Consider the following 115,343-nt stretch of genomic DNA (forward strand, 5'->3'; position numbering starts at 1 on the left):
GATCGGGGCGGCTACTTTTCCGGAGGTTTCACCCGATCTTCTGATCGAGGAAGCGGATAAAGCGCTGTACCGCGCGAAGCACAACGGGCGCAATCAGGTTTGCTGAGCGCGGCCAGTGGCGGTTCTGTATCCGGAGGAGAGCATCCGTAGGCTCCGATTTTTCTTCAAGGGCAGCGGGAAGGGTTTCGATCGGTGAGGAGCAATCCGGAGTCCGGCATCGGCCTGCCTGTGGATGACGAACGGTTTCCTGAGTCATCTCGAATCGCAGGTTGTGCGGCTAAGGCCGCTTGCGTCACACGGAAGCAAGCATACAAAAAGAGCACAGCCTCACGGGGCTGTGCTCTTTTTACCGGAACGGCAGGTTCATCTTGTGTTATCCTGTCCGCTTCTGTCCTGCTTTTAAATTATTTAACCGTCTGATTGTACTTGCCGATCTTTTCGGTAATCGACTTGGCGGCTTCATCCAGAGCGGCCTGAGGCGTTTTCTTGCCGTTCAGTGCTTCCTCAATGGCACCCTCGACGATTTGTCTCGCTTCAGGGAATACGCCCATTACGGCGCCTTGCGTGGCCGTATTGGCTTTGCTTCCGTGCAGCTGGTCGACTGCCGTTTTAAACTGCGGGTATTTAACGAGGTTGTCTTTAACGATTTGCTCGTCATAAGCTTTTTTCGTGATCGGGAAGTAGCCTGTATTCACATGCCAGTAAGCCTGGGATTGAGGGGAGGTCAGGAATTTGATGAACTCCCAAGCCCCTTTCTGTTCGGCTTCCGATTTGTTGTTCGTAATATAAAGACTGGCGCCGCCTACGACAACTCCGCCTTCTGCGGCGTCCGCCGGTTTCGGCAGGGGGGCCGTGCCTACCTGGAACTTGCCCTCCGCCGTGGAGACGATGCCTTTCAGGGAGGCGGTGGAATCGAGCATCATGGCGATTTGGCCCGCCGCGAAAGCTTTTTTGGTGTCGTCGGTTTTGCGTCCGAGGTTAAGCGCGGTTTTGTTGTCGACCATAGATTTCCACCACGTTAAAGCTTTAAGGCCCGCTTCTTTATTTACATAGGATTCCGTCGCGGGTGAGGTGCGTCCGTTTCCGTTGTTGACATATTCGGCTCCCTGCTTGGCGAAAAACTGCTCCATAAACCAGCCGTAAATGGCGAACGATGCACCCGCTTTGCCGTCCTTGGAGAGGGCCTGTGCCGCCTTGGTAACTTCATCGAACGTGACTGGAGGCTTCTCCGGATCGAGACCGGCGGCTTTGAACATATCTTTGTTATAGTAGAGAATCGGGTTAGACGTATTGAAAGGCATGGAATTCAGCTTGCCGCCGATGGTGTAGTACTGGGTAATGTTTTCTTCCAGCTGGGAGAGATCGTATTTATCGGCATCGATGAATTTTTGTACGGGCGTAATGGCTTTCGAGTCGATCATATAACGGCTGCCGATTTCATAAACCTGAATGAGAGACGGCCCGCTTTTGGAATCCATGGACGCTTTCATTTTGTTCAGGCTTTCGTCGTAAGTTCCCTGGAAAATGCCTTCTACCTGAACGTCTTTCTGGGAAGCGTTAAAATCGGAGATCAGCTTATCCGTCACTTTCCCGAGCTCGCCGCTCATGGAATGCCAGAAGGTGATTTTTACCGGTGAGGCTGCGTTTTCTTTTGTGGAAGCGGCCCCCGTTGTTTCTTTGTTGGAAGATTGAGCGGTGTCGTTTGCGCCGCCGCAAGCCTGCATGAGCAGTGCGGAAGCCAGAAGCATAGCCATTACGGAAGTGCGGCGGGACGGTTTGTACGAAAACATGTGGAATGTCTCTCCTTTTTATCAATCAAAATGGTGGATAAACGGTCAGCCTTTAACGGCCCCTACCGTGAGGCCGCGGACGAGCTGCTTAAGCCCGAGCACGAGCAGAAGCAGAGAAGGAAGGAGAACGAGCGCGACTCCGGCGAGCACCAGGTTCCAGGACGTGAACTCTTCGAACTGAAGCATGGAGATGCCGATTTGCACAGTGCGTTTCGCGGGCTCGTTCGTGACGAGCAGCGGCCAGAGATAGCTGTTCCAGGCGCTGAGAAAACTGTAGACGCCCAGGGTCGCCAGACCGGGCTTTGACAACGGGAACGCGATGGAAAAAAAGCAGCGGATATGCCCGCAGCCGTCGATCTTGGCGGCTTCGAACAGCTCGCCCGGCAGCTGCATGAAAAACTGGCGCAGCATAAACGTTCCGAACCCCGTCGCAAGGAAAGGTACGACAAGCGCCGCGTATGTGTCGGTCCATCCCCAGCTGCGGATCGTCAGGTAATTGGGAATCATCGTCACTTCCCAGGGGATCATCATAGTGCTCAGAAACAGCAGGAACACGAATTTTTTGCCCGGAAAACGGACGAAAGCGAACGCGTAAGCCGCCAGGCTTGCCGTAAACAGCTGCCCCGCCATAATAAGCAGCGACATAGTAAAGCTGTTCTTCAGAAAAGCGCCGATTGGAACAAGTTCCATCACGGTCTTCAGATTGCCCAGGTAGAGGCTTTCGGGAAGCAGGGGCGGTGGAAATTGGCCGGCTTCTCCGGCCGTCATAAACGTGGACGCATACGTAAAGAACAGCGGATAGAGAACGAGTGCGGCAGCCGCGGTCAGAAATACGTAGATGGCGGTTTTTTGTAAGGGCCGGATCATGAGTAGTGCACTTTCCTTTCCAGAACGCCGAACTGCACGAAGGTGAAGAACAGGACGATCACGAATAAAAGTATGGCCTGCGCGCTGCCGGAGCCGAAACGGAAGTTGACAAACGCCTCCTGGTAAAGGGAATAGACCATGACATTGGTCGTATCCATGGGACCGCCTTTGGTTAAAATCTGGATTTGGCCAAAAGACTGGAAAGCCCCGATCAATGAAACCACACCGACAAAGAACAAGGTGGGGGAGACGAGGGGCAGGACGATTCTAAAGAACGTCCGCATCGGACCCGCACCGTCGATTTTGGCGCTGTCGTACATATCCTCCGGCACGCTCTGCAGCCCGCTGAGCAGGACGATATAGGCGAAGCCGAGATTCATCCATATGGTCATCAACGAGATCGAGAAGAGCGCCCAGCTCGGGTCGGAAAGCCAGGGGACCGGGGCCTGGCCGAGCAGGCCGAGCCAGTAGTTGAGCATACCGGCCGTCGGATGGAAGAGCAGGGCCCAGATCACGGAAGCGGTCCCGACCGATAGGGCCATCGGCAGGGAAAAAATGAACTGGAAGACTCGCTTGCCCTTGAGACCCCTGTGTGTCAGCGCCGCAAGGAGCAGAGCCGCCGCGATTGTCGTCGGGATCGTCAGCAGAGCGAATTGGGCCGTAACGCCCAGGCTATGATAAAATTTCTCCGAGGTAAGCAGTTCCCGGTAGTTCTCGAAGCCGACATATTCGGCGATTTTCCCCCTGAGATTCGTACTGTGTACGCTTAAATACAAGGACTGGAAGAACGGATAAAACAAAAAAATCCCGAACCCGGCCAGCGACGGCAGCAGGAACAAATAGCCGATCCCCGCTTCCCGGACGCAGTTCCACCAGGAGGCGGTCCGGATGCCCCGAGCGTTTTCGACCCGGATTGGTAACGATTCATCGACGGTATTCATCGATTTTTTATCCCCCTCTCTTTCAGAGTTAAGTGTACGTACGGACTATTTTGCTTAGATCAATTGGGCTTTAAGGTTTTGTAAAACTACCGGGGGGAAGCGCTAACCGTGTCGAATCAAGGGGCATTATAAGGAGGGAGCAGGGGAGAATACCCAGAGTTTCAGTTGGATTACTTCCTAATAAAATGTAAAACGAATCCTTAATTTCTATAAATAGGAACAAGGACTAAGGGCCCACTATTTTACCCCTCTAGTGAGAGGATTTTATCCCTGTATTGTTGAAATGAGGACCTGCCGTAAGAAGGGCAACGTCCCTATAATCAAACTTGTAAGACACAAATTCAAACGTTTTGGGGAGGTCTACAAATGAAAAAGAAACTGGCGACAATCATGGCCGTAGCCGTGGGACTGACAACCGTTCTTTCCGCTTGTGGCAAAGATGGAGGAAGTACCGGAGCGACAACAACTCCAGCTGGAAGCGCTGCACCGAAGGAATTTACCGTTTCTTTCCGTCATACGCAAATCAAAGACACAGCCAAGAAAAGAAAGGCTATGTTCGAGGATGCTCTTAAAGAAGTTGAAGCTAACATCCCCGGCCTGAAATTCGAATCCGAAGGCGTGGACGAAGTTGTTAACCGCGATACAAAGCTGAAAGCCGAAATGGCCGCCGGTAACCCTCCAAAAATTTTCGAACTTTTCGGTGGTACGGATACAAAGAACTATGCGAAAACAAACAACCTGCTTGACCTGACGCCGATCCTTGACGAGCTTGGCCTGAAAGACAAATTCGTTGACCTTTCCGAGTTCACGGTTGACGGCAAAGTTTACGGTCTTCCGATCGCCGGTTACCTGGAAGGCATGTTCTACAACAAGAAAATCTTCAAAGACAACGGCGTAGAAGTTCCGAAAACTTACGAAGAGTTCCTGAAAGCTTGCGAAACGTTCAAAGCCAAAGGCATCACTCCGATGGCGCTTGGCGGCAACGAAGCTTGGGTACTGAACATGCTTCCTAACACCCTGTACGTACGCGTAGGCGGTCAATCAGTCGTAGACGGCCTCCAATCCGGCCAAAGCAAATGGACGGACGAAGCTTTCGTTAAAGGTCACACCATGTTTAAAGACCTGATCGACAAAGGCTACTTCAACAAAGATGCTCTCGCTCTGAAGTATTCCCAAACGCAAGACCGTTTCGCTAACGGCGAAACCGCTATGATCTTCGACGGAGGCTGGGCGAACCAGAAGTACTCCAACCCGGATCAATCCAAAATGGCTGCTGACCTCGGCTTCTTCAACTTCCCGACTGTAGATGGCGGCAAAGGTAACGAGCTGATCAACGGTTCGTACTCCAACGGCTTCGGTTTCTCCGCTAAGCTGAACGAAAACGAGAAAAAAGCGGTAAAAGAATTCATCAAAGTCTTCTTCACCGAAAAATATCAACTTCGTCAGCTGAAAGAAGAAGGATTCTTCCCGTCCATGAAGCTTAGCTCCACTGGCGACAAGCCGATCATTGCCGAAATGCTGAAAGCTTCCGAAGGCAAGAAAACATTCCCGGCTTTCGACTCCCTGATTCAGCCTAAAGTGAAGCTTGATCTTGAATCCGGAATCCAAGCTTTCGTTGGCGGCAAAAAATCCGTTCAGGACCTGCTGGCCGATATTCAAAAATCCCAAGAAACAGAAAACAAAAAGACTGCAAAGTAAGATTAGTAACGTAATCTAAAATAAGCAGATAAAAAAATAACGGGTATCACATGACGTGGTACCCGTTCTTATTCGCATAGTGTGAAGGATGGAGGCTGCTATGAACAAGGTTTATCGAAATCCTCTAGCATACCTGGTGTTCATTATTCCAACCCTGTTTTTCTACTTGACATTTTATATGTTCCCGCTTCTTACAACATTCAGATACGGGTTTACTAGCTGGGATGGTCTGACTGCACCTGTTTTTAACGGATTGGATAATTTTAAAGAAGCTTTTAACGATGAATATTTCTGGATCTCGGTCAAAAATAACCTTTACTTTATTTTGTTTTCCGTTTTTATTCAAGTTCCGGTTATCGTCATTTTTTCGGTTTTAATCTCGGAAGTCAGAAAATTACGCGGTTTTTATAAAACGACTGTTTTCTTGCCGAGTATTTTGTCGACTGCCGTCGTAGGGGTACTTTGGACGGTTGTCGTATTTGACCCGACAGTAGGTTTGCTGAACAAGCTGCTTGAGTCGATCGGGTTGGATAAATTAATCCATCTGTGGCTGGCTGACGAAAGCACAGCTATGCTTTCCATTCTTCTGACGAATGCCTGGCAGTGGACCGGATTTTATATCGTTCTCGTCTTGGCTGCAATCTTCGGAATTTCCAAAGAAGTCTACGAGGCTGCCGAAATCGATGGAGCCACCGGGTTTCAGCGAGCGCTTCTCATTACGGTTCCTTTGATCCGTCCGATCCTCGCGGTAATCGTCCTGCTGTCTATCACGGGTGCGATGAAAGCGATGGATATCGTCATGGTTATGACCAAAGGCGGGCCGTACGGAAGCACGGAAGTTATGGCCTCTTACATGTATAAAGTGGGAATGACGACAGGGAATTACGGTTACGCGAATACAATTGCGATCCTGATCTTCGTCTTTACCTTAATTATTACAGTGCTCAGCAACCTGCTTACAAAAAAATTAGAGGATGTGGAGAACTGATATGTCCAAATTTAAAAATGGATTTCTCCATGCCTTTCTTTTGCTATACGTTTTTGTAACCTTGTATCCTTTGTTCTGGGGTTTTCAAAACTCATTCAAAAGGCATGTTGATATCGTCGCGAGTCCCTTCTCTTTAATCAAAAACTTCACGCTGGATAACTATGCGAACGCATGGACCAGCGCCAACATCGGCCGGTATTTCGTCAACAGCTTATATATTTCCGTTGTGGCCAGTATCGTGACGATTGTGTTGGCAAGTATGACGGCTTACGCGCTGACGCGGATGTACTTCCCGAAAATGAATAAATTAGTTACCGGGGTATTTCTTCTGGCCATCATGATACCGGCGGGTTCTCTGCTCATCCCGCTGTACCGTTTCATTTTGAATGTTACAAACGATCTGCATATTCCGCTGTACGATACACACCTTGCTTTGATTCTGCCTTACATCGCATTCGGTTTGTCTCTCTCCATTATCATTATTATGGCTTTCATCAAATCTCTTCCGAGAGAGCTTGAAGAAGCCGGAGTTATGGACGGACTGACGATTTACGGACTGTTCTGGAAAATCGTTCTGCCGCTCATGACGCCTGCCATCGTGACCGTGTTTATCATCAACTTCCTGGGTCACTGGAACGAGTACGTTCTCGCCAACGTGATGCTGTCCAAAGAGGCGCTTAGAACGCTGCCTGTAGCGATGGCGGCGATGAACAACGGAATGGCGATGAACTACGGTGCTCTCCTGGCGGCGACTATGTTTAGCATCGTGCCGGTAGTTGTGATCTATGCTATACTACAAGAAAAGATTATCGAAGGCTTGGCTGCCGGAAGCGTCAAGGGTTAAGTTGAAAGGACATGGGAGTAATGATGAATTTACGAAAAAAAGTATTTCTGGCTTTCATGGGATTCATCATTATTCCCTTATTATCTATTTCGATTTTCACCTATATGATCTTTCAGGACATTACCCAAGAGAAATACATGGAACAATCCGAGCTGACCATTAAGTCAATCGGCCGTAACATTGCAAGCCTTTTTAAAGAAGCCAACTATTATTCGGATTATTGGATGCTGGGGGACAATTTACAGTCCCAACTCGTTGAATTGAACGAGAACCCGCCGTCCGACGAACAACTGAATAATGTAACGAATAGCTTAAGAAAAATATTTCTTACCTATGAGCCGCTTGGGACTTTTTCCGTATACAATTTATATGGAGAAAACTACTCAAGCGGTGTTATTCCATTTACGCCGATTCCTTTTAAAACGTTAAAAGATCATCCGATTTATGAAGAAGTCAAGAATTTGAACGGATTTCCCCGGTGGATCGGGCCTTATGAAAATCCGGAATTGACCGGAGACAACAATTTGTTCAGCCAGGTCCGCACAGTCAATTATTATGAAACTCCCGGTTCCGGTAGAATTGGAACTATGTTTCTTCAATTTGACTTTAAAGAAATGGATAAAATTTTCAACTTTTATAATCAAAAGAACAGCCACTTTCTGTTAGTAAACCAGCAAGGGGTTATTTTGTACGACAACCGTAAGCTTACAAATGGCTCCAATTTAAATAAATTTTTATCTCAAAAAGTGGATTTGACGGAGACTTACGCCACTTCCAGAGTCAAATTTGACGGTATAGAGAGTCTCGTGACGGTATATGATATAGGGCTGGAAAAATACGGAACCCCCAAGTGGGCGCTCGTATCTGTCACTCCGTCGGATTATATCTCCGGCGAAATGTCCGTTATTCTGAAATGGGTCGGAACGATCATGTTCCTGTTCCTCATATCCGCCCTTCTCTTCAACCTGTTGTTTGTCAACCGGTATATCCGGGCCATTATCCGGATCGTCAGCTCCATGAAACAAGTGGAACGGGGAGATCTGGACGTGCGGGTCAAAGTACAGGGGAATGATGAAATGACCGTTCTCTCCAGAGGCTTCAACAGCCTCGTGTCCCGTATTCATGACCTCGTGGAAGAGGTCAAGCAGGAGCAGGAGCATAAGAACAAGGCGGAGCTTTCCCTGCTGCAGGCGCAGATCAAGCCTCACTTCCTGTTTAATACGCTGGAGTCGATAAACGCGCTGGCCGTACAAAATCAAGGCAAAAAAGTGAGCCAGCTCGTTTACAGGCTGGGGACGATATTAAGAATTTCGTTCCATCATAAAGAAGAAATCGCCCTCGGCCTGGAAATCGATTATTTGAAAAATTACATGGAAATTCAGAAATACCGTTTCGAAGAACTTTTCGATTTCGAGATTCACCTGCCCCGGGAGCTGGAAAATCACTCCATTCTTAAGCTGACGCTGCAGCCGCTTGTTGAAAACAGTATTCAGCACGGATTCGAAGGGATTACGTACCAGGGGATTATTACCATTCGTGTTGAAGACGGCGGGGATCACATTATTTTGTGGGTTGAAGATAATGGCATCGGCATCCCCGAGGACGTTCTTGCCAGGTTCCAATACCGGAAAAAGAATCCCAGCCTCGATACGAATGAGCCAAGGGTAGGATTAGGTGTACTCAATGTAGCCGACCGTCTGCGGATTCATTACGGAAACGGCTACGGGCTCTATATTTGCAGCGAGCCGAACAAAGGTACACGAATCAAATGTATAATTCCCAAAACGACAGCAAGGTGATGAGGATGAACTTAAAAGCTTTATTGGTGGATGATGAGATTAATATTTTGCGCAACCTGCAAACCGTCATACCGTGGGAGAAGCACGATATCGAAGTCGTGGCGCTCGCATCGAACGGAGTCAAGGCCTTGGAGATGGTCCAGGAGCACCAGCCGGACCTTATCCTTAGCGATATCCGTATGCCTTTGATGGACGGAATCGCGCTGCTGGAGCAGGTGAACAAGCTGGAAAGGGATATCCAGGTTATTCTGCTGACGGGGTTTCAGGAATTTGAATATGCGCGGTCGGCGTTAAAATACGGGGCCAAGGATTATATTCTTAAGCCGATCAACTACGAAGAGCTGGAAGCGGTCGTGGAGCGGGTCGCTTTTGATATCCGGGAGAAGCGCAAGGCGGAGCTGGATGAGCAGAAAAGATGGAGCCGGGTCAGGCACTTGGCGTACGAGAAGTTTTTATTCGATATCCTGCTGGATTATACGAACGTGACGACCCGGCATTTTTTCGAGGATGAAAACAGTCTGGAAGAGACGGAATTTACCCTTCTCCTCATCGACCTGGACAATTATTCGCAGCTCTCCCGTTCTTGGAACGAGAAAGAGCGCAAGCTCAAAAATTTCGCTGTCCGCAATGTGCTGCAGGACGCACTGGAGCCGTATGAGCTTCTGTATTCGGTTCTGCAGACCCGGGAAGGGGAATGGTGCGTGCTTATCCGTCATCAGAGGGAAACGCCATTCGACCTGCAGACGGCGAGAGGGTGGAGCGATGCCCTTCAACTGGCGGTGAAGCAGCACGTTAAGCTGACGGTCAGCCTGGGCATTTATCCCGAGCATATGTCCGTTCTCCAGCTTGCAGACGCTTACAAAAAGCTTCAGCGCGCGCTTCAGCTATCACCAAACGTCGAACAAATTCTACTCTTGGAAGAAGTGAATCCCGGCCGGAACGAATGGAACAACTCCATGTGGGAGCTGGTGGAAGAAATCGTATCCAGTCTGAAGCGGCGGGATAAAGCGCAGATGGAGCAAACCTTCGAAAAGCTCAATCAGAGCCTCCGGGTTATTTCCGAGCATTCCTATGTGCGTGTGGAGCAGATTCTGCACTTTCTGGTCCTCCACCTCATCAGGGAAATGCGGGAAATCAACATCATGTCCGATGAGGAAGAACGAGGCCTCTGGTCCAATCTGGAGCGCAGTGTCGGAGTCAAGGATCTGCTTGCAACGATCCATCAGCTTATTCAAGACTGCATGAATGCGGGGATGAACCGTAAGCCGAGCGAGCTGCTGATGGTCAACGCCAAAGAATACATTGCCAAGAATTTGTCCAACGATTTCGGCGTGGAGGAAATTGCCGACCATCTCGGGATCAGCTGCAGCTACTTCAGTCTGCTGTTTAAACAGCACTTCGGAGAGACCTTCCTGGAGAATTTGACCCGTCAGCGGATCGAACTGGCCAAGTCTCTTCTTCGCATGAGCGACAAGAGCATTACCCAGATCGGCAAGCAGGTGGGCTATGCGGAACGCCGGTATTTTACCCGGGTGTTCTATAAATTTACCGGCATGACGCCTTCCGAATACCGCGAACAAATTACGAACGCATAAATTACCGATAGGGGATGAAAAGAATGAAACAACGGTCAGAAATGAGCCTCCGGCAAAAAATCGGACAAATGATGATGTGCGGTTTTTCCACATCGAATGAGTTCGACTCGGCGATGAAGCCCAACAAGAAAATTATCGACTTGATTCAGAAGCACGAAATCGGCGGCGTTATCTTGTTCCGCCGCAATTTGGACAATCCGAAGCAGGTGAGCGAGCTCAATCACCAGCTGCAAGTGCTGGCCAAGGACTCGGCGGGAGGACCCCTTCTGATCAGCATCGATCAGGAAGGCGGCATGGTTGCCCGTATCCACGAGGGCATCGCCTGTATGCCGGGCAGCATGGCAATCGGGGCGACAAGAGACGCCCAGGCGGCTTATGAAACGGCGCGGATCAGCGGGGTGGAGCTGCGCGCGATGGGCATCAATCTAAACTTCGCGCCCTGCCTCGACATCAACAACAATCCGATGAATCCGGTGATCGGCGTCCGTTCTTTCGGCGAAACCGCGGAAATCGTCGGCGAGATGGGAGCTGCGGCCGTGAAGGGTTACCAGGCGGCGGGCGTGGCCCCGACGATCAAGCATTTCCCGGGGCACGGGGACACACACTCGGACTCCCATCATGCTCTGCCCACGATTCCCCACGACCTGGAGCGCCTGCGGGAGCTGGAGTTCGCTCCGTTCGTGAAGGCGATTCAGGAGGGAGCCGACGTATTGATGTCGGCGCACGTTATTTTTCCGGCGCTGGAGCCCGATGGCCTGCCTTCGACTTTGTCCAAGAGGGTGCTGACGGATTTGCTGCGCGGTGAGCTTGGTTACGAAGGCGTCATTGTGACCGATTGCCTGGAGATGAAAGCGATCGCAGACCATTACGGGACGGCTGAAGGAGCGGTCATGGCGGTTGAAGCCGGCACCGATTTGCTGCTGGTCAGCCATACTTACGATACACAGGTTCAAACCATTGAACGTCTGGTGGAAGCGGTGGAATCCGGCCGTATCAGCGAAGAACGGATCAACGAGTCGGTGGACCGCATTCTCGCTTTAAAAACGGGTCTGAATATTACGGTGGGCGCTGCGGCCGGCGATATTTCCGCAGTGGGGTCCCCTGAGCATATCGAGCTTGTGCGTGAAACCTACAAGAAGAGTGTGACGCTTGTCAAGGACGAGAATCAGCTTCCGCTTGCGAGAGACAAAAGAACGTTTGTCATCTGGACGGAAGTCCGGGAATGGACGCAAATCGACGAAGTGGTGGAGCAGAAGGAAACACTCGGAGCCTTCCTGGCGGAAACCGTTCATGAGGTAACGGAAGAAAGAATCCACACGAATCCTTCCGAAGAAGAAGTGGAGCGTGTACTGAAGGCAAGTCAAGGCTATGACCAGGTTATCGTGGTCACGTATAATGCAAGTTTTTCGCCCAATCAGGTTCGCATCGTAAAAGAACTGGCGGCCAGAGACAGCAAGCTCGTCGTTGTGGCCGGACGCAATCCGTTTGATTATAAAGAGTTTCCGGAAGTGAAAACTTTCCTGGCGAGCTACGAAAACCGTCCTCATGCCATGAACGCGGTTGCCGGGGTGTTGACCGGCCAGTTCCAAGCCGGCGGCAAGCTGCCCGTTACTGTAACGCCTGAATACTCGTACGGCTGGTCTGCCTCTTCCCGGAGCTAACCGCCGAATAACCGAAAAGCCCTGTAAGTTAACTTCCGTTAGCTTGCGGGGCTTTTTTTTGGGCTGTACGTTTCTGGCGTATTTTTTTTCAAATCTGTACTTGTAAAACGGCAATTTTCTCTCGTTCCGCGGCCGCTCCATTAACGTATAGAATGTGAATCTTAGCGCATATAGTGATAATGGTCTTCGCATAAGCCGAAGGCCCGGCGCTCGTCATTTTCGTTATTAAGGGGGAGAGGTATGGGATCGAACAGGTTGGCCGGCATACGCAAATTTATCACCGATGAAAAAGAAAGGACGTTATCGAATATCCGGAATGGAACGATAGGTAAAGAACAGGCAACCGGAAGCCTCAATACCTTGTATCAGTTGGCTGCAGATATTCACGATATTCACTATATGAAGGACATAAGCAGTACGATTGCGCTGCTGCGTTCCGCTTCCGACAATTGGCAGAGACAGGGAGCCTTAATCAGTCAAACGATAGATTCTGCGGTGTATCGGCCCGGTATAAAATAAGCGGGGCCGGCAAGCCGCCGATTAATATAAATTGCGGCGTCTAATCTCGGAGGCAAGTTGTTGAAGAAATTCGGCACCCAACTTCATTTGTAGGGCTTGTACGAAACAATCAAGCAGCTGATAATCACTAAGCAGCTCTACAGCTGATTTTTTTAACATGACATTCATCCTTTATGAATAAAATGGTAAACGTGGGTACAATCCTATAATAAAAGATTCAAATCGTTTCGTCAGCGCAAATTGATTACGCAATTGCGCGTTTATCATTACACTTTCATGCACATTATTCTTCCAAAAAACAATAAAAATGACCTGTTCCTTTCCATCTGATAGAGGCTTTCGTCCTACTGTTAAAAGGAGGGAGGTCCCGAAACAGGGTAGAAGGTCCGAGATTTCAGTAAAAAAGCAAGTAAAATCGGCTTTTCCGCAGGCTCCGGCTCCTTTCGCAAGGAGCCTTTTTTACGTGCGGCCGGAATTGTTCCGAAGACACGATTGTTCAAATCATGTATAATTTTCTCGAAAGATTTCTATTTTTTAGCAAGTTCAGGAGGATGAAGAATGACGTTTTTCCAACGGATGCTGGCCAGTATAGGTTTTGGCGCCGCTCAAGTGGATACACGCCTCTGCAAGAATGCCTATTACCCGGGCGAAGAGGTCGAAGGTGTCGTTCATATCCGCGGGGGCCAAGTCGAACAACGTATCGAGGAGATTTATATTTCGCTGGTCACCGAATACAAACGCGAAGTCAATAACAGTCATGTGAAGGAAACGAGAGAAATTGCCAAATACCTCGTTTCGCACCCCTTCACGCTCGGACCGAACGAAGAGATGGAGGTGCCGTTCCGGTTCAGGCTGGCTGAACATACACCGCTTACGCTGGGGCATACTCCGGTCTGGTTCTCAACCGGGCTCGATATTGCCGGGGCGATCGACCCGAGCGATTCCGACCGGATTGAAGTCATTCCCTCTCCGGAGATGCAGGTCGTGTTCGATGCCGCGGACCAGCTCGACTTCCGGCTCCGGGAGGCGGAGGTGAAGCAGTCGCCGAGGTTCGGCGGACGGATCGGCCTGCTGCAGGAATTCGAATTCGTCCCGGCCGGCCGTTTTCGCAGCGAGCTGGATGAGCTGGAAATCAGCTTCCTGCCGGCGACGGAAGGTCTGGAGCTGCTGCTGCAGATCGACCGCAAGGCCAGAGGCTTAGCCGGCTTTATCGCGGAGGCTGCGGACGCGGATGAAACGCTCCTCCGGCTCCGCATTCATCCGGCAGATCTGGGGAGAGGTCCTTCGTACATGGCAGGCCTGCTGGCAGAATTGATCCAGGATCATCTGTAAAATCAACTTTTTACGAAAGAGGTGGAGCCTATGCCTGCGGGAAGCAAAGCGAAGATGACGCTTTTTCTGAGCCTTATTTTCCCGGTGTATGCCGGAGCCGGCCTATGGGCCGCGGATTTGCTGGCAGGCGCCCGGGCAACATCGCCGGAAGGAAGTCTGCTCGGGAGCTTTTTCCTTCTGCTTGGGATTTTCACGGCGTTTCCGTTTTATTTCATTTCGTTCTTTCCGCTCGGCAAATTGCTTGGGTATCTGCGCTCCACACAGCCGGTCAAGGCGCTGGCCTACGCGGCCGCGGGAGGGCTGGGCGGCTACTTGCTTTTATCCCTTCAATACGGAGGATTCCCGGAAGGACAACAAGGTAGGGGGCCGGCAGCCGTAGTTCTTGTGTTTGCGGCGCTCGGTCTCCTGCTCGCTTGGACGGAAATTTTTCTGGAAAAGAAATCCGCAGCAGCGGAACGTTAAACCGCCAAAAAGGAAGGCAGCGAAGGATAACAGAATCAGGACTGCCGCGTGTCGGGCGCAGCGGTCTTTTTTGTTGCCTGGAAAGGGCGGAGCCCGTTTGATTTTAGAGGGTCGGAGTGATATGATCGTTACAAACTTTTAAGCCTAAGATTCGGGGAAGGGGTTATCGGGTTATGAAAGCTTTGATCGTCATTGACTATACGTACGATTTTGTCGAAGGCAAGCTTCCGGTCGGAGATCCCGCCATTGCCATAGAGGAGAGAATTACGGCGCTCACGGAGGAATTTCTGGAAGAGGGCGGTTTTGTCGTCATGGCCGTGGATTTCCATCGTTTGAACGAGCCTTTTCATCCGGAGACCAAGCTGTTTCCGCCTCACAATATAGAGGGCACGAGCGGACGCGAGCTGTACGGCCGTTTAAATACCCTTTACCGGGAAAAGGAAGGCCAGATCTTGTGGCTGGATAAAACGCGGTACAGCGCGTTCTGCGGTACGGATCTGGAGCTGCAGCTGCGTGCGCGCGGGATTCAGGAAGTTCATCTGGCCGGCGTCTGCACGGATATTTGCGTTCTGCATACGGCCGTGGATGCGTATAACAAGGCTTTCGAGCTGATCGTCCACGAGGATGCGGTGGCCAGTTTTAACCCGGACGGGCATACGTTTGCCCTAAACCATTTCCGTACTTCGCTGGGCGCTCAAGTCGTGAGAGGCAGCGAACCGGTCTAACAGCAGGACTATTACATTGTCAGGAACAGGTGAGAGAAATTCATGAGCAGCATACCGAATTTAACCTTACATACGGATAAGTATCAGATCAACATGATGTACGCCCACTGGAAGAACGGTTCCCACCGCCAGAAAGCGGTATTCGAAGCGTTCTTCCGGAAACTTCCTTTCGGGAACGGATACGCGGTCTTTGCAGGTTTGCAGCGTCTCATCGACTATGTACACCGTCTTAAGTTCGACGAGCCGGCTCTGCGCTATTTGAGCGAGCAGGAAGAGAATTACGACGAAGGATTTCTGGAAGCATTAAAAGCGTTCCGTTTCGGCGGGTCCATCTACTCGATGGAGGAAGGAACGCTCGTTTTCGCGAACGAGCCGCTCGTACGGGTAGAAGGCACGATTTTCGAAACCCAGCTGATCGAAACGGCGCTGCTTAATTTTATCAACTACCAGACGCTGATCGCGACAAAGGCTTCCCGCATCAAAAACGTGTCTCCGGAAGACACGTTCCTGGAATTCGGCACACGGCGCGCCCAGGAAGCGGACGCCGCGGTATGGGGAGCGCGGGCCTCGTATATCGCCGGCTTCGACGCCACCTCGAACGTGCTGGCCGGCATGATGTTCGGCATCCCTTCCAAAGGGACCCACGCCCATTCCTGGGTGCAGGGACACGCTTCGGAGCAGGAGGCGTTCGATAAATTCGCCGAGGCGCTGCCGAATCAGGTGACGCTGCTTGTGGACACGTACCATACGCTGAAAAGCGGCGTGCCGCATGCGATCCGCACGGCGAAGAAGATGGAAGAGCAGGGGAAACGGATGCAGGCGATCCGTCTGGACAGTGGCGACTTGGCTTACCTGTCCATCAAAGCCCGCAAAATGCTCGACGAAGCGGGGCTGGAGTATGTGAAAATCGTGGCGTCGAACGATCTCGACGAAAACACGATTTTGAACCTGAAGGCACAGGGAGCCCGGATCGACACGTGGGGAGTGGGTACCCAGCTGATCACCGCGGCCGACCAGCCTTCGCTGGGCGGGGTGTACAAGCTTGTGGCGATCGAGGAAAACGGCGTCATGGTGCCGAAGATCAAGATCTCCGGCAATCCCGAGAAAGTATCCACACCGGGCTGGAAGGATGTCTACCGCATTATCGGCTCCGATACGGGCAAAGCTATCGCCGACTATATTGTGCTGCATGACGAGACGGACGTCCAGGAAGGCAGGAAAATCAAGCTTTTCGATCCCGTTCATCCGTATATTTATAAATATGTGGACGAGTATAAGGCGGTTCAGCTGCTGAAGCCTGTCTTCGAAGACGGCAAGCAGGTATACGAGGTGCCTTCCCTGGAAGAGATGAGAGCTCATCACCGGAAACAGCTCGACCAGTTCTGGCCGGAATATCTCCGCAAGCTGAATCCCGAGAAATATGCGGTCGATCTCAGCACCAAGACGTGGGAAATGAAAATGAAAATGATTGAAAACTTCAACTTCAGCTGATTGATCAAAAGCCCCGTACCCGAAGGACGAGTGTTTCGTCCACCGGGTACGGGGCTGCTTTTTGCATGAGGGCCGGATTGGAAATGAGCGGAGCGGGCTTGCTGTCCGGTCAAACCGTTTCGTGCTGCTCCGGAATGCGTTTGTGCACAATGAGGCCGATGACGACCATAACCAGAAGGGAACCGAGCGCGACCCGGCTGGCCAAGGTGCCCTGATCCTGGAGCAGCAAAGTGATCGTTCCGTACAGAACCGGTCCCACAATCGAGGACACTTTGCCGGAGAAGGCGAAGAGCCCGAAGAACTGGCCGCGTTTGTCCGGAGGCGACAGCTCGACGATCAAGGTTCGCGAGGTTACCCACATGGAGCCCATGGAAATCCCGTAGATGACGCCGGCCGCCCAGAACATCGGCTCGTTGACGGCTGTCGTACCCAGGCCGATGGCGACGATCAGCAGCAGGGCGACATAGACGACCGCGCGCTTGGCTCCGTATTTCCGGGTCAGGTAGCCGAAGACGAAGGAACCGAATATGCTCGAAACGGTCGCCACGAGATACAAGACGAGGAACCTGACAGTTGAAAAGCCGACCACGGTTTTGGCGTACACGGCCATCACGGAGATGGCGGTCTGCAGGGCATCATTGAAGAAGAAGTAGGCCACCATAAACAGGAAAATAGGCCGGTATTTCTTCATTTCTTTGAAGGTGGCCGCGATTTCCTTGTAGCCGCTTAAAAATCCGGTCTGCCCGCCGGAACGGGGTGCGGGGGCCGCCTCTTTGTAGAAGAGCATAAGCGGCAGCGCAAAAAGCAGATAAAGCAGCGCGCTGGGCAGGAAGGTCTGCTCATACTGCTGCCCGCTTGCCAGCGGGTACACGGAGAGCCCGATCAGGGTACCGATATAGCCGAGCGCGACGCCAAACCCCGAGATGAGCGGGATTTCCCTGGAATTTCCCAGATCCGAAATCATCGCATCATAGAACACGACCGACGAGCTGAAAAAGAACTTGGCGATGACGAAAAAGAAGAGGACGCCCGCCACGGCAAGGGGAAGCCCCAAAAACGAGGCGCTGCTTTGCCAGTTGGCCGATAATGCCATCAGCAGCGTAAATCCGATCGCGAGCAGCGTGAACGGGACCATAAGGCCTTTCTTGCGGCCGGTACGGTCCATCCAGACACCGTACAGCGGACTGAGCAGGACGATGAGCAGGCCCGAGAGGGCGTTGGTATACGTAATGAACGTGCTGGCGACCTGATCCATCCGCGCATCGCCGCCGATCACCTGAGTCAAGTAAAACGGGAAGAACAACGTGACGATGTTGGAGGAGAAAATCGTGTTGGCCAAATCGTTTAATCCCCAGGAAAGAACGGGCCTGGACAGAAAGAGCTTGCGTCCTTTCGCAGGGAGGGGCGCCGGTGTAACCGGGTTCGTTTGAGACATGAGGCACCTTCCTTTTCACGGGTTCGAAATGTTAAGCACTGGATTTAATCGGATTTTTTCTTGTACACACTTATTCGCCCGGCTTTACCGGAATTCCTCTCCTTTTACCTAATATTTGCAATCGCTTTCCGGAAGGTGCCTGAAATAAGGTACAATAAGGAGACGGCTTTCGAAATTCCCGGGGACTGAGAATGGCCGGGGGTTACTTATTCCAATTCAGGGAGGGCTCGAAATGGGCGAACTGCCATCAAATGAAAACCATACGGAAAATCTCCGCCGTCTGATTGACGAAAGCGAGCGCATCGTGTTCTTCGGCGGTGCCGGAACTTCTACGGAAAGCGGAATTCCCGATTTCCGATCTTCAAGCGGCTTGTACAACAGCGGGGCGGACTACGACTATCCGCCGGAAGTGATGCTGAGCCGCAGCTTTTTTATCCGTGAGCCGGAGAAGTTCTACGCCTTCTACAGGGGAGAGATGCTTCACCCCGCGGCCAGGCCGAACCCGGCCCATCTGGCGCTTGCGGAACTGGAGCGCAGCGGCAAGCTTACCGCCGTCATTACGCAGAATATCGACGGACTCCACCAGCTTGCCGGAAGCAAGCGCGTTCTGGAGCTGCACGGCTCCGTGCTCCGGAACAAATGCCTCTCCTGCGGCGAAGGCTACGGACTGGATGCGGTCATGGAAAGCATCGAGACGGTGCCCCGCTGCACGGCGTGCGGAGGCATCATCAAGCCTGACGTGGTCCTCTATGAGGAAGGGCTGGATGCGGAAGTGCTGGGCGAAGCGGCCGCTCAAATCGCCGCGGCCGATTTGCTGATCGTCGGCGGCACCTCGCTGACGGTTCAGCCGGCCGCAGGCATGGTAGGCCGGTTCCGCGGCGGCCGTCTGGCCCTGATCAACCTGGACCCGACTCCATACGATTCGCACGCTTCCTGTATTATCCGGGAGCCGATCGGGAAAGTGCTGGCTCCTTTTGCGGAAAAAAGACCGTAAACGGCCTTTCGGGGAACAGAAGGACTGAATCGGGAAGGAATCCGGCAGGTCCGGCGGCGAATTTTATTCGACAGGAGCGGACGCCGGTTGACGGTTGAACCGGACGGAGCCGCATTACAATGTCAAAGGAGACCTAACAACATGAGACGCGGTTTGGATATAGCAGGATACGTTTTTTCCCGGTCGGGTAAGCGGGGGAGTTTAATGGAAGGCGCGGGCAACCGAAAAGCGCAATCGGATGCCGCCGGAGCGGAGGTTTGGAATGAGGATGGCGGCCGAAAGGACCTTTGGCCGCATGCCTTGTACGCCGGAGCCAAAGGAGCTATGCGTACGGGAGCGGCCGCGCTGCTGATCGGCGGCATCCTGTTCGCGGCTGGCCCTGCCCGTCAAGCTCTTGCCGACGATGCGGTCACAAGCGGCAGCAGGCAGGTAAGCGCCGGCGGGAAAAGCTTTGCCGTCAAATGGGTGCGCGTCGATGTGACGGACCCGCATCTCGAGGTTGTGCCCGTTACGGCTTCGCGCGGCATCGGGTACGATGAGAGCTTCTCGTCCATGATCGCCAGGACGGGAGCGGTCGCCGCGGTGAACGGAACTTTTTTCAATGCGTATGAAAAAGACGCCTCGATCCGTTACCCGAACGGCCTTATGCTGAAAGACGGGGAGCTGCTGCATTCCGGGGAAAACCAGTCCCTGATTGTCGATGCGGACAAGACGGTGGATATCCGGAAACTCAAGATGTCCTATACGATTACGGCGACTCACGGCGGTAAGGATTATACGTTTTCTCCATGGGGGACCAATAAGGATTATGGCGATTCCCAGCCCGACCAGGTCGTCTGGTTTACGCCCGAATACAAAGCCGCCGTCGGCAAAAGCGGAACGACGAAAGTGGTTGTGCGGGACGGCGTTATCACGGCCATTACAGGGGACGCTGTTTATGTGCCGTATAACGGGTACGTTTGTCTGATCGGAAACAGCTCGAACAACATGAGCAACCTGCTTCCGCACCTCCATGTGGGCGACACCGTCACGGCGAAGCTGGAAGTGACGGAGAACGGCCAGCGCGTTCAAGGAGCGGATCTGTGGCAGAGCGCCACAGGGGTCGGGCCCAAGCTCGTGACCGGCGGCAAGGTGGATATCGATCCTGCCCGGGACGGCTTCACCGATCCAAAAATCACGAAGCAGGCCGCTATGCGCAGCTTTGTGGGCGCGGATGCCCAGGGCAGACTCGTCATGGGGACGGTTAACGGCGCGACCATGAACGATCTCGCGCAGATCGCGCTCTCGATGGGCTTGACCGATGCGATGAACATGGACGGCGGGGCCAGTTCGGGGCTGTACGCCAACGGAAGCATGCTGACGGCCCCCGGACGGGCTCTGAGCAACGCGCTTGTGGTGAAGAGACACGCGACCCCGCAGGTGCAGGTTGCGGTGAACGGCCAGCTGTCCGCGGGCTTCAAAGGCTTTATCGGCGGGGAGACGACGATGGTCCCCATGCGCCCTCTGCTGAACGCGATGAATACCGAATACAAATGGGACAACGCGGCGCATTCCCTGACCTTGAAAAAGGGTGACGTCGAGATGGTCATGACCGTCGGCAGTTATTATATCCGCGTCAACGGCACGGATTACTGGGTGCCTGCGGCGCCGCAGCTGCTGGATAATTATTTGTATGTCCCTCTGCGTTTCACGGCCGAGAAGATCGGGGCGGAGGTCAAGTGGAATCAGAGCTTGTACCGGGCCGACATTGTACTGCCCTAAAGCTGTAAAATCAGGTCCCTGCCGGGAGGCGGGGATTTTTTTGTGCTCGATTGGCGTGAGTGAGTAGGTGTGGGAGTGGAGACGGGCAATTTTCATGACCTCTTGAAAAGCAAGGCCTGAATCAGATGAGCATCGGGAGATTTGGCAAAGACTTTGAAATAATGCGGTTAATTATTGACAATAGCCCTCTCGCCTCTATGAGGAGAAGGCTGAGGGCTACCAACCGGGGGATGTATGGCTTCTGGTGCCGCATCAGGTGTTTCGCCAAGAGCGGCAGTAGATGAATTAAACGACAGGTTAGTAGAGGGTGTATATATTTTTATGGATTATGGTGACATACCAATAACCCCTTATATCGTTAAGCTGGACAGCAATCCTGTAGGTTTTATACAACATTATAAAGTAAATGAAGAGATAAACAAGAAGAATTTGGGTATTCCACAAATTTAAATGTATTTGGAATTGACCAGTTTATCGGTTATCCTGACCTTTTTAACAAAGGTATAGGAACGATAATGATTAGAAAATTTATTGTTTATATATCCCGACATAACCATGTAGATGTAATTGTTTTAGACCCTGATATTACCAATATAAGGGCTATAAGGTGTTATGAAAAATGTGGATTCATTAAGGTGAAAAAAATTAATAAGGGAGTTAGTAGGTTAATGGAATATAGAAAAAGGCATAGATAGCTTAACTATAAGGGGATGATTTCTTCCTCGGACAGCCGGATGTAAAGGGAAAGGTATGACAGTGACTCCAGATCTACAAACATGACTTTTATTCTCGTGTTAAAATATGGATGGATACTAAGTTGATTGGTTGGTGATTTAGTTGATTACAAATCTATATTTTGTTCGACACGCTCATTCCATTTATTCTACCGATGAATTAAATAGACCCTTATCAGAACGTGGAAAAGAAGATGCTAGGAAAGTTACTGAAATACTGAAGAACCAACGTTTAGATATTCTCATTTCAAGTCCATATAAAAGAGCATTACAAACGATTGAAGGGTTAACTGGAATAGTTGGTATTGAGATCGTCATAGAAGAAGACTTTAAAGAGAGGTTATTATCTGAGAAACCCCTCAATGACTTTGACATTGCAATAGCTAAGGTATGGGAGGAGTATTCTTTTTCTTGGGAAGGGGGAGAATCCAATGTTGTTGCCCAGGATAGGGGAGTTAGAGCGCTCGAAAAAGTATTGGAACGATACGAAGGCAAAAATATTGCAATCGGGACTCATGGTAATATCATGGTGCTAATTATGAATTACTTGGATAAAAGGTTCGATTATACATTTTGGAAACGTTTGAGTATGCCTGACATTTATAAGTTAAGTTTAGACAATCGGAAACTTATTGATGTAAGACGGATATGGGATAAAAGTTAATTATGTAAAAAGTCCATGATCATAGGACTTAGAAAAATATAGAGTTCCATACATTGTCGCGGCGACTTCTTCAATGTTAAGTGCGGATGATAAGGGCGGCGGGCTCGTGTTTGTCCGTACGAACAGCTACGCCGCGCATAAAAAAAGCCGGCCCGGCAGCAGACTCGTGTGAGTCCGGTGCCGGCCGGCTTAAGCCGCTTTACCAGGCGCGCGTGTACTGCTTCGGGGCAAACGACGGCTCGACTCCGAGCTCGCGCGCCGCCGTGCGGGGCCAGTACGGATCTCTCAGCAGCTCGCGGCCGATAAAAACGAGATCGGCCTGTCCGCGCTCGAGAATATCCTCGGCCTGTTTGCCGCCAGTAATGAGGCCTACGGCTCCTGTCGGAATGACGGCCGTGTTCTTGATCTGGTCGGCCAGGGTCACCTGATAGCCCGGGTAGACATCGATCTTGGCGGGAACGACGCCGCCGGAGGAGCAGTCGATCAGATCGACGCCCTGCTCCTTCATGAGGGAGGCGAAGAACGCGTAATCCTGAATGCTGTTCCCGTTCGGGTCATACTCTTCCGCCGATACGCGGACGAACAGAGGGCCGTCCCACTGCTCCTTGACGGCGCTGATGATTTCCTGCAGGAAGCGGTAGCGGTTCTGTCTGCTTCCCCCGTACTCATCCGTCCGACGATTGGACAGAGGCGAGAGGAATTCATTGATGAGGTAGCCGTGAGCGCCGTGAAGTTCAATTACGTCGAACCCGGCGGTTTTCGCTCTCCGGGCCGCGTCGGCAAACGCCCGGACGGTCTCGGAAATTTGCGCCGTCGTCATTTCTTCCGGCGTCTTGCTGCCGGGGAAAGGAATCGCGGACGGTGCGACGATAGGGCCGTCAAGCTCCGCTTTGCGTCCGGCGTGGGCGATTTGGATGCCCGCCTTGGAGCCGTGGCTGTGAATCAGCCCGGTCAGCTCGCGCAGCCCCTCGACGTGATCGTCGCTCCAGATACCCAGATCCTGAGGAGAGATGCGGCCCTGCTCCGTCACGGCGGAGGCTTCGAGAATAATAAGTCCGGCGCCTCCGACCGCCCTGGAGGAATAGTGGGTCCGGTGCCAGTCGGTCACTTTGCCGTCCCTGTTTTCGCAGGAATACATGCACATCGGCGACATGACGATCCGGTTGGGAAGGGTAACGTTCCGGATGGTAAACGGTTCAAACAATTTCATGGGTAATCCCGCCTTTCCGATAAATTTATGTACACTGCTCGTTCCATTATACTCCTCACCGCACGCTCCGATCAAAAAACAGCCGAGGCTAGCCTCCGGAAATGCGGTGCAGAAAGCGCCGAGTCCGCTCATGGGACGGCGAGTCCAGCACCTGCGCCGAAGGGCCTTCCTCGACAATGACCCCGCCGTCCACAAACACGATGCGGTCGGCCACGTCGCGGGCGAACTTCATTTCGTGAGTGACGATCACCATCGTCATTCCGTCGCGCGCAAGCTGCCGGATGACCTGGAGGACGTCTCCCACGAGCTCGGGGTCAAGCGCCGAGGTCGGCTCGTCGAACAGCAGGACGAGCGGGCTCATCGCCATTGCGCGGGCGATTCCGACGCGCTGCTGCTGTCCGCCGGACAGCTGATGGGGATAGAGCCCCGCCTTATCGCCAAGCCCTACCTTGGCGAGCAGCTCCTGCGCCTTGCTCCGCGCCTCGGCAGCCCCCTTACCCTGTACCGTGACGGGTCCCTCCATAACGTTGGCCAGCGCGGTCATGTGAGGGAATAGCTCGTACGACTGGAATACCATGCCCGTCTGCCTGCGCAGGGTCAGGATGTCCTGAGAAGACGGCTTCCCGCCGCCGCTAAAGTCAAGTCCTGCATCACCGATCCGAAGCGAGCCCGCATCCGGCAGTTCCAGGAGATTGATGCAGCGGAGAAGTGTCGTCTTGCCCGAGCCCGACGGGCCGATGACGACGACCGTCTCGCCACGGGCTATATTCAGGCTGATGCCGCGAAGCACTTCCTGGGACTGAAATTGTTTTTTCAGGTGGGAGAGTTCGATCATAAGGGCCTCCTATCTGGCGGCGTAACGGTCGAAGCGCCGTTCCAGCAGCCGCTGGGCATACGTGAGTACCGTGCTGAACAGCAAATACAGCAGTGCCGCCTCGCAGTAAAGCAGCATGGGCTCGTAATAGGCCGCCGTCCTCTGCTGGGCAATCTGGAACAGCTCCGTCAGCGTAATGGTAGCCGCCAGCGACGTATCCTTCACCAGAGAGATGAAGGAATTGGACAACGGCGGAACCGATACTCTTGCGGCTTGCGGCAGAACGATCCGGCGCAGAGCCTGCCTGCGGGTCATGCCGATGGAGTAGGCGGCTTCCCATTGTCCTCTGGAAACGGACAAAATGGCGGCGCGTATAATTTCGGAGCTGTACGCGCCTACACTCAGCGTAAAAGCAAGCACGGCGGCCGGGAACGCATCGATGGTCCAGCCGAGGCTGGGCAGGCCGTAATAGATGATGAACAGCTGCACGAGAAGCGGGGTTCCCCGGATGATCCAGACATAGAAAGCCGCGATGCCCGCCAGAAGCCTCAAGCGAGAGAGCCTCGCCAAAGCTGTCGCGAACGCGAGGGCCAGACCGAGCGCAAAGGAGATCAGCGTCAAGGTGACCGTGTACTGCAGTCCCGCTTTCAGCATCGGCCAAAGCGATTCCATAAAAATGTGAAGCAGCCGTTCGCTGCGCTCGGACATACGATTTCAACCCCGTTTCGTCATGTGCTTGTTACTTGGACACGTCCGTTCCGAACCATTTGTTCGAAATGTTCAGGTAGGTGCCGTCCTTTTTCATGGAAGCCAGCGCTTCGTTGACGGCTTTAACCAGATCGTTGTTGTTTTTGTTAAAAAGGAAAGCGCTCTGGGATGCTTCCGTCGTTTCCGCGACGACCTTGATCGGCGCATCGGGCTTCTGCTTTTTGAAATCGAGGTAGGACAGGTTGTCGTTGACGGTCGCGTCGATACGTTTGGAAATAAGGAGCTCGATCGCCTGGTTGAACCCTTCGATCGCGACGATCTCCGCGCCGTTCTTCTTGGCGATCTCCGCGAGGTTGCTGGTGAGCGACTGCCCGGACTTTTTGCCTTTCAGGTCCGCGAGTTTCGTAATGTCCTTGTTGTCTTCGCGCACGATAAGAACCGCTTTGGAGACGATATACGGGTCGGAGAAATCATACTTTTCTTTGCGGTCCTCGCGGATGGAAACCTCGTTGGCTACCAGGTCGAAGCGCTTGGCATCCAGCCCGGCGAGCATGCCGTTCCAGTTCGTTTCCTGAAACTCCGCCTGGACGCCGAGTCTTTTCGCCACTTCTTCCGCGAGTTCCACGTCGAATCCCGTCAGTTTGCCGGATTTATCGTGGAACGTGAAAGGAGCGTAGGTCCCTTCCGTGCCGATGCGGATTTTTCCGGCGGATTTGATCGCGTCCAGTGTGCCCGCTCCGGCGGAAGGAGTCGCGGCGCCGGGCGAGGGCGAAGGAGACGGCGCGGGAGTAGCGGTTTTGCCGCACCCGCCGAGCAGCAGGGTACAGGCGAATACGGCGGACAAAGCGATGCCGCTTTTACGGAAAGATTTCATTTGTCTATGCCTCCAGTAACTTGTTATATTTTGTATAGGTTTCCTTAACCGCTCGGAATTATGAATGAGATTCCCAAAAGTTTTCGTCACGGAGGATGCATCATGAAAGGACTCAAGCCGTTTTTTTTCGTTACGGATATCGGATTTATCGTGTATTGGCTGGGCCTTCAACCTATATTTGATGGTCTATCCGCTGTTCTTCCTGCGTTATTTTATCGCGCGGGAGCCGTCTTCGGCGTAAGCGAGCAAGAAGGCCCGTGCGGCAAAGCCCCGGTACAGCCGATGGGCTTTTTTTTTCGTGCTGCGGCAGGCAGACGGGGGCGACGGGTTAAGCGGAGCGGAAGGGGAAACACCTTAAGATATTCTCTATTTTGATAAGATTACAGCCTTTCTGACGGCACCGGTGAGTAGGACAATAAAGGCAGGGCGAATGTTCTCTTCACTTATGTCGGAAAGGAAGGCTGCTTATGAAAGCAATCACCGCCAAGGGGGCGGCGGCCAAGAGCGCACCCCGCAGCAAATCCTTGAAAGGGCATACAATACGGACGATCCGCAAAGATTGGGATTTGTATCTTATGGCCATTCCGGGGCTGCTGTTTCTGCTGTTGTTCAAGTACACTCCCATGTACGGTCTTATTATCGCGTTCCAGGACTTCAGCATTTTCAAAGGGATCTCGGGGAGCAGTTGGGTCGGCCTCAAGCATTTCGAACGCTTATTTGTAAGCGCTGAATTTTTAAATGTTCTCAGCAATACCCTGCTCATTTCGTTGTATAAGCTGATCTTTCTGTTTCCGCTGCCGATTATTGTCGCGATTCTGCTTAACGAGATCCGGCAGATGGTGTTCAAGCGGGTCGTGCAGTCGGTCATTTACCTGCCTCATTTTATTTCCTGGGTTATCGTCGGGGGACTGTTTATCAACCTGCTCTCCGTCAACGGAGGAATCGTCAATACGCTTATCGTCAAATTCGGCGGTGAGCCGATTCCGTTCTTTATGGACCAAGGCGTATTCCGGTCGCTGCTCGTATTTACCGAGGGTTGGAAGGAGCTCGGATGGAGCACGATCATTTATTTGGCCGCGATTTCGTCGGTAGATCCCCAGCTCTACGAAGCCGCTAAAATGGACGGGGCGAGCAAATTCCGTCAAATGTGGCACATCACGCTGCCGAGCATCGCTTCTACGGTTGTCCTTATGTTCATCCTGAAAATCGGCAGCATGCTCGAAGCGGGCACGGAGCAAATTCTCGTGATGTACAACCCGGTCGTCTACAAAGTTTCCGACGTTATCGGCACATACGTCTACCGTGTCGGGATCGGCGCTTCCGACTACAGCTTCTCGACGGCGGTCGGGCTGTTCGAATCGGTCATCGCGTTCATCCTTGTCGTAGGCGGAAATGCGCTGTGCAGAAGATATCTCGGAAGGAGCATCTGGTAATGGCGATCGCAAAAATCAATCCGGCCGCAAAGCCCGCGGGCATCCGCGAATCTTTCGGAGAGCGCATGTTCTATATCGCGAACATCGTCTTCTTTATCCTGCTCGGGCTGGCCACGCTGTTTCCGTTCCTGAATCTCATCGCGAAATCGTTCAGCAGCGAGGCCGCGGTGATCTCGGGGAGCGTCACGATTTTTCCCGTTGATTTCCAGACGGGGACGTACCGGTTCGTGCTGGCCAGCAAGCAGTTTTTGAACTCGTTCAAGGTTACGGTTTTGCTGGCCATTGCGGGAACGGTTCTCAGCCTCTTCATGACGGTGCTGGCCGCATACCCGCTGTCCAAGCCGTCGATGAAATTCCGCAAGCCGATTCTGCTCTTGTACATTTTCACGATGCTGTTTAACGGGGGGCTCATCCCGACGTACCTGCTCGTGCAGAAGCTCGGCATGGTCAACACGTTCTGGGCACTCTTCGTCCCGGGACTGATCAGCGTTTTTTACATGCTGATCGTAAAGAATTTCTTCGAGAGCCTTCCCGAAAGTCTGGAGGAATCGGCGAAGCTGGACGGCGCGTCCAATATGCGCGTTCTCTGGAGCGTCATGCTTCCTCTGGCGAAGCCGGTGCTCGCGACGGTCGGACTGTTCTACGCCGTTCTCTTGTGGAACAGTTATTTTACCGCGATGATTTACATCACGGATCCGGAGCTCAAGCCGCTGCAGCTGTACTTGAAGGAGCTGATCGCTTCGACGAACGATGTGCTGAATCTGACCGGAGCGATCGATGTCAGCCAGGATATGAACAAAACGCCGGAAGCCGTTCAGGCGGCATCGATCGTCACGGCGACGATTCCGATCCTGCTGGTGTACCCGTTCCTTCAGAAGTACTTCGTCAAGGGCGTCATGGTCGGTTCCGTCAAGGGATAGACCTCCAAACGCTTCCCCAAAAATCCCCTATCCTTTTGTCTGATTTTGACAGGAGGATTCGGGGGATTTTTGCTATACTCTTTAAAATGAAATTTCAATTTTCGTTAATTTATCTGACATGAAATTTCTATAAAAGAAAGATTTGACTGTCTAAGGGGGAATTTACATGATCCGGGTTATGCTGGTGGACGACGAAGAAATGACGCGCGGCGGCCTGAAGGAATTCGTGCCTTGGGATGAATTCGGCATGGCGGTCGTCGGCGAGGCGGAAGACGGCAGACAGGCGCTGGAGCGCTTTGCGGAGCTTGCGCCGGACCTGCTTCTGTGCGACGTAAGGATGCCGCGGATGGACGGCCTGGAGCTGGCCAGGCGCCTGAAGGAGATCGCGCCGGACTGCAAAATCATTTTCCTCAGCGGATATTCGGATGTGGATTATTTGAAGTCCGCCATCAAGCTCCAGGCCGTCGACTATCTGGAAAAGCCGGTCCAGCTCGACGAACTGCAGAAGCTGCTCGCGGCGACGTCGGAGACGCTGAAGAGCGAGCGCGAGGAGCGGGAGCGGCTCTCGGGCATGAAGGCGGCGTGGAACCGGAGCCGCCCCGAGCTTGCCGGCCGGATTCTGAAGCGTCTGCTCCAGCCCGGGGAAGAAGTCGAGGCCGCGTGGCCCGACATCCGCGGGGAGCTGCGCGCCGTGGACGACACGTTCCCGGCGGAAGGTCGCTGGATCTGCTGCACAGCCGCGTTCGGGCATAAGCATGCCGAAGACACGTGGCATGAGGACGCCTGCAGGGGCGCCCGGGAGCTTGGGCTGCCGATCCTCGCGGGGATCGTGGACGGAATCGGGGTCGCCTGCCTCGCCCTGGAATCCGAACGGCATCTGGAGCCGGTGTCCCTCTGGCTCAACAAGATGACGGAGAGGGGCGGAGAGGACGTCCGGAGCCGCCGGTCTGCGGCAGCGGGACACGTTTTTCAGTCGCTGACCCGGCTGCGCGGATCTTACGACGAATCTTTGAAAGCGCTTCAATACTATTTTTACCGGGGCTGGCATGCCGTCATCTGGGCTCGGGATCTGCAGCCGCCTCCACGCGGAGGACTGCTTCTATTCGAGAAGGATTATTTTCTGAACTTTGAGGATACGCTGCGGCGTCAGGATTTCGACGGGGCCGAGCTGCTGCTGGATCAGGGCGTGAACGAGCTGCTGCTCTATCCTTCCCCGGATATCGACGGGGTGAGAACAAAGCTGTTCCGCTGGTATGTGGCGATGACGCAAAATTACCCCGAAGCGATGTGGGATTTCGAGAACGACGAGCTGTGGACCTCCGTCTTCGTTACCGGAGAGCTGTTTACGATCCGTAATTTCATGCTCCGGCGGCTTCAAATCATTAGAGAAAATCAGGATGACACGAGCAGCGAAAAATCCGTCATCCGCGACGTTTTGCGCTACATCCGGAACAATTACGGCGGAGACGTCTCCATTGCCGCGATTGCGAGCCACGTGTATCTGGCGCCGACGTATTTGTGCCTTCTTTTCAAAAAGGAAAAAGGCATCTCCATCAACGAGTACATTACGGGCTACCGGATCAAGAAAGCGAAGCGGCTCCTCCGGGACCGCAAGCTGAAATTGTATGAAATCGCGGCAATGGTAGGCTATCAGGACGCGAATTACTTCGCGAAGGTGTTCCGCAAGGTGGCGGGCTGCAACCCGTCGGAATACCGGGATTCGCCGGAAGAAGGAGCGGTGTGAGAATGCCGGGCCGGATCGCTTCGCTGTACCGCAATATGAATATCGGCGGGAAGCTGCTGGTGACGTACATTTTGCTGATTGTTTTGCCCGCCGTCACCATTTCCTACATCTCCTATCAGAAAACGTCCGCCATGCTTCAGGATCAGGTGGTGGAATCGACGCGGCAGTCGTTCGAGCAGGCCAATACGTTTATTACTTACAAACTGAACAACGTGAAGGATGTTTCCAGCATTTTGTATATGAACCGGACCCTGAACGATATTTTGAAGAAAAAAGGGCCGGGCTACTCGCTCAAAGAGCAGATCGATGATTACCAGACGCTGCTGGACATTATCCGCTCCGGGCAAAACAGCCGGGAAATCTACAGCATCCGCCTGTTCGTCGAAAGCGAGGGCATTTTCTCCAAGGAAAACAGCTCGATCCTGAGCTTGTCCAAAATCCGCGGCGAGCCGTGGTACACCGAGATGGCGGACAACCAGCAGAGCATCTACTGCCGTCCGACCTATGCGCACGATTACGGCGACGCCCGGGGGCTGCAAAATATCGTATCGTGCATCCGGCCGCTTCAGGATTACGATTTCAGCGGAAGCTGGCTCGGCGTGCTGGCGATCGACATTGCCGAAAATTCGATCAGCGAAATTATCGAGCGGACGAACATTACGCATAAGGGGCAAGTCTACCTGCTCGATGACGATGGCAAGGTGATCTCGGCTGCCGACAAATCTAGGCTCGGCAAACCGCTCGAGCAGCAGAAAGAGCTGCAGGCGATTTCGGGAACGTCCAGCGCGATCAAAATGCTGAAAACCGGCGGGAAGGCCGGTTCGATTCTCATCCAGAAGCAGGTCGAGGGAACGAACTGGCGGCTGGTCGCCGTCATTCCCCAAGAGGAGATTCTGGCGCAAAGCAGCCAGCTCGCGAAATATTTGATCCTCCTGTTTATCGTCGTCACCGTGCTGGCCGTACTGACCGCTTTCGGCGTGTCGAGAGGCATTACGCGCCGCATCCGGCTGCTGATCCGCCACGTGGGCAATATCGAAGCGGAGAAGTGGAACCTGAAAATGCGGATCGACAGCACCGACGAAGTCGGAAAGCTGCAGCAGCATTTTAACCGGATGAGCGAGAGCATGCGGGACCTGATCCGGGAGAAGTACCAGGCGGAGGTGGCCAAGAAGAGCGCGGAGCTGAGAGCGCTTCAGGCACAGATCAATCCGCACTTTCTGTACAATACGCTGGAGCTGATCCACTGGATGGCGATGAAGCATAAAGCGCAGGACATCAGCGAAATTGTGGGCCGGCTCGCGAAATTTTTCCGTCTCAGCTTGAGCAAGGGGCGGGATATCATCTGCATCCGGGACGAGATCGAGCATGTCCGCACGTATCTCGATATCCAGAACCGGCGTTTTTCCGGGCGGATCGACTACAGCTTCGAAATAGGCGAAGGGCTGGACGACATTTCGACCGTGAAGCTGGTGCTTCAGCCGCTCGTCGAAAACGCGATTCTGCACGGCATCCGGGAAAAAGAAGAGAAGCGGGGCCGCATCCGGATTATCTGCAGGCGCGACGGAGACCTTGTCCGCTTCGTCGTCGAGGACGACGGGACCGGCATGACGGACGAGCAGATCCGGCGCATTACGCTGGAATCGCAGTCGGGAAGCGGCGGTTACGGCGTGCACAACGTGGTGCAGAAAATCCGCCTTTATTACGGCGAGGAATACGGGCTGCACTATGAAAGCGAGCCCGGCGTCGGCACGAGAGTAACCGTCGTCTTCCCGGCGATTCCCTGCGATATGCCGGATCAAACCGGCCAAGGCGGAGACGGGAGCGGGGACCAAAGCGGCGGCAAGGACCGCGGCCGGAGCGCTGATCGGGACAGCGATCAGGATAGCGGATAGCGGGCAGGGCGGCACTCAGGGGGACCGGCGCAAGGGCGGACCGGGAGAGAATAACCACTTTGGACAACCGCCAGAGCATCTTGCGACAAATACTTTAAAATCGGGCCGTGCTATAGTGATCTCACAAGCCGAACAGCATTTCATATTCATGGGGGAGGACATATGAAAAAACTAGCTACCGGAATCATGAGTCTTACGTTAGCGCTTTCATTACTGGCAGGCTGCAGCCCGTCCAAAACAGAAACGGGGGGCGCGGCATCCGGAGGAGAATCCGCACAGAAGCCCGAGCTTCGCATGCTCGGGTTCCAGAAGAGCAACTTCGATCCGAACACCGATCCGGTTGCGAAATTTTTGGAGGAAAAAACAGGCTACAAAGTCAAGTACGAGACGCTGCCTGTTGAAAATCCCGACGACAAGCTGAATCTGCTTATCGCTAACAAAGAGCCGTACGACATTCTGAAACTGTCGGCATCCCAGTATAACCGCCTCGCCTCGCAGGGCGCGCTGGAACCGCTTGACGATCTTCTCAAGAAGTACGGGCCCACCCTGCTGACCTCGACTCCGCAGGACGCTTACGACAACGCCAAGGTCGACGGCAAAATCTACGGCATCCCGGAGAAGCACCCGCGCGCCTTCGTCGGCAACGAGCTGGTGATCCGCCAAGGGCTGCTTGACGAGCTCGGCGCGAAGGTGCCGGCCACGATCGACGAATTTTACGACCTGCTCAAGCTGATCAAGGAAAAGAAAAATATTATTCCGCTGACCGGCTCCCAGGTACAGAGCGTCATTTATGAAATCGCCGGCGCCTTCGGAATTTCCTCGCCGTTCGACGATGAAACGGGCAGCATCCGGCATCGTCTGGACGACCCGGGCATGAAGGAATATCTGGCCTTTATGAACAAGCTCTACAAGGAGGGGTTGATCGACTCCGAATGGCCGGTGAACAAAGCCGCGACCGCCAAAGAAAAGTTCACGTCGGGCAAAGCCGCCATCATGGAGACGGACTTCGCATCTCCTCCGACGCTGGTAGCCGGTCTGAACAAGGTATACCCCGACTCCAAGCTCGCTTTCATTCCGTCGCTTAAGGGCAAGGACGGCAAAACGGAGAACTGGATTCAGGGCGGCGGGGTAAGCTGGTATATCGCCATTCCGAAAGCGTCGAAAAACAAGGAAGAAGCGATGAAATACCTGAACCTGAAAATCCAGCCTGAAACGTTCAAGGAGCTTGCGATCGGCCAGGAGGGCGTCCATTACAAGAAGGACGAGAAGGGCGCGATGTCGCCGATCCTTCCGAAATTTACGGAGGAGCGCAACAACTCCGACTGGTTTATGACAAGCACCGATGCCAAGGCGTATGAAGAAATGTGGCTTGTCCGCGTCCGTAAAGATCCTCTCGTCGCCTCGTCCTTCGAGGAGATGCAGAAGCAGGCGCCGGTTTCCCGCAAAGACCCGACCCTGCTGGCGCCTCCGATGGAAGTTGTGGCGAACAACCTCCAGAAGCTGACCAAAATGGAGACGGACTATATCATCAAAGTAATGGCGGGAGCGGAGAGCCTATCCGGCTACGACAACTTTGTCCAGCAGTTCAAGAGTCAAGGCGGCAGCGATATGCTGAAAGCGCTCCAGGACTGGTACGCGAAATCCAAGAAATAAAAAAGGCATTAGAACAAAACAGCTTCCGGATTTATCCGGGAGCTGTTTTTAGTTTTTGCCCCTGGGAAAATAGCTTAAGATATTCCTTATTTTCATAAGATCAAAGCCTTACGACCGGCCTGCCCCCCGGGAGACAATAGGGAGGAAGGAGGGGGTATCTTTGCATTCCTTTCAACGCGCCGGACTGGCGGCTGAAACCGGTTTTGACAGATGGCATTTGGAACGTCCGATGACTTTGGGGAATTTTGTGCTGGAACAGGTCCGCGACAGCTGCTTTCATAAGGAGCTTCAGGCATTTCCGGAGAAAACGAAAAGCTTCACCTTGCTCTATGCGCTTTCCGGCAGAGGAACGCTCGTATGGGAGGGCCGGCCGGCTTCCTTCGGGGAACGCGAGTTCATCCTGGCCGCTCCGGGAGGAAGCTGGAAGCTCGATACTTCGCCCGGGCCGATCCGGCTTCTGACGATGCGCTTCCGGGATACGTCCGGCAAATTCGGACTGGAAGAAAAATCTTCCGGATGCGCTGAGGCAGACGGCTCTCCCGTTCGTAAAGATGACGGGACTCTGGAGGAGCTGCTGCTCGGACTGCAGAAGGAAATCGGCTTCAAAGACAGCTACACGAAGGCGATGGCCGAAAGCTATCTGCAGCAGATCGCCGTCGCTCTGTGCCGGACGAAACGCGCTCATGTAAACGCTGCCAACGATAGTGCGTTTGTACCCGCGGCCAGCCGGAAAGAGCTCGCGTATCAGGCGGTCGCTTTCTTGGACCACTCCCTGCTGGAAATCCGGGAGCTGAGCCAGCTTGCCGGCGTGCTCGGCTACAGCTATTCCCATCTTTCCCATGTGTTCCGGCTGGAAATGGGGGAATCGCTGCAGAGCTACTGGACCCGCAAGCGGATTTTGAAGGCGATGCGGCTGCTGCAGACCGGTCGGACGACCGTAACCGGCGTAGCGGAGAAGCTGCACTACCAGTCGATTCATTCGTTCAGCAAAGCATTCAAAAAAATCGCCGGACTGACGCCGTCGGATTATCAGGGCCTGTACGGTTCGGCCCCGGTCAGACAGCGTCAAGTCCATTGACTATACACACGAACAGCGAGGTCGATAGCATGAAAACGGTATTCCTGATGGGCAAAAGAGTAGCGGACCGCGTATTCGAGCCGGCCGAGCTCCGCAGGCTGGAAGACCTGGGAGCGGAGCTGGTCTTCCGGAGCGAAGAAACCGACGCAAACCCGGCGGAAGCGGCCGAATTGATGCGCGGGGCCGAGACAGTCATCACCTCGTGGGGATGCCCGAGGCTGGATGCGGCCCTGCTGGAGGGAGCGCCGGACCTTAAGGCGGTCCTTCACGCCGCAGGCTCCGTGAAAGCGGTGGTGCCGCCGGAGGTCTGGGAGCGCGGCATCCGCGTCACGTCGGGCGCGGCCGTTCTCGGGAGGGGCGTCGGCGAAACGGCCCTCGGCCTGACGATCATGGCGATGAAGAACATCGTGCAGGTGGCCGAAGAGACGAAACGGAGCGGCTGGTGGAACGTCCGCAAAGACCCCGTACGCGATTCCGTCCGGGAAATGTACGGGTCGGTCGTCGGCGTTATCGGCGGAGGCAACGCCGGACGGCATTACTTGAGCCTGCTCCGCCATTTTCAGGTGAAGGTTCTGCTGGCGGACCCGTCCTACACGGCAGAGCAGGCTGCGGCGGCCGGAGCGGAACTGGTTCCGCTGAAAGAGCTGCTCGCACGGGCCGACGTGGTGACTCTGCTCGCTCCGGAAATCCCCGCAACCTACCGGATGCTGAACGGGGAGCGTTTGGGTGCGATGAAGGACGGCGCGGCGCTTATCAACCTGTCGAGGGGATCGCTGATCGACGAGGAAGCGCTGGCGCGCGAGCTGCGGCGCGGCCGGTTACGGGCGATTCTCGATGTCACCGAGGAGGAGCCGCCCCGCCGGGATCACCCGTTCATGACGCTTCCGAACGTCATGCTGACGGGGCATATCGCGGGAGCCGTGAACAACGGGCTCCTGGCGATCGGGCATTTTATCGTGGACGAATGGGCCCGGTTCGCAGCAGGCGGGCGGATGGAAGGCGAAATCGATCCGTCCAAGCTTGACGGCATGGCTTAAACAAAGAGACGTAAGCTCGTATTCGTATGCCCGTTTTTAAGTAAAAGGGATTCCGGCCTTTGCCGGACTTCGGCGGAATTCGCATGCGGATGACCGCAGTCGAGGAGCGCCGCACGCGCGTTTGCAGGACACCGGTCGGGAGGGGCGCGCGTTTTCGCCGCCCCGGGTTTCTTTCCGCTTGCCGGGTGAAAAGGCACTTACTACCTATATGTCAGGAGGACATCATGCATCCTTATAAGCGCTTGATCTCACTCAGTCTGGTTCTGGCACTTCTCTTCACGGCGTTTTATGTCCCGTCAGGGACCGCGGACGCGGCGGAAGAAGCGACCTATGAGGCGATTCCCGTAATCAACGCCGGATTCGAAGAGCCTGTTTCGGGCACCGCGGTTCCGGGCTGGAAAACGGTTCCGGCCGCTGCTCCGGCAGGCAATGCGACCGGAGTTACCGGCGAACGGGCTTATGCGGGCGTCCATAGCTTTTTGCTCGACGATAACAGCGCTTCGCAGTCTCTCGCGCTGATCAGTTCCGCTATCCCGGTTACGGCCGGAGAGACATACCGCCTTTCGGCCCGGATTTACGTGGCCCAGACGAGCGTGCGGGCGTATATCAAGTTCTTCGGCGAGACGGGTAAGGAAGTTACGCCCAGCGCGACGGCGCTGGCCAATACACCGGGCAAGTGGGAAGCGCTCACGCTCGAGGGAAAGGCTCCGGAAGGCGCAGTCAAGGCCGAAATCTGGTTCTATATGGGCGCGGCGGGAACGGCAAAAGCCTACGTGGACGCAGTCGAGTTCGCGCTGCGGCAGATAGCGCCGGAAGAGCCGCTGCCTCTGCACTTCGGAGCGCCGGTAGATTTGGGCGAGGCGGTCAAAATTCCGCTTGCCCAGGCAGCGGCTTACGGGCAGGATGCCTCGGGCCGGAGCGAGCAGTACATCGCCGTGACGGGATCGCCCGCGGTTTTCTACGCGGTCGATGCGGAGAGCGGAGCGCGGAAATTTTCGGCGCCGCTTCCGGGCTCCGACGTGGTATGGGCGATGACGACGGCCCCGGACGGCAGCGTTTATTTGGCCGGAACGAACGACGGCAAGCTGTACCGGTACTCGCCGGACGCGAAGCGGCTGGACGTCGTAGGCGTTAACCCGTCCGACAAATTCGTGTGGGACCTGAAGGCGAGCTCCGACGGCAAAATTTACGGAGCCACTTACCCCCGCAGCAAGGTATTCGAATACGACACCGCCAGCGGCGCCTTCCGGGACCTCGGCTCCATGATGGAGGGGCAGCAGTACGCCCGGGGACTGGGAGTGACGGATAAGTACGTGTATGCGGGCATTGGCACGAAGGCTCACGTGATCCGATACGACCGGCAGACGGGGGAGAAGAAGGAGATTCCGCTTCCGGTTTCCGGCGAGAGCGGCACGATCGCGGAGATTGACATTTACGGGGGCAAGCTTTTCATCAACGGTGGCTCCAAGCTGTATATCGTGGACGAAGAAACGGAAGTGCTGGTGAATACGCTGACTTACCAGAGCAAAATTTCACCTCCCTCGCCGTTTAATCCCGATCTGATCTATTACAAGCTCCAGGGCGAGCTGTATACCTACGATTTGAAAGCGAACGCGGCGGCTAAAGTGGAAGGCATTCCGGAGCTTCCGGCGGACACGGCGGTCAAGAAGCATGCCTGGATCACCCTAAAGCAGGGAGAGAAGGCCGGTCAGACGGTTTTGGCCGGTATGGCGGCTTTTACGGATTCTTTCTTCTATAATCCGGTGGACGGCGGCTACAGCCTGCATTTCCCGGAAGTCGACGCACAGGGCGTATCCGTCAATGCGCTTGCCGCGGGAGACGGGGACGGCAATATATACGCCGGGGGGTATCAGCGCGGACTGAGCATTTTCAATGAAGCTTCTCAAACGTATACGTACACGAACAAGGCGTTTCATCAGTCGGAAGGGATCTACCCGTTCGGCGGAAAAACGTACTTCGGGACGTATCCCGGCGGCAAGGTATACCGCTACGATCCGGCGCTTCCTCCGGAATATAGCGAATACGGTGCCGGAAATCCGGGTCTGTACGCGGATATCGGGGACGATCAGGACCGTCCGTTTGCGATGGCAGGCGGGGACGGGAAGCTGTTTATCGGCACGTTCCCGAGCTACGGCAAGCTGGGCGGCGCCCTGACAATCGTCGATCAGACGAAGGAAACGGACGAAGCCGTGACCGGGGCCGTCTACGAGACTTACCGCAATATCGTCGAAAATCAGAGCATATACGGCCTCGCTTACCGGGACGGCAAGCTGTACGGAAGCACGTCCGTCGTCGGAGGGCTGGGCGTAAATCCCGTCGAGAAGAATGCGAAACTATTTGTTTTTGACGTCGCCTCGCGCAAAAAAATAAAAGAATTCACCCCTGTCATACCGGGGCTGGACGTACCGCTCCAGACGATCGGAGAGCTTTCCTTCGGTCCGGACGGACTGCTATGGGGAGCGGTCGACGGCACGATTTTCGCCATGAATCCGGACACGTACGAAATCGTCAAAAGCCGCGTCGTCTATCCGACGACCTTCGGAAGCAGCAAATACCGTCCCTTCTATCTGCGCTGGGGACAAGACGGGCTGCTGTACACGACGCTCGGCCGCAAGCTGACCGTGGTCGAACCCGCCACCCTGCGCTCGCAGACGCTTGCCGAGGGTACCGTCAACCTGATGACGCTCGGCCTGGACGGAAGCGTCTACTACACCCAGGGCTCCCGGCTGTACCGGCTTCCCGTGCTGCCGACTGAAGCGGAGCTGCTGGCCGATAAAAGCGAGCTGACCCGCGGGGAGACGGCACGGCTGTCCGTCAAAGTGACGCTTGCTAACAGTCTGCCCGCCAATCTGACGGGGGCTTCCGTCAGCTACACGTCAACGGACCCCGCAGTGGCCTCCGTCGACGGCGAAGGAACGGTGACCGCGCAAAAGGCAGGGACGGCGCAGCTCGGAGCGGTCGTCACGCTTCACGGCGCCGTCCTGAGCACCGGCCCGCTAACCGTTCGCGTCGGAGTCACTTCCGGCTCGCTTGCGGGCACGGTCGCCGCTCTGGAGAAATCCGGCGAGCTTCAGGCGGGCCTTGCGGGGCAGCTCCTGCAGGCCGTGAAGCAGGCGGCCCGCCACGAGGAAGCCGGTCGATACAAGCAGGCGCTGCATCAGCTCGATAATTTCGGTAAAAAGCTTGAGAAAGGCGCCGGAAATGAAATAACGCCGTCCGCCGGACGGATTTTGGCGGACGATGCCGCCGTCTTAAGGAAGGAATGGGAGAATAAGCTGTCCGCTCTTTAGCGGACGGCGCTTTCTCTTTTACCGTTTTCATAAATCATAATGCACCTATGGAGGGTTACCGATGAAAACTGCCGTTTTTACCGCAGAGCCGTTAGCAAGAGAGATTGTGTCCGGAAGCCGTGTGTTTCCTTTCGAAGCTTTCCCGGCCGGCGGACTGGAAGACTACGATGCCGTCCTGCTGATCGGCTCTTCCCGGATCGACGACGAAACCGCCCTGACCCGCGAGCAGTGCGATATCCTGTGGAATTACGTATCCGGCGGGGGAAGGCTGTATGCGGAGCTACTCAGCGCATACGATTTTTCCAGCTCCCGGCTGCTGGGCTGGAAGCAGGATTTTCCGAAAAGCCGACGCACGATGGAAAAGCTTCGTTACGCCGCGGGAGACGGCGTCCTGCCGGAAGGAAGCCTGCTGGAGTGGGACGGCGCGATGGCGTACGGATTCGGCGTGGAAGCGGAGAGCAAGCTGGAAATCGGCGCCTACAAAGACACCCGGCAGGCGCTTCGGGGATCGGGTGCCGGACGGGATTATCCGGGGCTGAGCATACGGAAACTGGGCGAAGGCGCGGTCGTTTACTGCGCGTTCTCGCTCTTCTCCAGCCGTGAGCCCGCCGCTCTCCGGCCTTATGCGGACTGGTCGGCGGTGATCGGCTCGCTTGCCGCAGAGACCGGCATTCCTTTCAAGGCGCCGGCGCCCGTAATGGAACTGTCCTGCGGCACGACTGCGGATAAAGCCGTCGAAAACAGCGTGAGCTGGTTTACGGACTCGGGCGTTCTCCCGGAAAAAGACGGCTCCGCGGGCATCCTCGAAAATATTCATTCCGTAACGGCCCGCTTGTCCTCCGACAGACGCCCGGATTGCCACGCCCATGCCGCGCTGATGTTTTATTTGTACGGCAAAGCTTCCGGTCAAGCCCGCTGGGAAGAAGCCTCGCATAATCTGCTCGGCTATTTGTTCGAGGCGGGCTACCAGGATATGGACTCCGAATCGGCGACTTACGGTTTTTATAAATGGTTCGATTATCCGGGGGATAAGCCCGATCAGATCTTTACGGACGACAACGCCTGGGTGTGCACGGTGCTGCTGTACCTGTACCGCCGTACCGGCCGCGAAGAATACCGGAGGAGGGGGCTGCTCGTTGCGGAGGGCCTTCTGGCTACCCAGCACGAAAACGGCCTGCGGGCGAACGTTATGACGGGAGCGCAGCTCCGGGATATGGGCCGGGGGCGTATAGCGGCCGAGCTTAAAGTCAGCCTTAACCCGCATTTCGAAAGCATGGCGCACACGGCTTTTATCCAGGCTTATCTCGTGACCGGGGAGGCCCGCTACCTGGATACCGCCATGAGGGGGTCGCTTTATATGCTGCGGCATCCGGACGAGCTGGAATTCATGTACAGCCGCACGTCGGGGCTGACGCGGTTCACGCTTCCGCTCGGCTATTTGGCCAAGCGGGACGAAACCGGTGAAATCGCCGAAGGCTTGCGCGGAATCGCCGATTATTTGCTTACTCACCGGCACGAATCCGGCGGCATCGAAGAAGCGGATAATCCCGACCCGGACCGCTTCGGTCTGGAGGATGCCGGCGTCTACATTCATAACGGCGAGGGCATAGCCGACCAGCTGTACACGAACAATTTCCTGCTTATGAACGCCTGGGAAGCATGGAAGGCGACGGGAGACGAAACTTACCTCGACCTGTACCGGGGGCTGGAGCGTTTCTTGTGCCGGATTCAGATTTCGAGCGGGGACCCGCGGTTTCACGGAGGCTGGATGCGGGCGCTCGATCTGGAGCGGATGGAGTATTTCGGCAACAACGGCGATACGGGCTGGGGGCCTTACTGCATCGAAAGCGGCTGGACGACCGCGATAACCGCCGCCGGGCTTCTGCTGGGCATGCTGGACGAAACGATTTTTGACTAGAACCGGAACGGGAGAATGCCGCATGAAACTATCGACAATAACGCTGGACGAACTGACGCTGGAGCAGAAAGTCGGGCAACTATTCACGTTTTATCATCTTCAGCCCTATTTCTCCGATTTTGCGGAAAAAGCGGTCCGCGACTGGCACGTCGGAGGCTTGTTCCTGGACATGGAAAGCCTGATCGATCCCGCACAGGTGCGGGAAATGACGGACGCGATGCAGCGGGCCGCGCGGGAGACGGAAAGCGGCATACCGCTGTTTATAGCGGCCGATTTCGTGGCCGGTGCGGGCTGCAAGCTCCGAGACGGGGGAGCCGTCCATTTTCCGAAAAATAAAGCGGTCGGCGCCGCCGGAGACGCGTCCTTGGCCTACGAATCGGGACGAATCACGGCCCTGGAGTCGCTTGAGCTCGGTGTCAACTTCAATTACAGCCCGGTCGTGGATATCAACAACAATCCGCTTAACCCGGTGATCGGCACGCATTCCTTCGGAGAGGACGCCGCCCTCGTAACCGAGATGAGCCGTGCCGTTATCCGGGGCATGCAGGAGCACGGGATGATCGCCACGGCGAAGCATTTCCCCGGTCACGGAGACACGCGGGTCGATTCGCACCACGATCTGCCGGTTCTGGCGTTCGGCCGGGAACGGCTGGAGAGCTTCGAGCTGGCCCCGTTCCGCGGCGCCATCGAAGCCGGGGTGGAAGCCGTCATGGTCGGTCATATCGCCGTACCCGCGTTCGATCCATCCGGGATGCCCGCTTCGCTGTCGCAGGCGATGACGACCGGCATTTTGCGGGAGGAACTGGGCTTCGGGGGATTGATCGTGACGGACGGCCTTTCGATGAAAGGCGTCACCTCGCGGTTCAGCCAGGCGGAAGCCTGCGTGCTGGCGCTGAAAGCGGGAGCCGACGTGCTCCTGGCCCATGCCCTTACGGCCGAGGAGGGCCGGGAAATGGTCGACCGCGTGCTGTCGGCCGTCCGCGGCGGAGAGATCGGGCAAGCGCGCATCGACGAAGCGGCTGCCCGCGTGCTGAAGCTGAAGGAGAAGTACATAGGCGCCGCTGCCGGCGAAGGGAACGCACCGGGCGAACCGGCGGCTCTGCTGCACCCGGATTCCGAGCGGGTCAGCCTGGCGATCGCGCGCAAAGCGCTCCGGGACCACGGCGGCTTCGGGCGTCTGCTCGGGTCTGCGGCCGGTACGGCTGAGCCGGTAAGGGGGACGCGGCCGAATCAAAGCCCCATGACCTTGGGGGCGTCCGGTCCGCTTGGCGGCCCGCCGCAAGGAGACGCTTCGCAGGGAGAGCGGCCGGGGGAACTGCCCGGCGCTCAGTCCGGCGCTTCGGGCGCCTCCGTCCGAGGCCGCCGCGGGAGCGTCCGCGAGGGGGCCGGTGAGGACCGCCGGCTTTTCGCGGACAGCCCCTGGGTGCTGCTCTGCGACGTTCAGCTCGGACTGTTCGCGGACGAGCTGGCGAAGACGGGGGCTGTCCGCCAGGTGGAGACGCTTGCCTCCTGCCGGGAGCTGCCGGAGAAGCTGCGCGCTTTCGAGCACGGCCGCACGCACGCCGTGCTGGTGGCGCTGACGCACAACAAACCGCTGCGCCCCGAGGATTTGGCGCCGCTTCAAGCGGCCGCGGAACAAGCCGGAATGACCGTCGGCCTCGTGCATTTCGGCTCGGGCTACGACCTGGAGCATCTTAGCGGAATTCCGGCGCTGCTTCTTTACGACAAGGCGCCGAGCCTGCAAATCGCGGCCGCCGAGTTTATCCTTGCCCAACTTGAAAAAGAAAGGAGCATCAACCATGTCTAACCTACTGAGGATGCGGGCGGATCTGATTATCATCGGAGGCGGAACCGGAGGGTGCGCCGCCGCGCTGGCCGCCCTGAAAACGGGCAAAACGGTTATCATGACGGAGGAAACCGACTGGATCGGCGGCCAGCTGACGAGTCAGGCCGTTCCTCCGGACGAGCATCCCTGGATCGAAGAGTTCGGATGCACGCGGAGCTACAGAACGTTCCGGGAGAGCGTCCGCGACTATTACAAGCGCTGCTTTCCACTTGCGGAAAGCGTCGATCGGGACCGCCCTTTCAATCCCGGCAGAGCTAACGTAAGCGCGATTGCCCATGAGCCGCGGGCCGCTCTTGCCGTACTTAGGGATACCCTGGCCCCTTATATTCACAGCGGCAAGCTTGAAATTTTGTACGGGTTCCGCATTCAGAGAGCGGACGCAAGCGAAGATACCGTACGTACGCTTACGGTAGTCCGCCCGGAAACCGGGGAAGAGATTGAGCTGGAGGCGCCTTATTACCTTGACGCGACGGAAGAAGGCGACGTGCTGCCCGTGGCCGGAGTGGACTACGTAACGGGCGCGGAGTCGGCCGCGGACACGGGGGAGCCGCACGCTTTACAGGGGGATGCGGACCCCGGAGACATGCAGGCTTTTACGTATGTTTTCGCGATGGACCATGTCGAGGGGGAAAACCATACGATTTCGAAGCCGGCGCAGTACGAGTTCTGGAAATCGTACAAGGCGGATTTCTGGCCGGATAACCAGCTCAGCTGGGCGGGGCTCGTTCCTCACACGCTGGAGCCGGTGCGGTACTGCCTTTTTCCGGACGGTAAGTCTTTTTCGCTGTGGAATTACAGGCGGGTGATCGATAAGGAGCAGTTCGCGGAGGGAACGTTCGTCAGCGACATTACACTCGTCAATTGGCCGGCGAACGACTATTGGCTCGGCTCGATCATTGACGTGTCCCCGGAGGAAAGAACGAAGCATCTGGAAAACGCGAAACAGCTTAGTCTTTCGCTGCTTTATTGGATGCAGACGGAGGCGCCACGTCCGGACGGAGGCAGGGGCTACCCGGGACTCCGGCTGCGCGGCGATGTCGTCGGTACGCGCGACGGCCTTGCGAAAAGCCCGTATATCCGCGAATCGCGGAGGATCCGCGCGGAGTTTACGGTGGTGGAGCAGCACCTAAGCCCGGAATTCCAGGCGGGACCCGCCGCGATGGACTACTTCGATTCGGTCGGCGTCGGCTGTTACCGGATCGACCTGCATCCGAGTACGGCGCTTCGAACGTATATCGACGTCTCGTCGCTGCCGTTTCAGATCCCGCTGGGAAGCCTGCTGCCCGCGAAAATGAACAACCTTCTGCCGGCCGCCAAAAATATCGGCACGACGCATATCACGAACGGCTGCTACCGGCTGCATCCGGTGGAATGGAACATCGGCGAAGCCGCCGGGTATTTGGCCGCCTTCTGTCTGGAGCGCGGGGTGAAACCGCGCGAGGTGCGTCAGCGGCCGGAGCTTCTGGCAGCGTATCAGGCTGTGCTTGCGGATGCCGGCGTGCAGATGAAGTGGCCGGCGGTTCATGCGGTTTAGCGGCCGACAGAGAGAGTTCCCGCAAACCGCGCCCCTTCAAATTCCGGCGGGAACAGGGAAGATATGCGCTCAATTACCGCCCGCCCTAGGATATTTAGACTGTCTGAAGGATGGTTGTCTCTAATTCAACTGTTCACAAGACACAATCCGAGCGGCTAATAACGAGAGAAATGAACGCGAATTATTCGAATATAACTAGATATATTTGATTTTCACACGATTTATCGTCTGTTTTGCTTCCTAAAAGGAACTGTTAAGCGCATCCGATTTAGAGACGAATTATCGTATATATTAGACAATTTAAAGACCTTGTCTTTATATCGTGCGGCATGAAATACTTGAACTATCTTGGGAAGCAAAAGGGGAGACTTCTATGAAAACCGTTCAAGAACTGGAAGCAAAACTGGCGCAGCCGTCCGAGGCGCTTATCAACGATATCGCGAAGCTGGAAGGGGATATTATGCTCCTGGGCATCGGGGGGAAGATGGGACCGAGCCTGGCGAGACTGGCGATGAATGCCATTAAAGAAGCGGGCGTGGATAAAAAAGTATACGGAGCCTCCCGGTTCTCATCCGGCGGCTTGCGTGAAGAGCTTGAAGCGGACGGGGTCAAGACGTTTGCAGTGGATCTTCTTGACGACGAACAGCTCCGGGGACTTCCGGATGTGAAAAATATCATCTACATGGCGGGCAACAAATTCGGAACGACAGGCAACGAGCATTTTACCTGGGCGATGAATTCGTATTTGCCGGGGCGCGTAGCCGAAAAGTACCGGGATTCGAGAATCGTCGTGTTTTCCACGGGGAACGTTTACCCGATCACTCCGGTTCACCAAGGGGGAGCCACGGAAAGCACACCGCCCGCATCCGTCGGGGAATACGGTCAGTCCAGTCTGGGGCGGGAGCGGGTGTTTACCTACTTTTCGCATAAATATAACATTCCGATGGCGATCTACCGGTTGAATTACGCCATTGATATGCGCTACGGCGTGCTGCTCGAAATCGCCAAATCCGTCAAAGCGGGCAAGCCGATCGACATTACGATGGGGCACGCGAACGTGATCTGGCAGGGGGACGCGAACGAAATCGCGATCCGCTGTCTGAATCATTGCAGCACGCCTCCAGCGGTGTTTAACGTCACGGGACCCGAGACGCTTTCGCTGCGCTGGGTCGCCAATGAATTCGGTAGAAGGCTCGGAGTCGAGCCGATCTTCGAAGGAAGCGAGTCGGATACGGCGCTGCTGAGCAATTCATCGAAGGCGAGCCAAACGTTCGGATACCCGAAAGTGTCTGTTCTGCAAATGATCGACTGGATTGCGGATTGGGTAGAGGCCGATGGCCATACGTGGAACAAACCGACCCATTTCCAGGAGAGAGAGGGGAAATTCTGATTATGGCAGCCCGTAAAAACTTAAGTCCCGACATGCTGGCCGCGCTGCATGACGGCGTGGCGATTCCGGCCCATCCTCTCGCGCTCGACGAGAACAGGCAGTTCGACGAGAAGCATCAGCGGGCGCTGACCCGTTACTATATCGCATCGGGAGCGGGCGGGATCGCCGTCGGCGTCCATTCCACCCAGTTCGAGATCCGCGACAAGGAGGTCGGCCTGCTGGAGCCGGTTCTGCGCCTTGCGGCCGAGGAAGTGGAGAAAGCGGAGCTCAGGCGTCCTTTTTTCAAAATCGCGGGAATTTGCGGGCCCACGGAGCAGGCATCCCGGGAGGCGGAGCTTGCGGTAAAGCTCGGTTATGATATCGGATTACTGAGCATGGGCGGCTTGACAGGGTACGACGAAGCTCAAATTCTGGAGCGGACCCGCGCCGTCGCCGAGCTTATTCCGGTGTTCGGGTTCTACCTTCAGCCGTCGGTCGGCGGGCGGATTTTCAGCTTTGATTTCTGGAGGCGGTTCGTGGACATTCCGGGCGTCGTGGCGATCAAAATGGCGCCGTTTAACCGCTACCAGACGATTGACGTCGTACGGGCCGTCTGCTGCTCGGAGCGCAGGGACGAAATTGCGCTGTATACGGGCAACGACGACAACATTGTCACGGATTTGCTGACGACTTACCGGTTTCAGGTGAACGGGCAGACGGTAGAGAAAAAAATCGTCGGCGGCTTGCTGGGGCATTGGGCCGTCTGGACTCATAAAGCGGTAGAACTGCTGGAAGCGGTCAAAAAAGTGCGGGACAACCGCGATATTCCGGCGCACTGGCTGACGCGGAACCTTGAGGTGACGGACGCGAACGCGGCGTTTTTCGATCCCGCGCATCATTTTGAAGGTTGCATTCCGGGCATCCACGAGGTGCTGCGGAGGCAGGGTCTTCTGCAGGGCCGCTGGTGCCTCAACCCGAGCGAAGAGCTCTCACCGGGACAAATGGAGGAAATCGACCGCGTTTACAGGGATTATCCGCATTTGAACGACGATGCTTTCGTGAAGGAGCACCTTAGTGAGTGGCTCGCGGACTAATCGCTGGAAGCCGGGGGGCGGACCAGCCGCCGCAGACCTGGCCGGGCACCCATAGGCCAGGGAAGTCGCCTGTAGAAACGGCAGGATGCTGATTCCGCTTCAAAATCCCTTTTAGCGACAAGCAATCCTACTCTATGCAGCGGCGTTTATGAACTCGTGAGTATGCGGGTGCATCCAAACCAAGTTTCCGCTAGCCGCTTGTTGGCCGTTTTGGCTGATTCTGCCCTTTATTGCGCCTTTATTGCGCCGTTTTTCCGGCAGTCTGCCGACAGTTCCGACACCAATTCCGCCAACAGTTAAAACCGGCTTTGAAAAATGTGCGGCCCGTTACAAGATCCGGCAGTTGAATAGAGACGAGAATCGCAATAGAATAAGAATTAGGTGCTGGTCAATTAATTTGGCGGAATCAGCCCGGCCGAGCGGAAAGGCGTGTAAACGCTGCCGCCCTGCTAAAATGATTAGGACAGGGAGGAATACTGGGTGCGGTTCAAAGATGTTTTTTCGATTATCGGTCCTTCGATGATCGGCCCATCGAGCTCCCATACGGCCGGAGCCATCCGTCTTGGGCGGGTGGCCAGGCAGCTATTCGGTCAGCAGCCGGACAAAGCCGAGCTGACTTTTTACGGGTCTTTTGCCGATACGTACCGCGGCCACGGGACTGATTTGGCGATTGTCGGCGGCCTGCTGGATTATGAGACGGACAACAGCCGGATTCCGGATTCCCTGGAGGATGCGGAAGCGGCGGGGATCGAAATCGTTTTTCATACGAGCAAAGGGCTGACCGTTCATCCGAATACAGCGAAAATCGTTCTCTATGCCGGCGGCCAGGAAATGAGCATGGTCGGCGCATCGATAGGCGGAGGCAATATCGAAATTTTAGGGATTAACCAATTCGATCTCAAGTTCACGGGAGAATTTCCGACGCTGGTCGTTTCTCATCATGACCGGCCCGGAATGATCGCCGACATTACCGCTATTTTGCAGAAACACAATGTCAATATCGGGTATATGGATCTGGACCGCAAAGGCCGCAACGGCGATGCCATGACGGTGATTGAAGCGGATTCCGTGATTACGGACGGCCTGATCGGGGAGATTTTGCAGCTGAGCGAGGTAGACGGAGTGAAGATCGTGGATCTGAAGGAAAGAGGGCAATCATGAGATTTCGGACGCTTAAAGAACTGGCGGATATTTGCACGGCCGAGAACAAGTCGATTTCCGAGTTTATGCTGGAGGAACAGGCGAAGGAATCCGGCCGCGGCACGGAGCAGGAATTCGGGAAAATGGCCGATTACTACAAGATCATGAAGGAAGCGGTGCAAAAAGGACTCACCGAGGACACGACGTCCCGCAGCGGACTGACCGGCATGGACGCCCAGCGCGTCATGAGCTATATGTCCGGCTCCGTCCCGTCCGTGGGCGAGGAAGCGTGCCGGGCGATGGCCTACGCGCTTGCGGTGTCCGAAGTGAACGCGTCCATGGGCCGCATCATCGCGACACCGACCGCAGGCTCCTGCGGCATCATCCCCGGCGTGTTCGTCAGCGCCCAGCAGCGGTTCGGCTGGGATGACGACCACCTCGTGACGGGCCTGTTCAGCGCCGGCGCCATCGGCTACATCATCGCGAACAACTCGTTTGTGTCCGGCGCCGAGGGAGGCTGCCAGGCCGAGGTCGGTTCCGCCATCGGCATGGCGGCCGGCGCGATGGTCGAGCTGCGCGGCGGAACGCCCGCGCAGGCGGTGCACGCCGTCGGCCTGGCGCTGAAAAACACGCTCGGGCTCATCTGCGACCCCGTCGGCGGCCTCGTGGAGATTCCGTGCATCGTCCGCAACGGCTTCGGCGCCGTCAATGCGCTGGCCGCCGCGGACATGGCCCTTGCGGGCGTGCGCAGCGCCATTCCGTCCGACGAAGTCATCCAGGTGATGTACGAGGCCGGATCCGCTATGCCCGAGAAGTACAGGGAAACGGCCAAGGGCGGTTTGGCCCAGACGCCGACGGGCAAAAAAATGATGCAGGAGCTGAAGCTCAGCCGCAAACGTACTTAGAGGCTGCGAGCCGGGCGTAACTCCTGTTTCAATACAGGCTCGTCAAGGGCATGGAGCCGTCTCTGCCTACAGAAAGCACCACACCTCGCGCATCGCGGACCACTGCAATGCAGTGTCTCACCGCGCGCTGGAAGCTTGCATGGTGCAGCACAGACGCGTCCGGATTGCCGGGCGTGTCTTTTTTTTGCGGATGGTAGTTGGGCAAAGCAGAGGAAGCCTTGGAACGGACGAAGCGCGCTTAACGATTGTCCAGGACTTCTCCCGCGGCGAGCGTTTGGCGCCGTGTGGCGCCGTAAGAGGCGGTCGCCGCACCGGAACTGAGCGCGATGTGCCCCAAGACGGGGGTCGCCCACACCGGAATTGAGCGCGATGCGCCGCAGTTCTCGGCGGTTTTGTTTAAAGGGAGAAAGGAGATCGGCCGCCCGTAGAAGAATTTTTATATATACAACCAAGCTGGGAGGCTGAATCGTTATGGAATTTACTCTGGACCGTTTTCATGGCTGCCTGGCCGGTCTCGCCGCGGGCGATGCGCTGGGGACGGCGGTGGAATTCAGCAGACCGGGAACTTTCGAGCCCCTTCGCGATATGGTCGGCGGCGGTGTTTTTGGTCTGCGGCCGGGCCAGTGGACCGACGATACGTCGATGGCGCTTTGTCTCGCCGAAAGCCTGCTGGATACGGGCGGCTTCGATCCCGCCGATCAGATGAACCGCTACGTAAGCTGGTTCAGAGAGGGATACATGAGCAGCACGGGCACGTGCTTCGACATCGGGAACGCGACGCGGGAAGCGCTGCTGCTGTTCGAGCGTACGGGAGAGCCTTTCAGCGGCTCGAGCGACCCGTATTCCGCGGGCAACGGCTCCATCATGAGGCTGGCTCCCGTGCCGATGTTCTATGCCGCCGATCCGGCAGCGGCCGTCCGCTTCGCGGTGCAGAGCTCCCGCACGACGCACGGCACGGCGGAATGCCTGCAGGCCTGCGGGCTGCTCGCCTGCTATCTCCTCGCGGGCCTGCGCGGCTGGAGCAAAACGGAGCTCCTGGCGCCGGATGCTTACCGCGAATGGATGGCGGCGGCCGGACTGGAGCTGTCCGGCGGACTCGCCGAGATCCTCGGCGGCTCTTACCGGCATAAGGAGCCGCCGGCGATCAAAGGCTCCGGCTATGTCGTCCAGTCGCTGGAAGCCGCTTTGTGGGCTTTCGACAAGTCCTCAAGCTTCGAGGACGGGGCCCTGCTGGCCGTCAATCTGGGTGACGACGCCGACACGACGGGAGCCGTCTACGGGCAGATTGCCGGGGCCTACTACGGCTATGGCGGCATACCGGAATCGTGGCGGGAGAAGCTGGCGATGCGCGGGAAGATCGAGGAGACAGCGCGGAAGCTGCACGGTTTCCAGCGTGTTTAGCGCCTGTTTTTATAAGTAAGCGGCTTCGGGAAAACTTGAAGCGTTACACCGGTATCCATCGAAGCGATAAGCTGAACAAAGAAGCCGTCCTTGGCTTCTTTTTCTTTTGCCGGCGTGCGAAAAGAATAGGGAAAACGTGCAAAATTTTCCCTCTAACTTGAACCGGATTCTGCTATACTAGAAGTCTTCAAACTACACGGGAGGCTGTATTTTTTTATGTGGAATTCGATTGGGATGTTAAGTTTGCTCGGTTGTGTCGCTTTGTTCGTATGGGCCGTTGTCGCCGTTATCCGGAAAAACGGAAAAGCCAAAAAGATTTTTATGGGGTCCGGGGCCTGTTTCGTGCTGATGATCGTGGGCGCGGTAAATGCGGGACCCGAGAAGCCTCTGAACGTGCCGGTGTCAACGCCTGCCGGTGCCAAAGCGCCGTCTGCGGACCAGACCTCCGTTGTCGCGCCTGAGCAGGGGACGCAGCAGGGCGGGTCATCTGCCGACGAAAACCGGGAAGACGATGCCGATACGGACACCACGATCATCGTACCGTATAAGTCGGCTAAGCCGACCGTGACGCCGAGTCCAACCGCGACACCCAAGCCGACGGCAAAAATATCGCCTTCACCGTCCGTTTCCCCGACGGTTAAACCCGCGGCAACGAACACGTCAAAACCGACGGCGTCGCCAACGTCAAAACCGGGAACCACGCTGTCGCCCAAACCGGCCTCTTCATCGTCGCCTAGACCCACGGCTTCCGCTTCTCCGAAACCGACGACAGCGCCCAAGCCGACACCGCAGCCGGAAACCGCCAAGCCGACCCCGACGCCGGCGGCTAAACCGTCTACACCTTCGCCGCCTTCCACACCGAAACCGACTCCGAAAACGTCGAAGGGATGAGGGCGGGAGTTCTCTCTTTTATAGAGAGTTTAATCTGTTTTTCGTATGAATCAATGTAATATTGGGTGTTTTTTGAACTATTGTTTTCCATTTGCGCAGTGGTATAATTATCGGTAGTACAAATCTAATAGAGTGGGGCGGTAATTAGTATGGAAACTGGCGATAAAGTAACCATAACGGTAGAAGCCACAGTTCATGCTCCCGTTGAAAAAGTGTGGGAATATTGGACAGAACCACAGCATATAACGAAATGGTCTTTTGCTTCTGACGACTGGCATGCACCGAATGCCGAAAATGATTTAAGAGTCGGCGGAAAATTTGTCACAAGAATGGAAGCCAAAGATGGAAGTTTCGGATTTGAATTCGGTGGAGAATATGATGAAATCAGAAGCAATGAATTGATTTCTTACACGCTCGGAGATGGAAGAAAGGTTACGATCACGTTTATTGATCAAGGAAATAACACCAAGGTAATTGAAGCTTTTGAAGCGGAAGCCGCCAATTCCATTGAGATGCAGAAAGCCGGATGGCAGGCGATTTTAGATAATTTTAAAAAATATAGTGAAACCTTTTAAAAAAATTAAAATTCGTTCGGACTAAAGGTTGACCACATAGTTCCGCCAAAGCAAGAGCCGGGTCATAGCTCGAAGTTAAACCGCGATGGCGACGGAGTCACTTGTCAGAAATAGAAGAAAGGGTCCTCAACCGAGGGCCCCTTTTTTAATACCTGTTTTATGAATCTAGCTCGCTCTCTTCTTCTATATCCTCCCTGATAAGGGTATCGAAAAATTGAGTCTCCGTTAGTTTACCGTTATAAAAAGCACGAGCATTTTCAGTAGTTCCTGCTATGGATTCATTAAGCATATCTGCGAAAATAAAATCAGTAGTTCCCAGAGTGATTGCTTGCTTTGCTATTTCCTTGACTGCCTCATTATATTTATCTTCATTCCCCTTAAAGAATAAACCCTCATAAATAGCAATGAATTCCGTGTGGCCGGATCCATCCGTATGGTAATCTACAGAATGAATATTGTAGGTCTTTAAATGCCTCGCTACCTCATCCAGGCTTTTAAAAGCTGGTGATGATTCTATTTCCGCCGTATAAGTGTTCTGATCCCATTTCACTTCTGCTCCCAGCGCCTCAGAAACAGCTCTCACAGGCAGCACGGTGGTCCCGTCCAAGTTGATCCCGGGTACGTCGCTATTGACTTCTTTGCCGTTAACCGTGACCTTGACGATGGCATTTCCTTTGTAAACTCCATTGATGCTGGATGCGGATACGACCCCTGCGAACACACTAAACGCAGCGACAAGCATGATAACTTTCTTATTCATCTTATGTCTCCATTCTAAATATAGGTACAAACCTCATTTAAGCATATTTTTCCAGTGCGGGAAATGGTGTTATTTTGTCGAATCATTGGTATGTCGGTTCATACTGTTAAATAGTTAATAAGAACTGCGTTCCTTATGGCGCCGTGCTTTGAAAATGAACATCTTCTGAGTCGTAAAATAATCCGTGAGGCGCCAATATTGAAGCGGTAAAATGGGGATTTGGAGCTTCACTATACTGCTGTCATGAGTATCGAGAACCTGATGCATCCTCGGTCAGCCGCAGCTGGCGTTCCCGGACAACTCCTTCCAAATAGACAAGGAAGGGAACGAATTCACTTGAATAGTTTATCGGTGCTCATTCCTTCGAATCCCCTCTTACCAATTCCGCCCGTACAGGCACAATTAGGCGCCTGCCCTCATACAATGAGAAGACCGCAGCCGTTAATCCATGGTTGGTACGGGAATTGGAGCAGGAGGTGTCCTCTTTGCCAGGATTTTTTAGCGCCATAGCCTTTTTCATCAAAGAACTGACACTGCTGGTATCGTATGTCAAAAACAACGCGTTCCCGCAGCCCCTCACCGAGGCGGAAGAAAGCAAGTATCTGCAAAAAATGGCGGAAGGCGATGCCCACGCCCGCAATTTGCTCATCGAACATAATCTTCGGCTTGTTGCACATATCGTCAACACGTTGTGAACACGAACCGACGTCAGGAAGTGGCGCGGTTTGTGTGCAGCGGGCGGTTTGTGAGGTGAGGTGGGCCGAGCTATATGGAGCCTGAATCAGCCGGTCCGAGGGGGCCGGTTTTCTGCTTCTTCTGGAGTTAATACCGATACTTGAGAGCCTTGTACGGCAAGTATTCCGTATACCAATGGAGCTTGCCATTAAGATTGAAGGGAATAGCCGTATTCTACCATACTTCATATCTTCCAAATCTAGTATAATAAAGTATCGACATTTTTCTCCGAAAGGGTATGCGCGCGGTATGATGAACTTGTTTGATGTAGTACCGGAAGGATTATTTCATCTTCTGACGGGTTCCAATCGGAAGATATATGCGGAAGCACTGCTGCTTTTATACGAGCATTCGCAAAGGGAGCGGTTCGGCATTCGCTATGAAGTCATGCGGGATCTGCTGCAGGAGCTGCTGGAGACTCAACAAGAAACGGGTATGGTCATTTCTGCCGATGAGGATGAGCCGGTTGGAGCTGGAAGAGAGGATCAGCTTACGTTAGAGGATGTCTCCAGAGCTCAGGCCAATGCATTGCTGCGACGGCTGGAACGGGCGAAGTGGATTGATGTGGAAACCCGCAGCCAGTTCGAAGCTTATATTGTACTTCCCCATTATGCCAGCCGGCTGATTGCGGTGTTTCAGGAATTATGCGAAGCACGGACGGTCGAATATCAACGGTTTGCTTTTGTAACTTATCAGCTTCTTACCGGCGAGGAGGCCAAAATGCGCCCTTGTTTCGCCGTAATGGAGGCGGCACAGGTAACAAGGCAATTTCGCCATGAATTGATTGGGTTATACAATAATATGAAGCATCACATGGAGACAGTTGTTCAAAAAACTTCGATTCGCGAAGTGCTGGACCATCATTTTGAAACCTATAAATCGCAAATTGTAGATAAAAGCTATCACCGGCTCAAAACGTCGGATCATGTGGCGCGCTATCGTTTTCAAATCCTTCATACGGTTCAGAAGTGGCTCCTAGATCGGGGTTTGCTGCAGGAAGCTGCAATGGACGGCGTCAAGAGCGAGCTGTATGAAACGGTTGAACAAGCGGAATATGCCGTCAAGGAAGCTTTATTCTTCATTGAAGAAACCTTTGTCGGGCTGGAAGAGATTTTCTATCAGATTGATGTGCGGCATAACCAGTATCTTCGTTCTTCCTACGACCGGGCCAGATATTTGAGTCAGCAGCATGAAGGATTGGACCGCCGGTTGACACGTCTGCTGGAGTTGCTCGGCCAGCAAAAGCAGGATGCGGAATACTCGCTGTTCGCGATTAATCAGGTTCGCGGATGGTCAGAGCAGTCACTCCTGCCGCCGCGCCGCCGAAGGATGGCTCATCAGCCGGAGACCCATGTTACGGTTCCGATTCCGGCACACGTGATGGAGGAGCTGCGACAGAGGAACGTAGAGAAAATGCGCAAGGCCATTACCCGTAAAAAAGTGGATGATTACGTCATGACCCGGCTTGGTGACCGAAAGCGCATGGAACTGATCGAGCTCGCTCCAAGTAGTGCCGAGGAATTTCTTATGCTGGGGTATGTTTATTTGTATGGCTCGGATGGTGGCTCGCGTTTCAGCTTGGACCGGCAAGGCAAGCGGCAGACGGTTAGTGTCGGAAGATATCGATTCCACAATCACGACATTGTCCGTAAAGAGCGGGGAGGATAACGATTCATGATGTTTCAAGATTTGAGCGACTCTGAACAATCGAAGGTCAAAGAAGTAATCCAGCGACTCATGGAGGTTAACCTTCTGATCAAAGACAAGGACCGGGAGTTGTATGCGACAATTCGTCGCTACCGTACCGCGTTGGAGGGCTATTATCGATTCCTTGGTTGGGAACTTGTCGTGGACGAGCGGCATGAATGCGTCTATCTGCATATTCCCGATGGCCGTCTTCGCCGTAGGCTTGACCGGGAACAGACACTATGGCTGCTGGTGCTGCGCTTACTATATGAGGAGAAGAGGCAAGGCCTATCGCTGGCGGATTATCCTATGATTACCCTTTATGAAATTCGCAGCAAGTACGAGACGTTCCGGCTGGAATGGGTAAACCGTACCGCATTGGACAGGCTGGTTAGATTGTGTGTACAGGCCCAATTGATTGAACCGCTGGATTCCGACATTCGTTCCGATGATGCCCGGTTCAAGCTGTTCCATACTTGGATCTATATGATTCAGACGGATGAGATGCAGTCGTTACTTGATAAGCTAGAATTGTACCTGACGAACGCGGAGGGAGGATTGCTGGATGAAATGGATGAAGCGGCTGCGTCTGATTAACTGGCATTATTTCAAGGACGAGGAGCTGGAATTCGGAAAACAGACGTTGATCACTGGACAGAACGCCGCGGGAAAATCGACGATTATTGACGCGCTGCAGGTGCTTTTCGTTGCTGATCATCGAATGATCAAGTTCAATGCGGCTGCACACGATGACGCCAAACGCAGCTTTATCAATTATCTTAGGGGAAAAATCGGCAGCGACGAGCGCTCCTTTTTGAGGGACGGCGATTTTACGACTTATATTGCAGCTGAATTCCGGGACGAGGACCGTAAGGAATGGTTCGTTGTCGGGGTAGCGATTGATGTATACCGAGGAAGCACGACCGGGGAAGAAGAGTATTTCATTTTGTCAGATCGGCGGTTGGATGATTTGCAGTTTGTCAAATCCAACGGCCAGCTGCTTAATCGAGACGAATTCCGCAAGCGCTACGGTGGGGAAAGCGTCAGGGTCAGCGGGCTCTCCGGAAAAAAGGCTTTGTTTGAAAGGAACAAGACCAACTATCAGAAAGCCTTACTCGCCCGGATGGGACAGCTTCATGATCGGTTTTTCACAATATTCACCAAAGCGCTCTCGTTCAAGCCGATCCAGAATATCCGTGCTTTTGTCAACGATTATATACTCGACCGAAAAGAGCTGCAGTTGGATTTGATGCGGCAAAATTTCGAGATCCACGAACGGTATCGCCAGGAGCTGGAGCATCTTCAGGAGAAGAAGCTGCACCTGCAATCCATACGTGAGTGTTATGCCCAGTATGCCAAATACAAGGAGACTGCCATTGAGCAGGATTATGTGATCCGGCGCTTGAAAGCGGATTACGAGAGTGAGAATCTGGAGCAGACCGAACGGGACAATGTCCGGCTGGAAGAAGAGCTGCGACAGCTTGCGGATGATATTGACCTTGCCGCCCGGTTGCAGGCGGAAGCCCGGGACAAGCAGCAGGATGCTTACCAGCGCTGGCAGAACCATGCTGCGGAGAAGCGCAAGAAAGAGCTGCACGAGGACATTGCCCGGCTCACCGCTCAACAGAGCGAGGGAGAGAGGCTCTTGCTCACGTATCGGAGACAAATTGAACGGGAGCTTCAGCTATTGGCGAACTTGTACGATTGGCCGGACAATCCGTACTGGACATGGAAGCCTGGAGAGAGGGAGACGCTTCGCAGTTATCAGGAGAGCCTGGCGCGTCTTGACGCTGTGGCACGTTGCGGAATCATTGAAGTCCATGAGGAAGAAGAGTGGACACGGGATCTGGCTGAGATTGGAGAAGGTCTAACGGCGTGGCGTGACAGGATGCTCGTTCAACATAACCAGTTGCAGGAAAAGCTGGGTGAAACGGACGCTCGAATCGAAGAGTTAAGAACGATCATTCGTGATCTGGAGCAGCAGAAGCGCAGCTATGCCGAACCGGTGCGCCAGTTGAAGGGCATCTTGGAGGAACGGCTGCGGGGCCGCTCGGCGGTTTGGGTGTTTTGCGAGCACATGGAGCTCAAGGAAGAGCTTTGGCGTAATGCGGTGGAAGGGTATTTGAACACCCAGCACTTCGATCTGTTGGTTGAACCGGAATGTTTCGCAGAGGCATTGTCTATTTATGAAAGGGAGAAGCGAACCTATCGGCTGGAAGGCGTCGGTCTCGTCGATACGGAGAAGGAGAAGCGGTATTTGGGAACGGCCGTAATCGGTTCCCTGGCACTCGAGCTGCAGGCGGAGCATCCCGTAATCCAGGCGCACGTCGAGCATTTGCTGGGCAAGGTGATGAAGGCTGCAAACGAGCAGGAACTGCGACACCATCGTACAGCGGTGACCCAATCATGCATGGTTTACAACAACCTGGTAGCCCGGCAGATGCGCAAGGAGCAATACGAGGTTCCGTTCATAGGCGCCAAAGCGATCGCCCGCCAGTTGGAAATCCGCCGCTCCGAGCTGGTGTCTGCCCAGGACGAACGGCGCATGCTGTATGCTTGGGGTGAACACCTTTCCGAATGGATCGGCAAATTGAAGGAAACGGGCTGTACCAAGCTTGCCGACCATCTTGGCCTGATGCGGCATATCCACGAATGCTCGGAAATGCTGTTGCAGAAGACAGAGGAACTGAATGGTCTCGATTTCAGCGAAGCGGAGCGGCTGCAGGCGGAGTATGAGCAGTGGAAGAAGGATGAACAGAAGTGGCAACAAAAATGGGGATCCTTACTCCAAAAGCAAACGGAAACCGAATCGAAAAAGTCCGAAGCGGAAGGAAAGCTGCACTTGCTTCGGATTAAGGTGCAAGAGTACGAAGCCGCAGGGTGGAATTGGATCAATGAGCACGGCAGCGAGCGGGAAGCGGGAGCGATGCAAAGATACGAAGAAGCATGCAATTCGTCCGCCTCCACTTGGCAGAAAATCCAAAATTGGGAAGGCAGCTGGAAGGGTCAGCAGACACTGCGCGACAGCCAGTTCAACAAGCTGCAATTAATGCGGCAAAAATATAATATCGATCAAAATTTTATCGCCGACATCCAGAAGGTCACGAACGAGGATTACGATCGGCTGCTTGAAACGATCGAACACCTGAATATTCCGGAATATCAGGATAAAGTTGCGGCGGCTTTGAAAGAATCGGAAGAGGAGTTCAAGTCCCACTTTATTTTTCGGTTAAGGGAAGCGATCGAGATGGCCCGTAGGGAGTTTCACGAGCTGAACTATGCGCTGAGGCATTTTCCTTTTTCCGACGACAAGTATCATTTTGAGGTTTCCCCTAGTGAACGTTACAAGCGCTTCTATGATGCCGTGATGGATCCCATGCTTTTGGAAAAGGGTTCATTGTTCGAATTACCGGACAATGATCGTACCGAGGTTCTGCATGAGTTGTTCGATCTTCTGGTCAAAGGTGAGGCCGGACAATTGGAGGAGTTCTCGGACTATCGGCAATACTTGGATTTCGATATTATCGTAACATCCGGCAACGGCAAATACCGCTTCTCGCAAGTGCTGAAGGAGAAATCGGGAGGCGAGACGCAGACACCGTTCTATATTGCGATATTGGCTTCCTTCCACCACTTATATTCCGGAAAAAGCACGCGGCTTGTCATTTTCGATGAAGCGTTCAATAAAATGGACGAGCAGCGGATTCAATCCAGTCTGCGGTTGATTAAGCAAATGGGTCTGCAGCTGATTGCCGCCGTTCCCGATGAGAAGATGCAGCATATGGCTCCTGAGGTGTCCACCACGCTGTTCGTCAGCAAGCATAACTACCAGTGTTATGTAGACATGATTGACAAATGGGACAACGGGGCGGAAGACGAGATGGCGAGAGCGGGAGCCGTGGAAATAGCGGAATATGAGGCTGAGGCGGCTGCCGCATCGAATTTATCGAACGTTGACAACGGGAAATCCCCCTCAGCCGATGATGCGGATGAAGGAAACGGTCAAGGCTTTTTATTCTAGATTTTATGGTAAGGGGTGATCTGCTTGGAGATTCATGAAACGCCATATAAATCCAAATTTGTCTCCCAGCTGCTAAACCTCCTGTTGGACAAATACGAGTTAAGCCAGTCTTTTGTAACCGGGCAGCCTTCCAAGCAAAGGCCGCAGCTATCTCTTAACAAAAGTCCATTCTGGCAAGATTATACAGACGAAATGGATTTCCGTAAACGAATTTGGATCAACGAAGCAGCTTCCGAGTTGGAGCGGCTCGGACTTGTTGAACTCAATTGGGCCCGGTTTCGCACCGGCGAGCAGTTGGAAAGAATCTATCTGCGATGGAGTGAGTTGAAGACGGCTTATCGCGTTGCGGGGCGGATGCCGAAGCGGGACAAGCTGGAACGCTTGCGGCACATCCTTACTCCCTTATCCCGCCATCCTTGGGAATGGGTCAGGGTGTGGTCTGAACAAGCCGATGTATCGCTAGCCGAAGGTAAAACTGCCCACCTGGAGGTGGACGATCCAGAGGGGTATAAGGATCTTGTTTGTGTATTGCTGGAGCTTCCTAGGCTCGAGCGAGCCGTTCCAATAAGATTACTTAGCCAGAAGCTGTTCAAGGACTCCAAGCACATGGAAAGAAACGTTCAACGAAGGTTGCTTTCGCTCGCCAAGCAGGCATCAGGAGAGGAGCGTGAAACCGAGGAAGAATGGCTTGATTTCCTCGGGGTGGCCAAAAATCCACAAATTGTGCTGGTAAGCGGGCCTCTTTCATTCCGTACTACCGACAGTCGTAAGGTTGATATTGGAGTGTTTGCCGGTGGGGTTGGCTTATCGGATAAAACGGTGGAAGAAATGTATCAAGTGCAAACAGTTGCCACTCGGATAGTAACAATTGAAAACTTGGCGACTTATCATCTGTGGCTCGAACACGCTTCCGAGCTCCGTGACACAGAGCTTGTTCTATATACCGGGGGATTTCCCCATCGGTCATTGCAATCCTTTTTGTGTAGACTGGCAGAGCATTTGGCCTCGGCATCGGAAAAGAACATTGAAGTGTATCATTGGGGTGATATTGATCTGGGAGGAATCCGGATTTTTGAATACCTGCGGAAGAAATTCTTTTCTAATCTGAGGCCCATGCTAATGGATGCGGAGACGCTTCTTCGTTACGAGTCCTCAGCGGCGTCAATCAGCGATGAATATGCCGGAAAGCTTGAGGAGGCTCTAAAGGATACCCGACTGACCCATTGGAGGCAGGTGCTGCAAACGATGCTTGATCGAAGGATACGCTTGGAACAGGAAAGTATTGTGGAATTGGATTAAAGAAGAAAACAATGGACATTAACTTTCTGACTTTTTGTTATGGAGGAAAACCAGACCACTCATCTTTGACGAGGGGTTCAGGTAACGTTCTTGTATTCACGAATCCGAGAACCTTAAGGCAGCGTAGCTGCCGGCCGCGACGCGGTTAGGTTCGCAGGGTTGTCTGCATGAATCTTCTCCCCCGAAATGCCTCGGGCAGACCAAGGGCCGTATGGCCCGAAGCGTGAATACGGTGTTAGCTGATGTTGCTGACTACCTTGAAATAGCCCGTACGATCTTTATGAAATTTCATTAAGTACGTGTTATAATAAAATTAATTTAGCCTTTCTAGATAGGGGTTGATCGAATGGCAGTTTCAAAAGATCATTTGAACAAATTAATTCAACAATTACCTGAAGAAGCCCTTCCAATCGCTGCTGATTTCTTGGAAAAATTAGTCACAAATAAAGAGTATCGTCATATCCCTTGGGATGATGAGCCAACTACTCAAGATGATATTGAAGCAATTAAAAAAGCTAAAGAATCCTTTAGACGTGGCGAGAGTATTAAACTTAAGGATGTTATCGATGACTTACTCAATTGAGTTCTATAAAGATGCTCTTAAGTATTTACAAAAATTAGATAGGACGAATCGTATTCGAATTACTCAACATCTACAAATTCTCTGTGAAGACCCTTATCATCCAGAGCTCGATATCAAAAGGATGCAAGGAACAATGGACGAATATCGATTACGAGTGGGTTCTTATCGAATTATTTATTCAGTTGAGAATGATAAGTTACTTATCCAAGTAATTAAAATTGGCTCTCGTGGTGATGTATATAAATCTTAACTTCTAGGTCTATTCTTACAGGGTAGGCCTTTTTACTTTTCTTCAGATCTTCAGCAATTTCAGCTAACGGCGCGGTTTGCGAAGTAAGGGTGGACGAGCTACATGGGCGATATGCCGGTCCGTGGGGACCGGTTTTCTGCTTCTACAGGATTCGGGGCGGTTTATGTTATACTGGTGATAAAAGAGCGGAAAAGCTTATGACATGGGGTGACATCGAATGGAAAAGGTCAATTCACCGGAAGAGTTGATGGAGAACATATCGAATATGAGCCGCGACAACTCCGTGTACCACTTTCATATTCCAGGAAAGGGAAAGTTCACTCTCGTCTTGCAAGAGGAAGAGCAGCGGTCCATTCAAGCTGACGTTGAGTCTAATCCGGAATTGAAGGTCATGATTGAACAAAGCAGGAAGGAATTCAAGCTTGGCAAAGCCTTGAGCACATCGGAGTTACTGAAATCCTTATCTCCCGAGGACTTTCGATCATGAACCGCGTAGTTTTATGGTCTCCGGCAGTAAGCTCCCCCAGTTTCGCAGCGAGTGATTTTCTCCCGAGAAAACGTATGATTTCATATAATTGAGTGTTTTGCATAATTCCGTTTCAGAGAAGAAGCGATAGCATATTCACTGTCGTTAAGGGGTAATTTTCGAAAATGGTATTATATGGATGAAGAAAAGGGCAGACTTGCAGAATTTTAGAACAGCTCGTTTTTTAAGCGGCAGCCCGTTTTGAATGATGAGAAACGGCGAGCGCAGATGCAAGCAGAACAATGGCATTCAAATACTGGTGAGTTGTGACTTTTTGAATGCCCCGGACATGTGCGGCGTCTGCCGTCAAATAGGTTTTCAATCGGGAGTTGCAGCGTTCTACGCTGGTTCGTTCATTGTAAAGTTCCTTCCAACGCTTTGTATCCCGATGAGGGATGCTGTATCGCCGGAGATCATCCTTCGCATTTACTTTGACGACCATTCCATAGTTTGAAGACGAGCAGGCAGCCATGCCAAGCGGACAGTCGACTTTACCCGTGGCATGCGGGCAGCGAAATTTATGCATATCGCCGTCAACTCCCCAGTATGTCATCGCATAACCCATGGAACAGCACGGTGTTCCGTTCGAGGTCATGCCAGCAGGCGGTTCCTTCTCCCCCCGAAGATTAAGGGGAATGATGGCTTGTGCCTTGACGTTGCGGGCGGCCTCATAAACTTTCATTTGGTCATAGCCCGCATCGAGTATGAAAAATCGTGTGCTCGTCCTGGACGCTGTTTTCTCGATCAGGCCCGGCGCCATTTCTCCATCATTGACATGCGCCGGCGTTACTTCCAAGGCGATCGGCAATTCACCTTTCGTATCGACCGCCAGATGAATTTTGTAACCAAACCATGTGATTTTATTGCCGAAGGAATCAATTTTTGCGCCCCAGTTCGCATTACCCGTTTGCTCGCTTTTGCGTTTGGGCTGCTTTTTCTCGTAAGCGCAGAGAGCGGCGCTGTCTATGGCGACGTTACTGCCTTCTATGATACCTTCCTGCTGACAGCGTGTGACCAAATCCTCAAAAAGCCGTTTTGCCAAGTCCTTTCTCGTCAGTTCTGAGAAGACTCGGCTTAATGTGGATATGGAAGGAGCTTCTCGATCCAGCGGAAGACCACACTGATAACGAAACCGGAGATCCGTATCCAAACGCTTATGCAACCCTGAAAAGGTACTTATTCCTTCAAGCGGCGCAGCCAAGAGTGCTCGTAGAATACCTTGTCTGCAGTATCCCTCAGCGCCTCGGGGTGAACGGCTTCTCAGTTCCTTGGCATACGGTCTCAGATCGAGAGAGCTGAAGAAGATCGGCAATCTCTCTTTGGGTTGAATTTTTAAAAGTTCTTCGAAGGAAAACAGACATTCTTGGAGAATATACAAAGTGACTTCCTCCATCCTTGAGGTTTTTGGGTTTGGTCACTTGAAAACTTCTCAAAGTTGGGGTGAAGTCCCTTTTTTATGTCCGAAAATCCTTACGGCTCAAGGCCTCAGATTACTGCAAAACGCTCAATTATTCATTCTTGAAACAGAAGCTATACTCACCAATCCCATTATAGGCAAAGCTTATACTGAGGAAGACAGACCTATGCGGGACTGTCGCGTATCATTGTGAAGAGGTCTAGGATTTCTTTTGAACAGCAGGAGAATGAAGTTTAGAATGTTCCTGTTTTGTTTCCCGGAGAGAAATGAAAATGATTGCTCAGATTTATAATTGGGAGGAGAACAGTTGGCTATGCCCCTGCCAAATAAGTTGGACCGACAAATGTCTGAGGATGAATGCAGCATTGACGATATCCTAGAATCGGCTGGAGTTTTAACTCCGGAACAAGCTGCGCATTTGACTGATGAAATCAAAAGGATGCGCGAAGAAGAATGGGAATGAATCTAAATAGCCTACCCATTGTAATTCCAACCGGGATACAGTGGGTTTGTTTATATACTCGGAATACTTAAAAGGAGAACAGACGATCATGCTTTATAGATGCAGAATCGAACTGAATGAGATTGCCCCGAAGATTTGGCGGGAGTTTCAATTTCATCCGGACGTGACGTTTCATCAGCTTCACAAAATCATCCAATCGGTCATGGGTTGGGAAAATTACCATTTATACGAGTTTCATGTGAAAGAAAAGGTGATCGGTCTGCCCGATCCGACATTCGAGCATATAGAAGACCGCGAGGTGCTGAATGCACGGAGGGAAATCGTTCAGAAGCATGTTCACGAAGAAAACACCGTATTTACATACGTGTATGATTTTGGAGATGATTGGCAGCACACGGTTACGTTGATCAAAATCGACGCATCGACATCCGACCCGGCACCCTTGTGTCTAGATGGTGCCCGCGGCTGTCCGCAGGAAGATGTGGGAGGCGTGTGGGGGCATCAGCATATGCTGGAAGTACTGCTTACTCCCAATCATCCGGAGCGGGATCATTTTATAGGCTGGGTTCGAGAAGGATATGATCCCGAACATTTCTCCTGCGAAGAAGTGAATCAGGAGCTTGAGCGGCAGAAGGACAAGCTGATCCCCAAGTCACTGGTTAAGCGGCCGGTAGGGAAAAAGCCTGTGAAGCTGACGAAGTCTGCTCTGAATAAGCATCTGAAGCAGCTAAATAGCGACCAGCTTATCGATTTGGTGAAGGCTTGTTATGGCGCCAGCAAAGATATGGAGAAGTTTCTTGCTGTAAGAATACTGGGCGATGAAGCAGTAGAGTCTCTCTTTCAAGAGTATTGCAAGAAGGTTGAGAAAGAGTTTTTCCCTGAGCGGGGATTTGGCAAGCTGAGACTCCAGGAAGCGAAACATGCGATTTCGGAATTCGAGAGATTGACTGGAAATTCCAGGTACGCCCTGGAATTGAAGCTGGTCTACGTTGAAAATGGAGTTGATTTCACCCTAAGCTACGGGGATATTGATGAACGCTTCTACTACAGCATGGTGTCCATGTATGCCGATATCATTGATCAAGTAAATGAAGATGAAACAGCCGAGTTGTTCGACGAATTCGAGGAACGTCTCGAAGCCGTTGTTTCGAAAACAGAAGGGATCGGCTGGGGTTTTCATGACAATTTGGCTAATCTGCACGCTCAAATAAGATGGATTTAGGTGGGGAACTTAATGCGCGGCAGGAAGAAAAATAAGCGGACCGGTCAGAAAGCGGAATTCACGGGGCTGTTGGAGCAAGACGAGAATTTCTATTTTATCGCCGGATATACGGATGGAGGCTTCCCGTATGGAATCACGTGGGAGGAGTATGAGGCGGAACAACGCGGCGAGTTGATCAAAGCGACAGTAGCTGAGGGAGAACCTATGAAAGAATTGAAATTGACCAAGCAGCAGTTTCAGGAGATTGTGGATGCATACGACATGTACGTAGAAGGAATAGAGTCCTTCCTGAATATCGAAACTGGAGATGTTGTCATGTTGCGAACGTTTGACCGGGATGAAGAGGACGAAGAATTAAGCGAGATCATTGAAGAAGGCTTTAATGAAATTTACTTTCGGATACCGAAACGGGAGTCGGATGAAGGATATACCGACATGGTTGATTTTGCGGAAACGGTTGAAGATAAAAAGCTGCAATCCACTTTGATGCACATATTAAGCGGCGGCAAGAGAATATTCCGAAGATTCAAGGATGCGTTATCTTCCGACAGCGAGCAGTTAGAGCGGTATTACCAGTTTGTTGAAGAGCAGAATCGCAAACGTGTTTCTGATTGGTTCGAATCCATTGAAGTGAAGTTGATTCTCGAGTAATAAAGAAATGTTTGGGCAGGGGATACCGGTGAAACGTTCTTCAAGACAGACGATGATTAAGCTGTATGCTCAAGCGGTCATTTCGGAACTTCAACAATTAGGTTATCCCAATGATCAAGCTAACGCAGTCTTTTTTCGACACTATCGAGACATGAAACGCTTATTTGGTCTTGAGCAGAATGTATGCGATTTTGCAAAGATGATTGATGAATTTGAACGTGCCATGCAGAAGAAGCATGACCCGAGTGATCCCAATTCAATTGCTGTTGGCCATCTAAACCACTTGGCTAAAACATACATCCTTAAGCATAAAAGCAACAAATGAGCAGGATTATTTTCCAAATGGCAACCGATATACGACCTGTGTCGCTGTCACCATTTCTAAAAGATGAATATGTCGACGCTGCGGCAGATCAACATATTTTCTTCTTCACCACTGAGCGATCTTATCAGGTGTTCATCGACTATTGGAATTCCAAGATGGAAAGAAGCATCCAAAGGGGGTGGTCCTCTTGAATTTATCCGATTTTTCCAGATACATAGATCCTGCAGTTGTACACAGAGGGAAGGAATACGCGTTCGAAGGACGGGTAATTTCCTTGAAGTCCATTGCCGATGAAAAGTACACTGCGGTTGTGCGCGGGTACGAGGATTATGAGGTTTATGTAAGGCTAGACAACGAGAACAACATAATGGAATCGGAATGCGATTGTCCGTACGATTTTGGACCGGTATGCAAGCATCAAGTCGCCGTATTCCTCGAGCTTAAGAATAGAGAAGCAGACGGGGTATCTTCACCGGAACCGTCTCTCCGGCAACTGTTGGAAGCAGAGAGCAAGGAGAAATTAATCGAATTGCTGCTCTCGATTGCATCGGATTCATATACCGCGGAAGAGCGCATCAGACTCCACTTGTCGAAAAGGGGCGCGGATCAGGAGTTGGACGCCTGCCGACGGTTGATTCGATCCTACATTGACACATATTCGGATGATCATGGTTTTGTGTCTTGGCGGAACGTAAGCCGCGCGGTGGAAGGTGCGGAGATCGTCGCTGAAAAGGCTCTCTCCGCCTTCGATGAAGAGGAATGGTTGCACGGGCTGGCGATTCTGTTTTGCATCATCGAAGAGATGATTGAATTATTGCAGTCCGCCGACGATTCGGGCGGTGGTGTCGGGATCGTGATTGAAAGCTGTCTGGAATCGATCTTCAAGCTGGTTCAGGATCGCCATCCTATTCCGGCGGAGGAACGCATGAAGATTTTCCGCCGGTTGTTGGAGGAGACACACCAGCCTTATTACGACGGGTGGTCGGATTGGCAGCTCGCGCTCCTCGAGGCGGCGGGCGCGCTGATCGAGTCGGAACAGATGCAACATCAATGGGATGATGCGGCGGATTCGCTCCTGGGTCATACGTCCGGAAGCAATTGGTCGCGGAAGTACACAGACGAGCGGGTAACTGTGCTCCGATATGGTCAAATTTTGGAACGTTCAGGTGAAGAACAGGCGAAAGCTTATTTGGTTAAACATCTGCATTTCCCGGAAATTCGGGAGATTGCGATTCGAGCGGCGCTTGAGCAAGGCGATGCCGAGGAAGCGATCCGATTGGCGGCGGCCGGGGAAGCTCAAGATCAGGGGCTGCCGGGGCTCGTCTATCGCTGGAAGAAATATCGATATGAGGCATACCATCGCACAGGACAAGTCGAACAGCAACGGAAACTCGGGATGGAGCTGATCATGAACGGAGAATATGATTATTACCGGTCCGTGAAGGATACATTTTCGGATGAGGGAGAATGGTCCTTGTATCTGCAAGATATGTTAGATCAATTGGAGCAGAGCCCGAGGGGAGAGCATACGTATACCCAAATTCTGGTGGGAGAGGAGATGTTCGTACGGCTTTTGGAACATGTCCGCAAGGCACCTTACCGAATTGAATCGTTCTATGAGCAATTGCTTCCGCATTACCCGGAGGAGGTGAAGGCGCTTTTCGTGGCATATATCGAATTCCGGGCGGATCAATCCAGAGACAGGCGAGATTACGCCGATGTTTGCCGGATCATTCGAATGCTTCAACAGGTTGGCGGGCGGAAAGAAGCGTTCACTGTCACACAAAAATTGTTAACCAGGTTTCCGCGAAGACCGGCTTTCCGGGAGGAGTTGGGGAAGATCCGTTTTTGAACTTTATAATGGAATAAGAAGTCACGCGGTTTGTGCACAGCGGATTTTTTTGTGATGAGGGTGGACAAACCGGTATGCGAAACCTGTAATTTTGATCATAATCGAATATGTTATAATAATGTCTAAATGGAGACGGATTCGGTGGTGATCAATGATGGATCGTGTTCAAGATTTGCAAAAACTGATCAAACTTACGGGCGATCGCGCGAAACTGGATGCAAAAGCGAACGGGACTTACATTGTCTATCAAACGGAAAAAGGCCAGATTGTCAAAGAATATTCAAACGGTGTGATCGAGCCAATCGACAATCCTGGGGTTCATCATGAATGAGTACTCCACAGTGATGGTTGTATTCGCCGGCAATAACGGCAGCGGCAAAAGCACCATTCGCAATTTGATAGTGGACAGGCTTGGTATCAGTGTCAATATAGATCCCGACGCTTTAGCTCGCGGCATTGATTCTGACCATCCGGATCGCCGCAAAGTATCCGCAGGCAAAGAAGCGATTAAACTTGCGAGAGATTGTATCCATCATAAACGCGATTTTTCTGTAGAAACGACTTTGGCCGGCGGTAATGCGATAAGACTGATACGGGAAGCCAAGGCGAACGGCTTTGAAGTGACGATGTTTTATGTGGGTCTAAATGATGTTCGGCTCAATATCGAACGTGTTGCCGCCAGAGTTCGAAACGGCGGACATCATATACCGACTGAAGACATCATTCGGAGACAAACCACATCCATGCAAAATCTGCTAACTCATATCCATCTCATTGATCATTTGATTGTGATTGATAATAGCGAAGTTTCCGGTAAAATCGTTATGCAAGCTGAACATAGTATTTTAAAATATCAGGCCGAATCTCTTCCAAAATGGGTGCATAAGATCAAGGATCAGTTACATTGATTATGGAGAATCATATGAAGTTTGAAATTAGCAAATCTATGGAAAACAAAATTAATAATTGGGATAAATGTGAACCCAAAGATGTAACGGGAGCAAAGTTTGCGTACATATTTATACCAACAAGTCTAGGATTGGTTATCAAGGTCCAGTGTGATGTTTGTAAAAGGGAATTACTACTAACCGAAGATGATTAAAGCTTGAATTTTACATTTCTCCCAATGTGAATAAGGAATTCTACGCGACCGGATTAGATCTGGTCGTTTTTTTGTGCAGAACATATATTCGCTGACAAAGTGTTGTCATGACTTAACTATAAAATAAAAATATACTAGGTGATTCTTAATCCATTACCGGTGGTGTTGAAATGCAAATTGATAAGAATGATGTGAGGGATTGTTTGTTAAACTTAATCGCAGGTTTGTCACAGTGGGGAGAAGACTTCAGCGAGCCGCCGGCTCTATTGCGTCAAGGACATATGCAGTTTGTTCGACTCCTGATGTTGGAGGGAAAAAAAGCTCCAATTGATTTGCATTCACTTATTCAATTGTTGCAAAAACCGGCAGAAGAATGGGGAATTGTAGTAGCCGGTATCTATCCGGAGGAAGCGCCGCTCTTGATTCCGGATCTGGGCTTGTCACCAGACGCACGTGAATTTAAAATCATGTACGATTCGCCTGAAGAAGCTCAGACACAAGAAATAGTAGAGATATTGCGCTACTGCCGAGGGACAATGCCGATGCTAGAGGAGAAGTACCGAAAACTTCGAGAGTTCCTTATTACCAATCCGGTTGTATCTGCTTACCGTTTAATGGAGTTTGGGCTGGAGCTTAAGGATACAGAACTGATGAAAAAGCTTAGTCGCTGTTATGAAGAAATTTCGGACGATGTAGAACGATATCGCAAATGTCCACGATGCGGATGGACGCTGGAATTTCGTAACGATCACTGGCAATGCGGGGCAGAAGATCTTTGTGGGAAACTGGCCAGTCGCGGAGAGCTTAAGAAATGGGAAATCCATGAGCCCATGCATCGATTGCGTTATGGAATTTATCGGTACACGATGTTGCCAGGGTTGGCTGAACTTACAGCTAAAGATTGGCTAACGAAGAAAGGTTACAAAGTTGAACTCTTTCCGCAAGTAGACCGGTTTGATTTAGCCGTCGAATTGGATACGCATATCGTCTATCTGGATATGAAGGATTTTAAGCACCCCCTACACCTGGCTAACTTCTTCAATAAAATGCAACCCCACCAACTAGAGAAATATCGAGACCCACATGTATATATTGTCATTCCGCAATACCGAACGAAAATATACCCCGGTTACTCGAAGCTTGTTAAACAAGCACTTATGGCTCATGCGAGTCATCTGAAAGTCATAAATGAGCGGGATGTGCAGAAGCATCTGGCTGGGGAGGCAACGGAGAGATGAGAGTATCGTATTGGACCTATTTTGAGCAGTTCCTTCCGCGTCTCTTGCCATCTGGATTGCCGCGGCAAAACATTGAAACCATTTATACTGTGGAATTGTTCGTTACAGGATGTTTGATGGTTGATTCTTCTATGGATATCAGCGAAGGTTATACGATTTTATCAGGTTACGACTCACCTATTCTTCCCAAGCCTGCTCGGAAGGAGATTGCACACCGTTTAAGAGTTTTATATAGTGCTTTGCGCTCAAGGATGACATGGGACAACTTATTCGAACGATATGAAGAAGTTTCGGTTGAATATAGATTATATGAAAACGACGGTAGTCATTGGAGACTCCGGACTCCTGCCTTGTTCGCCGATCGCAGGAAATGGTACGAGCAATTATTAGAACAAGCTGTTGCCCATCTGTCTAAAGACATACACTTTGCTACATCAGGCAAGTTCCACTATTACAAATATAATCAGGAACAAGAGTCCATTCGTTATGGCGGAGAAATTCCACCGCCGTTGGTTAATACGTCAACATTTCCGAGATATAGACCGAAGGGGAGATTTACACTTCATCTTGGAGACGAGCATACTTATCAGACAGAGGGGATGCGAGAAGCTTCGGCAGCCTTGGAATGGAAGGAACGGGCCGGAATTGGACTTAAACTAAAATCATTGACAAACCCCAGTATCCGACAGTTTGAGTATAAGGGCTTACAGCATATCGTAGGGGGACTGGGGTCGGGAAAATCCACATTTATGGTGTTGGAAACGGATCGATTAGTCCGAGCAGGAGCTCGTGTCGGATTCACTGAGAGCAGTGTCCCTCAAGTATTAAATCGAGTTAAGGAACTTCGTTTATTGGGAATTAACGCTGTTCCTGTAATTGGAAGAACGGGTCGCCGTAAACATCAGAAAGATTATATATCCGCCCGTCGCCATCAGATTCGGGATGTAACGGATTGGGGGCAGGATTCTTATCTGGAACTCCGACATGTATCCGATTTTTGCATCATCCATGCCCTTGCCAATGACCATGAAAATACGACAGATTATCCATGTCGTCAGTTAATACAGCAGGAGAAAAAGTGCGTATGCCCCTATGCAGCCAGTTGCGGAATCTATCGCGATTTCGCAGCCCTGATCCATGCGGAAGTATGGGTTACAACCTCAGCAAGCATATTGAAAACAAAACTACCTGTTATGCTGGACCCTTATGAGAGAACAGTCTATGAAGCGATGTATGACTTGTTAGACATCATTTTCGTTGATGAAGCCGATGCGGTTCAGAAGCAATTCGACGATTCCTTCGTCTCCGAGATTGCATTGTTTGGTAACTCTCAGCATCTCTTTGAGAAGACCCTGTTAGAATCATTTCGAAAAACGATAGGTTATTATGGTAAGTATGCACATGACGAGGTTGTACAAGACTGGATGGATGTTCTGAATCGCCTTGAAAGCACCATCCGCCGCGGTGTATATCGTACATTGAATTTATCGCCTGAATTCGCTCAGTTTTTGTACCGGAAGCTATTACGGCTCTCTACCGAAGCTTATCGCATCAGTGGCGCTTTCGCCAAGGACGAACAGAATCGGGAGAGAATTGAACAGGAATTACGCAACTATGCGGATCATCCGCTGGACCACCCTATCTATGCAGATGTAACGAAAATGCTGCAAGCTCGAACGAAGAAGGAGCGGGAACAAGCTCTAACTACCATTCTCCATAAGTTGGGCGGTGAGACAAACCCTGTTGGAAGATTGAAATTCCCGGTTCATTCGTTGGAATTATATTTATGTCTGGCACTTATCGATCATGATATACAAGTGTTCATGGATCTTTATCCGCTAGTTCAAGCCAAATTAGGAAAATTATCTGAATTCGAGGGACTCTACACGATTCAACGTGAGTTTTCAGCAATTATGAAAGATGCGATGACAGGACGTATGACCGGGTATCTGTATGAAGTAAAACCTGGGAATGACACAGGTACATTCAAAGCCGTTCAGTATTCAGGTGTCGGTCGACTTCTCCTTGAAGACTGGCAATCGATCTACGCTGGAATAGATGGATATGAAGGTCCTGCGGTTGTTCTGCTTTCAGGTACAAGTCTGGCTCCAGGATCAGCCCACTATCATATTGCATCGTTGCCTGGATGGCTGTTGGAATCCAATCTGGGTGTTCCAGTCATTCACCAGGAATATTATCCGATCTATGAGCACGGGAAGGAAACCCCTATCCAAATATCCGGTGAGATTGAGGATAGGAGAGAACGAAATCTACGTGCGCTAACCGCCAAGTTAATGTCCAAGATTGAACAAGAATTGCTGGAGTGGCGTTACTCGGGTGCAAATCGTAAAGTGCTGTTGATTGTCAACTCTTATGAGGACGTTGCTGATGTCGGAGCCGTATTTGCATCACATTCTTCTTGGAAAAATAGATACCGCCAGTTAACGAGGGACCCGGATCCTTTTCATGAAGCCGAGTTTTCAAGAGCAGAATTAGAGCGGTTTGCTAACGAAAACGCTGATGTGCTGATCGCCCCGTTACTTGCGATAAGTCGCGGTTATAACATTCTGGATGATACGAAAGGTTCATTATTCGGATCTGTGTTTTTTATGATACGGCCATATCCGGTACCGCAGGACATGACCTATCTCATCCAACATTTGCATGCCAAACTGCCTGACTTCATTGAACGTGCCGATTTTGAAGGCAAGCTTTATAGGCAGGCACTGGACCTCATTCGCAGCGAAAGTAATAAATTGCTCCACCGGATGTACCGTAAACCAGACTATTGGTCCGTATTAAATCCTGCGGAGAGAAAGACCATAGCCTGGTATACGTTTATTCCAGTCTGGCAAACGATTGGAAGGCTTCTTCGCAAAGGCACACCGGCGAGAGTGTTCTACTGTGACGGTAAATTTCTAGCTCAGCCCATGCGCACGGATGTTGGGGAATCGATGTTGGATTACTGGCTGAAGATCATGGTGGATCATGAATCAAATCCAGCATTTCGCAGTTTATATGGACCATTTATAGACAGTATGAAAGTCATGATGGAAAGGAATGAGGCCCATGAGTCGGACTGGTAAATTGCTGCAGCTGTATGCTTTCGAGAGCGACCAAAATGCTTGGAATAGTAAGCAGATCTATCTACTGGATATACCAACGGTTTGGAGAGAATTTATTCGTCAATTTTATAATGGAGTTAAGCTGCCCTTTGCGATTAAGCCATTAGGTAAAAAACTGCAAAGTATATTTCCACAGATTGTCTCGGTCAATAACCAATTTTATCTGGATGAAAACCGTCCGTGGCTCATTGCAACGCAGCCAGTCCCGGTTGGAATGACCCTATTACTGGCTAAGGGATGGATGAACCAAATAGCAACGAGGCAAGGCGTAGCTGCACCGGATGATTTGGATACGAGTACAATGGACTGGCGAAGCGAGGCGGTAGATTCCATTTTGCATCGTGATTCAAGGTTAAAATATGAATTGCTTCCTGCTCTAGTTGCACATCAATTTTGCTTGAGTCCGAAACAACTACTGCTTGATAACCGGGATGAGCCTGTTGAGCTTACGTTCTCGCAAGTATATGCCACGCAAAAGGCAGAGTGCATGTCTGAGCCCATAACCACTAGATCTGGTACTTTTTCTTATGTCGTTCGATTTCGGTTACAATATAGGGCCGGTGAGCCGGAACGACTATTATTGATGGTTTCGGCTGGAATAAGACGGTTTATTACGAAACCACAGGAGACCAAATATCTGAAAGGCGGCATTAATAGCGCGTTATTGGTTTCCATGGACAATCCTCTGAACAAAGATCGGGGAATGGGATTACGTTCGTACGCGAGTTTATCTTTTCGCAGAGAAGGTGGAACTGAGCCTTATACACGTTGGTCTGAAGGGCTCGACGAATTGTTTTGTGATGTCTTATGGGGCAATCCGTTATCGACTGAGGATATCTTAACAAATCCAGTCAAGTATCACTCAGATCTTTCCCCTAAGATATGGGTCGTTCATAATAACAGAGTCTTTAACCCCCTATATGTTGAAGCGGGAATCAGCATTCAGGAGAAAATGAGATTTTACGAGATGGTACGGGAGAATGTATCCGACTGGAGATCGCTTACGCCGTTGCCACTTGTGCCGAAGCCTAAGCTAGAAGGGGCAAGGAGGCGAGTAAGAGAACCGATCCCACCCGTATACTGCGGTCATGATAAAGATTTTGTGCTTGAAGTGTGGGGACCGGACTCTCTTTATCAATGTGTCGTCGAAGCATTGAAGGCAAAAAAATATAAAGGAAAGTTGCTGGCTGAACATGTTGACGGAGAAGTTTTTAGGTTGAACTCTTCCTCTCGAAACCGCATCATTGTGGTCAAGTGTGACAGGAAGGACTATGTAGATGGCTTGGATCGCGGAGCACTTAAGGACCTGGCGGATGAACATCGAACCAACAAAATCCTCCGAAGCATCGAACATGTTAAAGGGAATCAAGCCATAACTTGCTCATTGATTGAAATATTACCTAAAGACGCCTGGAAGAAGCTTGGCGAAGGAATAGATCCCAAGCAAGCCGTACGCAAAGGGTTTCAATTAACGGGGAGGATCACTCAATTCGTCTATCCCGAAAACGGGGCAAAGAAGTCTAAACGTAAGAAAGATAAACCGGAGTCAAGCTATATTCACAAAGTCTTCAACTGTATTTTGGATTTATTGGGGGATGCGGGAGCTATCGATTACAAGGCACATATGGATGTAAATGAACAACGCCCAATTATAGCCTATGATCTGGTTTCAGGTGATAAAGGAACTTATGCGATTCTTACGAAATTGGAAGACGGTGTATTAATGGTAAAAAGCCGGGGCAGTGAGGAATGGTTGAGTTTATCAGAAGCTGTGTTGAAAACAGATCAATTTGATCCGCTTCCCAAAGCCCCGGATGCGCTAAAGAAAGAGGTCGCTCGCTGGTTCGGTGAGCAGTTAAGAATGGAACGAATGAGTGGCAAGGAGCCGATCGTGTTAGTTGAAGCGGAGCTTCGATATAAAGGGTTGGACGGTATTCAAAACAACAAAATTGGCCGTGGTAAGAATCCTGACTTACCTGGTTGGATACAGAACGATCATGGGATGACCGTTATTCGTGTTAATTCCAATGATGACGTTCCAGCCTATGGTTTTCGCCCCATGTCATTCTCTATAGGTGTCTATTCTGATAACGAGTCAGGACTGTATTACGGTGTAGGAACCAAACCCAAGACCCAGAGGAACATTGCCAAATCTATGACCAAGTACGATAACCCTGAAACGGCCTTTCAGCAACCCCGAGTTGTGGAATATATGCCATTAGGTCCGATGGATAGGCAAGACCGAGAGCGCTTAGCTTGGATGGTGCATCGCTTACGTGAAGTGTGCATCACCTTTGAATCGACTACGGCACAACCTTATCCCTTGAAAATGACGGGTACGTTAAAGAAATACTTACAATTCAAGGAATATGAGATTACTGAGGCAGAGGCAGAGTTTTTGGAGTTGTAGATGGGGGTGAAAAGAATGACTTTGATAAAAGAACTGACCACGAACGATGAATTCGTCGGCTTTTATTTGCTGAAAGAGCTGGAGCTGAAGCAGACCAATACATCCCCGGCAAAGGATTACTTCGATTTGGTGCTGTGTGATGCCAGCGGCCAGCTCCCTGCAAAGTATTGGGATGTGAAGGAAACAGAAAAAGACAGCTTTTCTCCGATGACGCTAGTCAAGGTTCAGGGAATCGTTCAATTGTATCGGGAAAAGCCGCAGGTTAAGATCACCCGGATTCGCAATGTAAGCAATGAAGACGGTGTGTCTCTAACCGATTTTATTCGGGCGGCTCCAATTGGATCTGCGGAATTATTAGAGGTCATATACAGAGTAATCGAAAGTATTTCGGACCCGGTCATTCGTGATATTGTAAGCTTTTGCGTCGATAAGGTGAGTGAGAAACTGGCTCATTATCCGGCAGCCAAAATGCACCATCATGCATACTTTGCAGGCTTAGCCTATCATATCGTTCGTATGCTAGAGATCGGCGAGTTCCTTTGCAAGCAGAGGGCATTTCTAAAAGAGGATATGATCAAAGCCGGGATTATCCTACACGATATTGCAAAGCCAGAGGAGATGATCGCTCAGCTTGGGGTCGTGACAGATTATAGCACTCAGGGAAAGTTGATCGGTCATATTGCAATGGCAGCTGGTTGGATCACAGAAGCTGCATTGCGGCTGGAACTTCCGCTTGATTCGGAACAAGTAATCGGATTGCAGCACCTTATTCTCTCTCACCATAACCTCGGAGAATGGGGGAGCCCGGTACAGCCGCAAACGGCAGAAGCGGTAGCATTGCACTATATTGACGCACTGGATGCCAAACTCCAGATGGCGGAGGACGCACTAAGCGCCACTTCGGACAAGGAGTTGTGGACACAGCCAGTCCGAGGGCTGGAGAATAAAGCGTTGTACAGGATGTCATTGTAGAAATTAAAATATACGAAGAAAATGCAATGAAACAAAAATACTTTGCGGCAAAATAGCGGCAATGGTATAATGTTATTGAGGAAGGTGATGTTATGTTTACACCCAAATATTCAATAACGGACACCATAGCCCGCAGACTTATGGATATACAGCGCGCCAGTGCCGTAGTCGATTTGCTACCATTGCCCGCATCTATTCTCGATCTACTTAAGAAAGAATCGATGGAAAAGACGGTCATTCTTTCGACAAAGATTGAGGGGAATACGCTCGACGAGGCGACGAAGCGAAAGGTTTTGTACCAAACCAGCAGTGACCATGAAGAGCAGGAAGTTTATAACTTAATGAAAGCTTTGGAATACCTGGATGAAGCCGAAAAAAGACAACTCCCGGTCACAGAGGAATTTATTAAAAAGCTGCATGCTATTATCCGAATATCGCACGGACGAAGACCGCGTGTTAGCGAGTATCGCGAAGAACAGAATCAAGTAGGCAGCCGCAATGCCTCCGGTTTTTATTTGCCGCCGGAATGGAAAGATGTCCCGGTATTAATGGAGGATTTGGTTGCCTGGGTGAACTCGCCGGAAACCTATTCGGTTCCGGTTCCTATCAAGGCTGGCATATTCATGTGGCAGTTCCTAACGATTCATCCGTATTTGGACGGGAATGGCCGAACGGCTCGGATGATCACGACATATCTTTTACGACGCGGCGGATATGGCTTAAAGGGGTTATTTGTACTCGAGAATTTCTATGACCGCAACTTGGCTGAATATTATCGCCGACTCCAGTTGGGTCTCCATCACAATTATTATTTTGGGCGGAATGAAGCTGATTTGACGCCTTGGCTGGAATTCTTTATCGATGGTTTGGCGGAGGTTTTTCAAGAAGCCGCTGCCATCGTAACGGAGAAATCTGCTCAAATGACGAAAATCGAACCGGATCTAATTCGCAAGTTAGATCCCCAGCAAAGAATGGTGTTTGCTCAATTAACCTTTAAACAAGACACCCTAACGACAAGCGAAATGAGGGACCTGTTGCGTTTGTCGGACCGTTCAATAAGGGAAAAGGTAAGTCATTGGAGAGAAGAAGGATTCATTGAGCCGCGCGATCAAGACGCCAAAAGAGTTCGTTCGGTCAAATTATCCGCGGAATACGAGAAGTTGGCACAAGACATTCGGAATGCGCCGGATCAGTTTGCCCATTTTCTAAAATGAATGCAGCACTGCGATCTCAAGTTGAGATGCCGCAGTGCTTTTCTTATGTGTAGAACATATATTCACTGACAATCTATGGTCGCTGCGATCCGTCATAATGAAGGAAAGACATGCGGGAGTGAGTACAGTGGATCAACCGATCTATATCGCCGTCACAGGCACGCAGCATTACTACGGAGCAGCATTTCTAAAGCCGGGTCAGGTCGTTCACTTGATCAAAGACCCGGATAATCCGCATGACCATGAAGCGATAAAGGTGGATATGATCCCATTGGGCAAAATCGGTTATGTCGCCAACAGTCCGCATACCGTACCGAAAGGATGCCGCAGCGCCGGCCGGATTTATGATATGTTTGAGCATCATGTTTGCGGCATGGTGCGATTTGTCGTTAAGGATACGGCAATTGTTGAACTTACGCCGGGTCTAGAGGAAGTGTACATCATCAAAACGACAGAGAACGTTGCGTTTTCTCCTTATAGGCAGGAAGAACCAGGTAAAGCGTAGAATCCCAATGATGATAAGGATTTACATTCTATATGCCACGATAGGAGATATAGCATGACGGATAAAGTGATTCGGCTCTTTAAAATACTTCTCGCCATTCAATCCAATCCGGGGATTTCGGCCAAGGAGCTGGCGGACAAATGCGAGACAACGGATCGTACGATTTATAGGGACATGCGGATTTTGGACTTGATCGCACCGATTACAAACGAGGGTTACGGAAAAGGGTACCGTTTTGTCGGTAATTTCGCCATGTACCCGCTGAATTTCACGGAGCAGGAAGCGTTGGTGTTCTCTGTCCTGCCCTCCGTGTTGGACACCAGCAAATTGCCTCCAGGCTTTGAATCCGCCTACGACAAGGTGATGGCTACCCATGTGAAAGAAACCCGGAAGCGGTACGATACACTGGAAAATGTCGCAGACATGATCCAAATGGGCACCCCGGCTTATCGGGAGAACAGTGCCAACTTCTTGCTGCCCATCATGGAAGCGATTATCGCCAGTAAGACGATCAGGGCTGTTTACCATACCCAGAGCCGGAATGAATTGACGGAGCGCCAAATTGATCCGTACTATTTGGTCCCGCGGGATCAACGGTTTTACTTGATCGGCTATTGTCATTCCAAGCAGGACATTCGCACGTTTCGTATAAGCCGTTTCCGCCATGTAGAGTTGACAAGTAATCGATTCGACAAGGGTGATTTTAACATTGCTCAGTATATGAAGCATACCTGGTCGATTGAACGCGGGGATTCTTTAATCACTTTTAAGATTAAATTCCATCCGGATGTCGCCCGCTATGTGAAGGAAGAAGAATTGTTCGTGAGACCGAAGATGACCGATCTGCCGGACGGCAGCTTATTATTCGAGGTCACCGTCAACCACGAGCGGGAGTTTATGAATTGGGTGGTTCAGTACGGACCTTCAGCGGAGATTTTAGAGCCTGCATCTGTCCGGGAAAAGTTTAAGGAACAGCTACAGCGTTGGGGACAGTTGTATGGGCAGTAAGGTGCTGTTGTTGAACGATAGACGAAAGGAAGGTATCCCTTTTGAAAATAGCAGGCACGTTTCTAGAACGTTTATATGATGCAATCCGTAGAGAGCCATTTCGCCGCAAAATTGTTATTGCTCCTTCCTACATCGAAGGACAGTCCTGGCTTATGCGAATATGCCGGGAATTAGGGCCGGTTATGAATGTGGAGGTCCAAACGGTTCAATCCTTTGTAAGAAGTCAGGTTCAGTTCTCCCTGTATCAACAAGGGCTGACTTTAATCGGGGAACAGCGGTCCTTTTGGATTATCCATCATGTCATGGAACAAATGGCTTCCAAGCCGGATTCCTACATCGCGGTGGATCAAGTAAAGCCTGGTATTGCCATGCATGTTCACCAAGCCATTATGGATCTGCGCCGTGCCGGAGTGAGAGCGGGGGAGCTTCGAGACGACCACTTTATGAGCCAGCAAAAAGGCAGCTATGTCAGAAAGGTGCTGTCAGCGTATGAGCGCTTTCTGAATCAGCGGAGCTGGATCGATTTCCCCGGCCTTTTGTCGCATATACCAACCCAATTGCCGGAAAACGTGGAGCTTATTCTGCCAGACCCTATGCCGCTTTCACCGGTTTCCGCTCGAATGCTGGAGCGGTTGTCAAACGGACGGATGACAAGGATTATTGCGGATTCTTCCTTCACTGACATTCAATCCACAATGCCGTTCGAAGAGGTTCAGTTCTATCATGCGACCGGAAGGATGGCGGAGGTTCGCGAAGCATTGAGACGAATTATTCAGGGCCGGATGCCATTGGATGAAGTAGAGATGATCGTCCCGGATGAAGAATATATGCTGGCCATTTCGACCATGTGTGCTTCTCTGGGTCTTTCTTGTTCCTTCGCAGACGGGCTACCTGCGATTACATCCGGAATGGGAAGAGCCGCCCATTTCCTGCTGAACTGGCTGGAGTCCGGTTATCAGGTGCGGCCGCTCGTATCGATGCTGCAGCAGCAATTGATTACGTTCTCCGATCGTGAGCAAGGAATAACGAATGCGGATTGTATTCGAGCTCTGGAGAAAAGCGGAATCGGCTGGGGGAAAGAACGGTATATCAAGTTGCTAGGGTCAGAAGTTGTCCGGTTCCAAGGGGATTCAAATGAAAGACCCGAAGAACGGGAGCGGACGGAACAACAACAACAACGGGATGACGAGATTAAGAAGCATCTGACAAACCTCCTGGGAGAATTGTTTCCAGACGAAGCGGCGCTCTCCTCTCCTAAGGGAATCTGGGGATGGCTCGTTAACATCTTGGATCGATTTGGTGTATGCGGAACGGAAGAGGATGCGATCGTCCTGCAAGAAATGAAAGGTATCGCTAAAGAACTGCAGGAATGTCCTGTTCCGGACTCGATGCCGTTTCAGCAAATGTTCTTGTATGCCCGAGACATGCTGCAGGAACTTCGAGTCGGGGTGCAACGGTTACCCAAGCCCGGATTCCTGTACATATCGAGTTTGTCGAACGGGGGGATCAGCGGGAGAAAACATACGTTTCTTCTCGGGATGGATGAACAGTCGTGGTCCGGGAATATCAGGCAAAATCCCATGCTTCTCGATGAAGAGTGCAGACGGATCGGTGCCGGGCTTCAAACAGCCGTGCAGAGACAAAGAGATCGGCAACGCCTTCGTGATGGTCGGCTTGGGATGATAAGCGGCAATATCACATTTAGCTTCTCGTCGTATGACTTGGCAGAAGGAGCGACAGCAAGCCCGGCTTTTCAACTTCTACAGGTATTCCGAAAAGTATCCGGAGAAACGAATGCGGACTATGAGATGCTGCACCGAAGCTTAGGCGAACCTGTCGGGTATTTGGATGTAGAGCAGCCATCCTCTACTGAGCTAAATGGACTGCCATTGGACGGCTCTCATTATGTCTTCCGACAAATCCATGCGAATGTAAACCTTATGAGGGACCGGCAATCCTTCATCGAATCGGTCTATCCGTCGCTTCGTCAAGGCAGACTTGCACTCGAGGCGCGTGGCAGCTCGCAAGTGACGGAGCATGACGGATATATAGCGGGGGATGAATGGACTGATTATTGGAAAGACCGGGACGAACGGACGCTTAGCGCAAGTCAATTGGAGAAGTACGCGGAATGTCCGATGCGGTACTTTTTCCAATATGTGCTCAGGATTCGCGTGAAAGATCAGGTGACTTTTGATCGTACCTCCTGGCTGAAGCCGAATGAAAGAGGCTCGCTGCTGCACGAGGTTTATCGTCGTTATATGACGGAAGTCAGCGCAAGTAAAGTCATGCCTATTACACACGATCATGCCCGTTTGCTTCGTATTGCGGAGGAGACGATTCTCTTATATGCCGAGCGGATTCCGGCACCGAGCCCTCATGTGTTTGAGAGGGAGCGGCAAGCGATGCTCCGGGATGTGGAAGTATTCTATCGCATGGAATTGCAGGCTAAGACGGCCCCCCGGTTTTTCGAACAAGAGCTCATCGTGGACGACCAGCCGTTGCACCTTGAGCTTGGCGAGGACATGGCGATTACGCTGCGCGGGATCGTCGACCGGATCGATCAAGTTGCGCCGCATCAATATCGAATTATCGACTATAAGACCGGCAGTCCTCGGCCTTACAAGGAAAATGGCATGTTCGCAGGCGGCACGCAGCTGCAACATGCGCTTTACGCAATGGGGACGGAGCTTTGGATTCGGCAAACGGGTGTGGATTCTGATGCAAAAGTGCTTGAAGCGTCTTACGTCTTTCCAAGCGAACGGGGGCATGGGCAAGTGATTGCGCGTTCGCAAACCGAACGGAATCGAGTCACCGCGGTGATCCGAGGAATCCTTTCGTCGATGGAACAGGGATTGTTTATTCCCGCTTCAAATCCTGCGGTCTGCCGATATTGCGACTATGCGGCTGTATGCGGAGAGCACGCAGAGATGATGGTCCATAAGCGAAAGGATGAAGCAAATTCGGAGCTGTTGCACACGCTGCTGGAGGTGGAGAACATTGAATGAACCATCCGATCAACAAGCTAGAAAGAGGATATTGGAGGAGCTGAACACGACCTTTCTGGTAGAAGCCGGTGCAGGCTCGGGCAAGACAACCAGCTTGGTCGGCAGATTGCTGGCACTCATCGAGTCCGGAACGGCGAAGATGGAGCATATTGCGGCGATCACCTTTACGAATAAAGCGGCGGATGAGATGAAGGAGCGTTTCCGCATTGCTTTAGAGCAGAAAACGGCTGATGTTGAAGGCGAAACTAGAGAACGAATGGAAGAAGCTTTGGCCAATCTGGACCAAATCTTTATTGGAACGATCCATGCGTTCTGTTCCTCCATGCTTCGCGAGCGACCGATTGAGGCCGGATTGGACCCTTCTTTCGAAGAAATGGATGATGAAATGAATCGCGCGTTCCACGATCAATGCTGGGATGAATATCTGATTCAGCTGCAGGAGGGCGATAGTGAGGCCCTTACCTCCTTTGCCGAGGTGGGAATTGACATCAGCATTCTGAAGAATGTCTATGATCGGGTATCCCTTTTTACGGATCTCCAAATCCCTTGCGAACCGGTTCATCGTCCTGATTTCAACCTCATCCGGCTCTCCCTGCTTCCCATGATCGAAGAAGCCAACAGGTTTCTACCGACAGCTGAACCGGAAAAAGGGTGGGATAATCTTCAGGCAAAACTGCGAACTGCTACTCGCATGCTGCGGTTGTCGGATGAGCAGGACGATATGTTGATGCTAACGCTTGCGAAGATGTTTGACTTCAAACTGGATGTGAAGCAGTACAAATGGACGGATAAGAAGCAAGCCAAAGCCATCTCCGAACGATTTCATGATTGGCAGATCACGGTCCTGTTCCCCTTCCTTCAATCGTGGCGGGAATATCTGTATCCCAATGTCATTCAATTTGTCTTGCCTGCATTGGAGTATTGCAGAGAACGGCGATTGCAGGCAGGGAAGCTGAACTTTCAGGATCTGCTGATGTATGCCTGCCGTCTTCTGCGTGATTACCCGGAGGTTCGCGCATTTTTCGCCGGGCGCTACCAACGGCTTATGGTCGACGAATTTCAGGACACCGACCCGGTCCAAGCGGAAATGATGTTTCTCTTAACGGGGGCCGGCGATGATCCGAATGAACGGAATTGGCGGAAGCTTACTCCAAAGCCGGGTTCCTTGTTCCTCGTGGGAGACCCGAAACAGTCCATCTATCGTTTCCGCCGCGCGAATATTTCCATTTATAACGAGGTTAAATCGCGGATTCAAGCATGTGGAGATGTGCTTCACTTGACCAGCAATTTCCGATCCGTCGATGCGATCGGCGATTTTGTGAACGGGCAATTTGTCGGCAAGCTTCCCGTCCGGGAAACCGATGTTCAAGCGGCGTATGTCCGGATGGAAACGAATATACCGAATCCAAAGGGGAATAAGCGCGCGGGTCACGGGGTTTATGCACTCACTTACCCGAAAATTCCCGGAGGCAAGGATGAAGTAGCGGCGGTTGACGCACAGCGTATTGCCGCATACATCGCGTGGGCTTGCCGCGACGGAAATTTGCTTATTCAGGAGCGGGATGGCGCATCCTGGGTGTTCAGAGAGGCACGGCCCAATGATTTTCTTATATTGACAAGGACAAGGCATTATTTGCATCTCTACGCAGAAGAATTGGAGAAGCGGGGCGTTGCTGCGGAAACTGTAGGAAGCTCCGCTCTATACCCCGAGCTTCATACGCTGGGACAATTGGCCCTCTACCTGGCCGATCCATCCGATCAGGTGGCGATGCTGAGCGTATTGCGCGGACCTCTATTCGGTATTAGCGACAAGGAGCTGATGGCGCATCGTGCTCTAGGGAATGTGTGGTCTATCTATCGGCTGCCTGAGGAGTCAGCTGAACAGGGTAGTCAAGTTGTCGCTGCATGCCGTAAATTGCGGGAATATGCCGATTGGGTGAAAGAAATGCCTGCATGGTCAGCCTTGTACTGCATTCTGGAGGATACCGGTCTTTTGCCTTATTCCACGGTGCAAGAAGCTGGAGCAAATCGGTCTGGAACACTGCTTAAGATGTTGGAGCGATTGCAGCGTGACGCCATGCTCGCATCGGATTGGCATGAACTGGCGCATGCGATTTCGGCCATTCGGGAGAGCCAAGGTATGGAAACCGCCAGTCTTTACACAGGCAAAGGGCAAGCGGTACGGATCATGAACGTGCATAAGGCAAAAGGGCTTGAAGCGCCTATCGTGTTTCTCGCTTGTCCTTGCGGGGAGAAGGATCATGACGCCGACCAGTTTGTTGATCGTTCGGAGGCTGAGGCCGCGGGCTATTTCCTGATCCAACAATCGAAAGGGTTCCAGAAGGAAACGATTGCCCAGCCGGTTGGCTGGGAAGCGATGAGCGTGCGGGAGCGAGCATTCATGCATGCGGAGCGGGATCGGCTTCTTTACGTCGCGGCGACGCGGGCCAAGCAAATGCTAGTCGTCAGTCTCTACCCCGAACAACCTGCCAAGTGCCCGTGGAGTTCACTCATGGATGGGATGGAGCTAATCCGGGAGTTGGATGTTCCGGAATCGGATGTTCAAACAGATGAGTATGATCGGGAACTTGACGGAGATATTGTAATTGGGACAACTTCATCTGGTTTATCCGGGTCCGAAGCCTCATCCATTGATCTAGGTGCTTACTTGGCCCAGAGAGAGCAGGTGTTCCATCAACTGCGCCAACCGACTTATGCCGAATCAACCGTTACCGGGCTGACGAAGAGCATGAGCGACACGCCGGAATGGTCAGCCACTGGGAGGGGCCAATCTTTCGGCAGCGTGATCCATAAGGGGCTTGAAGCAGTTGGAAAAGGTCTTCCGATGAGCGAATTGCCTGAGTATGTTCAATACCTCTGCCAGGTCGAAGAGGTTGCAGAGAAGGACGCGGGGGATGCCCTGCCTGTTCTCCGAGAAGTTCTAGAAAGTGAACTCTGGCAGCGTAGTCTGAGAGCGAAGCAGCGATTGTTTGAAATCCCGATTATGATGGTTCAGAGCAATGGGGAGACAATGTCTTATCCCGCAACCGAGCAAACGATGTCGGAAACAGCTGCCGCGGAATTGACGCATCAGTCCAATAACGGCGGCAATCTCTTGGTGAAGGGTGTAATAGATTTCGCTTTCGAAGAGGAAGATGGCTGGGTGATCGTCGACTTCAAAACGGATCAATTGGATGAGAGCAAATTGGAGCAGTTTGTTCGGTTTTATGCGCCGCAAGTGCAGGCTTATGCTAAGGCCTGGTCTGAGACGTTCGGTTATCGGATGAATGAAGCTGGATTGTATTTTGTTAGTTTGCGGAGGTTTGTATCGCTGTAGTTTTTCTGGCAGGAGGAAAGGCAATATGAAACATTTTTGTATCCAAACGAATGACTTAAATGTGTGGAGAAGCTTTCTCGCCGATCCGGAGAAGCAGTGGAAGAAAGGGTATTCTGCCTACGAACTAGCCCATTCGTGGACTGCATGCGAGGGATTACCGTCTTCGATACGAGGCGTGTTCTCGAATACCGAATTTGAAAATATGAAAATTCTTTATGTATTTCCGGAACACGAAGTGTATTTGGATAATCAAAAGGCACCGTCTCAGAACGATCTTTTTGTGCTAGGCAAGGCAGATCGAGATTTGGTTGTTATCATGGTGGAAGGAAAAGTGGAAGAGCCTTTCGGAGAACTGGTGAAGGACTGGCTGGAGCAAGCGAGCGACGGCAAGAGAAAGAGGCTCGCTTTTCTTAGAGAAACCCTGCAGCTTGAGGATTCCGTAAATTTGGATTCCATTCGATATCAGCTGCTTCATCGTACCGCTTCGGCCTTGTTGGAAGCTATGAATCTGAATGCCAAGAAGGCAATCATGCTGGTTCACTCTTTTAGTCCGGCCTCCGCATGGCTAGAGGATTATCTAAATTTCGTCCGTCTATTCGGGTTGCAAGGCCAAACTAACCAACTCACCCCTTCTGTCCGTATTCATGAGGTTGAGCTATCCTTTGCATGGGTAAGCGAGAAAGCAAACAATTCACCATTTTAAGCAACCATTGCTTAAGATTGATAAAAAATCGCAATTTCTTATACATAACTATTAAGAACCTATAACATGTGGTATTCTGTAACTTGTAGGCTCTTAAAGTATGTATAAAAGGGTGTATAAATTATGGATGTATGTTACAACAAGCTTTTCAAGTTGTTGATTGATAAAGGAATGAAGAGAACAGAATTACGGAGAATGACCGGAATCAGTCCCAATACCTTGACGAAACTCTCGAACAATGAATTTGTTTCTATGGAGGTTCTTGTTAAGATTTGCCGTTCATTGGCTTGCGATATCGGGGATATCGTGGAGGTTGTGAATAAACCGGAGAATGAAGCTGTCGCACATGTTGCACTGAATGGTGACAAAGGATGAGAAAACAAGAATACAGTGCAGGAATGGTGAAGCTTTCGTTCTGGTTTTCTGAGTTTCGTAAGGTGATAAACCTGATCAATCAGGGGAAAACGTTGAAAGAGATTAAAGTGCTAAATTTAGAAGAAAATCTATTCGCGGCTCCCACACAAGATAGGGCAATACAAATATTTAATACAGTGTCCAATCGGGTAAAAAGTTTAGATCAGTCATTTTATTCGCTTTTTGAACAAAGTGATATAGCAACGCAGAAAATCATCAACCTCATTGCAATAATGAAGACAGACAGCTTATTCTTCGATTTCGTTTATGAGGTTTACCGGGAAAAGCTGATTATTGGAAGCGATGAACTGGCTGACAGTGACATCAGAATTTTCTTCAATAACAAGCAACTGCAAAGTGAGAAAGTTGCAAAATGGACCGATTACACCCTTAAGAGACTGGGCACCTGTTATAAGACAATGTTGATGGAAGCCGGTTTAACAGATCGTGCATCCGGGATCAGAAAGATTCTGAAACCAATATTAGATAAGACGCTGGAACAACATCTGAGGGATAAAGGCATGGAATTGATGGTTCATGCCCTGACAGGGGTGAGATAAGAATGGCCAGCTTGGAAGAAAGATTAGATATAGCGGAACGAATGATCCGCATGCCAAGTTTTCGCCAGAACAAAGGGCTTGGCAATGAAGTAGGTTACTATGTATTCGATTATCCGGCGGAGAAAGAACTGATTGTCAGGGAACGAATCGAGTACATGAAGGCTAAAAATTCCAAAGCAATCGATGGTTTTGAACTGGTTGTTTTTGACCTCTACGATATCATCATTGACATTCTTGAGCAGGAAGGCTTCATGGAACAGTGTTTTATGTTCGAAAAGAAAAAAGGGCTTGAACGAATCGTAAAATCAGTCGGAAACCTCCTCCAGATCAATGATGATGCCAGTCTAATCGTTCAATATATTCAAGAACGTACCCCGCAGGAAGCCGTGGTCTTCTTAACCGGAATCGGGAAATGCTATCCATTGCTAAGGTCACATAAGGTGTTGAATAATCTTCATCAGGCAATTGATCATGTGCCGGTGGTTATGTTTTACCCGGGTAAGTATGATGGGCACGAATTAATCCTGTTTTCGGAAATCAAAGACGATAATTACTACAGAGCATTCAGGCTTGTTGATTAGGGAGCTGATGATATGAAGATCAAGGAAATGTTCGTTAGAGAAATCGATCGGGATATTAAAGGTGTCATCAAAGTAGGCCAAGGTGATGAAGAAAATATTAAGCAAGAACTTGAAGAGTACGTTGTGACAAGAGAACTGCAAAAGCACTTTGCGGATTTCTTCTCCAGTTATAAGAAAGGGATTAACGGGTACACCGATAAAATGGGTGTATGGATTTCCGGCTTTTTTGGCAGTGGTAAATCTCACTTTCTGAAAATCCTTTCTTACTTGCTCAGCAATAAGGAAGTGCAAGGAAAGAAAGCACTTGATTACTTCATAGAAGATAACAAAATCGTTGATCCAATGGTGCTGGCAGACATGAAGCTTGCGGCTAGTGTTCCTACGGATGTCGTTCTGTTCAACATTGATTCTAAGAGTGAAATGACCGGAAAACAATCCAAAGATGCCATTGTTTCCGTTTTTCTTAAAGTATTTAACGAAATGCAAGGATTTTGCGGCTCCATTCCATTTCTGGCAGATTTGGAAAGGCAACTTGTTGAAGAAGACCGCTATGAAGAATTTAAGAACCTATTTCAAAAGAATTTCGGCAAGCCATGGGAAGAATCCCGACATAAGTTTGATTTTATTCAAGACAGCATAGTGGAAGTATTGGCTGAAATGGGCTTTATGAGCGAGGTTGCTGCTCGAAACTGGTGCGAGAAAGCGACGGAACCGTACTCCATTAGCATTGAAAATTTTGCACGTCTGGTGAAAGAATATATCGACCGGAAGGGAAATAATCATCACATTGTATTCCTGGTGGATGAGATCGGCCAGTACATAGGGGATGACTCCAAGCTGATGCTTAATTTGCAAACGGTAACCGAGGATCTGGGGACGGCTTGCAAGGGCAAGGTTTGGATTGTCGTTACCAGCCAACAGGACATTGATTCCATTACCAAGACGAAGGGGAACGACTTCTCCAAGATTCAAGGACGATTCGATACCCGTCTGTCTCTTTCTTCAGCCAATGTCGATGAGGTGATCAAGAAGAGAATTTTGGATAAAAATACGACAGCTGAGCAGACGCTAAGATTGCTGTATGAACAGAAAGCTACCATTATCAAAAACCTGATTGTGTTCAATGACGGTATAGAAAAGAAACTGTACGCAGACGACTGCGACTTTGCAGCCGTTTATCCTTTTGTGCCTTACCAGTTCAATTTGCTGGGCAGCGTCCTGACCTCCATCAGAACTCATGGGGCTTCGGGCAAGCATTTGGCTGAAGGCGAGCGTTCCATGATTGCGTTGTTTAAGGAATCGGCGGTAAAACTGATGGATCGTCCAGCCGGTACATTGATCCCCTTTAATATGTTCTACGATGCGCTGCATCAATTCCTGGATCACAGTCATAAGGGTGTCATTAGCCGCGCAATGGATAACGATTATATTAACCCCGACAAGCTGGATGACTGTTTTGCTGTTAACGTACTGAAAACGCTGTTCATGATCAAATACGTCAAAGAGATTAAAGCCAACATTGATAATATTACCAGTTTAATGATCGCAGATATTGATACCGATAGAATGAAATTGAAAAAGCAAGTAGAGGAAGCATTGAAAATTCTCGCCAATCAAACATTGATTCAGAAGACTGGCGATATCTATGTGTTCTTGACCAATGAAGAACAGGAGATCAACCGTGAAATTGAGAGCCAGAATGTGGAGATGGCCGAAGTCATTGGCAAAGTTTCGGAGCTCATCTTTGATGACATATTCAAAGGTGAAAAATATCGTTACCCGGCCTTTAATGGCAGGTATAACTTTGCCTACAACCGATTTGTGGATGATCGTCCTTATAAATCGAACCAGAGCTACGATATCGGCATAAGAGTACTCACTCCGAGTACTGACTACAGCACCGATGAAACTACCTTGCGCATGATCTCAGGACAGGGGAGGGAAATTCTTGTCGTACTCCCCAATGATTCCGCCTTTCTGGATGAAATCAGGAGTGCTCTGAAAATCGAAAAGTATTTGCGTCTAAATACTTCCAGCACACTGACGAAATTTGAACAGATCAAGGAAGCCAAACGTGTGGAGATGCGCGAAAGAAATGGAAACGCTAAGTTATTTTTGATCGAATCCTTGAAGAATGCTGATATTTATGTGAATGGGGACAAAGCCCAGATTGCTTCAAAAGACATCATAGCAAGAATGAATGATGCACTGGGACGACTCATTTCGATCGTTTATCATAAACTATCGTATATTGACACTCCCATGAGTGAAGCGAATATTCGCGCCTTGTTTAAGAATGAAAATCAGCTTACTCTTTCGTTGGAGGGCAGTACCGAACCGAACATCCATGCTTTAAAGGATATGCTCAGTTTTATTTCCAGTAATTCTTCCATGCACATGAAGACATCTATGAAGAGTTTGATGGATCGTTTTATGAAGGCACCGTATGGTTTCGTGGAGGATGATGTGGAATGGCTCGTCGCCAAACTATTCAAGAACGGCGATATCTCGTTTACCGTTAATGGAACAAGTGTGACCTTGCTGAATAAATCGCATGAAGAAATTATCAACTACATTACCAAGAGAGAATTTGTTGAGAAGCTGTTGACTGAACGCAGAGAGAAAGCATCCGACAGCCAAAAGAAGGCTGTACGCGAAGTCATGAAGGAATTATTCGGTACCTCCAGCGTCAATGAAGATGATGATGCGATGATGCAGAGCTTCCAGAAGTACAGCAGAGACATATTGAATGAGCTGGATAAATTTGAAATCATGTACCAGGCAAAATCGTTCCCTGGACAGAAGGTTGTCGCTTACGGAAAAAACTTGCTTCGTGCCATTCTTCAGATTCAGTCCCCAACGGAATTCTTCAAGAAGCTTCATGCAGATCGGGACGATTATCTTGATTTTGCCGAAGATTATGAACCGGTCAAATTATTCTTTGACGGGGAGCAAAAGAAAGTATTTGAGAAAGCTCTGAACCTAATGAAAATTTACGAGGAAAGTAAGACATTTATCGTAGATGAAAAAGTCGAACAAGTTGTTAATGAAATTAAAGCGATCCTGAAAAAAGAATCTCCTTATAGTGAAATTCCTAAATTGCCTGTATTATTGGATCAATTTACAGAGCTTTATGCGAAATTATTGCAGGATATGGAAGCTCCCGTGATCGCGGCGATAGAAGATGCCCGGAAACGAGTATTTGATGTATTGGATACAAAGGAATACAAGGACCAATTTACTAACCGCTTCCATCAGCTTTTCCTTGAAATTATGGAAAAGGCGAGAACATGCAACAATGTCGCGACTATGCAGAATATTAAGGTGGAAGCCGATGCGTTGAAAGTACGCCTTCTCAATGAGCTTTCCAAGAAAGATCAGCAGATTGCGGAAGGGTCTGGAACTTATGGTACAAATGGCGGCGATAAGCATGGTGAAGAGCTGTTACCAAAGATGAAGAAAAGAAAAAACATTAGTATTAAGAGCGTGAACCTTGCCGCTTCTTGGCAGATTGAAACCCCGCAAGATGTTGACAAATATATAGCCGCGCTTAAGGAACGGATTCTGAAAGAGTTGGACGCAGATACCATCATCAATATTGAGTTCTAAGGGAGACACTGCAGATGAATAAGACCGCAATTAAAAACTTTGCCATATGGGCAAGAAAGAAGCTCATTGCAGAGATCACATACAAGGCAGGATTAATAGGGGTTACGGGGAAGGGGGTAAAAAATCCCCTCCCGCAATCTACGAAAGATGTTCAGTTCTTTGACATCGGCGCCAAGGAACCTTATTCCATCACTGGTGTGGAAATTGAGCAGCGTAGAAATCTGGTCGATATCATACAAAAAAAAGAAAAACAGTCTGATTATAAAACTGCTTATAATAGCGTCATTGAAGAGGTTGCCTATACATGGTTTAACCGCCTCATTGCTGTGCGGTTTATGGAAGTGAACGATTATTTACCGTCCAGAATCAGGGTTTTATCTTCGGAGAGCAGTTCCAAGATCGAACCGGACTTGGTGACTTCTCCTTTTGATGCAGACTTGGATTATACGCCTTTTGAGAAAGATCGAATCATTCAGCTGAAAAATGAGAATAAGCTGGATGAGCTTTTCCGGATGCTATTTATCAAACAGTGTAATGCATTGAATGCTATACTGCCAGAGTTATTTGAGAAAACCAACGACTACACCGAGCTATTAATGAACGTGTCTTTTACCGACAAGGATGGCGTTGTCTATCGATTGGTTCACGACATTCCGGAAGATGATTTCAATGTGGAAAAAGAGGGCCAGGTTGAGATCATCGGTTGGCTGTATCAGTATTATAATACCGAGCCGAAAGATGAAACCTTTGCCTTGCTGAAGAAGAATGTGAAGATTACGAAAGAACGAATTCCCGCGGCTACTCAACTTTTTACTCCGGATTGGATCGTCCGCTATATGGTTGAGAACAGCCTGGGTCGTCTTTGGTTAGAAGGGCACCCGAACGACGAGTTGAAAGCCAAGTGGAAATATTACTTGGATGAGGCTGAGCAGGAACCGGAAGTTCAGGCACAATTGATTGCGATCCGGGAAGAGTACAAGAACATCAAGCCTGAGGATATCAAGGTTATCGACCCATGCATGGGAAGCGGTCATATTTTGGTATATGCATTTGATGTGCTGATGCAGATTTATGAGAGCTATGGATATAGCCAGCGGGATGCTGCAAAAAACATAATAGAGAACAATCTATATGGTTTGGATATAGACAATCGTGCCTATCAACTGGCTTATTTTGCTGTAATGATGAAAGGTAGACAATATAACCGTCGCATCTTAGATGGTCAAACAAAGTGCCATGTATATTCGATTCAGGAGAGCAATGGGATAAATCGCTCGCAATTGAAATATTTCGGTCAAGGTCTAAGCGATATCGAATATAATACTGCCCTTACAGAGATAGGATATTTGCTCGATACGACGAAGGATGCTAAGGAGTATGGCTCTCTTCTAAATATCGATATTCTAAATTGGGAACTTCTGGGCCGGTTTATTGATAGCTTAAATTTGAGCGGCCAGATTACATTGGAGACCGTTGACTTGGAGGATACCCAGAAGCAGTTGTGTCAACTAGTGGAGATCGCTGCTGTAATGGCGGAGAAGTATGATGTGGTTGTAACCAATCCTCCATATATGGGAAGCAGAAAAGGCATGAATAGCAAGGTGAAAATGTTTGTTGAGAAGAATTATAAAGATTCAAAATCTGATTTATATACTTGCTTTATTGATAAATCTCTAACGTTTTCTAAAAATAATAAATATGTTGCTATGGTAACTCAACACTCATTTATGTTTACTGATGACTACAAAGAGCTGCGATATAAATTAATTACAAAGCACACCTTTTCTACAATGATACATTTGGGTACAGATGCTTTTCCAGAAATAAATGGAGAAGTAGTACAAACTACAGCTTTTGTTATAAAGTCAAATTTTTATTGTGCAGAATTTTTGTCAAATTATGTTAGATTAGTTGATTTTTCATGCGATGAGAAAGTCAAGCATATTAAAGATTCCAATGTATCTTATCATTGCCGCTCTAAAGAATTTTTGGATATTAAAGCAACTCCCTTCTCATACTGGCTTAGCAATCAAATGCGCAGTAGTTTTGTAATCGGTGAACCATTTGAAGAGTACGGGAGACCAAGAGCCGGTATAACGACCGGAGAAAATGAGCGGTTTTTGCGTTATTGGTTTGAAGTTGAAAAAGAAAAGATTGGATTGAATTATCCCTCGGTTGAAAGTTTTCATAACTCAGGCTGTTTATATATCCCGTATAATAAGGGAGGTAAACAGATAAAGTGGTATGGTAATAATGATTATGTAATCAAGTTTAATCAGTATTATTATAATATCTTGAGTAACCAAGGCAATCACTTACCATCAAGACAATATTATTGCTTAGAGTGTATTACGTGGTCGGATATTTCAGGGCGGACATTCGCCGCACGGTATTGTAAACAAGGGTTTGTTTTTGATGTAAAAGGTTCCTGTGGCTTTCCGGATAAAAATAATTTATGGTTTGCACTTGCCTTACTAAATAGTAAATTAACACCGAAATATATTGATTCTCTTAACCCTACTACAACAACTCAGGTGGGCGATTTAAAAAGAATTCCCGTGATATCTCCATCTATTTACGAAAAGGAAAGAATAGATTTACTCTCTCGACAATGTGTTCAAATCTCAAAAGAAGATTGGAATTCATTTGAAATTAGTTGGGATTTTGTACGCCATCCATTCTTAATTCATCAAGCTGAAAGTAATCGACTTCATGATGCTTTTTTAGAATGGGAGCAGTTCACCAATAATCAGTTTTCTCGACTTAAATCTAGCGAAGAAGAATTAAACCGCGTTTTCATTGACATTTACGGCTTGCAAAATGAGCTTACATCAGAAATTGAGGAGAAAGACGTTACAATCCGAAAAGCTGATCTTGGTCGTGATGTGCGCTCCTTTGTCTCTTATGCTGTTGGCTGTATGTTCGGCCGTTATAGCCTTGATCTTGAGGGATTGGCCTTTGCCGGAGGGGAATGGGATGATAGCAAATACAGTACTTTCATCCCGGATAATGATAATATCATTCCTATCACCGATGAAGAATACTTCGAAGATGACATTGTAGGCCTGTTCTGTGCATTTCTGAAGAAGTCGTTTGGCTCAGATACTCTCGAAGAAAATCTGGACTTCATCGCCAAAGCACTTGGCAACAAAGGAAATACTTCTAGAGAGGTCATCCGGAATTACTTCCTGAAGGACTTCTTTAAAGATCATTGCAAAGTTTATCAAAAATGTCCAATCTACTGGCTCTTTGATAGTGGGAAGGAAGACGGCTTCAAGACTTTGATCTACATGCATCGTTATAACGAAGATACCATCGGCGATTTGCGTATTGACTATCTTCACCGGATGCAACGTGTCTACGAGAGCGAGATTGCGCGGATGCAGGACACCATTGACAACAGCAATAATGCGCGAGAAGTAGCCGCGGCCACGAAGCGGAAAGAAAAGTTGACCCGGCAGTTGAAAGAAACCAAAGAGTATGACGAAAAGATCGCTCACCTAGCTCTTGCACGTAATCCGATTGATCTGGACGATGGCGTGAAAGTCAATTACGATAAAGTGCAGACGGGAACAGACGGCAAGAAGCTGGATGTGCTGGCGAAGATTTAATCATGATGGAAAGGAGCGGGTCGTATGGCTGAACTGAATTTGAAACAAATTGCCGACAAGCTGAATGCTGAGTTCACTGGCGATACCCGCAAGCTGGTATTCTGGTACGACGATAATGCTGAATTTGCTGATGATATTGATACACTGGAATTAAATAATGCCAAAGTGTACCATTTGGAGCCGGACAACCAGTTTTATACCAAATATTTTCTGGAGCGGTTGGATCGAACAACCAATTATCTGATTTATGCACCGTTCCCCAAACCGCCCGTTCGGGATAATCATCTGGCTGATACCATCAAGTATTCCAAAGAATTTTTTGCCGACCGTGCTTCTCTACTCACCGTTGATCTCGGAATTGATGAGAAGTATAAGCCGCTCATTCAGAAGTACATCAAGTTCTTTGGGGCAAAAGACAGAACCCAACGATTTTATGATCTTGAGATTGAGAATTTTACCAGAGATACGATCGAAATAGCACTGATGAGCGTACTCTGTAAGACACGAACAGCTTCCTTTGAGGAAGTTGTTCGTGTCGTTTTGACTGATGCTGATTTGAAAGATAACAAATTTCTTGCAGAATTTGAGAAATACGATATCCTTCCTGCTTTCTGGAGGCTTTGCGAAGATCAATTTGGCTATACGGATGTAAAACCGACGCTTGAAAAGCTGGTCGTTACCATGTTCGTGACCTACACGGAGCGATATATGGATGCTGAGGTTCCTAAGGCCTGGAAGAACTATGTTTCTTATAAATCTGGCAATATCATTGCTTTCTTGGATAATCTGATGAATAGCCTGCTTTACCGCGGCAGATACAACGAGCTTTCCGAGGTTGTGGCGACGGGATTGAATGCTTCTTCCGCATTGGAAACTATAAGTCCGGAAGATTTGTTGCGATGCGATACATTTACTTTTATTGACCGAATGATCATCCACTGGATCACCGAACGGCTCCTGGCTGAGGATACCGGTGCTAAGTTGAATGGCATGACCATCCCGCTGGTATGTCAGGAGCGAAGCAAAATGCATTTTGGAGAAACCTACAAAGAACAGTATCAGCTCTTGGAATATGCCTATTACTTGATTCTTCAAGCAAATTATAACTGTCCCGATGATTTCATAGGGATTGTCAATCAATACCGTGAGTCAGATTACCTCATTGATACCCATTATCGAAATTTCTATTCTTGTTTCGACAAGCTTAAAGATAGTACTGCTTTTGAACGCCTGCGCGATCTGATCGAGAACATCTATACCAATGAATACCTGGCCGAAATCATCCCCAAGTGGAATGCGGCTATTATTAACGATGAATCTATGACGGCACTGCCGATGCAGCGTGATTTCTATTCCCGGTATATTCGCAACAGCAAAGAGCGCGTAGTCGTCATCATATCTGATGCCATGCGCTATGAGACAGGCCGTACGCTTTGGGCGAGATTACAGGATGATGAGAAATGCTCAGCCAGGCTCGAAGCCATGCTCGGTGTATTGCCGTCTTATACAAGACTTGGAATGGCGACACTCCTTCCACACAAAACAATTGAAATGACAGATGATTACCGCTTACTGGTGGATGGGGCATCTTGTGATGATCTAAAACAACGTGAAGTTGTGTTGCAACGCTATAATCCAAATAGCCGCTGCATTCAATATGACGACCTCAAATCGATGAAGAGGGATGCGATCCGCCAGTTATTTGTCGGGATGGACGTCATCTATATTTATCATAATCAAATTGATGCCCGCGGCGATAAAGCTAATACTGAGAACGAGGTTTTTACTGCTTGTGAGGAAGCTATAAATGAAATCCACGATCTGATTCGTCAGCTCACAGACCATGTAAGTGCTACTCATTATATCGTAACTGCGGATCACGGGTTTATCTATAAGCGCGACAAGCTGCAGGAAAGCGATAAGATCGCGAATATTTCCGAGAAAGGATCGTTTGTTAACCGGCGTTTTATTGTATCCGATCAATCAATTCTGGGGGATGGAATTGCTTCTTTGCCATTAAGCCGAATTCTTGGCAATAATGATACCAAAGTGGTATCATTCCCGATCAGTTCTAACGTGTTCAAGGTAGCTGGCGGTGGTCAGAACTATGTACATGGCGGGTCATCCCCGCAGGAAATGATTATTCCAGTGCTGGATATTAAAACGGAAAAAGGGCATAAAGAGACGAGAACCGTCCAGATTGCGCTGATCAGTATGGTTCAGAAAATTACGAACTTGATTACAACCCTTGATTTCATTCAGAACGAGCCGATTAGTGATGTCCTGAAGGGAACAAGTTTCAAGATTGTATTCATATCCGAAGACAACGAGAAGATTTCTAACGAGAACATTTATATTGCAGACAAGAAAGATGCCGACCCGCAAAAACGAATGTTCCGCCTCCGCTTTAATTTTAAAAATAAACAATACGATAAGTCGAAACGATATTATCTTGTTGCATTTGATGAAACAACTGGCTTGGAAGTCCTTCGCCATGAGGTAGTGATGGATATTGCTTTTGCAAATGACTTTGGATTCAATGTGTAGGGGGGTGAGTTTGTGTTCGACGACGTTCAACATGGGACGGATGGCCAATTGGAAATGATAGAAAAGTTGAAAACCTGGTTCTCTGGGAAAATTGTCAGGAAAGATCTGACCAAGAGAATCAAAGAAGGTGCTAACGTTCCGGTCTATGTCCTGGAATATTTGCTCGGGATGTATTGTTCAACCATGGATGAAGAGGAGATTGAAGCCGGGGTCGTTAATGTAAAACAAATCTTGGCCGAAAACTATGTACGTCCGGATGAAGCGCAGAAGATTATTTCCAAGCTGCGCGAACGTGGCAGCTATACTGTAATTGATAAGGTTTCTGTCAAATTAAATTATAAGAATGATATCTACGAATCCGAATTTTCCAATCTTGGAATTAAAGGGGTTCCTATTGCAGAAACATACGTTTCCGACTATGAGCGACTTCTCTGCGGGGGGATTTGGTGTATTGTCCAACTGGAATATTTTTATGATGAAGCCGACAAAAATCGCTGCCCGTTCATTATCCGCAAGCTGACACCCATACAGATGCCGAGTTTGGATATCGAGGAAGTCAAGCAAGCAAGAGCCCATTTTACCGACGATGAATGGATTGATCTTGTTTTAAGAAGCACAGGGATGGAACCTTCACAATTTAATAAACGGGTCAAATGGCTGCATTTGGCCAGATTGATTCCACTTATAGAAAATAACTACAACCTGTGCGAACTGGGGCCGAGAGGAACGGGGAAATCCCATATTTATAAAGAAATTAGCCCCAATAGTATACTTGTCTCCGGTGGTCAGACTACAGTAGCCAATTTATTCTACAACATGGGCAGCAAAACGGTGGGGCTCGTTGGTTTGTGGGATTGTGTAGCGTTCGATGAAGTGGCAGGTATCAAGTTTAAAGATCAAGACGGCGTACAAATCATGAAAGATTATATGGCTTCTGGTTCTTTCGCAAGAGGCAAGGAAGAGAAGAATGCCTATGCTTCCATGACATTCGTTGGCAACATTAATCAAAGTGTCGACGTAGTATTAAAGACGTCACACTTGTTTGATCCGTTCCCAGTTGCAATGGCTAACGATTCTGCATTCCTTGATCGCATGCATTGCTATATCCCTGGTTGGGAAATACCGAAATATCGACCTGAATATTTTACGAATGATTACGGTTTTATTACGGACTACTTTGCGGAGATCATGCGTGAGCTTCGTAAAATCTCCTACGGAGATGCATTTGAGAAATTTTTTAAGTTGGGCAATAATCTGAACCAGCGAGATGTAATCGCGGTAAGAAGAACGGTGTCAGGATTAACCAAATTGATTTACCCCAACGGGCAATTCACCAAAGAGAACGTTGAGGAAATTCTGAGGTTCGCCTTGGAAATGCGTCGAAGAGTAAAAGAGCAGTTGAAAAAGATCGGTGGCATGGAATTCTATGATGTGAATTTTTCGTATATAGATCAAGAAACTTTCAACGAGGAATTTGTTCCAGTTCCAGAGCAGGGCGGTGGGAAGCTAATTCCGGAGGGAATGGGCAAGCCCGGTCATATTTACACGGTATCGCATGGAAAGTCTGGTATGATTGGGGTCTACAAATTAGAGATGCAAATGACCTCGGGTACCGGGAAATTTGAGAAAACCGGTCTTGGTTCGGATCGTGAAGCTAGGGAAGCTGTTGATACGGCGTATCGGTACTTAAAAGCGAATGGTAAAAATATTAGTGGATCGATTAGTACGACCACAAAAGATTACCTCATGCACATCCAGGACATGAACGGTATTGGCATGACCAAGTATCTGACCTTACCTGCTGTAGTAGCTATATGTTCGGTGGCCTTGAATAAACCTTCTCTAAGTTCCTCAGTAGTGTTGGGTGACTTAAGTATCGGTGGCACGATCATGAAAGTCGAAGAACTGGCGAATACATTGCAGGTTTGCTTGGACAGTGGAGCCAAGAAGGTCTTGATTCCAATTACATCAGCAGTTGATCTTGGAACTGTCCCGTCTGAATTGATTGGCTGCTTCAATATTATCTTCTACCAGAGTGCGGAAGATGCTGTGTTTAAGGCTTTAGGGGTCGAATGAGCGAGAGTCACAATTTTTTGTCGAATTTTAGTTTGCCAAATCTATGAAACTATGATACTATAATTTTGCCTTGCAGACCTGCTGTAAGGGTTGGAGATTGAAGTCAAGGGTCTGGCGAGCAGTAGCACGCACAAGACACACTGACACAGTTCACTGGTGGACACGAACTCACACATCAACCAACAAGCACTCCACATTGAACACGCCTCCTCAACTATCATAGCATAGTTGTTCATGCGTAATGTACGGGTGGCTGCAATACAATTACATCATACCTGCCAACTTAGGGATGCTACCCCCCGTGTTGGCAGGTATTGCACTTTATGGGGGAATTTATGACTGTGGATGAGTGGAAGAAAAAGGTGAAATTCCGAGGCTATGCCCATTTCGATAGAAAAATAACCATAAATGAAGCATGGGATTATATCTCTGATCCACTAAAAATAAAAACTCATGGCTTTCTTCCTTTTATCCACCATACATTGAAAATTACGAAGTATAGTAAATCCAAAGGTAAGAGTACCAAAAACCGTGAAATTTGTTATTCCGCACACATGGATCGGTATATCTATCAGTACTACGCCTATAAATTAAATGAAGAATATAACAATAGAGTATCTATTGACGGTCTTGATCAATGCTCGATTGCGTATCGCAACAATCTGCACATGAATAATATTCATTTTGCTAAACAGGCTTTTGACAAAATAAAAGAACTTAAAGAATGCTATGTCGTCATCGGGGACTTTAAAAACTTTTTCGACAGCCTTGACCATCAATACTTAAAAAAGCGAATGTGTCAGCTGCTTCAAAAAGATAAGCTTCCTAACGATTATTATGCGGTATTTAAAAACATCACTAAATATTCAACATGGGAATTATCCGACCTTTTGAAAGAAAATGGGCATTTGTTAAATCTTTCTGGAATTAAGCGACTAAACAAACAAGATTTGGCGATACCTTGGAGTAAATTTAAGGCCTTAAAGAAGGACATGGTTACTTCAAATAAAAAGTCGTTCGGCATTCCTCAAGGATCGGCAATAAGTGCTGTGTTGTCAAATATATACATGCTTGAGTTCGATGCTAAGATAAATTCATATGTTACTTCCAAAGATGGAATGTATATGAGGTATAGCGATGATTTTATTGTTATCCTTCCAAAAGATAAGGCGTTACCATTGGAACAAGAACTTGCCTTCTTGATGTCAATCATACATGCAACACCGTCACTGGTGTTGGAGCCTGATAAAACCCAACTTTTTGAATGCAGTATAGGCAACATAGACTCATTTGAAATCCGCGATGCTTTATTATGTATGACACGAAAAAAGAAAATTGATTACTTAGGTTTTTCTTTCGATGGGAATGCTGTAACTATTAGGGATAAGACCATTTCGAAGTATTATAATAAGTTGAATCGAAATATAAAGAAGATTCTGAGAAGCAAAGATGATTCAAAAACAAAAGTAATAATAAAAAGCATGCGTCTCTATCGGAAGTTTGGATATCATGAGGTTAGCAAGGATTTGAAAAATAGAAACTTCCTTAGTTATGTCGATAGGGCTGAACGAATATTTGGACCTTTGGAACGGGTTAACGTAGTAAAGTCAAGACACATACAGAAGATTAGAAAGAAATTGAAAAACCATGAAAGTTGACGATCATAGTGGTCGTCTTTTTTTGTGTTAATTCACATAAACAAGGACTAACTGCCTATATTGTCGAATTAGCAGCAAGGGGGTTTTATTCCATGAGAACGTATATTCTATGACAACATGTTGTCTAATCAGTATGTTCTAATATGATCAGCAGACATTAGCGTTGGAGGGATTAGGAATGGCATTTCTGAAATGCTCGGAATGCACCAATATGCTAAAGGCAATTCAAATTTCCAATAAAATCAGCCAAGTTGGGGAGCAACGATTACTTGAATATTCGCCAACCGGGATTAAATGCTCAGACTGGACTCCCGTAATTGAAAACCTCCGAGGATTCGCAGAAGGAATTTACTGTCCGTCTTGTTTTGCTATCGTTCCTCTAGAGAAAGAAGAATTTGTACTATGTGAGGATAACCGAATTCCTGGCGTCGTAAGTCATGAATTTTCATCAGAAGATGTACTGGATAAGCTGAAGAAGTTGGGCGAGGAAGAGGCCGCTGAGATTTATGTACATACACTTCCTGCCAAAGAGGCAACTTTTGCAAATATTCCTGAATCTACACCGGAGCCCATTAAGGACGCCTTATATCGAATGGGAATTAAGCAGTTATATTCACACCAAGCAGAAACGGCCGATGCAGTCCATTCTGGTTCTAATGTTGTCTTGGTCACTTCAACGTCATCCGGAAAGACGTTGTCCTATAACCTGCCGATTCTTAGTCGTTTATATAACCATCCCGAAGAACGTGCGTTATACATATTTCCAACAAAAGCGTTAGCAAATGATCAGTTAGATCAAATTAGGCGTTTTGGCTTGCAACTGACGGAGAATCCTTCTTCCCTGGATGAGTGGTTTGAGACCCAGTTGCATTTGGGAGATCGTCTGATTCATATTGGCCGGCTGGATGGGGATACCGAGAATGGGCCGCGGCAGCGAATCATGGAAAAAGCACAGGTATGGATGACGAATCCGGATATGATTCATTACTCCATTCTCGGGCAAGTTCAGAAGGTGAAGTATGCGACCGCGCACCACATTCGAAATTATCTGCGGAATCTCAAATTTATTGTGCTTGATGAGATGCATATGTACCGCGGCACATTCGGAAGTCATGTCGCATTAGTACTCAGACGTCTGCTTAAGGTTTGCCGAGAACTTGGTAATGCACACAATATCCAGATTATCACGAGCTCAGCAACGATTGAAAACCCTGCTAGATTAGCAGAGGATCTTACGGGGCTAAGTGGCTTTACCCTCATCAATACAGATGGTTCCGCCCATCAGAAGAAGGGAATCGTCCTCTGGAATCCTGGCATGTCTGCCGACGAACAAGTCCGCCGCGCGCCTTCTACCGATGCGATTACGATGGCGAAACAAATTATGACTGTGGATCAGAAGGTGATTAAGAGTATTATTTTTCAGCCTTCTCGCAGCCAGACGATGGTCTTTACCCGTTATATCAAAGACGTATTGCGCCAGCCTCTCCGACTACCTAAGGAGAAAGTGAACGGAGAGAAACTCGCGGCTTTTTATACTGGAATCCTACCGAATGATACCCGGAAACGAATTATTGAGCGGCTCAAGTCCCACGATATTCATGTCATTATTACGACCAATGCCCTTGAAGTCGGGATTGATATCGGTGATCTGAGTCTCGCCGTTCTTGTTGGTTATCCCGGATCGAAAGCGGCATTCTCCCAACAGATTGGGCGCGTAGGCCGCAAAGGCGAGGGAGTCGCTGTCTTGATCCTGCAGGACGAACCGCTTCAGCAGTATTACATGCGAAACCCACTGGAGTTTATTCACAAGGCTCCGGAAGTCGTTCGAATTAATCCAACAAATTACAAGTTGTTGGCTTTGCATATTCCTCTACTGAGAGAAGAGCTAGGGAGAGAAGTCACGAAGGAAGACTTGAAGAACATGTTCCCCGGGTTAGTTGAAGACTATATCGAGACTGTTCTCCAAGTTGCCGCATCAGCGAATCAAGAGGAAATCGTTGATAAAAAGTTTAGCCTTCGATCCATCTCCGGGCAAAACTACAGCGTCACCATTCGGGGGCAGGATCAAACGATCGTTGACGGTCTGGATGAATGGAGTGCTCTTCGTGACTTCCATGAAGGCGCGATCTATTGGACTCCTGGAGAGAAAGGCTATCGAGTAGACTCTATCAATCGCAGAAAAGGTGAAATTATTGTATTGCCTATTCAGGAACTAACCTATTACACTCAATCTACTTATCGTGATGCTATCGACATTATGCAAACTTATCAGAAGCAAAATATCGAAGGAATCGATATGACCTATGGTGAACTGGAGATCAAGCGGAGCGTCTTCGGTTATAAAAAAGTTTACTTCGGACAGAAGCATGAATCGGAGCAGGTTCAATTGGATCATCCGTCCGTCACCCGATTTTCTCCCGAAGGAATGTGGGTTACATTGACGGATTCCCAATGGGGTCACTTGAGGAATAACATCCAGGAATGGGTAGATGAAAGCAGACCCCTTGATCTGTTGGCCGAAGGCTCTCTTCACGCTGCAGGTCACGCTATGACTTCCGTTATTCCTGACCTCATTATTTGTGACGCGAATGACTTTACAGGTTTTTCGGCGAGTGCAATGACGGCTTTTGCGAATCGACCTGTTATCGGCTTCTATGGCGAGAACGGGTCCGGTCTCGGAACCATCGAGGCGATTTACGAAAAACTCCCTCATGTGCTACGAAAAGCGCTTGAACTTATTGAAAGCTGCCCTTGTTCCGAAGGATGTCCTAGTTGCGTGCAGCTCCCTGGTAAAGGAAATATTGAATTGTTCAAATCTGGAGCCATAATGCTGCTGAAGATACTGATTGAAGGGAGCGATTAAGAATGCCTGTAATCTGCTCTGCTTGTGGGGGGCAACGGCCATATGGAGATTTTGTCCAAACCGGTTATAAAGCTGATCCGAAAGGATATTACCGTTATATCCATCAACGGGCAAACGGGATTCGAATTTCGGAGTGGCGCTCCCTTGAACCCGATATGGAGTCCTATATAAACAAACAAGCTGGCGTTTATTGTACGCATGATGGATGTTCAATCTTGGACGGGATGTTGACACCGGAAGAAATGGAAATGATCTCAGACCGAAGACTTCCCGTGCAACAAGCATTCGATAGTGATATGCTCGTCCAGAACTTGCTTGAAGTCGGAAAACGTATCCGAAGCGACGTACATGTACATCAAATTGACGCCAATCAAGGCGCTTATGCTGAACAAATCCTTATGCCCAGTTGGCTGCAACGGAAGCTTCATTCTCTGGGGATCAATAAGCTGTATGAGCATCAAGGAGAAGCCATACAGAACATCCGGGAAGGACGCAATGTCGTTCTCTGTACGAAAACCGCATCGGGAAAATCATTGGCTTACAATGTTCCCATCATGGAAAAATTGGTATTTGATCCGGATGCATGTGCGCTATATTTGGCTCCGTTCAAAGCATTGGTCGAAGATCAGTTTACCCATTTGAAACAATGGGCCGATGATATAGGAGAGCAGGGAAATAAAATTTCGCTTAATGGATTTTCGCGATTCACTGTGAATGGGCAACAAATATCTGTTGGACTTCTTCATGGGCAACGGAACGTTCCAGAGCATATGAGAAAAGATCAGGCGTCTAGCTTCGTGTTCTCTGAGGGGCGCTATTGGCTGACCAACGTTCACTATCTGCACTTAATTCTTCAAGGTGCAAGTTCACCTAAGGGGAAAGGCCTTGGGCTGTTGCGCTTTCTGCAAAATCTTCGGTTTGTTGTTATTGATGAGCTTCATCAATACTCAGGCTTGTTAGGTTCAAAGGTTTCTTTGGTCCTTCGCAGATTAAGAATGTTATGTGACAGGTTGGGGAATAAAAACGTCCAGTTTATTGCCTGCTCGGCTACCATTGCTAATCCAAATTATCTAGCTGAAGAATTAACAGGAATGCGTGGACTGAAAGGATTTCATGAAATATCGGGTGTACAAGCGCCAGTAAAGAAGAAAGCGATTTTGATGTGGAATCCTGGCTTATCAGACGATGAGCAGAAGAAAAGGGCTGTTGTTTCCGATCTCTATGAAATTCTGCGCACGATCTACAAGGATGGAAGATGGCCAAGAAGTATCATTTTCACAAGCAACCGCCAGCAAGCCCAGCTTTTAAGTCGTGAATTAAACATGATCTTGCGCAGCCATCTTCATGATCATGGCGGGCTTTCGGCAGACGAACCACATGAGTTTTTTCTGCCGTACCATGCATACCTCACGCAAGAAGTTAAAGAACGAACTATACAAAAACTTGAGCAAGGCGAGATCCTTGGAGTGGTCACTACTAGCGCCCTAGAGGTCGGAATTGATGTGAAGTGTCTGGATGTATGTATATTGTTGGGGTATCCAGGTTCTCAGGCCTCCTTTTGGCAGCAGGCTGGTCGTGTGGGGCGCAGCAGAGACGGTGTGGTAATTATGATGGTTCAGGAAGAGCCATTGCAGCAATACTTTGCCCGCAACCCTGAAGAATTCTTTACGCTTTCGCCTGAATCAGCGGCAATCAATACAACGAATCCCAAGCTATTAAAGGAGCATCTCGCATACGCAGCTCACGAACTGGGAGGAACGTTGACGAATGCTATGAATTATGTTCGCTCTTCGGCGCTTCGCAAGGTGGTTGCGGAAGCAAGCGACCAGTGGCAGCAGATTGAAGGGAAACTACACTATCAAGGAGAAACACCCCGGTATCAAACTTTGTTCACTATGGGCGATACCTATACGGTTGTAACCAAGAACGGGTGGAATGAGGACATCCTATTTCAAAGTGTGGACGGACGTTCCTTGATTCGAGATTATCATGTAGACGCCGTATTTCTGGGACCTGACAATCGTACCTTCTATAAGGTCAAGTGGGTCAATAACAAGCAACGCAAAGTGGTTGTAGAGCCAGTAAGAACGGATTATCATACTCGCGGAATTGTTCGTGATAGCATTGAAATCCATGATGTTACCAATCCTCTGATAAGTGACGCGGCGATCAAATCCAATCTTGGAAGCATCATCGTAAAACGAAGCACATTTGGCTACAAAAAAATCTACAACCACGGCGCAACGCCTCCCGAAACCGTGCAATTAACAAACACATATCCTGTCAGTTTTCAAACCGAGGCGTTTTGGCTGATGTGGGACCACCAAGGAAGGGATGAACTTAGAGGTCTGCTCAAGGATGTGCAGAATCACGAATCCATTGACTTGGAGACTTTGGTTGAGGGAAGCCTTCACGCAGTCGAACATGCCATAGCTTCGGCGATACCGGCCGTTGTAAGGTGCAGTATGGCTGATTTTCAGCACACTTCTTTTTATTCTGGCTCAGCCTTGTTTGGAATGCCCGGAATGTTTTTCTACGACAGCCAAGCAGGAGGCGGTTCGGGTATAGTCGAGGTCGTCGCTGAAAAGTTCGGGGTCCTCTTGGAAAAAGCTCGACAAATCATTAGCAGCTGTGGTTGTTCGGAAGGTTGTCCATCCTGCATACAGCTGTTTCATTGTGAGAAGCAGAATGAGCCGCTGCATAAGGCTGGGGCCTTATTGGTAATCAACCATTTACGAAAATCTTTCGGATAAAGGGAGCTTGGAGCCATTCTTCTGTCGAGATACATTAACTTTCTGGAATGAGGATATTCGAATGGAATCTGCATTCCCGATCTTAGAAGGTGCCGTTCCTCTTTGTGTGTTTGAAGATGGCCAGGCAATTCCTATTGAATTGGATGCAACGTTGTTGTCCAGGTTGAACGAAACATTTGAAGAACATCAATATATGCTTTCGCTGGTTAATCCGGGAATGACGTTACGATCTAATCCTTACGAATGATCTATATAGGGAGAGAATTTAAATGGTTGAAATTACCAATGCAAACTTAAGATTATGGAATATCCCTTCAACTCGGACCAAGGAAGTATGGCAAAGATGGGCAGAATTTGCTCTCACATTCGATGGTTACGACTACTTTAAAAGTGACGCTGACGAATTAGTCAACCTGCATGCTACGGTTGCCGAATACTATAATACCAATAAGCGCCTTCCTAGCGAACTCAATCTTTCAGAGTTACGGGCATGTTTGTTTGCGTTGCATAGAATGTGGCGTCATTCCGGAGAATGGGATCTGGCCCCTAAGGACAAAGCATTCATAAAAAAGTTAATCAACGCGATCAGAGATCATGTAAAGGAAAATGAAGCACGGTTACCATCCCTTGTCGACCAAGCTATCGAGTATGCCGCTTACGCGCACCAGGGTCAGAGGCGTAAAGGCACCAATATCCCTTATATTAGTCACCCTTATGCTGTAGGAATGATTTTGCAGAAGGCAGGGTGTTCAGAGGAAGTCGTAGCTGCTGGGATTTTACACGATACGCTTGAAGATACCGAAACGACGGAAAGAGACTTGCTTGAGCGGTTCGGGCCAGTGGTGCTAGAAATTGTCAAAGGCTGCTCGGAACCGGACAAAGGGGCGTCTTGGGAAGAGAGAAAACAGCATACGCTCGATGAACTTAAACACGCTTCATTACCAATTCGGCAGGTGTCTTGCGCAGATAAGCTGCATAATATACGTTCAATTCAGAGGGATTTGAAGGTACACGGGGAGGACGCTTGGAAAAGGTTTAAACGCGGACGGGAGAGTCAGGAGTGGTATTACCGAGGTTTGGTAGAAAGCCTAGGCTACGCTTCTCGCTTTGAATTATTAGACGACCTTCAAGACGCAGTCGAAGAAGTATTTGGTCCGACATTGTTAAACGCAGAATGGAAGAAGTTGAGAAGGAATCGTAAATTCATAGACCTCGCATTCGAAACGGCCTACGGGAACCCGGAGTCGATCAAGGATCGTGAACTCCAATTCAAACGTCTTGGTGCATCGGATCTGATGGACACAATCCATACGAAAGCTTACTCTGTTGAACTGATCAACAGTGAGGATTTTTCTACAATGGCAGCATATCTGCAGATGCGTGGTATCGAATTCCAATCGAACAGCGAGGGTCCCATGATTCTGATTGGTTTCAGTACTGCTCTAAAGCAGTTGCTCAATATGTATCCGTCCGAAGTGTATCTGCATTTCAAGAGAAACATGGATCGTGGAATTTTATAGAAGGAGCGTATGATGAAGAGCGTATTTTCCCGACTATTTCGGGTGTTGAATAACAGTAATAGTCATCCTCACGAGGACTTCTTAACTGAAGTGTTCGCCGAACTTCTCTGTGATCAGGAGACGATGAGTGATTTTCTCGAGAATGTATTAGAAATACCGGTGCAGGAAGTGAAGCATTCATCCATTCAAACACAGGTGATGTTTCCGGCTTTGCCTCATCATCAGATGGATAGCCGCCCGGATATGGTGATACGATTTTATGAAGGACAGAAACCATATGTATTGTTCATCGAAAGCAAGCTAGGCTCTCAGGAAGGAACGGATCAGCTCTCTAGATACGAGGATCACCTCAGCGTACTCACTAGTCAAGGAACAAAATGTTATCTGTTTTATTTAACCCAATATTCTGATGAAAAGGATGCTTCGCTCGTATTAGCGAATCACAAAAACATAGTTTTCAGGCAGTTGCGGTGGTTTCACATTTTCAAGTGGATTAAGCAGTTGGATTCGAAGAATAGCTATGCGTCCAAAGTTTTGGATTATATGGGGGAGATCGGATTGGAAGATAATCGGCAGTTCACACCAGTTGACGTATATGCTATTCAAAACATGAATCGGCTACAACGAATGATGGACGAGTGCATGGATGGAGTAGTAGACGGAATAATGGCAAAATATTTCGGAAAGGCGCTTCAGCAAAATAACCGTTATACCCAGTTGAAGTATATGAGACGGTACGTTAAAGCTAGCGAGCAGGAGGGGCGAGCCACAGAGGTGGCTGTAGGTTTTTATTTAACAGATGACGATTACCCCATTGTTTCCGTTGTTTACGAATTCTGTCCACGACGCTGCTCAGACGTTTCTAAAGTAGTAGCTGCCTTACAGAACTTTATTGCTGCACATTCGAGCTGGGAAACTTTCAATCTAAACACTGACGCAGAATGGCAAGGGATTACTTGTGGCCGTAGGCTAGTCGATTTTCTTCATCATGAGGATCACATTTACGAAATTCAAAAGTTCTTCCTTGATAAATTAAATGAGCTTCAAGAGATCAAGATTAATCATCCGGACTTGCACTGGAAATAACTGCTCGCAATAGAAAAGCAGAAAGACCTGGAGGCAACCATGAACATTACCCAAATTGAAGAAGCTTTGAATATTCCCGAAACATCACTGCGTTGTCAACGTGTGCTGGATGAAGTCCAACCCGTGCTTCGTCAACTTATGGACCAGTTCAAAAACAAATATGCGAATGCCGCCCCGGAATTGCTCGATTACCATGTGCACACGTACGAAGCTACGCTTCGTACAACGATGCATGATGCCAGGAATCCGAAATATGCGGCAAGCAAACAGAATTCTGATATTGGCAAAAAAGCATTTGTTGAATTCATGGACAAAAGCTTCTTTCAATCCGAGTACTCCGCTTTAATGCTATCGTTAAACGGAGCAGATCGAAAGTTGAAAATTATATTGTCCAGCAATTTCTATCCTTTCTGGGAGGCAGTGCGGACTCAGCGAAACGTAGATGAACTTAGCGAGATCCTAGATTCACTTTCGGATCGTGTAAGTATTTATGTTAGCGATAAAGACGAAGTGATGATAAACAAATCAGACTTGATTCCCTATGTCCAAAAATGTGCAAATGAGAAGCGGCGTCCATGGATTTATTTTGGGACATTAATTGATTTTGATCAGATCCCGCCAATGGATGAACTAGTTGATGTGATATGGGACACTTGGAATTTGCTTGAACCAATAAGAAAATTTATACGTAATGAGGCTGCTAACCATGCACTATCTTTAACGATATTGGAACAGTTCAATTCTCATGCTGAGGATATCAAGCTCACTCTCCATGGCAAAGAATATGTTGTTAAGTTCGATCAAGTGAATCAAATCAAACCTAACCAACGCCGGCAAAAATTCGGGATCTATGATAAAGGCCAATTGGTAACGGATGGGATGTTAGAAAACTACTTGCGGGAACCCAATGAAGCGATCGGCGTGTTTGTCAACGGATATGGGCATCTCTTCTATAATCTTCGCAACTTACATGGAAATGGACTTATTCAGTGGGCGATAACGAAAAGCTTTAAGTTCCGAGGTAAAGATCAATACTCATCTAGTCATAACAAAGAATATCAAACGAAATCACTTGAAGAATTAGTGAAGCACGGGTTTCAGCTTGATGGGAATTCGTTTATTGTTGGTGCTTGGGATAATGAGAAGCTGCTGTTTACGGAGCCAATCGAAAATGTGAAGAGCAGGTTGATCACAGCTGCTGCACTATTCGCAGATTGTACAGGAATGATCCATCTTCCCAAAGATCCACCAGAGCCATTCATTCAGGATCATGAACCTCATGCTGAGGAAGAGGATGAAATGGAAGAGGGTTTTCAGCACGATTTTAACCTGAGCGCCATCTTATCCAATGTACGCGAGAGTCCCTTCACATATCCGGACGCTATTGTTCGGGATTTCCATTTGAACCTGACGAGCCTGGAAGACAAACATTTTGTCATCCTGAACGGGATATCCGGTACGGGGAAAACAAGACTTTGCTTGCTCTATGCAAACGCGGTATACGGCAAAACGTACGACGCGATGAATCCGTATTTGAAAGTCATTCCGGTTCGGCCGGATTGGACCGATTCTACGTCTTTATTCGGTTATTACAGCGCTTTGGAAAAAAGATATGTTCGGACGCCATTCCTGAACGCCGTGCTTCAAGCCATCCAGGAAGGAAAACCGATGTTCATTGTGCTGGACGAGATGAATCTGGCCCGCGTCGAATACTATCTGAGTGACTACTTAAGTGCCATTGAATCGAGACAGCCGATTCGTCTGCATACGGAAAGCCATATTACAGATGTTCCGCAGGAGCTACATATCCCTCACAACCTCTATGTAATAGGCACGATCAACGTGGATGAGACGACGCACAGCATCTCGGATAAAGTGTTGGACAGAGCCTTCGTCATGACATTGTCGGATGTCGATCTGGATCAGTTCTGGGTTCAGGCAGAGTCCAAGTATAAAACTGCCTTACAGGAGGAATGGGAGCTGCTACAGGAGCTCCATCGTAAATTAAGACGATATGACCTTCATTTCGGGTATAGAACGATGAATGAGATGCTCCGTAAACTTTACGCCAATGTTGAGCTTGATCCGGATATCCGGATGGAAAAGAAGGAGGCGGTAGATCGGGTTATCGCTGAGAAAGTACTGCCTAAGATTCGCGGAGATGAACGGATTGATTCCCTGCTAAGCGATTTAATAGATTGGACGAGGGCAGTGTTTGGTGACGGTTCGGAGTCGCTTCATCATCTTCAGCGTATGAAGGGAGAACTGGATCGATATGGTGCAGCCCAGTTCTGGAGATAGTCTTGAGTTTTTGTGCCCGGATACGGGGATATGGACTCCCATCGAGAAAATGCGTTTCGAAGAGGCCAAAACGTATCGATGGAGAACGACATACCATGCTCCATTCCGATTCCTATTGAATGGTATGCCATTGCCAATGGTCTCTACGGATTACGGCTGGGAAGGCGAGTGGCCGGCGCCTTTCCAGTCTGGCATGCTGGAATTCACCATCGAGCAGGTAAAGCGTGTAACCGTAGAAACCTATTTGTATTCGGATAAGCGGAAGTTAACCGAAGACGATTTTGGGCAGATGATTTCGGATATTCTTACAGAAGCCGCGGCTTGTTTTCAGCATTGCGGTGTACAATCGAAGTTTGATAACAGCGGTTTTATGCGGAAAGGTTCCATGGCCCAGTGGGATTATATCGATCGGACATTTTATCGTTTGCAGCGAACGTTCAAAGAAATTCAAGCGGAACCACTTCGCAGGCTAAGAACAACGGATCAATGGATTCGCAGAGAAAATGTGAAGCATGTAACGCCGGCTCTGCTCGCTTGGTCGGAACGTCATTCAGGCTATGGCATGAGTCCGGAGATTCCTGTTCCGGAGCTCATTTGGTCCGGTGTACGGGAAGATACCTTTAACGTATATGAGAATCAAGTCCTGCTTCGACAGTTGCATGAATTACAGCGTCTTCTGCGTGAATATCAAACCGCAGCTGTTGATGCCATACGATTGAAAGCAGAGCATTATCTTGACCGTATCCACTATTGGCTTCGGTCTTCCTTTTTGCATCAAATACAGCCGCATGTCGGTCCGATTGTGGTTTCCCAAGCTTTTCGCAAGCATCCGATCTATCGCAATTGGTTTTCTTGGTTTCATCAGCTTTATCAGTTTAAGGAGTATTCGATCGGCTTCAAAAACTCGATTCCGCTGAAGGATACGTATCATCTTTATGAGATTTGGGTTTTCATGCGGATGGTTAAGATTCTCCGGGAAAAGGAAGCATTGCTGGATCCTTCCGAGCTGTTTTCCCTGGAGCAGGACGGTCTGGTATTGAATTTGTCTGAGAAGAAAGAGAGTCGAGTTAAACTTGTGGGCGGAGCGACACTTGCGTACCAGCGGTGGTTTACAAGCGCAACCCAGGATTTCGTCACGTACACGCATGGGATGAAGCCGGATATTGTGCTCGAGTCAGAGGGGAAGCTATATATTTTTGACCCCAAATACCGGCTTGACTATAACCTACCGATGGCACTTGGCGAGATGCATAAATATCGGGATGGAATTGTAAGTAAAGTGGATGGCAGCAGGGTTGTGGAAGAAGTATATATCATCACACCGGCACTTGGGCAAGAAAATTCGCACCTATTCGGAGATGCATATCGGAAGCGTTATCGGATGGGAGCTTATTGCTTAAAGCCGGGCGGGATTGGTCAAGAGCTGGAGAACAAATTAGCTGAAATAATAATGGAAATGGATATATAACTGGGAGAATGAAATGACCGGGGAAGTGTACGAACTCTTAAGCCCCGAAATTGGATTTGAGTCTAGGTTACTTAACATAGTAAGCTAGATGAAGAACCAGTGGAGGGGATTTTTTATTCAACGGAGACGATTTACGATCGAGTTCAAACAGCACGTGATTCAAGAAGCGAAAGAGGTCGGGAATGCTGTGCAAGTAGCGCGCCGACATGACATAAATCCCAAGATGCTGTACCATTGGATAGAGCAATCGGAACACACAGATTGGAAAACAACCGATTCTTCGTCTAAAGCGGTTGCGGCTAATACGCCATCGCCTCAGGAATTTCGTTCGCTTGAGGGCGAGAACAAACAACTGAAGGAGCTCTTAGGCGAAAAAGATCTGGAGGTTGCTGTTCTTCGTGATTTGCTAAAAATGCAGAACCCAGCTTATCGGACAAAATTGAAATAGCCGACAAATGGATTAAGCTGCAAAGCCAGCTTTAACCGGTAGGCACGCCCGGTTAACAGATTGGTATCCTTCAGGCGGTACAGCGGTTCCTTTAGTTCCGCCTTCAGATTCACTTCGTTTTTCAGTCAGATGTATTTTGTTTTCTTCATTTCGGTCGCTCTTTTTGCTCTTGGATCGACTGCTTTGCCGACAAGGCGGTATAAGCGTAATGCTGTTCATGATGTCGTTTGTGTATATCCCGGTGATCCGGTACAAGCCTCAATTCGAGAAACTGGGAGCGGTTATTTTCTGCAGCTATTTCCAGATGAAGAAGGAAATATTGTTGGGTTGAAGGAGCTTATGGAGTTATTAAAAGATTGGTGTAGATGTAACGATCTATCATAACTCATACTGCTGTGTGAGCAACTATAGACTGCAAAAGCTGCCATCCCAACCTGATAAGCGGTTTTGAAATCGACGGGCATTCGACAGATCGACTTATGCATTGACAGATTAAACGGTAATTCCTATAATTATTATTAGTAGATTGTACCTATTTTGGTAGTGCTAATAGAGGAAATCATGTGCAAACTTGTCGAAAGATGAGGACGCAAAGCTACGGGTCTAAGGTGGTAACTATGATGGCCGAGCTGCAGCTATAACGTTGCATATATACAACGAACGCCGCCCTTAGAACTTTTTTCTAAGGGCTTCTTTGCACCATGGGACGGGATGTGATAGCAAATGTTTCCGCAGCGCGAAGATGAAAAGGAAACGATGATAGATTATTTGGCGAGTACGGGCGAGTATTTGGCCAAACAAGCGGCATGGCTGGACGAGCTCAAGCTGCGGCTTTGCTCCGATGCCGAAAATATATTGAATATGATGCTCGAGCACCGTAAAGAGCTGGAAGCTCAAGGAGAGACGAAGCACCAATTGGTTGCAGAAAAGCTCGATGAGCTGCAAGTTCTGATCGAAGATCGTTTGCTCGAACTAAAGGACAGCATCCTCCGTGAGCTTATACATGTCCGAACTATGGCTTCGGCTAATCATAGCCAGCTGGAGCAAATCATAAAGTCCAATGCGGCCAGCCTGACAGATAGATTAGATCAAGTATCCTTACAGCAGGAGAAGATGACGGAACGAAAAATCAGTCTGATGAGCGATCAAATTTACCGGATCGAGCAAAATATGGTGCATACCATGGAGAATGCCAGGAAAGGGATAAATCATTCGCTGGCGGTTGAATTAAAACGGATGAGCAGATTTGTAGCAGGTACTGCTGCTATTGCGGTTTTGGTTACTGCAGGTTTGTGTTACGCCGTTGTGAAATGGATGGGCGCCTCATGAAATTCTCTTATACGATTCTTTCAACCGGCTCTGTCAGGTTTGTATGCGGAAACAGCGAAGCGGTTGTGCCTCACGCGGTGTTTACTAATATAAACGATTCTTTCTTGTTCGGGGCGGAGGCCAAGGCAGCTTCTCGAATATGGCCGAACCGGCCCTGCGGGAGGTTGGATAGCGTATTGCTTGCCGGATTGTCCGGACGGCTTCGCAGAAGGGTGATCTCCGAATTCCTTGTCTGGGCGGCGGCTAATACGGCGAACAGCGAGGTGCGGTTTTTCGTGCTGCCGATGACTCTTATTCGGGAGTACGGCGTGTTGTTCAAGGAGCTGGCCCAGGAAATAGAGCTGAACATTAGGCTGATCACCTACCTGGAGCTGCTGATGCAAGCTAATGATGAGCATATCGCCTTGGGCGACGGTGAATTGGGTTTATTTATTTACGAGTCCTACGAGTCAGCGGAGGC

90 protein-coding genes, 1 pseudogene and 1 riboswitch (2 of these 92 running past the window's edge) are annotated in these 115,343 nt (G+C 49.9%); of the genes and pseudogenes, 80 read left to right on the top strand and 11 right to left on the bottom strand.

The features are described 5' to 3' along the window. Positions 1 to 106, top strand: the end of a protein-coding gene (locus ACI48J_RS06925) for a diguanylate cyclase (protein ID WP_405082259.1). Its footprint begins 806 nt before the window's first position; 106 of the gene's 912 nt are visible here — the last part of the coding sequence; its start codon lies beyond the left edge, outside the window; its stop codon occupies positions 104 to 106. Positions 107 to 404: 298 nt separating this feature from the next. Here the strand turns inward: ACI48J_RS06925 and ACI48J_RS06930 are convergent, their stop codons facing one another. The 3 genes from ACI48J_RS06930 to ACI48J_RS06940 form a co-directional block, all read right to left on the bottom strand. Next, positions 405 to 1,724 (bottom strand): ABC transporter substrate-binding protein, encoded by a 1,320-nt coding sequence (locus ACI48J_RS06930; RefSeq protein ID WP_405083189.1) that lies wholly within the window; start codon positions 1,722 to 1,724, stop codon positions 405 to 407. Between the two features lie 111 nt (positions 1,725 to 1,835). Next, on the bottom strand, positions 1,836 to 2,657 hold the full coding sequence (locus ACI48J_RS06935; protein WP_326050848.1) for a carbohydrate ABC transporter permease: 822 nt from the start codon (positions 2,655 to 2,657) through the stop codon (positions 1,836 to 1,838). Beyond that, on the bottom strand, positions 2,654 to 3,598 hold the full coding sequence (locus tag ACI48J_RS06940) for a carbohydrate ABC transporter permease (protein ID WP_405082260.1): 945 nt from the start codon (positions 3,596 to 3,598) through the stop codon (positions 2,654 to 2,656). The genes ACI48J_RS06935 and ACI48J_RS06940 overlap by 4 nt, the downstream gene beginning before the upstream one ends. Positions 3,599 to 3,964: 366 nt before the next feature. Between ACI48J_RS06940 and ACI48J_RS06945 the strand changes: the two genes are divergently transcribed. The 7 genes from ACI48J_RS06945 to ACI48J_RS06975 all read left to right on the top strand — a co-directional run bounded on the left by ACI48J_RS06945 (position 3,965) and on the right by ACI48J_RS06975 (position 12,702). Beyond that, positions 3,965 to 5,296, top strand: a complete 1,332-nt coding sequence (locus tag ACI48J_RS06945; protein ID WP_405082261.1) for an ABC transporter substrate-binding protein — start codon at positions 3,965 to 3,967, stop codon at positions 5,294 to 5,296. A 100-nt stretch (positions 5,297 to 5,396) separates the two neighbouring features. Further along, a complete protein-coding gene (locus tag ACI48J_RS06950) occupies positions 5,397 to 6,284 on the top strand; it encodes a sugar ABC transporter permease (RefSeq protein WP_326050852.1) in 888 nt (295 codons plus the stop codon). Between the two features lies 1 nt (position 6,285). After that, positions 6,286 to 7,128 (top strand): carbohydrate ABC transporter permease, encoded by an 843-nt coding sequence (locus tag ACI48J_RS06955; protein ID WP_326050853.1) that lies wholly within the window; start codon positions 6,286 to 6,288, stop codon positions 7,126 to 7,128. Positions 7,129 to 7,148: 20 nt separating this feature from the next. Further along, positions 7,149 to 8,927: a sensor histidine kinase gene (locus tag ACI48J_RS06960; protein ID WP_405082262.1), complete on the top strand. Its 1,779-nt coding sequence runs from the start codon at positions 7,149 to 7,151 to the stop codon at positions 8,925 to 8,927. After that, positions 8,927 to 10,522 (top strand): response regulator, encoded by a 1,596-nt coding sequence (locus ACI48J_RS06965; RefSeq protein WP_326050888.1) that lies wholly within the window; start codon positions 8,927 to 8,929, stop codon positions 10,520 to 10,522. Before ACI48J_RS06960 ends, ACI48J_RS06965 begins: the two co-directional genes overlap by 1 nt. A 23-nt stretch (positions 10,523 to 10,545) precedes the next feature. Further along, positions 10,546 to 12,183, top strand: coding sequence for a beta-N-acetylhexosaminidase (nagZ, locus tag ACI48J_RS06970; RefSeq protein WP_405082263.1), 1,638 nt, complete (start codon positions 10,546 to 10,548; stop codon positions 12,181 to 12,183). A 240-nt stretch (positions 12,184 to 12,423) separates the two neighbouring features. Continuing rightward, complete coding sequence (locus tag ACI48J_RS06975; protein WP_326050857.1) at positions 12,424 to 12,702, top strand: hypothetical protein; 279 nt, start codon at positions 12,424 to 12,426, stop codon at positions 12,700 to 12,702. 21 nt (positions 12,703 to 12,723) lie between these two features. Here ACI48J_RS06975 and sda read toward each other — a convergent pair whose 3' ends face one another. Continuing rightward, on the bottom strand, positions 12,724 to 12,870 hold the full coding sequence (gene sda / locus ACI48J_RS06980; protein ID WP_082211298.1) for a sporulation histidine kinase inhibitor Sda: 147 nt from the start codon (positions 12,868 to 12,870) through the stop codon (positions 12,724 to 12,726). Between the two features lie 390 nt (positions 12,871 to 13,260). On the opposite strand from sda, the gene ACI48J_RS06985 reads away from it, so the two are divergent. The 4 genes from ACI48J_RS06985 (at position 13,261) to ACI48J_RS07000 (ending at position 16,712) form a co-directional block, all read left to right on the top strand. After that, the gene (locus tag ACI48J_RS06985; protein ID WP_405082264.1) at positions 13,261 to 14,034 is read left to right on the top strand and encodes a sporulation protein; all 774 of its coding nucleotides are present in this window, start codon (positions 13,261 to 13,263) and stop codon (positions 14,032 to 14,034) included. A 30-nt stretch (positions 14,035 to 14,064) separates the two neighbouring features. Then, positions 14,065 to 14,496 (top strand): hypothetical protein, encoded by a 432-nt coding sequence (locus ACI48J_RS06990; protein ID WP_405082265.1) that lies wholly within the window; start codon positions 14,065 to 14,067, stop codon positions 14,494 to 14,496. A 173-nt stretch (positions 14,497 to 14,669) separates the two neighbouring features. Further along, a complete protein-coding gene (locus tag ACI48J_RS06995; RefSeq protein WP_218228269.1) occupies positions 14,670 to 15,221 on the top strand; it encodes a cysteine hydrolase family protein in 552 nt (183 codons plus the stop codon). Between the two features lie 42 nt (positions 15,222 to 15,263). Next, entirely contained in the window at positions 15,264 to 16,712 is a 1,449-nt protein-coding gene (locus ACI48J_RS07000) for a nicotinate phosphoribosyltransferase (RefSeq protein ID WP_405082266.1), read from the top strand. Between the two features lie 109 nt (positions 16,713 to 16,821). Here the strand turns inward: ACI48J_RS07000 and ACI48J_RS07005 are convergent, their stop codons facing one another. Then, positions 16,822 to 18,147 carry an MFS transporter gene (locus tag ACI48J_RS07005; RefSeq protein ID WP_326050862.1) on the bottom strand — a complete coding sequence of 442 codons (1,326 nt, stop codon included), beginning with the start codon at positions 18,145 to 18,147 and terminating at the stop codon, positions 16,822 to 16,824. Positions 18,148 to 18,379: 232 nt separating this feature from the next. Here ACI48J_RS07005 and ACI48J_RS07010 point away from each other — a divergent pair, with 232 nt between their 5' ends. The 5 genes from ACI48J_RS07010 (at position 18,380) to ACI48J_RS07030 (ending at position 22,300) form a co-directional block, all read left to right on the top strand. Then, positions 18,380 to 19,141, top strand: coding sequence for an NAD-dependent protein deacylase (locus tag ACI48J_RS07010; RefSeq protein ID WP_405082267.1), 762 nt, complete (start codon positions 18,380 to 18,382; stop codon positions 19,139 to 19,141). A 141-nt stretch (positions 19,142 to 19,282) separates the two neighbouring features. Then, positions 19,283 to 20,902, top strand: a complete 1,620-nt coding sequence (locus tag ACI48J_RS07015; protein WP_405082268.1) for a phosphodiester glycosidase family protein — start codon at positions 19,283 to 19,285, stop codon at positions 20,900 to 20,902. A 234-nt stretch (positions 20,903 to 21,136) separates the two neighbouring features. Continuing rightward, positions 21,137 to 21,352 carry a hypothetical protein gene (locus ACI48J_RS07020; protein ID WP_405082269.1) on the top strand — a complete coding sequence of 72 codons (216 nt, stop codon included), beginning with the start codon at positions 21,137 to 21,139 and terminating at the stop codon, positions 21,350 to 21,352. Between the two features lie 53 nt (positions 21,353 to 21,405). Then, a complete protein-coding gene (locus ACI48J_RS07025; RefSeq protein ID WP_405083190.1) occupies positions 21,406 to 21,597 on the top strand; it encodes a GNAT family N-acetyltransferase in 192 nt (63 codons plus the stop codon). Between the two features lie 142 nt (positions 21,598 to 21,739). Beyond that, the gene (locus ACI48J_RS07030; RefSeq protein ID WP_326050869.1) at positions 21,740 to 22,300 is read left to right on the top strand and encodes a histidine phosphatase family protein; all 561 of its coding nucleotides are present in this window, start codon (positions 21,740 to 21,742) and stop codon (positions 22,298 to 22,300) included. 199 nt (positions 22,301 to 22,499) lie between these two features. Here the strand turns inward: ACI48J_RS07030 and namA are convergent, their stop codons facing one another. The 4 genes from namA to ACI48J_RS07050 all read right to left on the bottom strand — a co-directional run bounded on the left by namA (position 22,500) and on the right by ACI48J_RS07050 (position 25,906). After that, the gene (namA, locus tag ACI48J_RS07035; protein WP_405082270.1) at positions 22,500 to 23,510 is read right to left on the bottom strand and encodes an NADPH dehydrogenase NamA; all 1,011 of its coding nucleotides are present in this window, start codon (positions 23,508 to 23,510) and stop codon (positions 22,500 to 22,502) included. Between the two features lie 88 nt (positions 23,511 to 23,598). Beyond that, the gene (locus tag ACI48J_RS07040) at positions 23,599 to 24,345 is read right to left on the bottom strand and encodes an amino acid ABC transporter ATP-binding protein (protein ID WP_405082271.1); all 747 of its coding nucleotides are present in this window, start codon (positions 24,343 to 24,345) and stop codon (positions 23,599 to 23,601) included. Between the two features lie 9 nt (positions 24,346 to 24,354). After that, entirely contained in the window at positions 24,355 to 25,032 is a 678-nt protein-coding gene (locus tag ACI48J_RS07045) for an amino acid ABC transporter permease (RefSeq protein WP_326050873.1), read from the bottom strand. 31 nt (positions 25,033 to 25,063) lie between these two features. Further along, a complete protein-coding gene (locus tag ACI48J_RS07050; RefSeq protein WP_326050875.1) occupies positions 25,064 to 25,906 on the bottom strand; it encodes an amino acid ABC transporter substrate-binding protein in 843 nt (280 codons plus the stop codon). Between the two features lie 154 nt (positions 25,907 to 26,060). Here ACI48J_RS07050 and ACI48J_RS07055 point away from each other — a divergent pair, with 154 nt between their 5' ends. The 19 genes from ACI48J_RS07055 to ACI48J_RS07145 all read left to right on the top strand — a co-directional run bounded on the left by ACI48J_RS07055 (position 26,061) and on the right by ACI48J_RS07145 (position 51,647). Next, positions 26,061 to 26,147 (top strand): hypothetical protein, encoded by an 87-nt coding sequence (locus ACI48J_RS07055; RefSeq protein WP_326050889.1) that lies wholly within the window; start codon positions 26,061 to 26,063, stop codon positions 26,145 to 26,147. Between the two features lie 226 nt (positions 26,148 to 26,373). Next, complete coding sequence (locus ACI48J_RS07060; RefSeq protein WP_326050877.1) at positions 26,374 to 27,339, top strand: ABC transporter permease subunit; 966 nt, start codon at positions 26,374 to 26,376, stop codon at positions 27,337 to 27,339. Further along, positions 27,339 to 28,259: a carbohydrate ABC transporter permease gene (locus ACI48J_RS07065; RefSeq protein ID WP_405082272.1), complete on the top strand. Its 921-nt coding sequence runs from the start codon at positions 27,339 to 27,341 to the stop codon at positions 28,257 to 28,259. Before ACI48J_RS07060 ends, ACI48J_RS07065 begins: the two co-directional genes overlap by 1 nt. A gap of 166 nt (positions 28,260 to 28,425) precedes the next feature. Continuing rightward, the gene (locus ACI48J_RS07070) at positions 28,426 to 30,003 is read left to right on the top strand and encodes a response regulator (protein WP_405082273.1); all 1,578 of its coding nucleotides are present in this window, start codon (positions 28,426 to 28,428) and stop codon (positions 30,001 to 30,003) included. Positions 30,004 to 30,005: 2 nt separating this feature from the next. Then, on the top strand, positions 30,006 to 31,895 hold the full coding sequence (locus ACI48J_RS07075) for a sensor histidine kinase (protein ID WP_405082274.1): 1,890 nt from the start codon (positions 30,006 to 30,008) through the stop codon (positions 31,893 to 31,895). 162 nt (positions 31,896 to 32,057) lie between these two features. Further along, positions 32,058 to 33,548: an extracellular solute-binding protein gene (locus ACI48J_RS07080; protein ID WP_405082275.1), complete on the top strand. Its 1,491-nt coding sequence runs from the start codon at positions 32,058 to 32,060 to the stop codon at positions 33,546 to 33,548. 160 nt (positions 33,549 to 33,708) lie between these two features. Further along, positions 33,709 to 34,626: a helix-turn-helix transcriptional regulator gene (locus ACI48J_RS07085; RefSeq protein WP_405082276.1), complete on the top strand. Its 918-nt coding sequence runs from the start codon at positions 33,709 to 33,711 to the stop codon at positions 34,624 to 34,626. Between the two features lie 29 nt (positions 34,627 to 34,655). Beyond that, positions 34,656 to 35,663 (top strand): hydroxyacid dehydrogenase, encoded by a 1,008-nt coding sequence (locus ACI48J_RS07090; RefSeq protein ID WP_405082277.1) that lies wholly within the window; start codon positions 34,656 to 34,658, stop codon positions 35,661 to 35,663. 224 nt (positions 35,664 to 35,887) lie between these two features. Beyond that, positions 35,888 to 38,974, top strand: a complete 3,087-nt coding sequence (locus ACI48J_RS07095) for an FIMAH domain-containing protein (protein WP_405082278.1) — start codon at positions 35,888 to 35,890, stop codon at positions 38,972 to 38,974. Between the two features lie 61 nt (positions 38,975 to 39,035). Further along, a complete protein-coding gene (locus ACI48J_RS07100; protein ID WP_405082279.1) occupies positions 39,036 to 40,892 on the top strand; it encodes a hypothetical protein in 1,857 nt (618 codons plus the stop codon). Between the two features lie 22 nt (positions 40,893 to 40,914). After that, the gene (locus ACI48J_RS07105; protein ID WP_405082280.1) at positions 40,915 to 42,699 is read left to right on the top strand and encodes a glycoside hydrolase family 3 protein; all 1,785 of its coding nucleotides are present in this window, start codon (positions 40,915 to 40,917) and stop codon (positions 42,697 to 42,699) included. After that, entirely contained in the window at positions 42,692 to 44,272 is a 1,581-nt protein-coding gene (locus tag ACI48J_RS07110) for an FAD-dependent oxidoreductase (RefSeq protein ID WP_405082281.1), read from the top strand. The genes ACI48J_RS07105 and ACI48J_RS07110 overlap by 8 nt, the downstream gene beginning before the upstream one ends. Positions 44,273 to 44,645: 373 nt before the next feature. Then, complete coding sequence (locus ACI48J_RS07115; RefSeq protein ID WP_405082282.1) at positions 44,646 to 45,662, top strand: NAD-dependent epimerase/dehydratase family protein; 1,017 nt, start codon at positions 44,646 to 44,648, stop codon at positions 45,660 to 45,662. 2 nt (positions 45,663 to 45,664) lie between these two features. Continuing rightward, a complete protein-coding gene (locus ACI48J_RS07120) occupies positions 45,665 to 46,735 on the top strand; it encodes a dihydrodipicolinate synthase family protein (protein WP_405082283.1) in 1,071 nt (356 codons plus the stop codon). Between the two features lie 480 nt (positions 46,736 to 47,215). Continuing rightward, on the top strand, positions 47,216 to 47,896 hold the full coding sequence (gene sdaAB, locus ACI48J_RS07125) for an L-serine ammonia-lyase, iron-sulfur-dependent subunit beta (protein ID WP_326057321.1): 681 nt from the start codon (positions 47,216 to 47,218) through the stop codon (positions 47,894 to 47,896). After that, entirely contained in the window at positions 47,893 to 48,780 is an 888-nt protein-coding gene (sdaAA, locus tag ACI48J_RS07130) for an L-serine ammonia-lyase, iron-sulfur-dependent, subunit alpha (protein WP_405082284.1), read from the top strand. The genes sdaAB and sdaAA overlap by 4 nt, the downstream gene beginning before the upstream one ends. Before the next feature lie 471 nt (positions 48,781 to 49,251). After that, complete coding sequence (locus ACI48J_RS07135) at positions 49,252 to 50,181, top strand: ADP-ribosylglycohydrolase family protein (protein WP_405082285.1); 930 nt, start codon at positions 49,252 to 49,254, stop codon at positions 50,179 to 50,181. A gap of 216 nt (positions 50,182 to 50,397) precedes the next feature. Beyond that, complete coding sequence (locus ACI48J_RS07140; RefSeq protein ID WP_405082286.1) at positions 50,398 to 51,072, top strand: hypothetical protein; 675 nt, start codon at positions 50,398 to 50,400, stop codon at positions 51,070 to 51,072. 149 nt (positions 51,073 to 51,221) lie between these two features. Next, entirely contained in the window at positions 51,222 to 51,647 is a 426-nt protein-coding gene (locus tag ACI48J_RS07145) for an SRPBCC family protein (protein WP_405082287.1), read from the top strand. A gap of 157 nt (positions 51,648 to 51,804) precedes the next feature. Here the strand turns inward: ACI48J_RS07145 and ACI48J_RS07150 are convergent, their stop codons facing one another. Then, positions 51,805 to 52,407, bottom strand: coding sequence for a copper amine oxidase N-terminal domain-containing protein (locus ACI48J_RS07150; protein WP_405082288.1), 603 nt, complete (start codon positions 52,405 to 52,407; stop codon positions 51,805 to 51,807). Positions 52,408 to 52,892: 485 nt separating this feature from the next. On the opposite strand from ACI48J_RS07150, the pseudogene ACI48J_RS07155 reads away from it, so the two are divergent. The 8 genes and pseudogenes from ACI48J_RS07155 to ACI48J_RS07190 form a co-directional block, all read left to right on the top strand. Beyond that, positions 52,893 to 53,090 (top strand): annotated as a pseudogene (locus tag ACI48J_RS07155) (RNA polymerase subunit sigma-70); the annotation flags it as partial. A gap of 301 nt (positions 53,091 to 53,391) precedes the next feature. After that, the gene (locus ACI48J_RS07160) at positions 53,392 to 54,810 is read left to right on the top strand and encodes a Wadjet anti-phage system protein JetA family protein (RefSeq protein WP_023554900.1); all 1,419 of its coding nucleotides are present in this window, start codon (positions 53,392 to 53,394) and stop codon (positions 54,808 to 54,810) included. Between the two features lie 6 nt (positions 54,811 to 54,816). Next, positions 54,817 to 55,425 carry a DUF4194 domain-containing protein gene (locus ACI48J_RS07165; RefSeq protein ID WP_023554899.1) on the top strand — a complete coding sequence of 203 codons (609 nt, stop codon included), beginning with the start codon at positions 54,817 to 54,819 and terminating at the stop codon, positions 55,423 to 55,425. Beyond that, positions 55,394 to 58,849, top strand: coding sequence for an ATP-binding protein (locus tag ACI48J_RS07170; RefSeq protein WP_405082289.1), 3,456 nt, complete (start codon positions 55,394 to 55,396; stop codon positions 58,847 to 58,849). The genes ACI48J_RS07165 and ACI48J_RS07170 overlap by 32 nt, the downstream gene beginning before the upstream one ends. Before the next feature lie 24 nt (positions 58,850 to 58,873). Next, complete coding sequence (locus tag ACI48J_RS07175) at positions 58,874 to 60,148, top strand: Wadjet anti-phage system protein JetD domain-containing protein (protein ID WP_028407040.1); 1,275 nt, start codon at positions 58,874 to 58,876, stop codon at positions 60,146 to 60,148. Between the two features lie 346 nt (positions 60,149 to 60,494). Further along, positions 60,495 to 60,731, top strand: a complete 237-nt coding sequence (locus ACI48J_RS07180) for a hypothetical protein (RefSeq protein WP_023554896.1) — start codon at positions 60,495 to 60,497, stop codon at positions 60,729 to 60,731. Further along, complete coding sequence (locus tag ACI48J_RS07185; RefSeq protein ID WP_023554895.1) at positions 60,715 to 60,981, top strand: type II toxin-antitoxin system RelE/ParE family toxin; 267 nt, start codon at positions 60,715 to 60,717, stop codon at positions 60,979 to 60,981. The genes ACI48J_RS07180 and ACI48J_RS07185 overlap by 17 nt, the downstream gene beginning before the upstream one ends. Positions 60,982 to 61,198: 217 nt before the next feature. After that, a complete protein-coding gene (locus ACI48J_RS07190) occupies positions 61,199 to 61,468 on the top strand; it encodes a hypothetical protein (RefSeq protein WP_074730222.1) in 270 nt (89 codons plus the stop codon). A gap of 223 nt (positions 61,469 to 61,691) precedes the next feature. Here ACI48J_RS07190 and ACI48J_RS07195 read toward each other — a convergent pair whose 3' ends face one another. Beyond that, positions 61,692 to 62,885 carry a transposase gene (locus tag ACI48J_RS07195; protein ID WP_405082290.1) on the bottom strand — a complete coding sequence of 398 codons (1,194 nt, stop codon included), beginning with the start codon at positions 62,883 to 62,885 and terminating at the stop codon, positions 61,692 to 61,694. A 346-nt stretch (positions 62,886 to 63,231) separates the two neighbouring features. Between ACI48J_RS07195 and ACI48J_RS07200 the strand changes: the two genes are divergently transcribed. The 36 genes from ACI48J_RS07200 to ACI48J_RS07375 form a co-directional block, all read left to right on the top strand. Beyond that, positions 63,232 to 63,387 carry a hypothetical protein gene (locus ACI48J_RS07200; RefSeq protein ID WP_157462203.1) on the top strand — a complete coding sequence of 52 codons (156 nt, stop codon included), beginning with the start codon at positions 63,232 to 63,234 and terminating at the stop codon, positions 63,385 to 63,387. Positions 63,388 to 63,475: 88 nt separating this feature from the next. Beyond that, positions 63,476 to 64,609, top strand: coding sequence for a DUF6155 family protein (locus ACI48J_RS07205; protein WP_019537554.1), 1,134 nt, complete (start codon positions 63,476 to 63,478; stop codon positions 64,607 to 64,609). A 12-nt stretch (positions 64,610 to 64,621) separates the two neighbouring features. After that, entirely contained in the window at positions 64,622 to 65,260 is a 639-nt protein-coding gene (locus ACI48J_RS07210) for a UPF0158 family protein (protein WP_007781149.1), read from the top strand. A gap of 28 nt (positions 65,261 to 65,288) precedes the next feature. Further along, the gene (locus ACI48J_RS07215; protein ID WP_209844419.1) at positions 65,289 to 65,585 is read left to right on the top strand and encodes a hypothetical protein; all 297 of its coding nucleotides are present in this window, start codon (positions 65,289 to 65,291) and stop codon (positions 65,583 to 65,585) included. Positions 65,586 to 65,763: 178 nt separating this feature from the next. Next, a complete protein-coding gene (locus tag ACI48J_RS07220; RefSeq protein ID WP_405083191.1) occupies positions 65,764 to 67,437 on the top strand; it encodes an SWIM zinc finger domain-containing protein in 1,674 nt (557 codons plus the stop codon). A 151-nt stretch (positions 67,438 to 67,588) separates the two neighbouring features. Then, the gene (locus tag ACI48J_RS07225; protein WP_019537557.1) at positions 67,589 to 67,768 is read left to right on the top strand and encodes a hypothetical protein; all 180 of its coding nucleotides are present in this window, start codon (positions 67,589 to 67,591) and stop codon (positions 67,766 to 67,768) included. Next, positions 67,761 to 68,345, top strand: coding sequence for a zeta toxin family protein (locus ACI48J_RS07230; protein WP_240353108.1), 585 nt, complete (start codon positions 67,761 to 67,763; stop codon positions 68,343 to 68,345). Before ACI48J_RS07225 ends, ACI48J_RS07230 begins: the two co-directional genes overlap by 8 nt. Before the next feature lie 364 nt (positions 68,346 to 68,709). Next, complete coding sequence (locus ACI48J_RS07235) at positions 68,710 to 69,777, top strand: hypothetical protein (RefSeq protein WP_197186982.1); 1,068 nt, start codon at positions 68,710 to 68,712, stop codon at positions 69,775 to 69,777. Then, entirely contained in the window at positions 69,774 to 72,863 is a 3,090-nt protein-coding gene (locus ACI48J_RS07240; protein ID WP_405082291.1) for a hypothetical protein, read from the top strand. The genes ACI48J_RS07235 and ACI48J_RS07240 overlap by 4 nt, the downstream gene beginning before the upstream one ends. Further along, a complete protein-coding gene (locus ACI48J_RS07245) occupies positions 72,847 to 75,312 on the top strand; it encodes a pPIWI_RE module domain-containing protein (protein ID WP_405082292.1) in 2,466 nt (821 codons plus the stop codon). The genes ACI48J_RS07240 and ACI48J_RS07245 overlap by 17 nt, the downstream gene beginning before the upstream one ends. A 15-nt stretch (positions 75,313 to 75,327) precedes the next feature. Beyond that, the gene (locus tag ACI48J_RS07250) at positions 75,328 to 76,284 is read left to right on the top strand and encodes a 3'-5' exoribonuclease YhaM family protein (protein WP_405082293.1); all 957 of its coding nucleotides are present in this window, start codon (positions 75,328 to 75,330) and stop codon (positions 76,282 to 76,284) included. Positions 76,285 to 76,376: 92 nt separating this feature from the next. Next, positions 76,377 to 77,498 (top strand): Fic family protein, encoded by a 1,122-nt coding sequence (locus tag ACI48J_RS07255; RefSeq protein ID WP_405082294.1) that lies wholly within the window; start codon positions 76,377 to 76,379, stop codon positions 77,496 to 77,498. 127 nt (positions 77,499 to 77,625) lie between these two features. Beyond that, positions 77,626 to 78,003, top strand: a complete 378-nt coding sequence (locus tag ACI48J_RS07260; protein WP_174350195.1) for an HIRAN domain-containing protein — start codon at positions 77,626 to 77,628, stop codon at positions 78,001 to 78,003. A gap of 54 nt (positions 78,004 to 78,057) precedes the next feature. Beyond that, positions 78,058 to 79,011 (top strand): YafY family protein, encoded by a 954-nt coding sequence (locus ACI48J_RS07265; protein ID WP_074730127.1) that lies wholly within the window; start codon positions 78,058 to 78,060, stop codon positions 79,009 to 79,011. Between the two features lie 41 nt (positions 79,012 to 79,052). Further along, positions 79,053 to 82,019, top strand: coding sequence for a PD-(D/E)XK nuclease family protein (locus ACI48J_RS07270; protein WP_405082295.1), 2,967 nt, complete (start codon positions 79,053 to 79,055; stop codon positions 82,017 to 82,019). Continuing rightward, the gene (locus ACI48J_RS07275; protein ID WP_405082296.1) at positions 82,012 to 85,356 is read left to right on the top strand and encodes a UvrD-helicase domain-containing protein; all 3,345 of its coding nucleotides are present in this window, start codon (positions 82,012 to 82,014) and stop codon (positions 85,354 to 85,356) included. The genes ACI48J_RS07270 and ACI48J_RS07275 overlap by 8 nt, the downstream gene beginning before the upstream one ends. Positions 85,357 to 85,381: 25 nt before the next feature. Then, entirely contained in the window at positions 85,382 to 86,059 is a 678-nt protein-coding gene (locus ACI48J_RS07280; protein WP_405082297.1) for a DUF6946 family protein, read from the top strand. Between the two features lie 123 nt (positions 86,060 to 86,182). Beyond that, positions 86,183 to 86,434: a helix-turn-helix transcriptional regulator gene (locus ACI48J_RS07285; RefSeq protein ID WP_212949702.1), complete on the top strand. Its 252-nt coding sequence runs from the start codon at positions 86,183 to 86,185 to the stop codon at positions 86,432 to 86,434. Further along, positions 86,431 to 87,033, top strand: a complete 603-nt coding sequence (locus tag ACI48J_RS07290) for a DUF1819 family protein (protein WP_405082298.1) — start codon at positions 86,431 to 86,433, stop codon at positions 87,031 to 87,033. Before ACI48J_RS07285 ends, ACI48J_RS07290 begins: the two co-directional genes overlap by 4 nt. 2 nt (positions 87,034 to 87,035) lie before the next feature. Next, positions 87,036 to 87,614 (top strand): DUF1788 domain-containing protein, encoded by a 579-nt coding sequence (locus ACI48J_RS07295; RefSeq protein ID WP_405082299.1) that lies wholly within the window; start codon positions 87,036 to 87,038, stop codon positions 87,612 to 87,614. Positions 87,615 to 87,626: 12 nt separating this feature from the next. Then, complete coding sequence (gene brxC / locus ACI48J_RS07300; RefSeq protein WP_405082300.1) at positions 87,627 to 91,223, top strand: BREX system P-loop protein BrxC; 3,597 nt, start codon at positions 87,627 to 87,629, stop codon at positions 91,221 to 91,223. A 14-nt stretch (positions 91,224 to 91,237) separates the two neighbouring features. After that, positions 91,238 to 94,834 carry a BREX-1 system adenine-specific DNA-methyltransferase PglX gene (gene pglX, locus ACI48J_RS07305; RefSeq protein WP_405082301.1) on the top strand — a complete coding sequence of 1,199 codons (3,597 nt, stop codon included), beginning with the start codon at positions 91,238 to 91,240 and terminating at the stop codon, positions 94,832 to 94,834. A gap of 24 nt (positions 94,835 to 94,858) precedes the next feature. After that, the gene (pglZ, locus tag ACI48J_RS07310; RefSeq protein WP_405082302.1) at positions 94,859 to 97,381 is read left to right on the top strand and encodes a BREX-1 system phosphatase PglZ type A; all 2,523 of its coding nucleotides are present in this window, start codon (positions 94,859 to 94,861) and stop codon (positions 97,379 to 97,381) included. Between the two features lie 54 nt (positions 97,382 to 97,435). Continuing rightward, positions 97,436 to 99,457, top strand: coding sequence for a protease Lon-related BREX system protein BrxL (brxL, locus tag ACI48J_RS07315; RefSeq protein ID WP_405083192.1), 2,022 nt, complete (start codon positions 97,436 to 97,438; stop codon positions 99,455 to 99,457). 335 nt (positions 99,458 to 99,792) lie between these two features. Beyond that, positions 99,793 to 101,115 (top strand): reverse transcriptase/maturase family protein, encoded by a 1,323-nt coding sequence (locus ACI48J_RS07320; RefSeq protein WP_405082303.1) that lies wholly within the window; start codon positions 99,793 to 99,795, stop codon positions 101,113 to 101,115. A gap of 178 nt (positions 101,116 to 101,293) precedes the next feature. Then, positions 101,294 to 103,978 (top strand): DEAD/DEAH box helicase, encoded by a 2,685-nt coding sequence (locus ACI48J_RS07325; protein ID WP_405082304.1) that lies wholly within the window; start codon positions 101,294 to 101,296, stop codon positions 103,976 to 103,978. A gap of 2 nt (positions 103,979 to 103,980) precedes the next feature. Then, entirely contained in the window at positions 103,981 to 106,731 is a 2,751-nt protein-coding gene (locus ACI48J_RS07330) for a DEAD/DEAH box helicase (RefSeq protein ID WP_405082305.1), read from the top strand. 61 nt (positions 106,732 to 106,792) lie between these two features. Next, positions 106,793 to 106,978, top strand: a complete 186-nt coding sequence (locus tag ACI48J_RS07335) for a hypothetical protein (RefSeq protein WP_209844460.1) — start codon at positions 106,793 to 106,795, stop codon at positions 106,976 to 106,978. Positions 106,979 to 107,000: 22 nt separating this feature from the next. Next, positions 107,001 to 108,251, top strand: a complete 1,251-nt coding sequence (locus ACI48J_RS07340; protein ID WP_379276728.1) for an HD domain-containing protein — start codon at positions 107,001 to 107,003, stop codon at positions 108,249 to 108,251. Between the two features lie 9 nt (positions 108,252 to 108,260). Continuing rightward, positions 108,261 to 109,337, top strand: a complete 1,077-nt coding sequence (locus ACI48J_RS07345; protein ID WP_405082306.1) for a PD-(D/E)XK nuclease family protein — start codon at positions 108,261 to 108,263, stop codon at positions 109,335 to 109,337. A gap of 39 nt (positions 109,338 to 109,376) precedes the next feature. Then, positions 109,377 to 111,638 (top strand): McrB family protein, encoded by a 2,262-nt coding sequence (locus tag ACI48J_RS07350; protein ID WP_405082307.1) that lies wholly within the window; start codon positions 109,377 to 109,379, stop codon positions 111,636 to 111,638. After that, positions 111,613 to 113,106, top strand: a complete 1,494-nt coding sequence (locus ACI48J_RS07355; protein WP_405082308.1) for a DUF2357 domain-containing protein — start codon at positions 111,613 to 111,615, stop codon at positions 113,104 to 113,106. The genes ACI48J_RS07350 and ACI48J_RS07355 overlap by 26 nt, the downstream gene beginning before the upstream one ends. Positions 113,107 to 113,260: 154 nt before the next feature. After that, entirely contained in the window at positions 113,261 to 113,554 is a 294-nt protein-coding gene (locus tag ACI48J_RS07360) for a transposase (protein ID WP_405082309.1), read from the top strand. A gap of 208 nt (positions 113,555 to 113,762) precedes the next feature. Next, positions 113,763 to 113,885 carry a hypothetical protein gene (locus ACI48J_RS07365; RefSeq protein WP_379276739.1) on the top strand — a complete coding sequence of 41 codons (123 nt, stop codon included), beginning with the start codon at positions 113,763 to 113,765 and terminating at the stop codon, positions 113,883 to 113,885. A gap of 223 nt (positions 113,886 to 114,108) precedes the next feature. Further along, positions 114,109 to 114,191: riboswitch (cyclic di-GMP riboswitch) on the top strand. Between the two features lie 86 nt (positions 114,192 to 114,277). Further along, complete coding sequence (locus ACI48J_RS07370) at positions 114,278 to 114,883, top strand: hypothetical protein (RefSeq protein WP_379276741.1); 606 nt, start codon at positions 114,278 to 114,280, stop codon at positions 114,881 to 114,883. A gap of 164 nt (positions 114,884 to 115,047) precedes the next feature. Beyond that, on the top strand, positions 115,048 to 115,343 hold the start of the coding sequence (locus tag ACI48J_RS07375; RefSeq protein ID WP_405082310.1) for a dynamin family protein. Its footprint extends 1,357 nt past the window's final position; the window shows 296 of its 1,653 coding nt (coding positions 1–296); the start codon lies at positions 115,048 to 115,050; its stop codon lies beyond the right edge, outside the window.

Origin of the sequence: Paenibacillus chitinolyticus, from assembly GCF_045038035.1 — a bacterium.
Lineage (GTDB): Bacteria > Bacillota > Bacilli > Paenibacillales > NBRC-103111 > Paenibacillus_F > Paenibacillus_F chitinolyticus_A.

Coding starts and splice junctions, on each gene's coding strand:
- ACI48J_RS07210 (WP_007781149.1), top strand. CDS start 64,622: ATGCGCGGCAGGAAGAAAAATAAGCGGACCGGTCAGAAAGCGGAATTC.
- ACI48J_RS07290 (WP_405082298.1), top strand. CDS start 86,431: ATGAGAAAACAAGAATACAGTGCAGGAATGGTGAAGCTTTCGTTCTGG.
- ACI48J_RS06950 (WP_326050852.1), top strand. CDS start 5,397: ATGAACAAGGTTTATCGAAATCCTCTAGCATACCTGGTGTTCATTATT.
- namA (WP_405082270.1), bottom strand. CDS start 23,510: ATGAAATTGTTTGAACCGTTTACCATCCGGAACGTTACCCTTCCCAAC.
- ACI48J_RS06965 (WP_326050888.1), top strand. CDS start 8,927: ATGAGGATGAACTTAAAAGCTTTATTGGTGGATGATGAGATTAATATT.
- ACI48J_RS07140 (WP_405082286.1), top strand. CDS start 50,398: ATGTGGAATTCGATTGGGATGTTAAGTTTGCTCGGTTGTGTCGCTTTG.
- ACI48J_RS07070 (WP_405082273.1), top strand. CDS start 28,426: ATGATCCGGGTTATGCTGGTGGACGACGAAGAAATGACGCGCGGCGGC.
- ACI48J_RS07280 (WP_405082297.1), top strand. CDS start 85,382: ATGAAACATTTTTGTATCCAAACGAATGACTTAAATGTGTGGAGAAGC.
- sdaAA (WP_405082284.1), top strand. CDS start 47,893: ATGAGATTTCGGACGCTTAAAGAACTGGCGGATATTTGCACGGCCGAG.
- ACI48J_RS07320 (WP_405082303.1), top strand. CDS start 99,793: ATGACTGTGGATGAGTGGAAGAAAAAGGTGAAATTCCGAGGCTATGCC.
- brxL (WP_405083192.1), top strand. CDS start 97,436: ATGATAGAAAAGTTGAAAACCTGGTTCTCTGGGAAAATTGTCAGGAAA.
- ACI48J_RS07185 (WP_023554895.1), top strand. CDS start 60,715: ATGACTTACTCAATTGAGTTCTATAAAGATGCTCTTAAGTATTTACAA.
- ACI48J_RS07325 (WP_405082304.1), top strand. CDS start 101,294: ATGGCATTTCTGAAATGCTCGGAATGCACCAATATGCTAAAGGCAATT.
- ACI48J_RS07170 (WP_405082289.1), top strand. CDS start 55,394: ATGAAATGGATGAAGCGGCTGCGTCTGATTAACTGGCATTATTTCAAG.
- ACI48J_RS07295 (WP_405082299.1), top strand. CDS start 87,036: ATGGCCAGCTTGGAAGAAAGATTAGATATAGCGGAACGAATGATCCGC.
- ACI48J_RS07040 (WP_405082271.1), bottom strand. CDS start 24,345: ATGATCGAACTCTCCCACCTGAAAAAACAATTTCAGTCCCAGGAAGTG.
- ACI48J_RS07235 (WP_197186982.1), top strand. CDS start 68,710: ATGCAAATTGATAAGAATGATGTGAGGGATTGTTTGTTAAACTTAATC.
- ACI48J_RS07150 (WP_405082288.1), bottom strand. CDS start 52,407: ATGAATAAGAAAGTTATCATGCTTGTCGCTGCGTTTAGTGTGTTCGCA.
- ACI48J_RS07020 (WP_405082269.1), top strand. CDS start 21,137: ATGGCTTCTGGTGCCGCATCAGGTGTTTCGCCAAGAGCGGCAGTAGAT.
- ACI48J_RS07355 (WP_405082308.1), top strand. CDS start 111,613: ATGGTGCAGCCCAGTTCTGGAGATAGTCTTGAGTTTTTGTGCCCGGAT.
- ACI48J_RS07245 (WP_405082292.1), top strand. CDS start 72,847: ATGAGTCGGACTGGTAAATTGCTGCAGCTGTATGCTTTCGAGAGCGAC.
- ACI48J_RS07115 (WP_405082282.1), top strand. CDS start 44,646: ATGAAAACCGTTCAAGAACTGGAAGCAAAACTGGCGCAGCCGTCCGAG.
- ACI48J_RS06960 (WP_405082262.1), top strand. CDS start 7,149: ATGATGAATTTACGAAAAAAAGTATTTCTGGCTTTCATGGGATTCATC.
- ACI48J_RS06955 (WP_326050853.1), top strand. CDS start 6,286: ATGTCCAAATTTAAAAATGGATTTCTCCATGCCTTTCTTTTGCTATAC.
- ACI48J_RS06985 (WP_405082264.1), top strand. CDS start 13,261: ATGACGTTTTTCCAACGGATGCTGGCCAGTATAGGTTTTGGCGCCGCT.
- ACI48J_RS07000 (WP_405082266.1), top strand. CDS start 15,264: ATGAGCAGCATACCGAATTTAACCTTACATACGGATAAGTATCAGATC.
- ACI48J_RS07010 (WP_405082267.1), top strand. CDS start 18,380: ATGGGCGAACTGCCATCAAATGAAAACCATACGGAAAATCTCCGCCGT.
- ACI48J_RS07160 (WP_023554900.1), top strand. CDS start 53,392: ATGATGAACTTGTTTGATGTAGTACCGGAAGGATTATTTCATCTTCTG.
- ACI48J_RS07335 (WP_209844460.1), top strand. CDS start 106,793: ATGGAATCTGCATTCCCGATCTTAGAAGGTGCCGTTCCTCTTTGTGTG.
- ACI48J_RS07045 (WP_326050873.1), bottom strand. CDS start 25,032: ATGTCCGAGCGCAGCGAACGGCTGCTTCACATTTTTATGGAATCGCTT.
- ACI48J_RS07240 (WP_405082291.1), top strand. CDS start 69,774: ATGAGAGTATCGTATTGGACCTATTTTGAGCAGTTCCTTCCGCGTCTC.
- ACI48J_RS07075 (WP_405082274.1), top strand. CDS start 30,006: ATGCCGGGCCGGATCGCTTCGCTGTACCGCAATATGAATATCGGCGGG.
- ACI48J_RS07230 (WP_240353108.1), top strand. CDS start 67,761: ATGAATGAGTACTCCACAGTGATGGTTGTATTCGCCGGCAATAACGGC.
- ACI48J_RS06995 (WP_218228269.1), top strand. CDS start 14,670: ATGAAAGCTTTGATCGTCATTGACTATACGTACGATTTTGTCGAAGGC.
- ACI48J_RS07060 (WP_326050877.1), top strand. CDS start 26,374: ATGAAAGCAATCACCGCCAAGGGGGCGGCGGCCAAGAGCGCACCCCGC.
- ACI48J_RS06930 (WP_405083189.1), bottom strand. CDS start 1,724: ATGCAGGCTTGCGGCGGCGCAAACGACACCGCTCAATCTTCCAACAAA.
- ACI48J_RS07120 (WP_405082283.1), top strand. CDS start 45,665: ATGGCAGCCCGTAAAAACTTAAGTCCCGACATGCTGGCCGCGCTGCAT.
- ACI48J_RS07340 (WP_379276728.1), top strand. CDS start 107,001: ATGGTTGAAATTACCAATGCAAACTTAAGATTATGGAATATCCCTTCA.
- ACI48J_RS07365 (WP_379276739.1), top strand. CDS start 113,763: ATGCTGTTCATGATGTCGTTTGTGTATATCCCGGTGATCCGGTACAAG.
- ACI48J_RS06945 (WP_405082261.1), top strand. CDS start 3,965: ATGAAAAAGAAACTGGCGACAATCATGGCCGTAGCCGTGGGACTGACA.
- ACI48J_RS07095 (WP_405082278.1), top strand. CDS start 35,888: ATGCATCCTTATAAGCGCTTGATCTCACTCAGTCTGGTTCTGGCACTT.
- ACI48J_RS07330 (WP_405082305.1), top strand. CDS start 103,981: ATGCCTGTAATCTGCTCTGCTTGTGGGGGGCAACGGCCATATGGAGAT.
- ACI48J_RS07225 (WP_019537557.1), top strand. CDS start 67,589: ATGATGGATCGTGTTCAAGATTTGCAAAAACTGATCAAACTTACGGGC.
- ACI48J_RS07005 (WP_326050862.1), bottom strand. CDS start 18,147: ATGTCTCAAACGAACCCGGTTACACCGGCGCCCCTCCCTGCGAAAGGA.
- brxC (WP_405082300.1), top strand. CDS start 87,627: ATGAAGATCAAGGAAATGTTCGTTAGAGAAATCGATCGGGATATTAAA.
- ACI48J_RS07090 (WP_405082277.1), top strand. CDS start 34,656: ATGAAAACGGTATTCCTGATGGGCAAAAGAGTAGCGGACCGCGTATTC.
- ACI48J_RS06975 (WP_326050857.1), top strand. CDS start 12,424: ATGGGATCGAACAGGTTGGCCGGCATACGCAAATTTATCACCGATGAA.
- pglX (WP_405082301.1), top strand. CDS start 91,238: ATGAATAAGACCGCAATTAAAAACTTTGCCATATGGGCAAGAAAGAAG.
- ACI48J_RS07065 (WP_405082272.1), top strand. CDS start 27,339: ATGGCGATCGCAAAAATCAATCCGGCCGCAAAGCCCGCGGGCATCCGC.
- ACI48J_RS07285 (WP_212949702.1), top strand. CDS start 86,183: ATGGATGTATGTTACAACAAGCTTTTCAAGTTGTTGATTGATAAAGGA.
- ACI48J_RS07165 (WP_023554899.1), top strand. CDS start 54,817: ATGATGTTTCAAGATTTGAGCGACTCTGAACAATCGAAGGTCAAAGAA.
- ACI48J_RS06940 (WP_405082260.1), bottom strand. CDS start 3,598: ATGAATACCGTCGATGAATCGTTACCAATCCGGGTCGAAAACGCTCGG.
- ACI48J_RS07080 (WP_405082275.1), top strand. CDS start 32,058: ATGAAAAAACTAGCTACCGGAATCATGAGTCTTACGTTAGCGCTTTCA.
- ACI48J_RS07250 (WP_405082293.1), top strand. CDS start 75,328: ATGACTTTGATAAAAGAACTGACCACGAACGATGAATTCGTCGGCTTT.
- ACI48J_RS07265 (WP_074730127.1), top strand. CDS start 78,058: ATGACGGATAAAGTGATTCGGCTCTTTAAAATACTTCTCGCCATTCAA.
- ACI48J_RS07370 (WP_379276741.1), top strand. CDS start 114,278: ATGTTTCCGCAGCGCGAAGATGAAAAGGAAACGATGATAGATTATTTG.
- ACI48J_RS07050 (WP_326050875.1), bottom strand. CDS start 25,906: ATGAAATCTTTCCGTAAAAGCGGCATCGCTTTGTCCGCCGTATTCGCC.
- ACI48J_RS07110 (WP_405082281.1), top strand. CDS start 42,692: ATGTCTAACCTACTGAGGATGCGGGCGGATCTGATTATCATCGGAGGC.
- ACI48J_RS07350 (WP_405082307.1), top strand. CDS start 109,377: ATGAACATTACCCAAATTGAAGAAGCTTTGAATATTCCCGAAACATCA.
- ACI48J_RS06990 (WP_405082265.1), top strand. CDS start 14,065: ATGCCTGCGGGAAGCAAAGCGAAGATGACGCTTTTTCTGAGCCTTATT.
- ACI48J_RS07255 (WP_405082294.1), top strand. CDS start 76,377: ATGTTTACACCCAAATATTCAATAACGGACACCATAGCCCGCAGACTT.
- ACI48J_RS07135 (WP_405082285.1), top strand. CDS start 49,252: ATGGAATTTACTCTGGACCGTTTTCATGGCTGCCTGGCCGGTCTCGCC.
- ACI48J_RS07100 (WP_405082279.1), top strand. CDS start 39,036: ATGAAAACTGCCGTTTTTACCGCAGAGCCGTTAGCAAGAGAGATTGTG.
- ACI48J_RS07145 (WP_405082287.1), top strand. CDS start 51,222: ATGGAAACTGGCGATAAAGTAACCATAACGGTAGAAGCCACAGTTCAT.
- ACI48J_RS06935 (WP_326050848.1), bottom strand. CDS start 2,657: ATGATCCGGCCCTTACAAAAAACCGCCATCTACGTATTTCTGACCGCG.
- ACI48J_RS07015 (WP_405082268.1), top strand. CDS start 19,283: ATGAGACGCGGTTTGGATATAGCAGGATACGTTTTTTCCCGGTCGGGT.
- sda (WP_082211298.1), bottom strand. CDS start 12,870: ATGAATGTCATGTTAAAAAAATCAGCTGTAGAGCTGCTTAGTGATTAT.
- ACI48J_RS07205 (WP_019537554.1), top strand. CDS start 63,476: ATGCTTTATAGATGCAGAATCGAACTGAATGAGATTGCCCCGAAGATT.
- ACI48J_RS07180 (WP_023554896.1), top strand. CDS start 60,495: ATGGCAGTTTCAAAAGATCATTTGAACAAATTAATTCAACAATTACCT.
- ACI48J_RS07345 (WP_405082306.1), top strand. CDS start 108,261: ATGATGAAGAGCGTATTTTCCCGACTATTTCGGGTGTTGAATAACAGT.
- nagZ (WP_405082263.1), top strand. CDS start 10,546: ATGAAACAACGGTCAGAAATGAGCCTCCGGCAAAAAATCGGACAAATG.
- ACI48J_RS07105 (WP_405082280.1), top strand. CDS start 40,915: ATGAAACTATCGACAATAACGCTGGACGAACTGACGCTGGAGCAGAAA.
- ACI48J_RS07190 (WP_074730222.1), top strand. CDS start 61,199: ATGGAAAAGGTCAATTCACCGGAAGAGTTGATGGAGAACATATCGAAT.
- pglZ (WP_405082302.1), top strand. CDS start 94,859: ATGGCTGAACTGAATTTGAAACAAATTGCCGACAAGCTGAATGCTGAG.